A 115,343-nucleotide genomic window follows, 5' to 3' on the forward strand; every position below is an offset into this window, starting at 1 on the left:
GAACACAGACCGATCAACGTCACATCCACACCCCGCGCCGCCGCACCCCGCGCGAACGCCGCCGACAGACCCGGCGACGACGGACGCATGTCATGCCCGACCACGATCGCCCCGGCCCCCGTGACCTCGACGAACGCCGCACCGAACAGCTCCGCCAACGACTCGTCCCACTCGTCCGGCACGACGCCACGCACGTCATACGCCTTGACGATGTTCGAAAGATCTGCGGCCACTGCCTGCCCTCCTGAGGGTCCTGATCGGTTCAGCAAAACCTACCCTGAACCGGGAGCTGCTCTTCAGGCCACGGGAGCGTCAGGAATCGGGCGATCTCAGGACGCGCAGGTGTCCACGACGGGTCTCGCCGGTGGACTGGCCGCCCTGGCGGGAGCCCCCGGCCTCGGCCGCGCGCCCCGGCGGGCGGGCGGCTTCGCGTACCGCGTTGGCCAGGGCTTCGAGGTCGTCGCCGCTGGGGCGCGAGGGCCCGGAGCCGTCGGACAGGCGCACGACGTCCCAGCCCCGCGGGGCGGTCAGGCGCTCGGAGTGCTCGGCGCACAGGTCGTAGCAGTGGGGTTCCGCGTAGGTGGCGAGCGGGCCGAGAACTGCGGTCGAATCGGCGTAGACGTACGTCAGTGTCGCGACGGCAGGGCGGCCGCACGCAGTGCGCGAACAGCGACGTACAAGGCTCACGACGTTGGACGGTACCGCACTCTTGACCGGGCCGCGACGACTCCACCGCCGCTCACTCCCCCGTGTCGTGCTCGGAGCTACCCTGCGGGGGTGACGGACACCCCTCTTCCTCCCTGCCCCGCCGAGCCCCCCGCGGGGGCCGCAGCCGAGCCGCGCCTCCGTCGGCGGGACCGGCACGGGCGCGGGATGCGCGGTCCGGTGGCGCCTCCGCAGGTGCCGCTGTCGGCGAGCCGGTCGGAGCTGTTCGGGGACCTCGTACGGGACTCCGTGGAGCGACTGGAGCGGCGCTGGCCGCAACTGGCCGACGTGGAGTTCCTGATCGGTGACGTTCCCGGCCCGCCGGGCGGCCCGGACGGCGGCTGGAACGACGAGGCGGTGCCGCTCGGTGCGGTGTCGGAGTCCCGCGAGGGGCGGCCCGCCCGGATCCTGGTGTTCCGGCGACCGGTGGAGATCCGTACCAAGACACGGGACGAGAAGGCGATGCTGGTCCACGAGATCGTGGTGGAGCAGGTCGCGGAGCTGCTGGGGCTCTCGCCGGAGACCGTGGACCCCCGGTACGGCCAGGAGTAGTCCTGGCCGTACCGGGGGCGTTCCCGTCATCGGGTCATCGGGTCATCGGGTCATCGGGTCAGGACCGAGAGGTCCTGGGCGGCCTTGGGGACCGACACCGTCGAGTGGTCGTCCGAGAACCCCTGGACGGTGAACATCGCGATGCCCTCGTGCGGCAGGGACAGGGTGCGGGCCGCGTGCACCGGGCCGCCCGAGACGGTCTCGACGGTGAGGGCGTAGGCGCCCTTGCCGCCGGCCGGGGCCAGGGTCAGAGTCTGCGTGGTGCCCGCCTTGACGGTGACCTCCTGGGAGGCCGGCTCGCCGCCGCCGGTGCCCGGCGAGGCGGTCACCTTGACCTTCGCGTCGGCGCCCGGTGCCGTGAGGGACAGCAGGGTGGTGTTCTCCTCGGGCCGGTTGTCGGCCACGGTGGCCCGGGTGCCGACCGGTCCGGTGGCGGGGATGAAGCCGATCTCCTGCTTGGCCCCGCTTCCGCGGACCACCCGGAGCGCCGCGACGACGGGCGCGGACTTCTTCGGGTCGGCCGGGGTCAGCAGCAGTGAGCCGGGCTCGCCCCGGGTCAGGTCCTTGAGGTCCACGGCCGCCGTCATCCCGGCCTTGACGTGCACCTGCTCGCTGCCTGCCGGGCTGATCGCGCCGCCCGGTCCGGCCAGGCGCAGCTTCAGGTCCGCGTCCTCCTCGCCCGGTGCGAAGACGACCAGCCGTACGGAGGCGGCGTCCGCCGGGATGCCGGGCAGGACGATCGAGCCCGCCGGGTCGGCGGAGGCCGCCAGCCAGTCGGAGCCCACCTGCTCCTCGCCGACCTGCACGGATGCGCCCACGCGGCCCGCGCGGGTGGTCACGTGGGCGGTGGCGTCCGCGAGCTGGGCGCCCGGGACGAGGGACGAGAGCAGGACGGTCTTGGAGGACTTGGGGTCGACCCGGATGCTCTCGCTGGCGCCGGCGTCGGGCTTGGCCGGTCCGTCCGGGCCGAAGAGCTTGATGTCGACGATGGCCGCGGCGTCGTCGGGGTTGGTGAGGTGGACGTAGTCCTCCCGGCCCTTGGCCGTGCTGACCGCGGGGAACCAGAAGTCGGTGCCGGGTGCGGTGCAGCCGGCACCGAGGACGCCGCGGGTCCGGCCGACCGAGACCTTGGTGGTCAGCTGCGCGGTCCAGCCGGGGGCGAGGACACCGTCGGCGCTGCCGGTGAGCGCCGGTGCGTCGGCGCCGCTGGCGGTGGCCCCGACGGGCTTGCCCGGTTCCTTGGGTTCCAGCACCGGTTTGGCGTCCTTGGTCGCGCCGAGCAGCCGGGCCGAGCCCTTGCCGGCGGCGGCGCCGGGGGTGAAGGACGTGTACGTGGTCTCGGCGATGTCCGAGGAGCTGGGCCCCGGGCACACCAACAGGGACCGCTCCACGGGCATCCGGGCCGCGGCCGCGGCCTTGCCGTCGGCCGCCCTGCCGTCGGCGGCCGGCGCGGTGAGGGCGGCGACGCCGGTGATGGCGGCGAGGGCCGCGGTCACCGCCGCCAGCGTCAGGGGTGCGCGCTGCTTCACTGCTGGGGGCTCCCGTCCGGACGCGGGTCGTGCGGTGCGTGGGGCTGGTGGGGGTCGTACGGCTGGTAGGGCTCGTACGGGTAGGTGTACTGCTGCTGGTCCGGGTCCTGGACCGGCTGGTGCTGCGGCTGCTGCGGGTAGGGGACCTCGTAGACCGGCTGGCCCTGCTGGCCCTGCTGGCCCTGCTGGTCGTACTGCGGGTACTGGTCGTACGGAGCCTGCTGCTGCGCCTCGTACGCGTAGCCGCCCTGGTCGCCGTACGCCTGGTACGCGTACGCGTCCTCGCCGTACACCGGCTGCGCGGGGATCTGCGCGTACGGGTCGGCGTCCGCCGCGGTCTCCACCGGTGCGGGGGCCGCTTCGGCCTCGGCGCGCAGCCGGCGGGCCCGGCGGCCCTCGCCGGCCTCGCCCGGGCCGGACGGGTCCGGAAGCGCGGCCTCCTCCTCCGGCAGGTCGTCGTCGAGCTGTGCGCGGCGGCCGGGCAGGGCCATCACCAGCAGGACCAGGGCGAGCAGGCCCTGGGCCCAGTACCAGGCGGTCCGCAGCAGGGAGTCCTCGTGGACGAGGTCGAGGCGGCCGCCGTCGGCCGGCAGTTCGAAGCCCTGTGCCCAGCCGTCGAGGGTCTTGGGCTTGAGGGACTTGCCGTCGAGGGTGGCCCGCCAGCCCTCGTCGGCCCGGTCTGCGATGCGCAGGACGCGGCCCGCCTCCCCGGCGGGGATCTTGCTGTGGGCCTCGACGGGTCCGGCGGCGACCGGGATCGGGGCCTCGCCCTGCTTGCCGGAGACGATCACCGCGCGGGGCAGCCAGGGCTCGACGCCCCACAGGGCGGTGCCGTCCTGCTGGTGGCGACGGCTGAGTCCCGGGGTGGCGTCGAGGACGCGTCGGATCTCCTCGGGGCCGCCGGGGCGGAACATCACGAAGCGGATCGCGAAGGCGCTGAGCTGGCTGGACTGGTCGGCGCCGGAGCCGGCCACGAGGTTGGAGACGACCTTGTCGAGGCGGGCGTCCGCGCCGGTGCGGGCGGTGACCTCGGCGTCGCCGATACGGCCGCCGGAGCCGCGGACGAGGCTGTAGGAGACGGTGGCGGGCGGGTCCAGGTCGAGGATCAGGGTGCGGGTCTGGTTGTCGTCCCCGCCCGCGTCCGCGACGAAGGCCGGGACCTGTACGGGGTCGCGGCGCTGCAGCGGGCCGTCGGCGCCGGCGAGCATCCAGGTGGCGGCGGCCACCAGCGGGCCCACGGCGGCGGTCAGCGCGATCAGTGCGGCGAGCGGCTGGCGCCAGCCGAAGCTGCGCGCGGCGACACGTTCGCGGGCGCCGTCGGCGCCGAGGGCGGCCGCCGCGAGCAGGGCGAGTCCGTAGACGAGGGTGGCGGGGCCGGCCCAGGCGCTGCGGTTGACGAGGACGGCCAGGAGCAGCGCGGCCAGGGCGGCGGCCCAGGCGGTGCGGACGGCGAAGGAGCGGTCGCTGCGCAGCAGGGCGGCCAGGGCGGCGAGGACGATGCCGAGGAGCAGCAGTGCGGCGCCGGTGCCGGGGCCGCCGGGGCTGAGGGTGAGGAGGCCGAGGGCGTCGGCGGAGCCGGCTCCGTAGGGCAGTCCGGCCTCCTGCAGGAGGCGGCCGGGGTGCGTGAGCAGTCCCAGTGACCAGGGGGCGAGCACGACGAGCGGGACGGCGAGGGTGGCGAGGAGCCGCAGGCCGTACGCCTTCCAGTGCGCGCGGCGCAGGACCAGCGCGGCGGTCCCGAGGACGGCGGCGAGCGGCCACACGACGGGGGTGAAGGCGGTGGTGAGGGTGAGCAGGAGCGTGTACGTCCACACCGCGCGCCGGCCGCCCCGCCGGTCGGTGGCCTCCGCGCCGTCGGCCAGGTCGAAGGCGGCGACGGCGGAGCGGACGAGGAGGGGGAGCACGACGGCGAGGACGGCGGTGCCGAGGCGGCCGCCGGCGAGGGCTCCGGTCACGGCGGGGAGGAAGGCGTAGGCGATGGCCGCCCAGGCGCGCAGCAGCCGGGATTCGACGAGCGGCCGGGAGGCGAAGTAGGCGGTGAGGCCGGCGAGCGGAACGGATCCGACGAGCAGCAGGGTCAGGGCGGCCTGGGTGGAGCCGAACAGCAGGGTGGCGAGGGTGCCGAGGACGGCCAGGTAGGGCGGGGCGGAGGCGGTGGAGCCGGTGCCGACGGCGTGCCAGCCGCCGGTGTAGGCGCTCCAGAGTTCGGAGCCGCTGTCGGGGGCGGGCAGCAGGGCGCCGCCCATCAGGGAGCCGCCGCCGATCAGGGCCCGGCAGGCGGCGAGGGAGACGACCAGGAGAAGGCCGAAGAGGAGGGGCGCCGGGTTGCGGGCAAGCCGCTTGAGGCGGGCGAAGCGCTCGACCTCGGGAAGGTAGTCGCCGTCCTCGCCGGGGGCGTTGAGGATGCTTCCGCCGCCGTGGCGGCCGGCGGGGGCGGCATCGTTGTCGCGGTCGCCGCCGAAGTAGCCGGCGAGCTGTTCGGCGTTGGCCCGCAGGGAGGCTCCCGGCGGGGGGAAGAGCGGGCGCAGTTCGGCTGCGGGGACGGCGGGCCGGCGGCGGGCCTTGCGGGCGGCGAGGACGCGGCCGGGGCGGAGCAGGGTGGCGAGCAGGCCGGTGAACTCGTCGACGGCCTGGCCGGGCGCCTTGCCGATGAGATAGGCGAGGGTGCGCAGCACGGTGCCGAACAGGACGCGCAGCAGGACGTAGGGCAGGGCGCGGCCGGAGCTGTTGGCGAGCATCGTGTAGACGGCGCCGGCCTTGTCGACGCGGTGCGGGCCGGCCGTGGTGCGTCCGGCGCAGTCGACGGTGCGGCGTTCGCGGGCGGCTGCCTCGGCGTGCCGCAGGACGGCGTCGGGGGCGACGAGGACGGTGTGGCCGGCGCTCTGGGCGCGCCAGCACAGGTCGACGTCGTCGCGCATCAGGGGCAGGCGCCGGTCGAAGCCGCCGAGGGCGTCGTAGACGTCGCGGCGGACCAGCATGCCGGCGGTGGAGACGGACAGGACGGGGCGGACCTGGTCGTGCTGGCCCTGGTCCTGTTCGCGGCGGTCGAGGCCGGTCCAGCGGCGGCCGCTGCGGGCGATGGTGACGCCGGCTTCGAGGAGCTGCTTCTTGTCGTACCAGCCGCGCAGTTTGGGGCCGATGACGGCGGCGTCGGGGTTGTCCTCGGCGACGCGGAGCAGTTCGGTGAGGGCGTCGGGTTCGGGGGCGCTGTCGTCGTGCAGGAGCCACAGCCACTGGACGGGTTCGCCGTGGGGGAGGTCGGGCAGGTCGTACGCGTCGTCGCGCCAGGTGCGGCTGACCGGATCCCAGCCGCTGGGGCGCTTGAGGTACGGGAGGTCCTCGGGGCTCAGGGTGCCCGCGGAGCGGGCGGCTTCGTCGACCGCGGTGCCGAATCCGGTGCGGCGGGCGAGGTGCAGGACGCGGTCGTCGCCGAGGGCTTCGGTGAGCAGGCGCGCGGATTCGTCGGCGCTGCCGGTGTCGGCGGCGACGTGGTTCTGCGCGGGGCGTTCCTGGCCGAGGAGGCCGGCGAGCGTCCGGGGCAGCCAGCGGGCGCCGTCGTGGGCGACGAGGACCGCGGTGACGACGTGCCGGGGGAACTCGGGTGTGGCTGGGGCCTGGTAGGAGGCCGTCGACTGGCTGTGCAGGGACATCGCGGTACGGGCCCTCCGGCCGGGGGTCCGGGGGTGGTGTGCCCTCGGAGGCTGCTGGACAGCGCCCCACCCTAACGGCTGCCACGACAGCGGTCCGCCTCCTGCGGGGAAGGTGCAGGAGGCGGACCGTTTGCCGTGCCGTGTGCGATGCCGTGTGCCGTGCCGTGTCGTGCTTTCGATATGTCGTGCGATGTGCGGTAGGTGCCTGACCGGTGGTGCCTCGGCCGTTTCAGACCGCGGCCTTTTTCAGGCGGCGGCGTTCCCGCTCGGACAGACCGCCCCAGATGCCGAATCGCTCGTCGTTGGCGAGGGCGTACTCAAGGCATTCGGAGCGGACTTCGCAGGCGAGGCAGACCTTCTTGGCCTCGCGGGTGGAGCCGCCCTTCTCGGGAAAGAAGGACTCGGGGTCGGTCTGGGCGCAGAGAGCGCGCTCCTGCCATCCGAGCTCTTCGTCCGCCTCCTCGACCAGCAGTTCCTGAAACAGCTCGGTCATGTGCGCCCCTCGCTCTGTCTGTGCGTCCCCGTGACGATGCCGTCACTGATTGCTACGTAACGACACGAGTGAAATTACAAGTGCGTGGCTCCGGGGCAGTCAAGCCGAGATCTGCTATTGGGCCCCTTATTCACTCTGCGGAACCAAGCCTATGCAGAAAGTGTTCATATCGCCAAAAATCGTGACACATGCCACCGGCACCCCGGGATGCCCGCCTTTACCCGTATTCCACGCGCCGCCTCCGAACGGGGTTGCGATCGCGCGGGAGAAGCGGCGCAGATCACATTCAGGTCACGGATGTGAGGTTCAGGTTTGAGCCTCGACACAGCGCCAATCCCCTGCTCCGGCCTGCACAAACCTTTCTCCGCGCACGGTAACCGGATGAGGTGAAACTTTTACACCAAACCGGACATTGGGTTGACAGTCAGGCCTCCCAACCGTTCTCCTTGTTCGCATGTCAGTGCCTGCAGCCGCCACCCGGACCCCCATTCGTGGGTTCCTGTGTGCTGCCCAGGTTCGCTGTTGCTGTTGCAGCTGTTGATGCCCGTGGAGCCCCGGCTCCCGAGAGCTCCGGCCCGCCCCCGCAGCAACCGCCAGCACGACTGACATCCGTCGAGGTACCCCCACGATGAACAGCACGTACAGCGCCACCTCCGCCGCTCCTGCCGCGCCCGCCGCGCCCGCCACCGTCGAGAGCGACCTCCAGATCGCCGGCGACATCCTCGCCGTCCAGCACCTGCTCCAGCCCGCCCGGGAACACCCGGCCACCGTCGCCGAGTTCGTCGGGCTCGCCCGTTCCGTCGCCGAGGACCGCGCCTCCTGGGAGCACCTCGTCCGCTACGACGCCACCACCCGCTGGTACCACCGGCTGCGCACCGGTCCCGGCTACGAGGTCTGGCTGCTCAGCTGGGTCCCCGGCCAGGGCAGCGGCCCGCACGACCACGGCGCGTCCTCCGGCGTCATGACCGTCCTGGAGGGCGAGCTCACCGAGCACACCGCCCGCGGCCGGCTCACCCACCGCCCCGGCACCCAGCGCGTCCTCGCCCCCGGTCGCGCCCACGAGGTCGTCAACGACACCCTGGACGGCGCGGTCAGCCTGCACGTCTACTTCCCCGGCCTGACCGAGATGCCGATGCACAGCTGCTCCCCGGCCGAATCGGCGTCCGTACCCGCCTGACCCCGTCGCCCGACCACCACCCCTCGACGACAGCCTCCGGCTGACAGTCCCACCCGTCGCCCGACCACCACCCCTCGACGACAGCCTCCGGCTGACAGACTGTCTGCATGCGCATCGTTGTTCTGGCCGGCGGTATAGGCGGCGCCCGGTTCCTTCGCGGTCTCAAGTCGGCAGTGCCCGACGCGGACATCACGGTCATCGGCAACACCGGTGACGACATTCACCTCTTCGGGCTCAAGGTCTGCCCCGACCTGGACACGGTGATGTACACCCTCGGCGGTGGCATCAACGAGGACCAGGGCTGGGGGCGCACCGACGAGTCCTTCACCGTCAAGGAGGAACTCGCGGCGTACGGGGTCGGACCCACCTGGTTCGGCCTCGGCGACCGCGACTTCGCCACCCACATCGTGCGTACGCAGATGCTGGGCGCGGGCTACCCGCTGAGCGCCGTCACCGAGGCGCTCTGCGACCGCTGGCAGCCCGGCGTACGGCTGCTGCCCATGTCCGACGACCGGGTCGAGACCCACGTCGCGATCACGGAGGCGGGGACCGGGGAGCGCCGCGTCATCCACTTCCAGGAGTACTGGGTCCGGCTGCGCGCCTCGGTGGACGCGGAGGCCGTCGTGCCCGTGGGCGCCGAGCAGGCCAAGCCCGCCCCGGGCGTGCTGGAGGCCATCGCCGCCGCCGACGTGATCGTCTTCCCGCCGTCGAACCCCGTGGTCTCGGTCGGCACCATCCTCGCCGTCCCCGGCATCCGCGACGCCGTGGCCTCCGCCGCGGCGCCCGTCGTCGGCCTCTCCCCCATCGTCGGGGGCGCGCCCGTGCGCGGGATGGCCGACAAGGTGCTCGCCGCGGTGGGCGTCGAGTCCACAGCCGCCGCGGTCGCCCTGCACTACGGGACCGGGCTGCTCGACGGCTGGCTGGTGGACACCGCGGACGCCGGCGCCGTCGCGGAGGTTGAGGCCGCCGGCATCACCTGCCGCGCGGTGCCGCTGATGATGACCGACCTGGAGGCCACCGCGGAGATGGCCCGCGCCGCGCTGGATCTGGCGGAGGCCTCCCGGTGACGCAGGTGCCCGCGTACGAGGTGCGGGCCGTCGACGGGATACCAGAGGTCAGGCCGGGCGACGACCTGGCGAAGCTGATCACGACGGCCGCCCCCGACCTGCGCGACGGGGACGTCCTGCTGGTCACCTCGAAGATCGTCTCCAAGGCCGAGGGCCGGATCGTGGAGGCGGACTCGCGCGAGGCCGCGATCGACGCCGAGACGGTACGGGTGGTCGCGCGCCGGGGTCCGCTGCGGATCGTCGAGAACCGGCAGGGCCTGGTGATGGCCGCGGCCGGCGTGGACGCCTCCAACACCGCTCCGGGCACGGTGCTGCTGCTGCCCGAGGACCCGGACGGCTCGGCCGCCGCGATCCGTGCCGGTGTGCGCGACACCCTGTCCGTGGACGTGGGCGTGGTCGTGACGGACACCTTCGGGCGGCCGTGGCGCAACGGGCTGACGGACGTGGCGATCGGCTCGGCCGGCGTACGGGTCCTGGACGACCTGCGCGGCGGTACGGACGCGCACGGCAATCCGCTGAGCGCGACCGTGGTGGCGACGGCGGACGAGCTGGCCGCCGCCGGCGACCTGGTCAAGGGGAAGGCGGCCGGGCTGCCCGTGGCCGTCGTGCGCGGGCTGGCCCATGTCCTGGGCGAGGGCTCCTCGGCCCGGGACCTGGTGCGCTCACCGGCCGACGACATGTTCCGGCTGGGCACCTCGGAGGCGGTACGGGAAGCCGTGACGCAGCGCCGTACGGTACGGGCCTTCACGGCGGAGCCGGTGGACCCGGGCGCGGTACGGCGGGCGGTGGCGGCGGCCGTGACCGCCCCGGCTCCGCACCACACGACGCCGTGGCGGTTCGTACTGCTGGAGTCCGAGGCCTCCCGGGTGCGGCTGCTGGACGCGATGCGGGACGCGTGGATCGCGGACCTGCGGGCGGACGGCAAGTCCGAGGAGTCCGTCGCGAAGCGGGTGAAGCGCGGGGACGTGCTGCGGGCCGCCCCGTACCTGGTGGTGCCGTGTCTGGTGACGGACGGCGCACACCACTACGGTCACGCGCGGCGGGACACCGCGGAGCGGGAGATGTTCGTGGTCGCCATGGGCGCGGGCGTGCAGAACCTGCTGGTCGCGCTGGCCGGGGAACGGCTGGGCTCGGCGTGGGTGTCCTCGACGATGTTCTGCCGGGACGTGGTGCGGGAGGTGCTGGAGCTGCCGCAGGACTGGGACCCGATGGGAACGGTGGCGGTGGGGCACCCCGCGGCGGCCCCGGCGGAGCGGCCGGGGCGGTCCCCGGCGGACTTCATCCGGGTCCGCTGAGACGGCGGGTACGAGCAGGGCTCACAGCCGGCCGATGTCGCCGCGCGGCATCCGGGGCGCGCGGCGGGGCGGGGTGCGGCCCGCGAGGAGGATGAGGCGGGCCGCGCGGTGGCGCTGGCCGGCGTACGGGGCGAGCAGCTCCAGCATGGCGGCGTCGTCGGTGTCGCGGTCGCCCGCGAGGGCGTAGCCGATGATGCCGGGCAGGTGGAGGTCGCCGGTGGTGATCGCGTCCGGGGCGCCGTTGCTGCGCTGGAGGGTCTCGGCGGAGGTCCACGGGCCGATGCCGGGGACGGCCTCCAGCCTTCGTACGGCCTCGGGCAGGTCCATCGCGGCCGCCTCCTCCAGCCGGTTCGCCACGCGGACGGCCCGCAGGATCGTGTCGGAGCGCTTGGCGTCGACCCCGGCCCGGTGCCAGTCCCAGGAGGGGATCATCGCCCAGGTCCGCGGGGCGGGCAGGACGTACAGGTCCGGGCCGGGGCCCGGGGCGGGCTCGCCGTACTGCCGGACGAGGCGGCGCCAGGCGCGGTAGGCCTCGTCGGCGGTGACCTTCTGCTCCAGGACCGTGGGGATCAGGGATTCGAGGACCAGGCCGGTGCGGGTGAGGCGCAGGCCGGGGCGGCGGCGGTGGCTCGCGTGCACGAGGCGGTGGCGGGGCACGAAGGCGGCGGGGTCGTCGCCGGCGCCGAGGAGCGCGGGCAGCCGGTCGAGGAACCAGTCGGCGCCCGGGCCCCAGGCCTCTGCGGTGATCTCCGTGCCGGTCCCGAAGACGCGCAGGGTGGCGGGGAGGCCCTGGGGGCTCCGGCCGGTACGCCAGACGGAGCCGTCGGGGGTGGTGCGGAAGGTGGGGTCGGCGGGGCCGCGGCGGAGCGGGCCGAGGGTGAGCCCGAGGTCGACGGGCCCGTCGGGGGTCCAGCGGCGCTCCCCGGCCCCGGAGCCGACGGCGCTGCCGCGGCCCGCGGGTACGTCGGTCCGGCCGCCGCGGACGGCGGCGCGGGTGAGGGGATCGAAGCGGCCGGCCATGCCCCGAGCGTAGCCCGGCCGGCCGCGTCCCCCGGGGCTCCGCCCCGGCCCGGGGGGGTCCGATGGATCTCCGTGGGGAAGGAGCGGCGTCCGGTGCGTGCTCTCGGTGTGCCGGCCGGAAGCCCGCGTACTGGACGTACTTGGGCTTTCGGCCGGTGCGGCGAGAGTGCGTGCCGGGCGTCGCGACGCCGCGGAGATCCACCAGACACCCCCTAGGGGCGGCCCTGGAGCTTGGCCGAGGCCGTGCGGGTCGTGCCCAGCTTGCCGTAGAGCTTGGTGCCCGGGCACTGGGTGGCGAACCCGTCCCGGTGGCCCGAGATGACGTTCATCGACACGTTCCTGCCCTTGGGGTAGCGGTTGCCGCCGCCCGACGTCAGGGTCGTCTTCGCGCGCGGGTCCCGGCCGAAGAGGCCCAGCTTCCAGGCGGTGAGACGGGCGACCGCGTCGACCGCCACCGCGGGCGGGGCCGAGGAGGTGAAGGTGCCCAGCACCACGACGCCCATGCTGTTGGTGTTGAAGCCCATGGTGTGCGCGCCGAGGACCGCCTTGGAGACGCCGCCCGCGCGGCCCTCGTAGACCGTGCCGCACTTGTCGACGGCGAAGTTGTAGCCGAAGTCCCGCCAGCCGTTGCTGACCACGTGGTAGCGGTACAGGCTGCGCAGGACCGCGGGGGCTTCCTTGCAGGCGTAGTTGTTGCCGGAGGCGCTGTGGTGGACGAAGGCCGCCTTGACCGTGCTGGTGTAGCCGAAGCCCGACTCGCGCAGCTTCTCGTCCGCGCCCCAGCCCTTGCGGGTGACGATGCGCGGGCGCGGACCGATGTACGGGGCGGCGGCCGCGGTCAGCTCGCCGTCGCTCGCGAAGATCGCGTCCGCGGTGGAGTCTGCCTTGTCCAGTGCGCTGATCTCGTTCGCGCCGAGCGAGGCGTGCGGGACGTTCGCGGCGGACGCCTCCGCCGTCTCCATCGTCATGGCCGGCACCACTTCGCCCTTGCCGTCGCCGTCGGCCCCGGTGTTCTTGCCGTCGGACCCCGTGGCGGGGGGTTCCGCGCCCGGGTCCACCAGCTCGATCCGCAGGCCCGAGGGCAGCCGGGAGGGGGCGCGGGTGGTCGGGGCGCCGGGCTCGGCCTGGACCCGGACCTCCACGCCGTCGGACTCTCCCACCCACAGCGGGGCGGTCGCGCCGTGGATCGGGCGGGAGCCGCGCTCGGCGGCGTCGGGGTCGGCGGCGTGCTCGCCGTTGTGGGTCTCGACGTCCTGCCAGTCCGACCAGGCGGCGGTGCGGACGGAGCGGGTGCGCACCTGGACCCGGCCGTGCAGTTCGGTGGCCGCGTCGTCCCAGATCACGCCGACCAGCGAGAACGTCTTGACCTCGCGTGGGGTAAGCCCCTGCGTCTCGGGGCGGCCTGCGGAGGCACTCATTCCGGGGACTCCGGGCGCCCGCGTCGCCGAGGGCCCCAGGGGGACGAGCGGCAGCGACTGGGTGGACCCGGCGGGGGTTACGGGGGCGGTCTCGGCAAGGGCGGGGGTGGGGAGCGCGAGGGGCAGGGCCAGTACGGCGGCCGTCGCGACGCCGATCGAGGAAGCAAGGAATCCACGCATGAAAAGGATGGTGAGCACCCGGAACGCCCGGCGCCATCCGAGAACTGACGCTCCGTCCGACACGCCGCGGGTACCCCTCCCCCGTACGGAGGAGCCGGCGGCCCCCGTACGAGGGACGGCCCCGCGTACGCTGTGCCGGGTGAACGCCACTGACCGCACCCCTGCCGACCTGCTGCGATCCGCGCTCGCCGCCGATCCGGGCCGCCCGCTCGTCACCTTCTACGACGATGCCACCGGCGAGCGCGTCGAATTGTCCGTCGCGACCTTCGCCAATTGGGTGGCCAAGACCGCCAATCTGCTCCAGGGCGACCTGGGGGCCGAGCCCGGGGACCGGCTCGCGCTGATGCTCCCGGCGCACTGGCAGAGTGCGGTCTGGCTGCTCGCCTGCGCCTCGGTCGGGGTCGTCGCCGAGGTCGGCGGCGATCCGGCCGGCGCGGATCTCGTCGTGAGCGGGCCGGACACCCTGGAGCAGGCCCTGGCGTGCGGCGGTGAGCACGTGGCGCTCGCCCTGCGGCCGCTGGGCGGACGCTTCCCGCAGCCGCCGGCCGGGTTCGCCGACTACGCGGTGGAGGTGCCGGGGCAGGGCGACCGCTTCGCCCCCTTCGCGCCGGTGGACCCCGAGGGCCCGGCGCTGGTCGTCGACGGCGGGGAGCTCACGCACACGGCGCTGGTGGCCCGCGCCCGCGAGGACGCGGCGAAGCAGGGCCTCGGCGAAGGCTCGCGGGTGCTGACCGGGCTCGGCTACGACACCTGGGACGGCCTCTCGGCCGGGCTCTACGCCGCGCTGGCCGCGGGCGGGTCCGTAGTGCTGTGCCGGAACCTGGACCGGCTCTCGCCGGAGGGGCTGGACCGGCGCAGCGAGAGCGAGCGCGTCACCCACACCGTCTGATCGCCGGCCGGAGGCCCTTCACCCACACTGGTGAAGAGCAGGTACGGGCGATTTGTCACCCGCATGGCCCTAGACAGGCCCCTGCCCCCGGGCCGCTCCGGCAGCCCGGGGGCAGCATCGGCAGTGGCCGTGCCCACCCGTACGGCTGACGGCCCAGAGTCGTAGCGGCGAGGGGACGGACGCCAGTGACGGACAGCGCAGGCATACCGGGCGGCACGCCCGCGGCCGGGGGCGCGGGGCGGCCCCCGCGCGGCCGCGGGCGCCGGCGCCGCATGCTGCGCCGGGTCGGGCTGGGGATGGTCCTCCTGGTCCTGGCGGGCACGGCCACCGGCTGGTGGCTCTACAACAAGCTCGACGGGAACATCACCGAGGACACCTCGGCCGCGGCCGAGCTGCGGCGCTACGAGCGCGAACGCCCGGCCCACCTGGCCACCGGGGCCCAGAACATCCTGCTGATCGGCTCGGACTCGCGCTCCGGCAGGAACAACGCCGGGTACGGGCGGGACAAGGGCACCCAGCGCTCGGACACCACGATCCTGCTGCACCTGCCGCAGGACCGCAGGAGCGCGACCGCGGTGTCGATACCCCGGGACCTGATGACGGACATCCCCGTCTGCACGCAGGTGGACGGCAGCCGCACCGCGGAGCAGTTCGCACAGTTCAACTGGGCGTTCCAGTGGGGTGGCGCCGCCTGCACGATCCGCACGGTGGAGAAGCTCACCGGGATCCGGATCGACCACCACATGGTGATCGACTTCGGTGGGTTCAAGAAGATGGTCGACGCGATCGGCGGTGTCGAGGTCTGTCTGAAGGAGCCGGTGAACGACGCGGAGGCGAAGCTGCGGCTGGCCGCCGGGCGCCAGACCCTCCAGGGCGAGCAGGCACTGGGCTTCGTCCGCGCCCGGCACAGCCTGGGCAACGGGAGCGACACCGAACGGATGGGCCGGCAGCAGCAGTTCCTCGGCTCGCTCGTGAAGAAGGTGCAGAGCAACGGGGTGCTGCTGAATCCGGCCCGGCTGTACCCGCTGCTGGACGCGGCGACCTCCTCGGTGACCACGGACCCGGCCCTGGCCTCGCTGCGCGGCCTCTACGAACTCGTGCGGGGCATGAGGAACATACCGACTGAACAGGTTAAATTCCTTACGGTTCCCCGCAAGCCCTATGAACCCAATCCGAATCGGGACGAATTGGTCGAGCCCGCTGCGGAGCGGCTGTTCCAGCAGCTGCGGATGGACAAGCCGGTCACGGTGACCCCGCCGAAGCCGAAGCCGACCCCGGCCGCCGCCGAAGCCGCCGACGAGGGCACGGAGTCCGGTACGTCCGGAACATCCGATACAGACGCGGACAGCACCGACGAGGGAACCGTCACATCCCCCGCACCCGTCCCTACCTTCACCGGAACCACTGCGGGGAACGCCGACTGCCGGTAAAGCAATCCCAAAAGCCGGTGACCGAACCGAGTGGGATGGGTGGTTCACCCCGTTATAAGGGGAGTGGAATTTGTCACCAGCATGGTTTGCCGCCGAACAGGGCGGATAGGGTGAGCGATCCGGTGCCCGGCCGGACCAGAGATCGGGCGCCAGCAGCCGGATCGTTGACCGTGCGCCTGGGGGAGGCGCGTCGCGAGGCACCGACGGAGGATTCGAGCAACCGTGGATGCGCAAAGCCGTGGGCGGGCAGAAGAAATCGACCCCGCAGACCAGTGGGTACTCAATCCCCGCACCGGCAACTACGAATTGCGACTGGCCGACTCCGCCGCGCAAGCGCGGCCCAAGGTCACCGCGCCTCGCAGATCTCCCTCTGCCCCCTCCACCCCCACCGCCCCCTCACCCGGTGTACCGAAGCCGCGGCGCGGCGACGCCCCGCCCGGCGGCCGGCGCGGCGGCCGGTCCCGCAAGGGCGGCGGCGCCGGCGGTGGCGGACGCCGTAAGAAGGCGCTGGTCATCACCGGCGGGACCCTGGCGTTCCTGCTGGTCGGCGGCTCACTGGCGGCGTACCTCTACTACGACCACCTGAACGGCAACCTGAGCGTCACCGACATCGCGGGCGCGGGCACCGGCGGGTTCAAGAAGGACCAGGCCATCAACATCCTGGTCATCGGCACCGACAAGCGCAGTGGTGCGGGCAACGAGGGCTACGGGGACAAGGAGAGCGTCGGCCACGCCGACACCACGATCCTGTTCCACATCGCCAAGGACCGCAGCAACGCCACCGCGCTGTCCATCCCGCGCGACCTGATCACCAACATCCCGGACTGCCCGACGAAGCAGCCGGACGGGACGACGAAGGCGATCCAGGGCTCGAAGGGGACCCGCTTCAACAACAGCCTGGGCCAGGAGGGTCGCGACGCGGGCTGCACCATGCGCACGGTGAAGGACCTCACCGGCATAGAGGTCGACAACTTCATGATGGTCGACTTCAACGCGGTGAAGAACCTGAGCACCGCGGTCGGCGGGGTGCCCGTCTGCCTGGAGAAGGCCGTCGACGACAAGGACTCCAAGCTCAAGCTGTCGCAGGGCGAGCACCGCCTGCAGGGCGAGGAGGCCCTGGCCTTCGTACGGACCCGGCACGCCTTCGGCAACGAGAGCGACCTGGACCGGATCAAGACCCAGCAGCAGTTCCTCGGTTCGATGATGCGCGAGATGAAGTCCAAGGAGACGCTGACCAGTCCGAAGAAGTTCTTCTCGCTGGCGGAGGCGGCCACCAAGTCGCTGACCGTGGATCAAGGTCTGGGCTCCATCAACAAACTCACCGACCTGGCGGGCGAGTTGAAGGACATCGACCTCAAGAACATCACCTTCACCACGCTGCCGGTACTCGACAACCCGGCCGAGAAGGTCAAGGCCACCGTCGTGGTCAACCAGGCCCTCGCCGATCCGCTGCTGCAGATGATCCGGGGGGACGTCTCGCTCACCGAGGTCGAGAAGAAGGAGCAGGCCGCCAAGGAGGCGGCCGACGCCGACTCGAAGGCCAAGCAGGACGCGCTGCTCCAGGGCAACCGCGCCCCCGCGACGGACGTACGGGTCAACATCTACAACGGCGGCGGCCCCAAGGGCTCCGCCTCCACCACGGTGAACTGGCTGCAGAACAGCAAGGGCGTGCCCAGGTCCAGCAACGTCGGCAATGCACCGACGAAGGTCGGTGCCACGCAGCTGGAGTTCGCGCCCAACCAGGCCGACCAGGCCCGGGCACTGGCGGACATCATGGGGCTGCCCGCCACCGCGCTGAAGATGGGGACGACAGACGCGGCGGCGAAGACCGCGATGAAGCTGACGCTGGGTCCGGACTTCCAGCAGGCGGGCGCCCCGCTGGCACCCGCGGCGCCGCAGCAGCTGCCCGAGGACGTTCAGCAGGCCCAGGCCGACAAGGCCGTCTGCGCCAAGTAGCGGGACCCGGCCGGGAGTACCGGCCGCTATCGACCAAGATGGATCTTGAGGGGGATGTGTGAGGCACAGCAGCGTGCGAGGGGAGGGGGCGACCGCCCGGACCACCGAGGAGATATCCGACGGCGGGGCGGACGCCTCCGCCACAGTGCCCCCACCGCGGGGCGGCTCCAGAGCGGCCCGCCGGGCGGCCGGCCGCCGTCCCGGCAGACGGGGCCGCCGGCGGGTGCTGCGCTGGGTGGCCTCCGTGCTGTCCCTGCTGATACTCGGAACGGCGGCGGCCGGATACCTGTACTACCGCCATCTGAACGGCAGCATCCAGACGGACGAGCTGAACCTCGGTGAGACCAAACTGGGCGGTTCCAAGCCCAACGCCTTCGGCCAGACCCCGCTGAACATCCTGCTGATCGGCTCCGACGCCCGCGACGACGAGGCCAACCAGTCCCTCGGCGGCGGCAGGGACACCTTCGGCGGCCCGCCGCTGGCAGACGTGCAGATGCTGCTGCACCTGTCCGCGGACCGCAGCAACATGTCGGTGGTCTCGATGCCGCGCGACACGATGCTGATGATGCCCAAGTGCACCGAGCCGGGCGGCAAGGTGCACCCCGCCAGCAAGGGCCTCGTACAGACCAACGAGTCCCTGCAGCGCGGCGGTCCGGGCTGCACGGTCGCCGCCTGGCAGGAGCTGACCAAGATTCCCATCGATCACTTCATGATGATCGACTTCAAGGGTGTGGTCTCGATGGCGGACGCCATCGGAGGCGTCCCGGTCTGCGTCGAGGAGAACGTCCACTCCCGCAACCGCGAGGGCAAGGGCTCCGGCCTGAAGCTGCCGAAGGGCACGTCCGTCATCCAGGGCGAGACCGCCCTGCAGTGGCTGCGCACCCGCTACGGCTTCGAGGACGGCACCGACATCGGCCGCACGCACGCCCAGCACCAGTACATGACCTCGATGGCCCGCGAGTTCCGCAAGAACGCCAAGCTCACCAACCCGGTGAAGCTCAACAGCCTGGCGCAGGCGGCGATTCAGGCCATGGTCGTGGACAACGGCCTGAACAAGATCGACAAGCTGTACGACCTGAGCATGGAGCTCAAGAAGGTGCCGCCGGGCCGGATCACCATGACCACCATGCCGTGGGTCTACAGCGACAAGCCCGGCCTGGACGGCCGGGTCGAGCCCATGGCGGGCGAGGCCGAGGCCGTGTTCCGGATGGTCCGCGAGGACATCGCGCTCGACGGCAAGGGCTCCGGTACGCCGGCGGACGGCGCCTCGCCGTCACCGGGTGCCTCCGCGTCCGCGGCCGCCCCGAGCACGGCACCGAGTACGGCCCCCGCCGCCGCTCCCGCGAAGATCGCGGTCTCCGTGCGCAACGCCACCGGCGGCAAGAACGGCACCGAGGCCAGGGTCAAGAACCGGGCGAACGACGTCGCCGCTCTGCTGGTCGGCAAGGGCTTCACCAAGGCCACCGCCGAGAACCAGACCGGGGCCGAGGACACCACGGTGATCCGCTTCGCCACGGACGCGCAGGCGGCCGACGCGGGCGCTCTGGCCACCGCCCTGGGTCTGCCCGCCGCCTCGGTGCAGAAGTCCGAGGACGTCCCCGGGATCACCCTGTTCGTCGGCAAGGACTGGCGGACCGGCAACGCGCCGACCCCGCCGCCGCCCGCCCCGACCGTGGCCCCGACCTCGGCCCACGCGCTCAACGGTGACAACGAGGGCGCCTGCATGCCGATCCAGCCGGGCTTCACCTGGTAGTGCGCACACGGAAGGGGCCCGGCCCGGCGGCTGCGACGTACGCAGCCTCCGGGCCGGGCCCCTTCGTATGTCTCAGACCTGCGAGGAGTCCCGGTGCACGGCCGGGCGGCGGCTCGCGATCACCTTGTTCGCCAGCGCCTTCGGGCTGGTCAGGAAGCCGAAGCCCCAGCTCAGGTGCATGGTCGCCAGGGCCACCGGGATCTGCGCACGGGCCTTGATCCCGAGCCCCTTGCCGGCCGGGACGGAACCCGCGGCGATCGCCGCGAAGTAGCCGGCCGGGACGGCGAAGCCGAGGGGGGTGACCGCCACGCCCACGACCACGCCCGCGGCGATCGCGCAGACGAGGGTCGGCGGGGCCAGGTAGCGCAGGTTGATGGAGCCCGAGTGGTAGCGGGCCACCACGTGCCGCCAGCGTCCGTAGTCCTTGTACTGCTTGGCCAGGGCCCGTACGGAGCGCCGCGGGCGGTACTGGACCATCAGCTCCGGCGAGAACCAGATCAGTCCGCCGGCCTCGCGGATGCGGAAGTTCAGCTCCCAGTCCTGGGCGCGGATGAACTCCTCGTTGTAGCCGCCCTGCTGTTCCAGCGCCTCACGGCGGAAGACACCGAGGTAGACGGTCTCGGCCGGGCCGGCCTGGCCGCCGGTGTGGAAGGGTGCGTTGCCGACGCCGATCTTCGAAGTCATCGCCGCGGCGACGGCCTCTTCCCAGGCGTTCTGGCCCTCGGCGTGCATGATGCCGCCGACGTTCTGGGCGCCCGTCTCCTCCAGGAGGCGGACGGCGGTGGCGATGTAGTTCGGCGAAAGCATGCCGTGGCCGTCGACGCGTACCACGATCGGGTGACGCGAGGCCTTGATCGCGGCGTTGAGCGCCGCCGGGGTCCGGCCGGTGGGATTCGGGACGGTGTGGACTCGGGGATCCTCGGCGACGAGTTCGGCGGCGATCTCGTCGGTGCGGTCCGTGGACGGCCCGAGTGCGATCACCACCTCCATCTCGCCCGCATACTCCTGTTCGAGGATGTGGCGGACGGAATCGCGGAGGTAGTGCTCCTCATCGAGCACCGGCATGATCACCGAGACTGCGGGCTGCTGGGCGGGCATGTGGTCCTTCAAGGTCGGGTATCGGTGTCACGTTACCGCGTACGGGGGAACCGGGTGCGCGGCGAGCGACCGGTAAGGACAGCGGCTGATCGTATGGGCCTACTGTCTGTCGCATCAGATGGATCCCGCCCATGTCCCGACCGGTCTCCCTGCTGCCCCCGCGGAGGTGTCCACCGTGCCCCAGCCGCACCGTCCCGCCCGTCCCGCCGGGCCGCCCCCGCCGCAGCGCGCCCGGCGCGGCGCAGGCGCCGGTACCGCCCGGCACCGGGACGGACGACCCCGGTGGGGGGTACGGATCGCGGCCGGGCTCTCGGTGGCGGTACTGGGCTCCGGGGCCGTCGGACATGCCGTGATGACCGGCCTGGACACCGGCATCGAGCGGGTGGACCCGTTCAAGGACATGAAGAACCGCCCGCAGGCCGGACACGGCCTCAACTTCCTGCTGGTGGGCACCGACGGGCGGGAGAAGGTCTCTCCGGAGGAGAAGCGCGAGTACCGCCTGGGCGGGGCGCCCTGCCACTGCACGGACACGATCATGCTGGTGCACCTGTCGGCGGACAAGGAGCGGGCCAGTGTGGTCAGCCTGCCCCGCGACAGCTACGCCGAGGTGCCCGCGCACCGGGACCTCGTCACCGGCAAGGCGCACAAGGCCCACCCCGTACGGCTGAACGCGGCGTACGCGGAGGGCGGGCCCAATCTGACCGTGCGGACCGTGGAGAACATGACCCGGGTGAAGATCGACCACTACCTGGAGGTCGACTTCACCAGCTTCATGAAGACGGTCGACGCGATGGGCGGTGTGGAGATCTGCACCGCCAAGACCATGCGCGACCGCAACACGGGCCTCGACCTGCTGCCGGGCAACCACCGCCTCAGCGGCGGACAGGCCCTGCAGTACGTGCGCTCGCGCCATGTCGACGGGGCCTCCGACCTCGGCCGGATGCAGCGCCAGCAGCGCTTCATCGCCGCCCTGATCAAGCAGGCGACCGGGGGCGGGGTGCTGCTGAACCCGGTGAAGTTCAAGGAGGTCAGCTCCACGCTCCTCGGCTCGGTCCGGGCCGACAGGGGCTTCGGCTCGGAGCAGATGCTGGCCCTCGGGCAGGCGATGCGCGACTTCACGCCGTCCTCCTCGGAGTTCGCCTCGGTGCCCATCGGGAGCCCCTCATTCCCCGTCAAGGGCATCGGATCCACCGTGAAGTGGGACGAGCCGAAGGCGGCCAAGCTGTTCGAGGCGCTGCGCGAGGACCGGCCGCTGGCCCCGGCCCGGCCCGGGAGGACCGGCGGCGGCCCGCCGGCGGCCGTGCCGGTGGACGTGCCCCCGCGCCAGGTCCGCGTCCAGGTGGAGAACGGCACCCGGATCGACGGTCTGGGCGGCCGGGTCGACACCGCGCTGCGCGCCACCGGCTTCGACACCACCCGGGCCCCGGGCAACGGCGCCAGCCGCGAGGTCAAGCGCACGGTGGTCACATACGACCCGCGCTGGGACCGCTCCGCCCGCTCGGTGGCGACCGCGCTGCCGGGCAGCGAGCTGCGTGCGGTGGCGGGCCAGGGCCGGACGGTGGTGGTGATCGCGGGCGCGGACTACCGCAAGGTGGTGCCGGTACGCGCGGAGGATCCGTACCAGGGCACCTTCGGGGTGGTCACCGGCGACCAGGTGGTCTGCGGGAAGTGAGCGGGGCGCGGCCGGCCGGGTGCGGCGTCAGTCGTCGAAGCCCTGGGCCGACCGCTCCTCGCGCAGCGCCATGATCGCCTGGCGGCGGGCGAGCCGGTGGGTGCGGCGGATCTGGGCCTCCTGGTAGCGGCGCTCGTCCTGTTCCGTCTCCGGGAGGACCGGCGGGACCTCCCGGGGCTTGCCGTCGGCGTCCACCGCGGCGAAGACGAGGTAGGCGCTGCCGACCTGGGTGGCGGGGGTGGACTCGTTCCACCGCTCCGCGAGGACCCGTACGCCGATCTCCATGGAGGAGCGGCCGGTCCAGTTGCACTGGGCCTTCACATGGACGAGGTCGCCCACGCGCACGGGCGCGAGGAAGGCCATTTCGTCCATGGAGGCGGTGACCGCCGGGCCGCCGGAGTGACGGCCGGCCACAGCGCCCGCCGCGTCGTCCACCAGCTTCATGATCACGCCGCCGTGCACCGTCCCGAGGAGGTTGGTGTCGTTGGCGGTCATGATGTGGCTGAGGGTCGTCCGGGAGGCTGCGGTCGGCTTCCCGGGCAGCTCGCCCGGTATCTGTGTCATACGGACACCTTAGTTGGGTCATGGAGGCATCAGCTTCGCAACAGCACCGGAACGGAATGCGGACCGGGCTGTCGGAGGACCCGCCCGGGCAGGCATTCTTGGGCGCATGAATGACTGGCCAGAAGGTCGTGACGACGCGTACGGGCGCGGCAGCGCGCAGCCGCAGCCCGAGGGCGTGCAGCGGATGCGGCACATCCAGCGGCAGCCGCAACCGCAGCAACCGCCGCGGCCCGGGCAGCCCCCGCGCCCGCAGCGACCGGCGGGCCCGCCGCCGGCGCACGGCGTACCCCCGCAGCAGGCGGGGAGCCACGACGCGCACGGCGGTTACGACAGCGGCTTCAACACCGGCCAGGTCTACGGGGCACCCGCGGGCGGCGCTCCGGGCGGGCCGGGAGGCCCCGGTGGGCCGTCCGGGCCCGGCCGCCCCGGGAGGGCGCCCGGCCCCGCCCCGGACTGGCGCAAGCGGATCAAGGTCGGCGGGATCGTGCTGGTCTCCGCGCTCCTTGTGACGTCCGTCTCCACCTACTTCTGGGCCGACTCCAAGGTGCGCCGCGAGGTGGACCTCTCCAAGGTCATCGAGCGCCCGAAGGAGGGCGACTGCACGACGTACCTGATCGTGGGCTCCGACAGCCGCGAGGGCATGTCCGCCGAGGAGAAGAAGAAGCTGCACACCGGCTCGGCCGAGGGCAAGCGGACCGACTCGATGATGATCCTGGCGAAGTGCTCCAGCGGGAACACCATGATCTCGCTGCCCCGCGACTCGGACGTGGAGATCCCCTCGTTCGTCGGCTCGCAGTCCGGCAAGAAGTTCCCCGGCCAGGGGCGCCGGGTCAAGCTCAACGCGGCGTACGCGGAGGACGGGCCCGAGCTGCTGGTGCGCACGGTGGAGCACAACACAGGCCTGCGCATCGACCACTACGCGGAGATCGGCTTCGCCGGCTTCGCGAACATCGTGGACGCGCTGGGCGGTGTGGAGCTCGACATCGAGGAGGGCTTCAAGGACGAGAAGTCGGGCGCCGACTTCAAGGCCGGCAAGCAGACCCTCAACGGCGAGCAGTCACTGGCCTTCGTACGGACCCGGTACGCCTTCGCCGAGTCCGACCTCCAGCGGACCAAGAACCAGCAGAAGTTCCTGTCGGCGCTGGCCAGCCAGGCAGCGACCCCCTCGACGATCCTCAACCCGTTCTCGCTCTACCCGATGCTGGGCGCGGGCCTGGACACGCTCATCGTGGACAAGGACATGGGCCTGTACGACATGGGCCAGATGTTCTTCGCGATGAAGGGCGTCAACGGCGGTGACGGCGTGTCGATGAACATGCCGATCTCCGGTCAGCGCGGCGGCAACCTCGTCTGGGACAAGGCGAAGGTGCAGCAGCTGGTGAAGCAGATCCAGAACGACGAGAAGGTCACCGTCCGCGGCAACTGACGGCGGGGAGGGAGCGCGGCCGGGCCGGCCGTGCTCCCTCCCCGGACCGGGATCAGGCGTCCGGGGAGAAGCGGATGGCGGCGGCGGGCAGCTGCGCCTCGCACCAGACGCGGGCGCCGGCGCGCAGTTCGTTGTCGGCTCCCACGGACGCGCCGTCGCCGACGACCGTGCCGTCGAGCACGGTCCGCGCGCCGACCGAGGCGCGGGCCCCGATGAGGCTGGCGTTCACCTGGGCGTCGGGGCCGATGACGGCGTCGTCGAGGACGATCGATCCCTGGACGACCGCTCCGGCACCGATCCGGGCTCCGGCGCCCACCACGGTGCCCCCGGAGAGCTTGGCACCGGCCGCCACCTCGGCTCCGGGCAGGACCAGGGACTCGCCGCGGCGTCCGGGGACGGCCGGGGAGGGGACCACTCCGCGTACGAGGTCGGCGGAGGCCTGGATGATCGACTCGGGCTTGCCGAGGTCCATCCAGTAGGTGTTCTCGGTGACGCCGTGCAGCTTGGCCCCCGCGGCGAGCAGGCCGGGGAAGGTCTCGCGCTCGACGGAGACGGGGCGGCCGGCCGGGATGGAGTCGATGACGCTGCGGCGGAAGACGTAGCAGCCGGCGTTGATCTGGTCGGTGATGAGCTCCTCGGGGGTCTGCGGCTTCTCGGTGAAGGCCAGCACCCGCCCCTCGGAGTCGGTGGGGACCAGACCGAAGGCGCGCGGGTCCTCGACCCGCACCAGGTGCAGGGAGACGTCGGCGTCGGCCGCCTTGTGGGACTCGACCAGGCCGGCGATGTCGAGGCCGGTGAGGATGTCGCCGTTGAAGACGAGCACGGAGGAGTCCGGGCCGCCGGTCAGGCGCCGGCCGGCGTTGCGGATGGCGCCGCCGGTGCCGAGGGGCTCGTCCTCGACCACGTACTCCAGGCTGAGGCCGAATTCGGATCCGTCGCCGAAGTAGGGCTCGAAGACCTCGGCGAGGTAGCAGGTGGCCATCACGATGTGCGTGACACCGGCGGCGGCGGCCCTGGCTATCTGGTGGGCGAGGAACGGGACGCCGGCCGTGGGAACCATCGGCTTGGGCGTGTTCACCGTCACGGGTCGCAGTCGCGTCCCTTGTCCGCCGACCAGCAGGATCGCTTCCGTCATTGCGTTCTCCCCAACCGATTCCGGCGTACGAAGGTCCAAATTTAGCCCATCCGGGGGCGCCCGCAGGCCGGTGCCGGATGTGTCCGCCGGTGCGCTCACCCGCAGGTTCGCTGCACTCGACATGTCATGAAATGACCGCGTTGTTCGCCCGGTCAGGAAGCGAACGGATTGGCGTGGCCCGGCAGTTGCCGACCCGGCTCCAGGAAGCGCTGCCTGCCGTGGTCGTCCGAGACCGGGACGAACCCGGCGTCCGTCAGTCGCCGCGCGATCCGCTGCCGGCGGATCGCACCCAGTTTGAGGCCGCCGCCCAGGAACGCCGCGAGCGCAGCGCCGCCGACCAGCGCGGCGATCGGCATCCCGAGGACGAGCAGCAGGAGGACCATCGCACCGCAGGATCCCCAGGCGAACAGCTTCTGCCGCTTGTTCGCGGCCTCGGCCATCACGTCGAGCATGATCCTGTCCTTGAGGCGGGCCACGGCCTCCTGCGCCTCGGGGAGCGGCTTGACCGTCCCCGGCCGCATTCCCGGCACCGTCCCGCCGTTGCCGGCCTGCGGGTGGGCGGCGATGGTCGCCGCTTCGCGGGCGCGTGACGCGGGGTGCGGGTCCCGGTACATCCGCACCAGGATCTGCATGCCGTTGTGGCCCGTCCGGTACGCCCGGTCGTACGCATAGCCGTACTGCTCGGCGACGTGGGCCAGGGCGGCCACTCGGGCGACCGTCTGTTCCGGGCCGATCTCGACGACGTCCTGGCGGGCGATCTGCCCGAGCATCGCCGATATCTGGCGTTCCGTGAACATGCTTGTTTCCGCCCCACCTGCGCGCCTACGGCTGACAGCCGCACAGCCTAGCCCGCCGCCCCCTGCACGAACGTCCCCCGGCTCCGTGCCGGGGGACTTCGCGTCGCTGCAGGTCAGGTACCCGCTACGGCAGGTTGCGGGCCATGACGATCCGCTGGACCTGGTTGGTGCCCTCGTAGATCTGGGTGATCTTGGCGTCGCGCATCATGCGCTCCACCGGGTAGTCACGGGTGTAGCCGTAACCGCCGAGGAGCTGGACGGCGTCCGTGGTGACCTCCATGGCCACGTCGGAGGCGAAGCACTTGGCCGCGGCGCCGAAGAAGGTCAGGTCCTCCTTCTCACCTCCGGCGGAGACGCGCTCGGACTTGGCGGCGGCCGCGTACGTGAGCTGGCGGGCGGCCTCGATCTTCATGGCCATGTCGGCGAGCATGAACTGCACGCCCTGGAAGTCGCCGATCGGCTTGCCGAACTGCTTGCGCTCCTGGACGTAGCCCTTGGCGTAGTCCAGCGCGCCCTGGGCGATGCCGAGCGCCTGGGCCGCGATGGTGATGCGGGTGTGGTCCAGGGTCTTCATCGCGGTGGCGAAGCCGGTGCCCTCGGCGCCGATCATGCGGTCGGCCGGGATCCGGACGTTGTCGAGGTACACCTCGCGCGTCGGGGAGCCCTTGATGCCGAGCTTCTTCTCCGGGGCGCCGAAGGAGACGCCCTCGTCGGACTTCTCGACGACGAAGGCGCTGATGCCCTTGGAGCGCTTCTCGGGGTCGGTGACGGCCATGACCGTGTAGTACTCGGAGACGCCCGCGTTGGTGATCCAGCGCTTGACGCCGTTGAGCACCCAGAAGTCCCCGTCGCGCACGGCGCGGGTCTTCATGCCGGCGGCGTCGGAGCCCGCGTCCGGCTCGGAGAGCGCGTACGAGAACATCGCGTCGCCCTTGGCGAGCGGGCCCAGGTACTTGGCCTTGAGCTCCTCGGAGCCGGAGAGGATCACCGGGAGGGAGCCGAGCTTGTTCACCGCGGGAATGAGGGAGGAGGAGGCGCAGACGCGGGCCACCTCCTCGATCACGATCACGGTGGCGAGGGCGTCGGCGCCCGCACCGCCGTAGGTCTCGGGCACGTGGACCGCGTGCAGGTCGCTGGCGACCAGGGCGTCCAGGGCCTCCTGCGGGAAGCGGGACTCCTCGTCGACCGCGGCCGCGAACGGCAGGATCTTCGCCTCGGCGAGCGAGCGGACCGACTCGCGGAGCATGTCGTGCTCCTCGGCCGGGCGGTACAGGTCGAAGTCGGCAGAACCCGCCAAGATCTCTCACTCCCCAGGGTGATGCGTGATGCTAACTACCGTTAAGTAACCCAAGCTTAGTGGGCCGGTCACGGATGGCGATATGGACGGCCCACGTGAGTTGCGTGACAGCGGGGCACTCCTGGGGAACGTCCCCGCCGGTGGGCCCGACTATGCTCAGTGGCCGCAAACGGCCCCGCACCTCTGGAGCACCCATGGCCCCCCTCAGGATCACTGTGATCGGCACCGGCTACCTCGGCGCCACCCACGCCGCGGCGATGGCGGAGCTGGGCTTCGAGGTGCTGGGGCTGGACGTGGTGCCGGAGAAGATCGAGATGCTCGCCTCCGGCCGGGTCCCCATGTACGAGCCCGGGCTGGAGGAACTGCTGGCCCAGCACGTGGCCGGACTGCCCGGCTCGACGGGACGGCTGCGGTTCACCACCTCCTGGGAGGAGGTCGGCGCATTCGGCGACGTCCACTTCGTCTGCGTGAACACTCCGCAGAAGCACGGCGAGTACGCGTGCGACATGTCCTACGTCGACTCCGCGATGGCCTCCCTGGCCCCGCACCTGACCCGGCCGGTGCTGGTCGTCGGCAAGTCCACGGTCCCGGTGGGATCGGCGCAGCGGCTGGCGGCGAAGCTCACCGAGCTGGCCCCGGCGGGCTCGGACGTGGAGCTGGCCTGGAACCCGGAGTTCCTGCGGGAGGGCTTCGCCGTGCAGGACACCCTGCACCCCGACCGGATCGTGATCGGCGTCCAGGGCGAGCGCGGCGAGAAGCTGCTGCGGGAGGTGTACGAGACTCCGATGGCGGAGGGGACCCCGCTGGTCGTCACCGACTTCCCGACGGCCGAGCTGGTCAAGACCGCCGCCAACTCCTTCCTCGCCACCAAGATCTCCTTCATCAACGCGATGGCGGAGGTGTGCGAGGCGGCCGGCGGCGACGTGGTCAAGCTGGCCGAGGCCATCGGCTACGACGAGCGGATCGGCGCGAAGTTCCTGCGCGCCGGGATCGGCTTCGGCGGCGGCTGCCTGCCCAAGGACATCCGGGCCTTCATGGCGCGCGCCGGTGAGCTGGGCGCCGACCAGGCGCTGACCTTCCTGCGCGAGGTCGACTCCATCAACATGCGGCGCCGCGGGCACATGGTCGAACTGGCCCGGGAGGCCGTGGGCGGCTCGTTCCTCGGCAAGCGGGTCGCCGTGCTCGGCGCCACCTTCAAGCCGGACTCGGACGACGTCCGCGACTCCCCCGCGCTGAACGTGGCCGGGCAGATCCACCTCCAGGGCGGCCAGGTCACCGTCTACGACCCCAAGGGCATGGACAACGCCCGCCGCGTCTTCCCGACCCTCGGCTACGCGGACTCCGCGCTGGCGGCGGCCCGGGGCGCGGAGGTCGTCCTCCACCTCACCGAGTGGCGCGAGTTCCGCAACCTCGACCCGGCGGAGCTCGCCGGTGTGGTCACCGACCGCCTCGTGCTGGACGGCCGCAACGCGCTGGACCCGGTGCGGTGGCGTGCCGCGGGCTGGACCTACCGGGCGATGGGTCGCCCGCGCGCGTAGCCCTCCGGCCGGGCGGGGGTGCGGATCACGGGTGCCGTTGCGGGGGCGCTGCCCCCGGGCCCCCGCGCCTCAAACGCCGGCGGGGCTGAATCAGCGGCGGTGCCCGGCCGCGCGCGCGGTGAATTCCGCGTCGCGGACCACGCGCTGGGCGTTGCCCCAGGTCAGCAGGGCCACCTCGGACTCCGGCCAGCCGCGCTCCAGCAGCTCCGCGATCAGCCGCGGGTAGCCCGAGGGGTCGGTCAGGCCCGTCGGGCGAGGGTGGCCCGGGCCGGTGCCGAAGGTGGCTCCGAGTCCGACGCCGTGCGGGCCCGCGATGGCCCGTACGTGGTCGAGGTGGTCCGCCACCGCGTGCAGGGAGTCGCCCGTGCGCGCGGTGTCGAAGGTGACCATCGCGAGGCCGTTCGCCTCCCGCAGCGCGGCGAGGACCTCATCGGTCACGTTCCCCGGATGCGGGTTCAGCGAGGCCGCCGCCGTGTTCGAGATGATCACCGGCGCCTTGGAGGCCCCCGCGAGCCGGCAGGCCACCGCCGGCGGGCAGTCCGTGAGGTCCAGCAGGATCGCCAGCCGGTTCGCCTCGCGGACCACCTCGTGGCCGAAGGCCGTCAGCTCCTCCTGGGCCCAGGGCGCTCCCGCCGGCGCGAGGCTCCGTACGCCCAGCGCGTGGAAGGCGCGCAGCGCGCCCAGGGAGTCGGTCAGCGTGCTGCCGGGCACCGGGCCGAGGAACGAGGCGATCCGGCCGCGGTTGCGGGCGTCCGCCATGTCGTCGGCGCTGAGCGCCAGGCACAGGCTGTCGGGGTAGCGGCGCATCAGGGTCAGCGCCGTGTCGATCTGGTCCAGCGTGTCGGAGAGCACCTGGTCGCCGGTGGCGTTCTCGTGCGCCCGCGCCGACGGCACGAGCAGGGACCAGAACTGGGCCCCCACTCCCCCGGCGCGCAGCCTGGGGATGTCGGTGTCCACGCCCGTGTCCGAGGTCTCGATGTCGTGGTACGGGCGCTGGTTCAGGGTCCAGACCAGGGTGTTGCACCCGTCGGCCACGGGATGGACGGCCAGCAGCGCGACGGCCCGGTCGAGGGCGCCCGCCGCCACCGCTGCTGCGGGTGCGGGGAGGTCTTCGGCTCCGATGCCCACGGAGTGGGGTTCATCCTGCAGGTCGGCCATGGCGTTCGCTCCGGTCTCGGCGGCAGCAGGGAGAGGTGGTGCCACCGTGACACGCGGGACGGCAGGGCCGCCCGGCGGACGCAGCGTTCGAGTGAACCCGCAGGTCACACCCTGTTACCGCATCCGCCGGACACCGCGTCCGCTACCGGATCACCGCGTTCGACGGGCCCCGGGACGACGACAGGTCGCGGGCCACCGACTCCGCGTCGCGCAGCACCCGCACCGCGTTCGACCAGGTCAGCTTCGCCAGGTCGGGCCGGGACCAGCCGCGCGTGAGCAGCTCGGCGACCAGGTTGGGGTAGCCCGCCACGTCGTCCAGGCCGGACGGGGTGAAGGCCGTGCCGTCGTAGTCGCCGCCGATGCCGATGTGGTCGATGCCGGCCACCTCGCGCATGTGGTCCAGGTGGTCGGCGACCGTCGCGGCCGTGGCCACCGGGCGCGGGCGCTCCGCCTCGAAGGCCCGGTGCAGGGCCATCGCCTCGGGGGTGGTGTCCAGGTGGTGGAAACCGTGCGCCCGCAGGTTCTCGTCCGCGGCCAGGGTCCACTCGACCGCCGCCGGGAGGATGAACTTCGGTACGAAGGTGGCCATCGCCACCCCGCCGTTGCCCGGCAGCGTCGCCAGCACGTCGTCGGGGATGTTGCGCGGGTGGTCGCAGACCGCCCGCGCCGAGGAGTGCGAGAAGACCACCGGCGCGGCCGAGACCGCGATCGCGTCGCGCATCGTCGTCGCGGCGACGTGCGAGAGGTCCACCAGCATGCCCACGCGGTTCATCTCGCGGACGACCTCGCGGCCGAAGTCGGTCAGACCGCCGTGCCGGGGCTCGTCGGTCGCCGAGTCCGCCCAGTCGATCGTGTCGTTGTGCGTGAGCGTCATGTACCGCACGCCCAGCCGGTGCAGGGCGCGCAGGGTGGCGAGCGAATTGTTGATGGAGTGGCCGCCCTCGGCGCCCATCAGCGAGGCGATCCGGCCGTCGGCGCGGGCCGCCTCCATGTCGTCCGCCGTCAGTGCCCGCACCAGGTCGCCGGGATAACGGTCGATCAGCTGGGCGACGACGTCGATCTGCTCCAGGGTGGCGCTGACCGCCTCGTCGCCGGCGTAGTCGGAGCGTACGTAGACGGACCAGAACTGCGCGCCGACCCCGCCGGCGCGCAGCCGGGGGATGTCGGTGTGCAGGTGGGCGGACTGGTCGCCCGCGATGTCGCGTTGCGCCAGGTCGTAGCGCACCTGCTGACGCAGCGCCCAGGGCAGGTCGTTGTGGCCGTCCACGACGGGGTGCTCGGCCAGCAGTTCGCGCGCCTCGTCCAGACGCTGCGCCGCGCTCACTTGCCGAATCCGAAGGACTCCGCGTTCGCGACCTTCGTCCGCAGCCGCTTGCCCTTCTCGGTGGCCTGGTCGTTCAGCTCCTGCTGGAAGTCACGCATCCGGGCCAGCAGCTCCGTGTCGTGGGCGGCCAGCATCCGTACGGCCAGCAGTCCCGCGTTGCGCGCCCCGGCGACCGAGACGGTGGCGACGGGAACACCGGCGGGCATCTGGACGATCGACATCAGCGAGTCCATGCCGTCGAGGTACTTCAGCGGCACCGGGACGCCGATGACCGGCAGCGGGGTGACCGAGGCGAGCATGCCGGGCAGGTGGGCGGCTCCGCCCGCGCCCGCGATGATCGCCTTCAGTCCGCGGTCGGCGGCCCGCTCCCCGTACGTGATCATCTCGCGCGGCATTCGGTGGGCGGAGACGACGTCGACCTCGTAGGGGATCTCGAACTCGTCCAGGGCCTGGGCGGCCGCCTCCATGACGGGCCAGTCCGAGTCGGAGCCCATGACGATGCCGATGACGGGGCCTGCGGAGGTGGTGCTCATGCGGTGATCGTTCCCCTGAGGTAGCCGGCTGCGTGGCGTGCGCGTTCCAGCACATCGTCCAGATCGTCGCCGTAGGTGTTGACGTGGCCGACCTTGCGGCCGTGTTTCACGTCCTTGCCGTACATGTGGATCTTCAGCTGGGGGTCGTGGGCCATGCAGTGCAGGTACGCCGCGTACATGTCGGGGTAGTCCCCGCCCAGCACGTTCGCCATGACCGTCCACCGGGCTCGGGGGCGCGGGTCGCCGAGCGGGAGGTCGAGGACCGCCCGCACGTGGTTGGCGAACTGGGAGGTGACGGCGCCGTCCTGGGTCCAGTGACCGCTGTTGTGCGGGCGCATCGCCAGCTCGTTGACCAGGATCCGGCCGTCGGTGGTCTCGAACAGCTCCACGGCCAGGTGGCCGGTCACGTCGAGTTCCTTGGCGATGCGCAGGGCGAGGGCCTGGGCCTCGCCCGCGAGGGCCTCCGAGAGGTTCGGGGCCGGGGCGATCACCGTGTCGCAGACCCCGTCCACCTGGACGGACTCCACGACGGGATAGGCGACCGCCTGTCCGTGCGGGGAGCGGACGATGTTGGCCGCGAGTTCGCGGACGTACTCGACCTTCTCCTCCGCGAGGACGGGGACGCCCGCCTTGAAGGGGGCTGCCGCGTCCTCGGGGGTGCGGACGAACCACACCCCCTTGCCGTCGTACCCGCCCCGCACGGTCTTGAGGATGACGGGGAACCCGCCCACCTCGTCCGCGAAGGCGGTCACGTCGTCCGGATCGCTCACGATCCGGTGCCGGGGGCTGGGCGCGCCGATCTCGTCGAGCTTGGCGCGCATCACCCCCTTGTCCTGGGCGTGTACCAAAGCATCGGGCCCCGGGCGGACGGGGATGCCGTCCGCTTCCAGGGCCCGCAGGTGCTCCATGGGTACATGCTCGTGGTCGAAGGTGATCACGTCACAGCCGCGCGCGAAGGCGCGCAACGTCTCCAGGTCGCGATAGTCGCCGATGACGACATCGCTCACGACCTGGGCCGCAGAGTCCTGCGGGCTGTCACTGAGGAGCTTGAATCTGATGCCGAGGGGGATACCCGCCTCGTGGGTCATGCGGGCGAGCTGACCGCCGCCGACCATGCCGACTACCGGGAACGTCACTCCTCCAGGGTATCCGCCGGTATTCGGCCACCGGGACCCGCCCGGGACGCGACCCCGGCCCGATCCGTGCGTGTGCCGTGCGTCGCACGGTGCCGGAAGGCACAGACGGAGCGCCGGGGGGAGACTTAGAGTGGTTGGGTTGACGGAGAACACCGGACGCCCCGTAAGCGGGCGGTGACCGACAGGACTGACCTACTGATGAGCACGCCGGGCGGATCTGTCCTCGAACGTGTACGTGGCCTCGTGCGAGAGGTCGCCAAGTTCGGGGCGGTCGGCGGTCTGGGCGTCCTGGTCAACCTGGGTGTCTTCAACCTGATCCGCAACACGACCGACCTCCAGGTGGTCCGCGCGAGCGTGATAGCCACCGTCGTCGCCATCGCCACGAACTACATCGGCTTCCGCTACTTCGCCTACCGCGACCGCGCCAAGAGCGGCCGCACCCGCGAGCTCGCCCTGTTCGCCGTGTTCAGCGGGATCGGGCTGGTCATCGAGAGCGGTGTGCTCTACACCGCCACCTACGGCTTCGGCTGGGACGGCCCCGTCGCGAGCAACGTGTTCAAGTTCATCGGCATCGGGACCGCCACCGTGTTCCGCTTCTGGTCGTACCGGACCTGGGTCTTCAGGGCCCTGCCCGCGCCGGTCGAGGCCACCGAGCCGATGCCGGATCCCGCGCCGCTGCCGAAGCCGGAGCGCCGGCCGGAGCCGCTGCCCGAGCCGGCCCCCGCGAACAACTAGCTCCCTCTCGCCGCTCCTCAGCGCACCGTCGTCTGCGGTTCGGCCGGTTCCGGCGCGGTCCGGCTGAGGAACAGCGCGAACACCGGCGGCTGCGTCTGGAGCAGCTCCAGACGTCCGCCGTCCGCCTCCGCGAGGTCCCGGGCCACCGCGAGCCCGATGCCGGTGGAATTGCGACCGCTGATGGCCCGCTCGAAGATCCGGTTCCCGAGGTCCGGCGGAACGCCCGGCCCCTCGTCCGTGACCTCCAGCACCGCCTGGTTGCCGACCACCCGGGTGCGCAGCGCGACCGTGCCGCCACCGTGCATGAGGGCGTTCTCCACGAGGGTGGCCAGCACCTGCGAGACCGCGCCCGGGGTGCCGACGGCCCGTACGCCCTGCTTCCCGGAGCGGACGATGGCCCGGCCCGCGCTGCGGTAGGCCGGCCGCCACTCCTCCACCTGCTGTTTGACGACCTCGTCCAGGTCGAAGGGGACCGCCGAGCCGGTCCGCGGGTCCCGCGAGTTCGTGAGCAGCCGCTGCACGACGTCCGTGAGCCGCTCCACCTGGGTCAGGGCGATCGTCGCCTCCTCCCGTACGGTCTCCAGGTCGTCGGTCACCGTGATCTCCTCCAGCCGCATGGAGAGCGCGGTGAGCGGGGTGCGCAGCTGGTGGGAGGCGTCCGCGGCCAGGCGCCGCTCGGCCGTCAGCATCCGGCCGATCCGCTCGGCGCTGGAGTCCAGCACGTCCGCGACCCGGTCGAGCTCGGGGACCCCGTAACGCTTGTGCCGGGGCCGCGGATCGCCCGATCCGAGCCGCTCGGCCGTCTCGGCCAGGTCGGTGAGCGGGGAGGCGAGCCGGTTGGCCTGGCGTACGGCGAGCAGTACGGCCGCCACGACGGCCAGCAGGGCCACCGCGCCGACCACGGCCAGGGTCCGGCCGACCTCGCGGGTCACGATGGAGCGGGACTCCTCGACGACCACGACCTCGCCCTGCTCCCCGCGGGCGACGCCGCGGATGACGCTGTCCGGGATCGGGGTGCCCACCTGCACGGCCTGCTGGCCGGGGATGGTGATCCGCGCGTAGTGGCCGGCGTCCAGCTGCTCGCCGAGGGCCACGGGGTCGATCGGCTTCTTCTCCAGGACGTTCGCCTCGACGATGCCCACGAGCCGCAGCGCCTCGGACTCGATGCGGTCCTGGGCGCTGCTGGTGATCGTCCTGGTCTCCACGATGACGAGGGAGACCCCGAAGACGGCGATCACGACGAGCACCACGGCGAGCGTGGAGTTGATCAGGCGGCGGCGCATGCCCTAGAGCATGCCCCAGGAGGGGCCGCGGGAGGCGGCCCGCTCCCGTCAGCTCTTCTCGAAGCGGAAACCGACGCCCCGCACGGTGGCGATGTAGCGGGGGTTGGCGGCGTCGTCCCCGAGCTTCTTGCGCAGCCAGGAGATGTGCATGTCGAGGGTCTTGGTGGAGGACCACCAGGTGGTGTCCCAGACCTCGCGCATGAGCTGGTCGCGGGTGACGACCCGGCCCGCGTCGCGGACCAGGACCCTCAGCAGGTCGAACTCCTTGGCCGTGAGCTGGAGCTCCTCCTCCCCCATCCAGGCGCGGTGCGACTCGACGTCGATCCGCACGCCGTGGGTGGCGGGGGGCTGGAGGGCCTCGGTTGCCCCGCGCCGGAGCAGGGCCCGGACCCGGGCGAGCAGCTCTGCCAGGCGGAAGGGCTTGGTCACGTAGTCGTCGGCGCCCGCGTCCAGGCCGACGACCGTGTCGACCTCGTCCGCGCGGGCGGTGAGGACCAGGATCGGGAAACCGTGGCCCTCGGCGCGCAGTCGGCGGGCGACCTCCAGGCCGTCCATGCCCGGCAGGCCCAGGTCGAGGACGACGAGGTCGACGCCGCCCTGCAGTCCCGCGTCCAGAGCGGTGGGGCCGTCCTCCCGGACCTCGACCTCGTACCCCTCCCGGCGCAGAGCGCGGGCCAGGGGCTCCGAGATGGATGCGTCGTCCTCGGCGAGCAGTACACGCGTCATGTGGGTGATGGTAGTCCGCGGCGGCTGGATCCAGGGGCCCGCCCGCAGACCCCTCTCGATCTGGGCTTATGAACGACTGAGCGCCTTCGAATATGGTCGAACGGTTCCCGACGCGCCTTGTGATCCATCTCTCAAGTCCTTTTAAATGCCACAGTGTCGTGTCGTATGGTGGCGAGACGCCTGATGCACTACCTCAGGGACCTTTGTGCCGAAAACCGAGCCAAGGGTCTCTATTTCTGTCCTGATCGGACAGGACGGTCCTGTCGGACTCACCTGTCCGGACTTGATGACAGTGAATGACCTGTGGGCCGGGCCCCTCCGCGATGGTGCGAGAGCGGGCGTGGATCCCGGTTACGGATGTTCCTTCGCCTCCAACCCCATGGGGGGCGAGACCCCGAGGCGTGGGGTGGGAGATCCGTCGCCGGTGCCGGCCACCCCCCACCGGGCGCGGATGAGCTCACGAAGCCAAGCGTCCCGAGCAAGCAAGGATCGACCATGGCTTCCAGCCTGACGAAGGAGTCGGCGGCTCCGTCCGCCGAGAAGACCTTCTTCGGCCACCCCCGTGGCCTGGCCACTCTGTTCATGACCGAGATGTGGGAGCGCTTCAGCTTCTACGGCATGAAGGCCCTCCTCCTCGTCTACCTGCTCTCAGGTGGCCCGGACGCCAAGAAGGGCAGCCTGGCGGGCGGCATAGGGATGGACGAGGGCACGGCGATCACCGTGTTCTCCATCTACGTCTCCATGGTCTACCTCCTCGCCCTGCCGGGCGGGTGGCTGGGCGACCGCGTCTGGGGCCCCCGCAAGACCGTGACGATCGCGGCCGTTACGATCATGTCCGGTCACATCGTCCTGGCCCTTCCGGGCGGCGGGACCTTCTTCATCGGTCTGGCCCTGGTGGCCCTGGGCTCCGGTCTGCTGAAGGCCAACATCTCCACGATGGTCGGCCAGCTCTACAAGGACTCGAACGACCCGCGCCGTGACGGTGGCTTCACCATCTTCTACATGGGCATCAACGCGGGTGCCTTCTTCGCGCCGCTGATCATCGGCACCGTCGGTCAGAAGGTCAACTGGCACCTCGGCTTCGCGCTGGCCGCGGTCGGCATGGGCATCGGCCTGGTCGCCTTCCTGCTGGGCACCAAGAACCTGAACCCGGTCAGCTCCGTCGTCCCGAAGCCGCTGTCGGCCGAAGAGCGCACCGCCTGGATCCGCAAGATCGTCATCGCGGTCGCGATCGTGGCCGTGTTCTACACCGCCGTGGGCATGGCCGGCATGTTCACCAAGGCGTGGGCGACCATCCCGCTGACCCTGATCGGTCTGATCGTCCCGACCGGTGTGCTGATCCGCATCAAGCGGGACAAGGACCTCGACCGGACCGAGCAGTCGAAGATGACCGGCTACATCTGGTTCTTCGTCGCCGCCGCCGTCTTCTGGATGATCTACGACCAGGGCGCCTCGACGGTCCAGTCCTTCGGTGAGACCAAGGCTTCCGGCTCGCTGCTCGGCTTCGAGTTCCCCTCGTCCTGGTACCAGTCGCTGAACCCGGTCTTCATCATGGCGCTGGCCCCGGTCTTCGCCTGGATCTGGCTGTGGCTGAACCGCAAGAGCAAGGAGCCGTCGACGGTCGGCAAGTTCGCCGCGGGCCTGTTCTTCATCGGCGTCTCGTTCTTCTTCTTCCTGATCCCGATCGCCATGGCCGCGAACGGCCAGACGGTGAGCCCGATGTGGCTCGTCGGGATCTACCTGATCCAGACGGTCGGCGAGCTGTGCATCTCCCCGGTCGGCCTGTCGGTCACCACGAAGATGGCTCCGGCCAAGTACGCCTCGCAGATGATGGGCGTGTGGTTCCTGGCGGTCACCGCCGGTGACTCCATCACCAGCCTGCTGTCCGACCCGGCCGTGTTCGGCATCGACCTCAACGGCACCGGCGCGGTGGCGATCGAGGCCACCCTCGCCTGCCTGGCCGCTCTCGCGGTCTTCATGTACCGCAGGAACGTCAAGACGCTCATGGGCGACGTGCGCTGACGCACGCCTCCCCGCGGGCGACGGCCCGGCACGCCTTCCGGCGTGCCGGGCCGTCGCGTTGTTCGGGGTCCTCCGGCGGCGCCGTGGAATCAGGCGCCCCGCACCTCGGAGTCGAATCCGACGAGGAAGGACTTGAACCCGCAGCCGACCGAGGCGGCCGAGCCGATGGGGGTCCAGTCGCTGCGGTAGGTCCGGCGCACCACGTGTTCGCGGGCACCCTGCACCGTGTCGCAGATGATCTTCGCGCGGTGCTGCGCGCCGGAGGCGAAGCGTCCGGTGCACCTGGACGTGGCGTTCGGGCGGCCCTTGCCGTCCAGTTCTGCGGTCGTCCTGCAACCGCCCTTGGCAGCGGCCGCGGAGACCGCCGGCGCTCCGAGCACGCTCAGGGCCGAGGCGACGGCCAGCGTCGCGACGGCGAACTTCAACTTCATGGGACTGTCCGTTCTCCGATGTGAGCAGGAGCCGACCGCGCGCCGGTCGGGCTCGTGCCCGCCCGCCGGGAGGTCGCTCGCCGATCTTCGCCGGACCGCGGGAGAACGCGGTATCCGCCAGTCGGCGGGAACTGCCTCCCCGAACGGGGGAAGGGAGTACGAACGGCGCTGTGCGGGCGCGCCTTCCGAAAGCCGCGCGCGCCCCGGCACCACGGCCGGGACGCGCACGGTCGCTCGACGGTGGCTTCCCGTCGGTCAGCGGGTGCCGCGCAGGCGGCGCCACGGGGTGAACGTGAACACCGCGCCGCCGAGCAGGATCACCGTGCCGGCGACCAGGGCGAGGGCCTTGATGCCTCCCTCGTCCTCCGCGCCGGTCTCGGCCAGACCGCCGCCCGAGGTGCCGCTGCCGGACGTCGTCGAGGAACCGGAGCCGCCCGGCTGCGCGGCGGTGTCCAGTTCCAGCGAGACGCCGCTGCTGGTCGCCTTGCAGGGGACGTTGATCGGCGTGGAGCCGGGGGCCATCGTGACGTCGATCGTCAGCTGGTCCGGGCTCAGCGTCACCTTGCCGGACTTCCCGGGCTTGTAGGTGCCGGTCATGTCGCTGAGGCTGACCGGAGCCTTGTCCGGGATCGGCTCGGCGTTGGCCGGGCCGGACACCTTGACCGTGCCGCTGTCCGCCCCGCCGAGCTTCACGTCCATCGAGGGCTTGAGGGCTCCCGCGGGCAGGGCCATGGGCGCCGCCATCGCACCCTTGGCGGTCTTGACCGTCAGGTCGTAGCTGCCGCCGTTCTTCTTGGCGTTGATGGTGACCGGGGTCTTGATGCCGCCCGGGACGACCGGCCCGCAGTCGAAGGCCACCTCGACCGCCTTGCCCGGGAAGTCGGTCTGGCCGCCTCCGCCGCCGGTGGAGCCGCCCGAGGTCGATCCGCCCGTGGTGGTGGAGCCGCCGGTGGTCGTACCGCCGGTCGTGGTCGTGCCACCGGTCGTCGTACCACCGGTCGTCGTACCACCGCTGGAGCCGGCCGACACGTCGATGGTGGCCCCGACGCCCACCGTTCCTGTCGGCGCGCACTTGGTGACGAACGTGCCGAAGGAGAAGGTGACCGCCACGTCGTACTTGCCGGGGGTCAGCGTGATCTTCCCGGCCTTGGTGAGCTTCAGCTTGCCCTTCATCACGGACATCTGCATGGGCGCCTTCTTCGGGATCGGCGGGTTCTTCTTCTCCCCGACGACCTTCAGCTCACCGCCCCCGCCGCCCACGGTGATCCAGCCGGTGGGCTGGACCGCGTCCTGCGGGATGTCCATCAGGTCCGTGTTGTTCGAGGCCGGCTTCACCGTCTCCCAGGACACGTCGACCTCGTCGCCGACCTTCGCCGAGGCCGGCGCGGTGACCTTCGCGGTGGTCTCGCCCTCCACCGGACTCCCGCCCCCGGCCGGGGGAACGCACTTGACGTTGAACTTGGTCTCCGCGGCCTGGGCGGGGGTCGTTCCGATGGCGATACCGGCGCCGCCGAGCAGCAGCGCGATCACGGCCGCGCTCACCCTCCGTTGGGTTTTCACGAATGTCCCTTCGTCGTCGAACGGTTCTCAGACGGTGCGGACGCCTGTGGTGCTGTGCCCGGCGCGCTGTCCGGGGTGAACCACGGCAGGTTCGCCGTGGTGGTCTGGGGGGAGCGCTCCGGGCGGTCGGGGCGCGGGGCCGGCCCGGGCGGCCGCAGGGCCGGGATCCGCGGCAGCCGGGCCGTCACGGCAGCGGCCGCGTCGGGGAGCCGTACGCCCCGGTGGCGGCCGGCGGCGGGAGCGGTGCGCGGCCGGACCCGGTCGACGACGGCCATCCCGATACGGAAGACGGCGGCCGGGACCACCAGCAGGAGCAGGCCCCGGAAGAGCAGCACTCCGTACGGGCGGTCCACCCCCCAGGGCTGCGTGGCCACGACGCTCTCGCCGTACTTGAGGGAGATCGTGTAGTCGCCGTGGGCGCCCGCGGCGAGGGCGACGTCGAGCGCGACCTCCGCCTTGCCGCCGGGCGGGATGGTGCCCTTCCAGCGGGCCTCCTCCCACAGCGGGGCGAACACCCCGTGCGCGGTGCCGAGCTGGAAGACCGGGTCCTTGACGGGGACCGGGCCGAGGTTGCCGACGGTGACCTTGAACTTCCGGGTGGGCGGGGCGCCGAACCAGGTCAGCACTCCGTCCTCACCCTCCAGCCGGACTCCGGTGAGCATCGCGAGGCGGGCCGTGCCGGATTCGGCGGGCAGCTCGGCGACCGGGTGGTCGGTGATCTTCAGAGGGGTCGCGACGGTGGACCGGTCGCCGTTGACGGAGGTGACGTTGACGATGCAGGGGCAGGGCTTGGGCGGCGCCACCACGGGCAGCTGTGCGGTGAAGCTCCCGTCTGCGGCGACCGAGACGGCGGCGCCGTCGGCGTTGGCGCAGCTGTTGGTGCCGCCGATCATGTTCTGCCCGCAGACCAGCAGCATCACCAGCGTCTTCGCCGGCCAGCCGGTGCCGGTGACGGTGATCCCGGTGCCCTTGGCTGCCTCCTGGAGCGAGAGCGCCACGGCCGGCCTGCCCTCGGCCGCGGCGGCCGGGCCCGCGGGGAACAGGGCGAGGGCGCACACCGCCAGCCCCGCGGCCAGCAGGGCTGCGACTCTTCTCACCTGGCGGCTCCCGTCGGTTCGTGGTGCGGTGCAGGGGTCGTCGGTCCGGCCGCGGACGGCCCGTCCGGCGCCGGGGCCGGGCCCGGTTCGGGACGCCGGCCGCGTACGAGGTGCAGCGCGGCGGCGGTGGTCGCGCCGAGGCCGAGCAGACCGGCGCCGGTCCAGCCGGGGAGGCCTCCGGGAACCAGCCAGCGCGAGCCGCCGGCCTCCCCGCGGGCGCCGCCCGGGGCGGTCACGGTGACGGTGACGCGGACCCGGTCGAGGGCCGGGGCGCCGGGCCAGGGCTCGGTGAGCTCCACCCGCTGGCCGGGCAGCAGTTCCACCGGCAGGGTGCGGGCGCGGGGCGCGGCGGGCGGGTCGCCGATGAGGGCGTCGGTCCGGATGCGGAGTTCGGGGGCGAGGGCCACGTTGCCCCGGTTGACGAGGGTGTAGGCGATGGCGGCGGACCGGCCCCGGCCGCGTACGGCGACGTCCTCGACCGTGAGGGCGGCCAGCGTGGGGCCGCCGACCCGCAGGTGGACCCGTACGGCGGCCTCGTGTCCCGCCTCGGCGGCGACCACGGCGGCGGGGTGGTCGCCGGGCGCGGACGCGGGCGGCACGGTGAGCGTGAAGGGGACCACGGCGCGGGTGCGCGGCGGGACCGTCACGGTGGTGGCGGTCCCGAAGCTGATCCAGGAGCCGGCCCCGCGGGTGGCGGGCGCGGCGGTGGCCGGGCGGACCGCGAGGGCGCCGTCGGCGGTGTTGTGGGCGTCGGCCCCGCGCAGCGTGAGGATCCGCTCCCGGTCGGTGGTGTTGACCAGGGCGAGGCGGTCCTCCAGCACGGTGCCGGGGGCGCCCGCGAGGTAGAAGTAGGGGCGGACTGCGGCGGCCGTTCCCGCGGCGGGCTCGGCGGTCCAGCCCGGCTCGTCGGCGGCCGCGGGGGGCGCCGGGGCCGCGTACAGCGCGGCGGCGGCGAGCAGGAGCACGGCGCCGGCGCGCCTCAGGGTGTGGAGCACGGGCATGACCGGGGTGCTCCGTTCAGGACCGGGCCCGCTGGCCGCGCCGGGTCAGCCAGAGCACTCCGGCGGCGCCGGAGAGCAGCACGGTGCCGCCGAGGGTGCCGAGGGCGAGGGCGGAGTCCGTGGGCCCGGTCTGCGGGAGGGTGTCGCCGGTGGTGTCGGCGCCGGCGGCGGACTGCGTGCCCGCCCCGCCCGGCGCGGTGACGTCCAGCTCCAGCGAGGGCTTCGGGTTGTTGCCGGGGGTGCAGGTGGTCGTGGTGCTCATCGCCATGATGGTGAGCACCCCGGCGGTGAAGGTGACCTTGCCGCTCTTCTTGGGCGTGTAGGTGCCCGAGAGGTCGGTGATCCTGATGGGTGTGTCGGGGGGCACGGCCTCGGGGTTGGGCGGACCCGAGACCGGTACGGACACCTTCTCGGCGCCGTCGACGAGGATGACGGCGCTGGGATTCATCGCGCCCTTGCCCAGCTCGATGGGGCTGGACGACACGCCCTTCTGGAACGACATCGTCAGCTTGTAGCCGTCGCCCTCCTTGACGGCCTTGATGTCGATGGGCGACACCGCCGACTTGTCCCCGATCGGGGTCTTGCAGTCGTAGGCGACGTCGACGACTGCGGCATGGGCCGCGGGGGCGGTGAGCAGCACCGCCGTTCCGGCCAGCGCGGAGGCCAGCACGAGCGCGGTGGAGCGTTTGCGGTCGGACACCTTCGTCTTCCCCTCGGGCCACAGATAACTGACGGAACATCAGATCGGTGGCTCAAGGTACGCCCGGGGTCTTACGGAGGGAAGACAAAGGACAACCCGGGATTGACCGTTCGTCAGTGCACGCGACGGCCCCGCTGCCAGACGGTGGAAACGAGCGGGACGCCCGGTCGGTAGGCGAGGTGGACGTGGCTCGGGGCGTCCAGCAGGGCCAGGTCGGCGCGGGCACCCGGGGCCAGCCGGCCGATGTCGTCGCGGCGCAGGGCGCGGGCCCCGCCGGCGGTGGCCGACCAGAGGGCCTCGTCGGGGGTCATGCGCATGTCGCGGACGGCGAGCGCGATGCAGAACGGCATGGAGCTCGTGTAGGAGGAGCCGGGGTTGCAGTCCGTGGACAGGGCGACGGTCGCCCCCGCGTCGATCAGGCGCCGGGCGTCGGGCCACTGGGCCCGGGTGGAGAACTCGGCGCCGGGCAGCAGGGTGGCGACGGTGGTGCCGGCGGCCTGGGCAAGGGCGTCGACGTCGGCGTCGGTGAGGTGGGTGCAGTGGTCGGCGGAGGCGGCCTCCAGCTCCACGGCGAGCTGGACACCGGGCCCGTGGGAGAGCTGGTTGGCGTGCACGCGGGGGATCAGCCCGGCGGCGGCCCCGGCGGTGAGGATCGCGCGGGCCTGATCGCCGTCGAAGGCGCCCTTCTCGCAGAAGACGTCCACCCAGCGGGCGTACGGGGCGCAGGCCGCCAGCATCTCGCCGGTGACGAGGTCGACGTAGGCCGCCGGGTCCTCGGCGAAGTCGGGGGAGACGATGTGCGCGCCGAGGTAGGTGACCTCCTCGGTGTGCGCGGCGGCGATGCGCAGGGCGCGGGCCTCGTCGGCGACGGTGAGGCCGTAGCCGGACTTGGTCTCGAAGGTGGTGGTGCCCTGACGGCGGGCCTCGTCGAGGTGGCGCACCAGGTTGGCCTCCAGCTCCGCGTCGGTGGCGGCGCGGGTGGCGGCGACGGTGGTGCGGATGCCTCCGGCGGAGTAGGCGCGGCCCGACATCCGGGCGTTGAACTCCTGGGTGCGGTCACCGGCGAAGACGAGGTGCGAGTGGGAATCGACGAAGCCGGGGATGACGGCCCGGCCCTGCGCGTCGAAGCTCTCGTCCGCGGCCGGGGCCTTGGCGGCGGGGCCGACCCAGGCGACGGTCTCGCCGTCGATGACGACGGCGGCGTTCTCGATCAGGCCGAGGGGGGAGCCGTCGCCTGCGGCGGGGTCGTTGGTGACGAGGCTGCCGATGTTGGTGATGCAGGTGGTGGTCATGGGGTTCCTCTCAGAGCTTGCTTGTCCCCCACCCCGCCCCTTCCCGAAACCGGGCTCCGCCCCGGACCCGGTCCTCAAACGCCGGACGGGCTGGAAATCCAGCCTCGCCGGCGTTTGAGGCGCGGGGTCCGGGGCGGAGCCCCAGGAAGCGGTCAGCGGCGGACGGCGGCGATGGACTCGGACAGGGCCGTCGGGACGTCCCCGACCAGGGTGTGGTGGCCGTCGCGGACGATGTGGCGGCCGCCGACCACCGTGTGGCGGACGTCCGAGGCGGTGGCGGCGAAGACCGCCGTCTCGGCCCCCAGCCGCGGCAGCGGACCGGCCGTGCGTACGGAGTCCAGCGCGATCGTGGTGAAGTCCGCGAGCGCGCCCGCCTCCAGGCGGCCCGCGTCCGGGCGCCCGAGGGCCGCGTGGCCGTCCTCGGTGGCGGCGCTGAGCAGGGCGTTCGCCGTCCAGTGTCCCCGGGTACGGCTGCGCAGCCGCTCGTTCAGCTCCATCGCGCGGGCCTCTTCGAGCAGGTCGATCACGGCGTGGCTGTCGCTGCCCAGGGACAGCGGGCTGCCCGCGTGCTGGAGGCGGGTCGCCGGGCCGATGCCGTCCGCGAGGTCGCGTTCGGTGGTGGGGCACATGCAGGTGCCCGTGGTGGTCCCGCCGAGGAGGGCGATGTCCACGTCGGTGAGGTGCGTGTTGTGCACGCCGGTGGTGCGCGGGCCGAGCACTCCGTGGTCGGCCAGCAGCTGGGTCGGGGTGCGCCCGTGGGCGGCGAGGCAGGCGTCGTTCTCGGCGGTCTGCTCCGAGAGGTGGACGTGCAGGGGCGCCCGGCGCTCCTCGGCCCAGCCGGCGACGGTGGCCAGTTCGGCGGCCGGTACGGCGCGGACCGAGTGGATGGCGGCGCCGATCAGGGCGTGCTCACGGGGCTTCAGCGCGCTCGCGCGTTCCGCCCAGGCCTCGGCGGTGCCGTCGGAGAAGCGCAGCTGGTGGCTGTTGGGGGCCTCGCCGAAGCCTGAGGACAGGTACGCCGTGTCGAGCAGGGTGATCCGGATGCCGGCCGCGGCGGCGGCCTCGATCAGGGCCTCGCCCATGGCGTTCGGGTCGGCGTACGCGGCGCCGCCGGGCGCGTGGTGGACGTAGTGGAACTCGCCGACGTTGGTGATGCCGGCCAGCGCCATCTCGGCGTACACGGCGCGAGCGAGCGCGAAGTAGCTCTCGGGCGTGAGGTTCTGGGCGACCTTGTACATGAGGTCGCGCCAGGTCCAGAAGGTGCCCGAGCCGACCTGGACGGTGCCCCGCAGAGCCCGGTGGAAGGCGTGGCTGTGCGCGTTGGCCAGGCCCGGGAGCGTCAGGCCGCGCAGCACCTCCGCGCCCGGCGGCGGGCTGCTCACGCCGGTGCGCAGGGCGCCGATCCGGCCCTCGGCGTCAACCTCCAGGGCGACGCCCGGCTCGACGTGGGTGCCGAGCCAGGCGTGCTCCAGCCAGTACGTCGTCAGCGACATGCCAGGCCTTCCAGTACGTCGGCGAGGGCGAGGACGCCCGCCACGCAGTCGTCCTCGGCGGCGAACTCCCTCGGGGAGTGGGAGACGCCGGTCGGGTTCCGTACGAACAGCATCGCGGTCGGGACGGCGGCGGAGAGGATTCCGGCGTCGTGTCCCGCCCCGGTCCCGAGGACGGGGACCGAACCGCCCAGGATCCGGTTCATCTCGTCGCGCAGGGCGTGTTCGAACTCGACGACCGGGGTGAAGGACTCCCGGACGATGCCGAGGTCGATGCCGTCCTGGTCGGCGCGCTCGCGGGCGGCCTTCTCGATGGCGGTGACGACCGTGTCGAGGGTGGCCTGGTCGGCGGCCCGGGAGTCGAGCCAGCCGCGCACCAGCGACGGAATGGCGTTGACCCCGTTGGGCTCGACCGAGATCTTCCCGAAGGTGGCGACGGCCCCGGCGAGGGCCGCCTCGGTGCGCGCCGCCAGCACGGTCGCCGCGTAGGTGAGCATCGGGTCGCGGCGGTCGACCAGCCGGGTGGTGCCGGCGTGGTTGGCCTCGCCCCGGAAGTCGAACCGCCAGCGGCCGTGCGGCCAGATCGCGGAGGCGATGCCGACCCGGTCCCCGGACAGGTCCAGGGCGCGGCCCTGCTCCACGTGCAGTTCGACGAAGGCGCCGATGCGGCCGAGGCGTTCGGGGTCGGCCCCGATGGCCTCGGGGTCGTAGCCGGCGGCCTCCATGGCCCGGGGCAGGGAGACACCGTCGGCGTCCCGCAGCTCGTACGCCTTCTCCCTGGTCAGCTGCCCGGCGGCGAGCCGCGAGCCGACGCAGGCGAGCCCGAAGCGGGCGCCTTCCTCGTCACCGAAGTTGGTGATGGCGAGCGGCCTGGAGAACTCCACGCCCCTCCTGCGGAGTTCGTCCAGGGCCGCGAAGGAGGACACCACGCCGAGGGGGCCGTCGAAGGCCCCGCCGTCGGGGACGGAGTCCAGGTGGGAGCCGGTGACCACGGCGTCCCCCGCGAGGGGGTCGCCGAGCCAGGCCCACTGGTTGCCGTTGCGGTCGGTCTCGTACGTGAGCCCGCGCGCCTCGGCCTGCTCCTGGAACCAGGTCCGGCAGTCGGCGTCGGCCCCGGTCCAGGCGTAGCGGCGGTATCCGCCGGTGTCGGCGTTCCGGCCGATGGGCGCGAGCTCGGCCCACATGCTGTGGAACGATGCGGCCTCGCTCACGCGTCGTCGCCCTCACGCATGGGGACGCGGACGCCGCGCTCGTCGGCCACCGACTCGGCGATGTCGTAGCCGGCGTCGACGTGGCGGATGACGCCCATGCCCGGGTCGTTGGTGAGGACGCGGCGGATCTTCTCGCCGGCGAGCGGGGTGCCGTCGGCGACGGTGACCTGGCCCGCGTGGATCGAGCGGCCCATGCCGACGCCGCCGCCGTGGTGGATGGAGACCCAGGAGGCGCCGGAGGCCACGTTGACCATGGCGTTGAGCAGCGGCCAGTCGGCGATCGCGTCGGAGCCGTCGAGCATGGCCTCGGTCTCGCGGTAGGGGGAGGCCACCGAGCCGCAGTCGAGGTGGTCACGGCCGATGACCAGGGGCGCGGCGAGGGTACCGTCGGCCACCATCTCGTTGAAGCGCTCGCCGGCCTTGTCGCGCTCGCCGTAGCCGAGCCAGCAGATGCGCGCGGGCAGGCCCTGGAAGTGGACGCGCTCGCCCGCCATCTTGATCCAGCGGTGCAGGGACTCGTTCTCGGGGAAGAGCTCCAGCATCGCCTTGTCGGTCTTGTGGATGTCCGAGGCCTCGCCGGACAGTGCCGCCCAGCGGAAGGGGCCCTTGCCCTCGCAGAACAGCGGGCGGATGTAGGCGGGGACGAAGCCGGGGAAGGCGAAGGCGCGGTCGTAGCCGGCCAGCTGGGCCTCGCCGCGGATGGAGTTGCCGTAGTCGAAGACCTCGGCGCCGGCGTCCATGAAGCCGACCATGGCCTCGACGTGCTTGGCCATCGACTCGCGGGCGCGGGTGGTGAAGCCGGCCGGGTCCTTGGCGGCGTAGGAGGCCATGTCGTCGAAGTCGACGCCGACGGGCAGGTACGCGAGCGGGTCGTGGGCCGAGGTCTGGTCGGTCACGATGTCGATCGGCGCGCCCTCGGCGAGCATCTGCGGGAGCAGCTCGGCGGCGTTGCCGAGCAGGCCGATGGAGAGCGGCTTGCGGGCGTCGCGGGCCTCGACCGCCAGCTGGAGGGCGTGGCGCAGGTTGTCGGCCTTGACGTCCAGGTAGCGGTGCTCGATGCGGCGGTCGATGGCGCGCGGGTCGACGTCGATGCAGATCGCGACGCCGTCGTTCATCGTCACGGCCAGCGGCTGGGCGCCGCCCATGCCGCCGAGGCCGGCGGTCAGGGTGATGGTGCCGGCGAGGGTGCCGTTGACCCCTCCCTTACCGATTGAATGCAGCTTGGCGGCGACGGCGGCGAAGGTCTCGTAGGTGCCCTGGAGGATGCCCTGCGTGCCGATGTAGATCCAGGACCCGGCGGTCATCTGGCCGTACATGGTCAGGCCCAGGTGCTCCAGGCGGCGGAACTCCTCCCAGTTGGCCCAGTCGCCGACGAGGTTGGAGTTGGCGAGCAGGACGCGCGGCGCCCACTCGTGCGTCTGCATCACGCCGACCGGGCGGCCGGACTGGACCAGCATGGTCTCGTCCTGCTTGAGGGTCTGCAGGGTGCGGACCATGGCGTCGTACGAGCGCCAGTCGCGGGCGGCCTTGCCGGTGCCGCCGTAGACGACCAGCTTGTCCGGGTGCTCGGCGACCTCGGGGTCGAGGTTGTTCTGGAGCATCCGCAGCGCGGCCTCCTGCTGCCATCCCAGGGTGCTGAGGTCGGTGCCTCGCGCGGCACGTACGGGGCGGGGTCCTGACATGGCGGTGCCTCCTCCGATGTTGGTCAATCTATTCACATCCTCCCGCCCTGAATAGATTCAGTCAACAGCTGCGGTCGGCCCCGTCGAATGATGGGATGGCCGACATGGCTGCACACACGGAGGGTGAGGGCGCCGTCGAGGCAGCCGCCGAGAGCTCTGCCGCGCGCCGGGAGCTGGCCGTACGGGCCGCCGTCGCGCAGGGCCTCGTGGGCGGGGCCGACGCCGCGGAGCCCCTGACCTGCCTGCTGGACATCGCCGGGATCCGATCCTCCGCCGCCGCCCTGACCGGCGCCTTCGCCGCCGCGACGGCCCCCGGCACCCCCGTCCTGCACGCCTTCGCCGTCAAGGCCGCCCCGCTCGTGCCGGTCCTGCGACTGCTCGCCGACGCCGGACTCGGCTGCGAGGTGGCCAGCCCCGGCGAGCTGGCGCTGGCCCGGGCGGCGGGGGTCCCCGCGGCCAGGACCGTCCTGGACTCCCCCGCCAAGACGGTGGCCGAGCTGCGCGAGGCCCTGGCCCTGGGCATCGCCCTGAACGCCGACAACCCGCAGGAGCTGGCCCGCCTCGACGCGCTCGTCGCGGCGGCGGCCGCGCCCACCGCGGCCCCGATCGGCCTGCGGATCAACCCGCAGACCGGCGCCGGGACCATCGACGCCCTGTCCACGGCGACCGCGACCTCGAAGTTCGGGATCGCGCTGCGCGACCCCGGCGCGCGCGACTGGCTCGTACGGGCCTACCTGGACCGGCCGTGGCTCACCCGCCTGCACATCCACTCGGGCTCCCAGGGCGTCCCCCTGGCCCTGATCGCCGAAGGCGTACGCGAACTGCACGCGCTGGCCGAGGAGATCAACGCGGCGGCCGGACGGCGCCAGGTCGACACCCTCGACATCGGCGGCGGGCTGCCGGTGAACTTCGCCTCGGACGAGGAGACCCCGACCCACGCGCAGTACGTGGCCGCCCTGCGCGAGGCGGTCCCCGCCCTCTTCGACGGCTCGTACGGCCTGGTCACGGAGTTCGGCCGGTCCCTGCTGGCCAAGCACGGCCTGGTGCTGGCCCGCGTGGAGTACACCAAGACCAGCGGCTCCCGGCCCATCGCGCTCACCCACGCAGGGGTCCAGCTCGCGACCCGCACCGCGTACGCCCCGGCGGCCTGGCCGGTGCGGATCCTGCCGTACGACGCGAAGGGCGTCCCGAAGGCCGGCGACCCGGTGCCCCAGGACATCGCGGGCCCGGCCTGCTTCGCGGGGGACCTGCTGGCCGTCGCGCGCGAGCTGCCGCGGCTCGCCCCCGGCGACCTGATCGGCGTCCCGGACACCGGTGCGTACTTCTTCACGGCCCACTACGGCTACAACAGCCTGCCCCGCCCGGCGGTCCACGGCTTCGCGATCACGCCGTCGGGCGAGGTCCGCTTCCGCCTCGTCCGCCCGGCGCAGGACGTGCCGTCGATCGTCACGGAGGCGGGCGGGGACTTCCGCGACGCCCTGCTGTAGCCCCGGGGCTCCGCCCCGCACTTCAGCCCCGCCGGCGCCTCAGGCGCGGGGTTCGGGGCGGAGCCCCGGTCTTCGCGCCGCGCCGCGTCCCGGGGCGCGGGCCCCGGACGCGGGCCCGGGGCCCGGCTCACTCCACGAAGAGGCCCCGCGCAGCGGCCCGCGTGTCGAAGGCCTCCAGTCGCGCCTGCGCGTCCGGCAGCGCGTCCGCCATCGACTCCAGCAGCACCCGCCCCAGCAGCATCGGCGCGCACGCCGTGTCGAAGGCCAGCCCGGTGCCGACCTGCGCCGGGATCAGCAGGTCCGAGTGGCGGGCCACCGGGGCGAAGGCCGAGTCGGCGACCGTGACCACCGTCAGGCCGGCCGCTCGCGAGCGTTCCAGCGTCTCCACGACCTCCCGGGGGTGCCGGGGCAGCGCGAAGCACAGCAGGGCCGTGGCGCCCTCGTAGCGCGCCGCGTCGATGCGGTCCTCCAGCATCGTGCCGCCCTCGTCGAGGAGGCGTACGTCCGGGTGGACCTTCGACGCGAAGTACGCGAACCCGCGCGCCTGCGACGAGGCCGCCCGCAGCCCGAGCACCAGCAGCGGCGTCGAGGCGGCGAGCAGCCGCCCGGCCTCCTGGACCGGTGAGGGATCCGCGAGCATGGCCGCCAGCTGCCGCAAGTTCTCGATCTCGCCGAGGACGGCCTGCTGGTACTCGTTGTACGAGTCCTCGTGCGCGGCCTCGGGCCGCTCGGCGGGGGCCACCTCGCGCAGGTGGCGGCGCAGCGCGGGATACCCGTCGAAGCCGAGCGCCACGGCGAACCGGGTCACCGAGGGCTGGCTCACCCCGGCCAGCTCGGCCAGCTCGACGCTCGACAGGAAGGGCACCTCCGCCGCCCCGCGCACCATGCAGTGCGCGATCCGCCGCTGGGTCGGCGTCAGCCGGTGCCCCTCGAACAGCTTCTGCAGCCGCGCGGCCGGGCTGTCACTCATCCCGTCCCCTCCGTCCCGGTGAGTTATTCAGTCACGGAGCACTCTGCATGCGGTTATGCAGCGGGGCAAGCCGTGCCCGCGATGCGGATACGGGGGACAGCCCCAGTGCCGGGGCCCGCGGAGGTTCCTACGGTGGAGGCATGGACGCCCACGCCCAAGAGCTCAAGAAGGAATTCGACGCGACGATGGACGCCCGGCGCGAGCTGGGCCCGGAGTACGAGGCCGCGCTGGTGGACTCGTTCGTCGAGAAGGTCGACACCCAGGTCCGGCGCCGCCTCGCGGAGGAACGCCTGGCCGCGGCCCGCGGCGGCGGCCGGACGCCGTCGGCCGCCCCGGGGGACGGGAACTTCGGCGAACGGTTCGGCTTCGCGATCATCACGCTGGTGCTGGCGATCCCGCTGTCGGCCATCGCCGCCGCACAGGCACGGCTGCCGGGGCTGATCGTCGCCTGGGCGGGCATCGTGGGCGTGAACTTCATCCACGCCCATCGCCTCCGCCGCGGCGGACCGGACCCGCTGGACTGACGCCGGTCCCGCCGCCACCACCGCCGCACGGGCGAGTGAGCCGAAGGGGCGCGACGGGGAGTGCGGGCGAACGCGCGGAGGAACCGTGAGGCACGAGCGGTTTTCGAGCACGTACGCCGTCACGAGCCGGCAAAAGGCGCCCCGGAGGCGAACCGAGCCCTGAAAAAGGGATTGCGCGGGGACCGCCGCACCCTCGGTTGCCCGAGGGGCGGGACGACGGCGGTCCCCGCGAAGGACACGGCCGGGTCAGGGCCGTCCGCGTCCGTGGCGTACGCGCGGTCCGGGAGCCGCTCCGGAGGTACGCACACGCCGTTCCGTGGTGCCGGCCGGGTTCCGGTCTCCCGGACTTCCCTGCCGACAACCACCACTGTGCCGGAGCCGTGTTAAGCGGGTGCTGCCGTCACGTGTCGTGCCCGTACCGTTTGCGCGAAGGCCGCGCCACGGGCCGGATGCCAGGGGTCGGAGGCGGGCCGTGGGCCCGCTCCCCGTTCCCCGGGCGGGCCGCAGGCTACTTGGCGGCCTTGGCCAGGAAGGCCAGCAGGTCCTGGCGGCTCACCACACCGGTGGGCTTGCCCTCGACCAGCACGATCGCCGCGTCCGCCTCGCCGAGCACCGCCATCAGCTCGGACACCGGCTCGCCGGAGCCGACCTGCGGCAGCGGGGAGCTCATGTGCTTCTCCAGCGGGTCGGTCAGCGAGGCCCGCTGGGCGAACAGCGCCGCCAGCAGCTCCTTCTCGACCACGGAGCCGATGACCTCGGCAGCCATCACGTCCGGGTGACCGGCGCCCGGCTTGACGATCGGCATCTGCGAGACGCCGTACTCGCGCAGGACCTCGATGGCCTCGCCGACGGTCTCCTCGGGGTGCATGTGGACGAGGGACGGGATGCCGCCCTCCTTGTCGTTCAGCACGTCACCGATGCGCGCGGCGGGGCCGGCCTCCTCCAGGAAGCCGTGTCCCGCCATCCACTCGTCGCTGAAGATCTTGCTGAGGTAGCCGCGGCCGCTGTCCGGCAGCAGGACGACGACGACGTCGTCCGGGCCGAGGCCCTCGGCGGCCTTGAGCGCGGCGACGACGGCCATGCCGCAGGAGCCGCCGACGAGCAGGCCCTCCTCCTTGGCGAGGCGGCGGGTCATCTGGAAGGAGTCCTTGTCGGACACCGCGATGATCTCGTCGGTGACGTCCGGGTCGTAGGCGGTCGGCCAGAAGTCCTCGCCGACGCCCTCGACCAGGTACGGGCGGCCGGAGCCGCCCGAGTAGACCGAGCCCTCGGGGTCGGCGCCGATGACCTTGACCTTCCCGCCGCTGACCTCCTTGAGGTAGTTGCCGGTGCCGGAGATCGTGCCGCCCGTGCCGACGCCCGCGACGAAGTGGGTGATCTTCCCGTCCGTCTGGTCCCACAGCTCGGGGCCGGTGGTCTCGTAGTGCGAACGGGGGTTGTTCGGGTTGCTGTACTGGTCGGGCTTCCAAGCGCCGGGCTCGCGCGCGAGGCGGTCGGACACGTTGTAGTACGAGTCCGGGTGCTCGGGGTCGACGGCGGTCGGGCAGACCACGACCTCGGCGCCGTACGCGCGCATCACGTTGATCTTGTCCATGGACACCTTGTCAGGGCAGACGAAGATGCACTTGTAGCCCTTCTGCTGGGCCACGATGGCGAGTCCTACACCCGTGTTGCCGCTGGTCGGCTCCACGATGGTGCCGCCGGGCTTGAGGGCTCCGCTCTGCTCGGCGGCCTCGATCATCCGTACGGCGATCCGGTCCTTCACGGATCCACCGGGATTGAAGTACTCGACCTTCGCAAGGACGGTGGCCTGCAGGCCTTCGGTCACACGGTTGAGCTTCACCAGCGGGGTGTTGCCGACGAGGCTGATCATCGAGTCGTGGAATTGCACCATGTTCTCCAAGGAGGGGACTCCACGGGTTCTCCGGGAGGTCCGGCCAGAGTATGCCGAAAGGGATTGGCCGACCGTCCGTACGGGGCAGGTAGGGGTCAATGAGGACCGAGGAGGTGGCCTGAAGGATGTCCAGGGCGAGAACAGCCCGCCGGATCGCGGCGGGGGCGGCGTACGGCGGAGGCGGACTCGGACTGGTCGGGGCCGCCGCGGTCGGGCTGGTGGTGGCCGAGATGCAGTTCGCCAGACGGGCGGTCGGATCCGGGCTGCCGGAGCCGCCGCGTGCCGACGGGCTGTACGGGAGCGAGTTCGGCGGGCCGGAGCAGAGCCCGGGCTCCCTGCATCTGGGCATGCTGGGTGATTCCACGGCCGCCGGGCTGGGCGTACGGCGGGCCCGGCAGACGCCGGCGGCCCTGCTGGCCTCCGGTCTGGCCGCGGTGGCGGAGCGGCCGGTGGAGCTGCGCAACGTGGCCCTGTCGGGGGCCATGTCGGACGATCTGGACCGGCAGGTGGGCCTGCTGCTCGGCGGCACCGCGCCGCCCCCGGACGTCTGCGTGATCATGATCGGTGCGAACGACGTGACCCGCCGGATGCCGCCGACGCAGTCGGTGCGGCTGCTGACCTCGGCCGTCCGCCGGCTGCGCATGGCCGGCTCCGAGGTCGTCGTGGGCACCTGCCCCGACCTGGGAACGATCGAGCCGGTGTACCAGCCGCTGCGCTGGCTGGCCCGACGGGTCTCGCGCCAGCTGGCCGCCGCGCAGACCATAGGGGTGGTCGCGCTGGGCGCGCGTACGGTCTCCATGGGAGACCTGCTGGGCCCGGAGTTCGCCGCGAACCCCCGCGAGATGTTCGGCCCGGACTCCTACCACCCGTCGGCGGAGGGGTACGCGACCGCCGCCATGGCCGTGCTGCCGACCCTGTGCGCGGCGCTGGGCCTGTGGCCGGAGTCGGACCGGCTGGACGTGTCCCGGGACGAGGACATGCTGCCGGTGGCGAAGGCCGCGTCGGCCGCCGCGGGCCAGGCAGGAACGGAGGTCACGGCGGTCCGTGGCCCCTGGGTACTGCTCAAGCACCGCCGCAGGCGGCGGGTGCCGGCCACGGACCCGGCGCAGCCGACCGTCACCTGAGACCGGCACCGGGGGGGGCCGTGGGCCGAGTGCGGCCCGTGTCACACGCCCCGGCCGGTGACCTGGACCGTACGGGGCGGTAACTTCGCATGCGGTCCCGCTCAGAGCCGCAACACACCCTTGGAGTCCCGATGCCCGAAGCCGTCATCGTTTCCACCGCCCGCTCCCCGATCGGGCGCGCCTTCAAGGGGTCCCTCAAGGACGTGCGGCCGGACGACCTGACCGCGACGATCATCCAGGCCGCCCTGGCCAAGGTCCCCGGGCTGGACCCGCGCGAGATCGACGACCTGATGCTGGGCTGCGGCCTGCCCGGCGGCGAGCAGGGCAACAACCTGGCCCGCATCGTGGCCGTGCAGATGGGCATGGACTTCCTGCCCGGCACCACCATCACCCGCTACTGCTCCTCCTCGCTGCAGACCTCCCGGATGGCCCTGCACGCCATCAAGGCGGGCGAGGGCGACGTCTTCATCTCCGCCGGCGTCGAGATGGTGTCGCGGTTCGCCAAGGGCAACTCGGACTCCTGGCCCGACACCCACAACCCGCTCTTCGCCGAGGCCGAGGCCCGTACGGCGGCCGTCGCCGCGTCGACCGGCTCCGACTGGCACGACCCGCGCGAGGACGGCCTGGTCCCGGACGCGTACATCGCGATGGGCCAGACCGCCGAGAACCTGGCCCGCATCAAGGGCGTGACCCGTCAGGACATGGACGAGTTCGGCGTCCGCTCGCAGAACCTCGCGGAAGAGGCCATCAAGAACGGCTTCTGGGCCCGCGAGATCACCCCGGTCACCACCCCGGACGGCACGGTCGTCTCCACGGACGACGGCCCGCGCGCCGGCGTGACCCTGGAGGGCGTGCAGGGCCTCAAGCCCGTCTTCCGCCCCGACGGCCTGGTCACGGCCGCCAACTGCTGCCCGCTGAACGACGGCGCCGCTGCGCTGGTCATCATGAGCGACACCAAGGCCCGCGAGCTGGGCCTGACCCCGCTGGCCCGGATCGTCTCCACCGGTGTCACCGGCCTCTCCCCCGAGATCATGGGCCTGGGCCCGGTCGAGGCGTCGAAGCAGGCCCTGAAGCGGGCCGGGCTGACCGTCGGCGACATCGACCTCTTCGAGATCAACGAGGCCTTCGCGGCCCAGGTCATCCCGTCGTACCGGGACCTGGAGATCCCGCTGGAGAAGCTGAACGTCAACGGTGGCGCCATCGCCGTCGGCCACCCCTTCGGGATGACGGGTGCGCGCATCACCGGCACTCTGATCAACAGCCTGCAGTTCCACGACAAGCAGTTCGGTCTCGAGACCATGTGTGTCGGCGGCGGCCAGGGCATGGCCATGGTGATCGAGCGCCTGAGCTAATTGGATCAAGAGTGTGCCCAGGCGCCGCAAGGGATCCGGCCGGATCCCTTGCGGCGTACCGGCACCGGATCCAACCCCCTCGCGGCCGACCTGTGACCAAATTTCCCCCAGGATGTGACCTATCTCCTGGGGGATCGGTGTTTATGCAGGTCACGGCCGGTACAGATGCTGCCTGTGTGACGAAAGCCCTGTCCATTTCGTGACGTAATGCACTGCACGCCATTCCCAGGTCGGGACACTCTGATGTAGGAAGTCGGGGGATCGAATCACTTCAGGAGTTAGTCAGTGAGCGCCATGTCTCTTGCCCTGTTGCTGACCACGGCCGCTGCCACGGCCGTGGGCGCTGCTGCGCTGCACGCCGTCCACGGTCTGCGCAAGCAGGTCACCGCCCTGCGAACCGAGCTGGTGGTGCCGGCCCACGCCCGCGGTACGACCGTCCCGCACGCCCGCAGCGCCGTGGAGTCCCCCGCCGCGGAGATACGAGCCGCCGTGGCCGAAGCCCTCGCCGAGGAGCGGGAGCGCGAGCTCGCGGAGGCGCGGGCCTTCTGGGCCGCGCAGGAGGCCCGCGACGCCGCCGACGCCCCCTCGCTGCTGGGCGGTCTGCCCGGCCTCGGCGAGGACAGCCCGGTCTTCCTGCCCCGGCAGGCCGACCTGGTGGGACTGGAGCCCGTCGTCGGCGAGGACATCCTCGACGAGCTTCCCGGGTACCCCGAGGATTCGGCCGAGCTGGCCGCCGCACGCCGGCGCCACCCCTCGCACCCCGACTTCGTCCCCGTCCAGGCCTCGCACCCCGGCGCCGACCACGAGCGCACCGTGAACCGCCTGGAGGAGCTCGCGGAGGCCCGTACGGCCCTCGCGGACGTCCGCCCGGGTCCGCTGGGCACGCTCGACGTGTACGTCTTCACCGACGGCACCACGCTCTGCATGACCCCCGGCCACCGGGAGACGGCGGAGCGCCTCGCCGAGGCCCTGCGCTCGGGCACCGCGCCGGTCCTGCTGGGCGGCTCGGGCATTTCCGGGGCCTACGCGCTGACCTTCTCCTGCGGCGACGCCGAGGACCCCGACAGCAACGTCTACATCCTCGCGGACCGCGTCATCGCATCCCTCTGATCTCCGCCTGCTCCACCAGCCGCACGGCCTCGTCCAGCATCTCGGACGGGGCCTTCGCGCTGTCCGGGGTCGCTGCCGGGGCCGGGGCGGCGGCCGCGGCGCGCAGCGCCTCGGCGAGGTCCAGCCCGGTCACCGCCACCTGGTCGCCGACCACGAAGATGCCGGCGTCCGGCACTTCCTTCGGCGCCTGCCCGGGGGTCTCGATCCGCTGGGCCCGTACGGAGAGTTCGCGGGCCAGCTCCAGCGCCGCGGCGGCGGCGCCCTGCTGGAGGCGGCTCTGCGGCGCGGCCCGCAGCCGGTCGGCAAAACGTTCCAGGGCGGCGGTCAGGGGCGAGGTATCAAGCACGCGGCCGACCCTACGCGCCGCCCGGGCACCATTGCCAACGGGCGAACTCTCCGGCACGGTGGCGTGAAGAGAGCAGCACGGCGATACCTCCGGAGGCGCCCATGTCCGTAGAGTTCTCCGAGCAGACCCACCGCAACATGATCGACAGAATCCCCCAGACCACCGGTCGTGAACTCTCCGACTGGCTCCGCACCGTGGACGACGGCCCCTCACTCGTCCGGTTCGAGGAGAAGGTCAGCTGGCTCCGCGGCGCGCACGAACTGTCGTACGGCCAGGCCAAGGCGATCATCCACGAGTACGACCTGCGCAGAGCCGCACGCAGGTTCGGCTGACCACTCTCCCCCGATCCCCCGACCCCGTCCCCGGACCCCGGGATGCGGGAAGGCCCCGCGAGCGGTGCGCTCGCGGGGCCTTCCCCATGCCGTGCGCGGGCCGGTCGGCCCGCAGGTCCTGCTAGTCGTCGCCCGAGAGGATCGAGAAGATGCGCAGCATCTCCACGTAGATCCAGACCAGGGTCATGGTGAGGGCGAAGGCTCCCAGCCAGGCCTCCTCGCGGGGGGCACCGTAGGCGATGCCGTCCTCGACCTGCTTGAAGTCGAGGGCGAGGAAGCAGGCGCCGAGGATGACGCCGATGGCGCCGAACAGCAGGCCGAGGCCGCCGCTGCGGAAGCCGAGGCCGTCACCGCCGCCGAAGACCGCGAACAGCGTGTTCACGAGCATCAGCAGGATGAAGCCGAGCGTGGCGGCCATCACGAAGCCGTAGAAGCGGCGGGTCACGCGGATCCAGCGCATCTTGTACGCGAAGAGCACGGCGGCGAAGACGCACATCGTGCCCATCACGGCCTGCATGACCACGCCGGGGCCGAGGTAGGTGCTGACCGCGGCGCTGATGACGCCGAGGAACACACCCTCGAAGGCCGCGTAGGCCAGGATCAGGCCCGGGACGGGCTTGCTCTTGAACGACTGGATGATCGCGAAGACGAACGCGACGAGGCCGGCGCCGATACCGATGGCGTACGACTTGCCCAGGTTGGCCGGGTCGACCGGCAGCAGCGCCCAGGAGAGGGCCGCCGTCACGATGAGCGTGCCGAGCGTCATGGCCGTACGGCTCACGACGTCGTCCATGGTCATCACATTGGCGCGGGCGGGGGCCTGCGGCATGCCCGTGGCCGGGTCGGTCGCGTACGGGTTCGTCGCGTACGGGTTGGTCCCGGCCTGCTGCGGCTGCGCGTCAAACCCCGCATAGCCACCGTTGTCGCGGCTGAACCCCCGTCGCGAGAAGACCGGGTTACTGCTCCTCATCTCACTCCTCCGTGGCCACCGAGCGCGGCCTTGCAACAAGAGTAATGCGCTCGCAAAGAAAGCACCCTACTGCTGGAGGAGGATCTTAGGAGAAGGCAGGGCGAAGCGCAGGAGATAAATGAGGGGACTCCGCGAGAGCTGCGGAGTGCCCGGAGCCGGACTTGAACCGGCACGGCCCGAAGGCCAGCGAGGTTTAAGCTCGCCGTGTCTGCATTCCACCATCCGGGCAAGGCGTGGCGGCCCCCGTAAAAAAGCCTTGAACGCTGAGCCGAGCCTATCCGGAACGATCGGCCCGCCGACCGGCCGCCTATCCGATGTTGTCTGATTTTATTGGCGCTTGAGGGACCGTCAGGCCCGAGAATGCGCGGTGGGCCCCTTCTGGGCGTCGATCACCGCCTGTACGGGAATGACGGGATTTCGATGGCCCGCGCCACCCCCACGCCACCCTCCACGCCACCCCGGGCCACCGCCCGCCGAGCAGGCCCTCTGTCATACCAGAGGAGGAGAAGCACCCGCTCGCCGTCAGACTCCAGTGGGCCGGGGAACAGGCACGGCGGCTGATCCGCAACGGGCATGCCCGCAGCGAGGATGGAAGCGTCCCCGCACAGCAGACCGAGGAGCCGTCCCGTGACCACCATGAACTACGCCCCGCACACCGCCCAGGCCGTGGCGGCCCGCGCCACCGGCCTCTCCAAGGTGTACGGCCAGGGCGAGACCCAGGTGGTCGCGCTCAACAACGTCACCGTGGACTTCGCCCAGGGCCAGTTCACCGCGATCATGGGCCCCTCGGGCTCCGGCAAGTCCACCCTGATGCACTGCGTCGCCGGCCTCGACACCTTCTCGGCGGGTTCCGTCCGCATCGGTGACACCGAGCTGGGCAGCCTCAAGGACAAGCAGCTCACCCAGCTCCGCCGGGACAAGATCGGCTTCATCTTCCAGGCCTTCAACCTGCTGCCGACCCTGACGGCCCTGGAGAACATCACGCTCCCCATGGACATCGCCGGCCGCAAGCCCGACAAGCAGTGGCTGGACGCCGTGATCGACATGGTCGGCCTCTCGGGCCGCCTCTCCCACCGCCCCACCCAGCTCTCCGGCGGCCAGCAGCAGCGCGTGGCCGTGGCCCGCGCCCTGGCCTCCCGGCCCGAGATCATCTTCGGTGACGAGCCCACCGGAAACCTCGACTCCCGCTCCGGCGCCGAGGTCCTCGGCTTCCTGCGCAACTCGGTGCGCGAGCTCGGCCAGACCGTGGTGATGGTCACCCACGACCCGGTCGCCGCCTCCTACGCGGACCGCGTCATCTTCCTCGCGGACGGCGAGATCGTCCACGAGATGCTCGACCCCACCGCCGACAGCGTGCTCGACCGTATGAAGGCCTTCGACGCCAAGGGCCGTACGAGCTGATCCGGGCCGCCTCCGCAGCCCGCAGCCCTCCTCCAGACTTCCAGCCCCAGGACTCGAAACCCATGTTCCGTACAGCCCTGCGCAACGTCCTTGCGCACAAGGCCCGGCTGCTGATGACGGTGCTCGCCGTCACCCTCGGCGTCGCCTTCGTCTCCGGCACCCTCGTCTTCACCGACACCCTCAAGAAGTCCCTCTCCGGCCAGTCCGCCAAGGACTACGCGGGCGTGGCCGTCTCCGTCACCTCGTACGGCCAGGGTCGCAACGAGCAGGGCGAGAAGGAGGGCGAGCCCGGCCTGAGCCAGGCCACCCTCGACAAGGTCAAGGCGCTCCCCGGCGTCGCATCCGTCTCCGGACGCGTCACGGGCTTCGCCGGCGTCGGCGACGAGAACGGCAAGCTGATCGGCTCCGGCTGGTCCAACCAGGGTGCCAACTACACGCCCGTCAAGGACGGCAAGGACCCGCGCTACACCTTCGTCCAGGGCGCCGGCCCGGCCAAGGCCGAGGAAGTCGCCCTCGACCGGGCGACCGCCGAGGCGGGCAAGTACAAGGTCGGCGACAAGGTCCGCGTCGCCACCAACGGCCCGGTCAAGGAGTACTCCCTCGCCGGTGTCTTCACCACCGAGGACGGCGCCGTCCAGGCCGGTGGCAGCCTGGTGCTCTTCGAGACCAAGATCGCCCAGGAGCTCTACCTCAAGCCCGGCTACTTCCTGGAGATGTCGGTCGCGGCCAAGGACGGCACCTCCGCCGACAAGCTGCTCGCCGACATCGAGCCGCTGGTCGACAGCAAGCACACCAAGGCGCAGACGGGCGCCGAGCTGGCCAAGAAGCAGGCCAAGGACATCGAGGAGGGCCTCGGCCAGATGGGCACCATGCTGCTCGTCTTCGCCGGCATCTCGCTCTTCGTCGGCATCTTCCTGATCTACAACACCTTCACCATGCTGGTCACCCAGCGCACCAAGGAGCTGGCCCTGCTGCGCGCCGTCGGCGCCAACCGCGGTCAGGTCATGCGCTCGGTGCTCGCCGAGGCCCTGGTCGTCGGCGCCGTGTCCGCCGTCGTCGGCCTGATCAGCGGTATCGGCCTGGCGGTCGCCATGCGCTCCGTGATCAGCTCCTTCGGCGCCAAGCTCCCGGGCGGCGACCTCGTGATCGCCCCGGGCACGATCATCGCGGCCCTGGTCATCGGCATCCTGGTCACCACGATCGCGGCGGTGCTGCCCGCCTGGCGCACCGGCCGGATCGCCCCGGTCGCCGCCATGGGCAGCGCCCACCTGCCGGCCACCACGAAGTCGCTGGTCGTGCGCAACGTCATCGGCTCGATCATCAGCGTCCTCGGCATCGGCCTGGTCGTGCTCGGCGTGTCCACCGGCGGCAACAACGGCCGCATGACCATCGGCGCGGGCGCGTTCTTCATGCTCATCGGCATGATCGTGCTGCTGCCGCTGCTCTCCAAGCCGGTCATCGGGGCCGTCCGCCCGCTGCTGCAGAAGGTGTTCGGGGTCCCCGGCAAGCTGGCCTCCCAGAACGCCGTCCGCAACCCGCGCCGTACCGCCGTCACCGCCGCCTCCCTGGCGATCGGTCTGACCCTGGTCACCACCCTGTCGGTGCTCGGCATCACCGTCGGCAAGGTCGTCGACCGGATGAGCACCGAGAAGCTCAAGGCCGACTACAAGGTCTCCATGGCCGGCGGCATGGGCTACCTCGACAGGTCGGTGGCCGAGACCCTGGGCAAGACCCCCGGCATCAAGGCCGTCTCCCCGCAGACGGCCGGCTACTTCATGGTCGGCGACGACTTCCGGTCCGCCTCCGGCGTCAACCCGGCCGCCATCGGCCAGCTGCTGAACATCGAGACCGTCAGCGGCTCGGTGGACTCCCTCGGCAAGGGCGAGGTCCTGGTCGCCGAGAAGACCGCGAAGAGCCAGAACCTCGGTGTCGGCTCCACCGTCAAGGTGAAGTACGAAGACGGCCAGGAGGGCACCCTCAAGGTCGGCGCGGTCTACAAGGACATGGAGGGCCTGCTCTCCCCGTACGTCCTCGACGACAAGATCCTCACCCAGCACAGCGAGGAGAGCGCCGTCAGCGAGGTGTACGTCAACGTCGACGGCGGCGCCTCCAAGGCCGGACAGCAGAAGGTCGTCGACGCGCTCGGCAAGAACCCGGCCATCAACGTCGCCACCCAGCAGGACATGCGCAACGAGATGGGCGGCATGATCAACACCATGCTGAACGTCATGTACGGCCTGCTCGGCATGGCGCTGATCATCTCGGTGCTCGGCGTGGTCAACACCCTGGCGATGTCCGTCTTCGAGCGGACCCAGGAGATCGGCATGCTGCGGGCGATCGGTCTCGACCGTGGCCGGGTCAAGAACATGATCCGCCTGGAGGCCGTGGTGATCTCGCTCTTCGGAGCCACGCTGGGCATCGCCATCGGCATCTTCCTCGCCTGGGCCGTCGGCACCACGATGGCGAAGGCCATGCCGAACTACGAACTGATCCTCCCGTGGGACCGGATCGGCATCTTCCTCCTGCTGGCCGCCGTGGTCGGTGTCCTGGCCGCCATGTGGCCGGCCCGCAGCGCCGCCCGCCTGAACATGCTGACCGCCATCAAGACGGAGTAGCAGCGGCAGGGACTGCGGAAGGGCCCCGGGGCGACATGCCCCGGGGCCCTTGCCGTCTGCTAGACCGTTTCTGCGTCCCAGGTGCGCAGCCGCAGCGGCAGCCGGGAGTCCCCGGAGGTCGCAGGACGCACCGCCAGCACCTGGTTGACGCCCAGTCGGCCCCGCTCGAAGCCGAGGGCGCAGGCCGCCATGTAGAGCTGCCAGACCCGGGTCCGTCCGGGCGAGGTGAGCCGGACCGCCTCGGTCCAGTGCTCGTCCAGCCGGGCCACCCAGGCGCGCAGGGTCAGCCCGTAGTGCTCGCGCAGCGCCTCCACGTCGCGGACCTCGAAGCCGGCCCGTTCCATTTCGCCCACGGTGGTGCCGAGCGGGGAGAGCTCCCCGTCGGGGAAGACGTAGGCATCGATGAACTCGTCGATCCGGTAGGCCTCCTCGTCCGGCTCCGGCCGGCGGGCGATCTGATGGTTCAGCAGCCGCCCGCCCGGGCGCAGCAGGGCGTGCAGGGTGCGGGCGTAGTCCCGGTAGCGTTCGGCGCCGACGTGTTCGGCCATCCCGATGGAGGAGATGGCCTCGTACGGCCCGTCCTTGACGTCCCGGTAGTCCTGGATCCGGATGTCCACCTGCTCGGTCAGTCCCTCGTCCGCGACCCGTTTGCGGGCGTACGCGGCCTGCTCGCGGGAGAGCGTGACCCCGGTGACCCGGACGCCGTACTCGCGGGCGGCGTGCAGCGCCATCGAACCCCAGCCGCAGCCGACGTCGAGCAGCCGGTCCCCCGGCCGCAGGGCGAGTTTGCGGCAGACCAGGTCGAGCTTGTCGCGCTGGGCCTGTTCCAGGGTGGAGCCGGGGCTCCAGTAGGCGCAGGAGTACACCATCGAGGGGCCGAGCACCCGCTCGTAGAAGTCGTTGCCGACGTCGTAGTGGTGGCTGACGGCCCGGCGGTCGCGGCTCTTGCTGTGCCGCTGCCCGGCCCGCCGGTGCGCCGCCTCCTCGGCGGGGGGCGCGGGCGGCGGCAGCGGCCCCGCGAGGGCGATCAGCTCGCGCGCGGCGGCCCGCAGGGCCGGGTCGCGCCACCTCGCCCCCGGCAGGCCGGACAGCGCGGGCAGCCCGGCCCGGCGGGCGAGGCTCCCGAGCGCGGCGAACGGCCCGGGCCCACCCTGGGCCGTGGAGACCGCGGGGCCGATGGGCGGCGGCTCCTGCTCCCGTTCCCACAGCAGGCCGGCCACCCGGTCCAGGAGGTCGAACAGATTGCCCTCGACCGTCAGTTCCCCCGCCACCCAGGCGCGGGCCAGCCCCATCTCGCCGGGCCTCCACAGCATCCGCCGCACGGCGCGGCGGTCGTGGATGACGAGTACGGGGCCGTCGGGCGGGCCGGCCTCACTGCCGTCCCAGGCCCGGACGCGTACCGGCAGCGGGGCACCCAGAAGTCTCTCGGCAACAACGGCGAGCCGCGGCGCGGCGTCGGTCATGGCGCACCTCCACAAAAGCTCCGACCCCTCCGTCTACCCATCCCTGGCCCCGGGTACGCCGAAGGGGCCGCCCGCACCACGGATGGCGGGCGACCCCTTCGGGTCGTACGGGTACTGCAGGTGGAGCAGTGCGGCTCAGGCCCCGCCGGTCACACCGGTCAGGAGGCCTTGGCCTTCGCGGCCGGGGCAGCGGCGGCGGCCGGGGCCGGCGCCGGCTTGGCGGCCTCGTAGAACTCCTCGCGGGGGGTCTCCAGCGCGCCGAGGGAGACGACCTCGCGCTTGAGGAACATGGCGAGGGTCCAGTCGGCGAAGACGCGGATCTTGCGGTTCCAGGTCGGCATGGCCATGCCGTGGTAGCCACGGTGCATGTACCAGGCGAGCCGGCCCTTGAGCTTGATCTTCGTCTTGCCCATGACGATCATCGCGACGCCCTTGTGGAGGCCGAGGCCCGCCACCGCACCCTTGTTGGAGTGCGAGTACTCGGCCTGCGGGAAGCCCCGCATGCCCGAGATGACGTTGTCGCCGAGGACCTTGGCCTGGCGCAGCGCGTGCTGGGCGTTCGGCGGGCACCAGGCGTTCTCGACGCCGGCCTTGCGGGAGGCGACGTCCGGAACCTGGGCGTTGTCGCCGGCGGTCCAGATGTAGTCCGTGCCCGTGACCTGGAGGGTCGGCTGGGCGTCCACGTGGCCGCGGGGGCCCAGCGGCAGGCCGTAGCGGGCCAGCACCGGGTTCGGCTTGACGCCGGCGGTCCAGACGATGGTGCTGGAGTCGACCTCGAGGCCGTTCTTCAGCACCACGTGGCCGTCCACGCAGGAGTCCATGGAGGTGTTGAGGTAGATCTCGATGCCGCGGGACTCGAGGTGCTCCTTGCCCCAGGTGCCGAGCTTGGGCCCGACCTCGGGAAGGATCTTGTCGGCCGCGTCGACCAGGATGAAGCGCATGTCCTCGCGCTTGATCGTGGAGTAGTACTTCGCGGCGTCGCGGGCCATGTCCTCGACCTCACCGATGGTCTCCGCACCGGCGAAGCCGCCGCCGACGAAGACGAAGGTGAGGGACTTGCGGCGGACGTTCTCGTCCGTCGTGGACTCGGCCTTGTCGAGCTGCTCAAGGACGTGGTTGCGCAGGCCGATGCCCTCTTCGACGCCCTTCATACCGATGCCCTGTTCGGCGAGGCCGGGGATCGGGAAGGTGCGGGAGACGGCGCCGAGCGCGATCACCAGGTAGTCGAAGGGCAGCTCGTACGCCTCGCCGACGAGCGGCGTGACGACGGCGACCTTGCGGTCCTGGTCGATGCTGGTGACCCGGCCGGTGAGAACCTCTGCCTTGGGCAGCACGCGTCGCAGCGGGACGACGACGTGCCGAGGCGAGATGCTGCCTGCGGCCACTTCAGGGAGGAAGGGCTGGTAGGTCATGTACGAGCGCGGGTCGACGACCGTGACGGTCGCCTCGCCGTAGCGCATCTTCTTCATGATGCGCTTGGCTGCGTACAGGCCTACGTACCCACCTCCTACAACGAGGATCCTGGGACGCTCCGTGGTGCTCATGGAACGAGTATCCAGCACCCAAAGGGGTGTCGCTCGTGAGCCCCTTCACAAGGACTGGGAGACCCTCTGCTACACTCCGCCGCCCACGTGACGGAGGTCATGGCGCGCGACGGGAACCAGAAGGTGTCCGGAGTCGTTGTTCACCCGTCCTGAACTGGCCTCCTGGGCCGAAACCGGACTGGACCACCGGGGTTCGTCCATACCTCCGATGCGGAACCCGTCGCGTTCGTCGATCGCACGAACGCTCGCGAAAAAGGGCCCGCGGGGCTCCGGAAGGGCCCAAAGGACCCTTCCATTGACCCAGCAGACCCTTTTTCCTTGTGAAGAACTTCACGAAGTTCGTTTGGATCACTGCCGCAACAGCGCCCGAGCAGGCCTTCACAACCTGCTTCGAAGGTCGTTCAGGCGATGGACCAAGCGATTCCATCGAGGATGTCGTGCTCCGACACGACAACCTCGGAAGCGCCGATCCGTTCCATGATCGCCAACAGCACCAGCGCGCCCGCGCCGATGACGTCCACCCGGCCCGCGTGCATCACGGGGATCGCCGCGCGCTCGGCGTGCGTCGCCGTCAGCATCCGCCCGCTGATCTCCCGCACCTGCTCGTAGGAGATCCGGGAGTGGTGGATGGCCGACGAGAGGTACTCCGGCAGCCCCAGTGCAATCCCGGCGACCGTGGTCACCGAGCCCGCCAGGCCCACCAGCGTGCGCGCCTCGGACAGCGGCACGCTCTCGGCCGCCAGGTCCAGCGCCGCCTCGATGTCGGCCCGGATCGCGGCGACCTGCTCGGCGGTCGGCGGATCGGTGACGACCCCGTCCACCACCAGGTGGCGCTCGGTCATCCGGACGCAGCCGATGTCCACGGAGCGGGCGGCCCGTACGTGCTCCTCGCCGACCACGAACTCGGTCGAACCGCCGCCGATGTCCACCACCAGGAACGGCCGCTCCAGGTGTTCGTGCGCCGTGAGCTCCTTGGTGGCGCCGGTGAAGGAGAACTCCGCCTCCTGGTCACCGGAGATCACCTCGGGCTCGACCCCCAGGATGTCCAGGACGCCCCGGACGAAGTCCGCCCGGTTCTCGGCGTCCCGGGAGGCCGAGGTCGCCACGAAACGCACCCGCTCCGCGCCGAACTCCTTGATGACCCCCGCGTACTCGCGGCACGCGGCGAAGGTGCGCTCCAGCGCCTCCGGGGCCAGCCGGCCGGTCCGGTCCACGCCCTGGCCGAGCCGGACGATGGTCATCCGGCGGTCCAGCTCGACGAGCTCGCCGGTGGCCGGGTCGCAGTCCGCCACCAGCAGCCGGATGGAGTTCGTGCCGCAGTCGACGGCGGCGACCCGCGTCATGCCCGCGGCTCCTCGTCGTCCGTCTTCTTCTCCCCGCACGGGACGACGCAGGCACCCTTCGCCCACCACTCCGGCAGCATGGCGAGGGCCTCGTCGCCGAACGGGTTCACCCCGGGGCCGGCGGCCAGGGAGTGACCGACCAGCACGTGCAGGCACTTCACCCGGTCCGGCATGCCGCCGGCGCTCGGGAAGCCCTGGAGCACCTCGATGGCGTCGCGCCGCTCGATGTAGTCCTCGTGGGCGGCCTGGTAGGCGGCGGCCAGTTCCTTGTCCTCGGCGAGCCGGGCCTGCATCTCCTTCATCACGCCGTTGGCCTCCAGCGTGCCGATCGCGGAGGCCGCGCGCGGGCACGTCAGGTAGTACAACGTCGGGAAGGGGGTTCCGTCGGGGAGCCGCGGGGCGGTCTCCACCACGTCGGGCTGCCCGCAGGGGCAGCGGTGCGCGATGGCGCGCAGCCCGCGCGGCGGGCGGCCGAGCTGCTGCTCGAACGCCTCGATGTCCGCGTCGGTCGGCTCGGTCCGGTCGGTCTGGGGCGGGGGCGTCTGCATGCCTGGAGGAAGTCTCTTCGTTCTCGTGGATGGGTGCTGCGGTACGGCGGTACGGCGGTACGGGTCAGTCGCCGGGGCGGTCGGCCTTGTCGACGCCGTCCCAGACGTTGGAGTACCAGGGGCGGTCGGAGCCGGCGTGGCCGGTCCGGTGCGGTTCGGGGGGCTGGGCCCCGGGGTCGCTCATGATGTAGCTGATCTCTCCCGGGCGCAGGAAGTGCAGGTGCTTGCGCGCCTGCTGCTCCGCGTAGGCATCGTCCTGCCAGCGGGCCTTCTCGTCGCGGAGCCGCTCCAGGCGGTCCCGCGCGGCCGCGGCCGCCCGCTGCTGCTGCGCGATCTCCGAGCGCTGGGAGACGTACTGACGCATCGGGTACGCGAGGGCGACGACCAGCGTACAGAGGACGAGCACCAGGAGCGCGGCGCGGCCGGTGAGCCGGCTGCGGCGGACCTGACGCCGCGACTGCGACCGGTAGACGTGGGCGGCGGTCCGCTCGCCGAGCTGCTTGAGCCTGGTCGCGGTGGAGAAGGTGGAGAACCGATCCCGGTTCCCGGCCATTGGTCCGCCTCCCCTAGGTACGCACTACGCAATACGTCCCCGCACACGGTACGGGACCGAGTGCGGGGACGTACGGAGGCCAGCCCCTCAGGGGGGTGATTAGCCCTTGAAGCGCGGGAAGGCGCTGCGGCCCGCGTACACGGCGGCGTCGTCGAGGATCTCCTCGATGCGCAGCAGCTGGTTGTACTTGGCGACACGGTCCGAGCGGGCCGGGGCGCCGGTCTTGATCTGACCGCAGTTCACGGCGACGGCGAGGTCGGCGATGGTGACGTCCTCGGTCTCACCGGAGCGGTGGGACATCATGCACTTGAAGCCGTTGCGCTGGGCCATCTCGACGGCGTCCAGGGTCTCGGTCAGGGAACCGATCTGGTTCACCTTCACGAGCAGGGCGTTCGCGGAGCCCTCCTCGATACCGCGGGCCAGACGCTCCGGGTTGGTGACGAACAGGTCGTCACCGACGATCTGGACCTTGGTGCCCAGCTTGTCGGTGAGGGTCTTCCAGCCGGCCCAGTCGTCCTCGTACAGCGGGTCCTCGATGGAGACCATCGGGTACGCGGAGACGAGCTCCTCGTAGTACTCGGTCATCTCGGCGGCCGAGCGGGACTGACCCTCGAACTCGTACTTGCCGTCCTTGTAGAACTCGGACGCGGCGACGTCGAGCGCGAGCGCGATGTCCTTGCCCGGGGTGTAGCCGGCCTGCTTGATGGCCTCGACGATGAGGTCGAGCGCGGCGCGGTTGGACTCCAGGTTCGGGGCGAAGCCGCCCTCGTCACCCAGGCCGGTGGAGAGGCCCTTGGTGTGCAGGACCTTCTTGAGGGTGTGGTAGACCTCGGCACCCCAACGCAGCGCCTCGGAGAAGGACTCCGCGCCGATGGGGGCGATCATGAACTCCTGGATGTCCACGTTGGAGTCGGCGTGCGACCCACCGTTGAGGATGTTCATCATCGGAACGGGCAGCAGGTGCGCGTTCGGACCGCCGAGGTAGCGGAAGAGCGGAAGGTCCGAGGCCTCGGACGCGGCGTGCGCGACGGCCAGGGACACGCCGAGGATGGCGTTGGCGCCGAGCGAGCCCTTGTTGTCGGTGGCGTCCAGGTCGAACATGGCCTGGTCGATCAGCCGCTGCTCTGTGGCGTCGTAGCCGACGAGCTCCGGGCCGATCTGCTCGATGACGGCGAGGACTGCCTTCTCGACGCCCTTGCCCATGTAGCGGTTGGGGTCACCGTCACGGAGCTCGATGGCCTCGAAGGCACCGGTGGAGGCGCCGGACGGAACTGCAGCACGGCCGGTGCTGCCATCGTCGAGGCCCACCTCGACCTCGACCGTGGGGTTGCCTCGGGAGTCCAGGATTTCCCGGGCTACGACGACGTCGATGGACGGCACGAGCATCTCCTTCTGGGATGTGACGCTGGGTGTGCGGTGGCGTGTCAGGCCGTGGGATGGCCTTGCCGCCTAGAGCCTAACCGGCTCCGGGCACTCGACCGGCCGACCGCCCGGACCCTGGGACGAAAAAGGGCCCGAATACCCCTCTTCCGGGACATAGGTCTCTTGATCATCGGCATTTCGGGGCCGAACACGGCACCGCCCGACGCGTGGGGCACGCGCCGGGCGGTGGACATCCTGCACACAGTCAGCGGACTGCGGGTGCAGGGTTTTGCGGCATTTGCCGCACTGTTCAGCTGAGCTTCAGCTTCTGACCCGGGAAGATCAGGTCGGCGTCCGAGACGATGTCCTTGTTCAGCTCGAAGAGCTTCTCCCAGCCGCCCTTGACGCCGTTGGCCTCGGCGATGGTGCCCAGGGTGTCGCCCGACTTGACCTCGTACGAGCCGTTGCCGGTCTTCGGCGCGGTCGGAGCCTCGGTGCGCTCGGAGCGGGTGACCGGAGCCTCGGCGCGCTTGGTCTTCGGCGCGACCTTGGTCTCGGTCTTCTTCGTCTCGGTCTTCGGCTTCGACTGGGGCTTGTTCTGCGCCGGGGTCTCGGCGCCGCCACCGTTGTAGGAGGAGCCCGACAGACCCTTGCCGCAGGACGGCCAGGCGCCCTTGCCCTGGCTCTTGAGGACCTTCTCGGCGACGGCTATCTGCTGCGCCTTGGTGGCCTGGTTGGCCTGCGGGGCGTACGACTTACCGCCGAAACCGGCCCACGTGGAGGACGAGAACTGCAGGCCGCCGTAGTAGCCGTTGCCCGTGTTGATGGCCCAGTTGCCACCGGACTCGCACTGCGCGACCTTGTCCCACTCGGAAGCGGTGGCGGCGCTGGCGGTGCCCGCGACCATCAGAGGGGCGGCCACGGCCACACCGGCGACACCGGCGAGCGTGACGATCCGGACAGACCGCTCGATTGCAGTACCGCGACGGTGCTTGCCCTTGCCGGAAAGCAGCATGGAGTTTCTCCTCACCGACGCCTACGAGGTGAGCTGTCGGGTTCGGGCGAGTGAGTTGCCCGGTCGTGCGACCTAGCGCACGTCTTAACCCCAAGCCGGTGGCGTGACCGTCTCTCAACGGCCGCTCCCGGCACCTACCTTGGTTCCCCCGCTCCTGCCTTCGGCGCTTGACGCGACGACTGTTCCCCCCGTCCGCCGGCAGGATTCGGCGATGCGGTCGAAGGAGCCCGCGGTGGCGAGCGATTCAGAAGGTAGACAGGTCTCTCCCCGATGTTCAACGAGCAACATCGGGGAGAAACGACCCCTACTTGCGCTCCCCGGAGGGATGTTTGCGCAGGTGAGGACGGGGTTTGCGGAAGCCCCGAGGCGGGACACGCCAGTTGACCGGAAGAGATGCATGTCTCACTTGCAGAAAACCGACATTCAACTCTTTCCGGATAACTGAACTGCCCTTATTGGGTGGTTAGATCCAGATTCTGGCCGGGCTTGATCAGATCGGCGTCTTCACCGATGACCTGCTCATTGGCCTCGTAGAGGCCGTTCCAGCCGCCCTTCACGCCCTTGGCGACCGCGATGGTCGCCAGGCTGTCGCCCACCTGGACCGTGTACGTGGGGCCCGACGCGGCGTCAGAGGAGCCCTTCGGCTCGGTCGCCGGGGCGCCGCGGTGCTTGCCACTGCCCTCGGCGGGAGTGGCACCCAGCGTCTGCGGGGTCGCAGGGGCCCCGGGAGTCGCAGGGTTCGTCGGGTCGACCGGAGGCAGTCCGGGCGTGGCCGGCGGGGTCGTCGGCGCGGTCGGGTCCACCGGCAGCGTGGGCGCCGTCGGGTCGACGGGGGCCGGCGTGGTGGTCGGGTCGCCCGGCAGGGTCGGGGCCGTCGGGTCCACGGGGGGCGTCGTCGGGACGTCCGGCGCGGGCATGACGGGCAGTCCGACGGACGGGGCGTCGGGAATGAGGAACGGGGTGCCGGACGGGCTCGGGGCCGGGGTCGGCGCGCCGTAGTCCGTGGACCGCAGGCCGCCGCCGCCGTTGGACGGGACCACGTCGTCCGGGCGGGACGGGGCGGGGGCGCGGGGGCTCGTACCGCCGGGGTCGACCTGTGCGGCGGGGCTCTCCCGGTCCAGGCCGGCCGAGGCCGCGCACAGCGGCCACGCCTGCGGGCCGGTGGACTTCAGCACCCGCTCGGCCACCGCGATCTGCTGGGACCGGCTCGCCAGGTCGGGGCGCTCGGCGAATTCGAGACCGCCGGCGCCCTGCCACTCCTCCTGGGTGAACTGGAGTCCGCCGTAGGAGCCGCTGCCGGAGTTGGCACTCCAGGAGCCACCGCTCTCGCACTCGGCGACCTTGTCCCAGGTGGACGTGTCGGCGGCGGTGGCACTGGTGGCCGCGAGCAGCGGCAGAGCCAGAGCGGAGCCAGTGACTCCGGCTGTGACGACCAGCGCGGGGACCTGGCGGGGGCGTCTGTGACGGCCGTTCCCGGAACGCATGTAGGTGCACCTTTCGCATAACAGCTCGGTAACGGCAGAACCTAGCGGCCTTCGAACGATTGTCACAAGTTCAAGCTGGATCTGACTTTTAATCAGACTCCGCTCAAGTGTTTTGAGCGGTGAAGCGAACGGGAAGAGTGCGCAGTCCCCGCATGATCAACCCCCCGCGCCAGCGCAGGTCTTGGGATGGAACGGCGAGTTCCAGATCGGGCAGACGCGTCAGCAGGGTGGCGAGCGCGGTCTGTCCTTCGAGTCGGGCGAGCGGGGCGCCGAGGCAGTAGTGGATGCCGTGTCCGTACCCGAGGTGCTGGTTGTCGGTGCGGGAGAGGTCGAGGGTGTCCGGGTCCGCGAACCGCTCGGGGTCCCGGTCGGCGGCCGCGAGGACGACCAGCACCGGATCGCCGGCGGCGACGGACATGCCGCCGAGGGTCAGCGGCTCGGTGGCGAACCGCCAGGTCGCGAGCTCCACGGGACCGTCGTAGCGCAGCAGTTCCTCGACCCCGGTGGCCAGCAGCGCGCTCTCGCCGGCGGCGAGGGAGAGCTGGAGGCGCTCGCGCTGGTCGGGGTTCGTGAAGAGGGAGTGGACCCCGTTGCCGATGAGGTTCACGGTGGTCTCGAAGCCGGCGAAGAGCAGGATGAAGGCCATCGCGGTGGCCTCGCCCTCCGTCAGATGGTCGCCGTGGTCGCTCGCCCGGATCAGGTCGGAGATCAGGTCTTCGCCCAGATCATCCCTTTTGCGGTGAATGAGTGCACCGAGGTAGGTCCGCATCTGCTTGACCGACCGGGCGACCCCGCCGCGCGGACCGCCGCCGTGGCGGATCATCATGCCGGCCCAGTCCCGGAAGTCGTCCTGGTCCTCGCGCGGCACCCCGAGCATCTCGCAGATGGCGTAGATGGGGAGCGGGAAGGCGAACTCGTGGATGAGGTCGGCCTCCCCCCTGGCCGCGAAGGCGTCGATCAGATGGTCGGTGAGCGCCTGCACCCGCGGGGCGAACTCGGCGACCCTGCGCGGGGTGAACGCCTTCGACACCAGCCGCCGCAGCCGGGTGTGGTCCGGCGGGTCGATATTGAGCAGGTGCGTCATCAGCTCCGCCTTGCGCTCCCCCGGGATCCCGGTCTTGCCCTTGGCGTGCGCGGGCTCCGCGTGGTGCGCCGGGTTCTTGCTGAGCCGCTGGTCGGCGAGGGCCTGGCGGGCGTCGGCGTACCGGGTGACGAGCCAGGCCTCGACCCCGCTGGGCAGCTTCGTGCGGTGCACCGGGGAGTGCTCGCGCAACCACGCGTAGGCCGGGTAGGGGTCGGTCGCGAACTCCCAGTCGAAGAGGGTGGGGCCCTCGGCGGGAGGGGTGTCGGCCGGGTTCGCGGGGGTCTGTTCGTGCACCCGAAGACCGTATCCCGGCTCCGAGCCACCATCCGATTTGGGTTGTTCGTCGCGGCTGTCCGCAGATCGGCCATCCCTTGACGTGACCTTCTCCGACATTCCTACTTTCGGTTTTGTGGATGTGAAGATCTTGAAAAGCAGTTTCGCGGTGGTGGAGAGACGAGCCGAGCACGCCGTCAAGTTCTTCTACTCCCACCTCTTCTGGCACAACCCCGGCGTCCGTGCCCTCTTCCCGGACTCCCTCCACGAGATGGAGCGCCAGCGGGACCGGCTCTTCGCCGCGCTCACCCACGTCATCGCCCACCTCGACGACGGGACGCTCCGCCCCTACCTGCACGACCTGGGACGCGACCACCGCAAGTTCCTGGTCCGCCCCGAGCACTATGCGGCCGTCGGCGCCAGCCTGCTCGCCGCGCTCGCCGAGACCTCCGGCGCGGCCTGGACCCCGCCGGTCGAGAAGGCGTGGGCCGAGGCCTACCAGGTGATCGCCGACGCGATGACGGCCGGTGCCGAAGGGAGCGAGGACCCGCCCTGGTGGGACGCGGAGGTCGTGCGCCACCTCCAGTACGGGCCGGACATCGGCGTCCTGACCCTGCGGCCGCACCTGCCCTTCCCCTATCTCCCGGGCCAGTACACGAGCGTGAGCAGCGATCGGGTCCCGACGACCTGGCGCACCTACTCCATCGGCAACGCGCCCCGCCCCGACGGCACCGTCGACCTGCACGTCAGCCGGATCGACCGGGGGCGCCTGAGCACCGCCCTGGTCCGCGAGACCCGGCCGGGGGAAGTACTGCGCCTCGGCGCCGCCGGTGGGCAGCTCGTCTTCCGCCGCGAGGACCGCCCGGTCAGCCTCATCGCCGCCGGCACCGGCTGGGCACCGATCCGGGCCATGCTGGAGGACCTCGCGGAGCGTCCGCCCGACCAGGACGTACGGCTCTTCGTGGTGGCCCGGGACGGCGCGCACCTCTACGACCGCCCGCTCATCGACGCGTACGCCGCCCGCTGCGGCTGGCTCGCCGTCACCTACATCACGCCCGCCCCCGGCCGGCACCGCAACCAGGCCACCGACCGGCTCGCGACGGCGCTGGGCCACCGGGGCATGTGGCCGGACCAGGACGTCTACCTCAGCGGCCCGCCGCAGTTCGTCGACGAGACGGCCCACCTCCTCCAGCAGCTGGGCGCCCGCCCCGGACGCCTCTTCCACGACGCCGTCCCGGCCCGGGGCCCCGAACCGGGGGACCGCCCGCTGGGCTTCGGCGAGTGGTTCCTGAACCCGCCGGCGCCCCACTGGCACAACCCCTCGGCCCGCGCGCCGAGGTCGTACTAGGTACCTCGCCGATCGGGGGCTACTCGCCCGGCTCCGCGAGGCCCTCCGCCGCCCGGATCGCGTCCCGGTAGGCGCGGGCCGCCGCGCGCAGCGCGGTCTCGGGGTCGATCCCCTCCGCCTCGGCGCGGGCCGCGAGTTCCAGCAGCTCGTAGCCGATGCCCTCGCCGCGGGGCAGCTCCACGGCCACACCGCCCGTCCGGGCCCGGCCCGCGAGCTTGGCCGCGAGCGCCAGACCGGGCTGGCCCACCGGGATCCCGTCGGTGACCGAATCCCGCTGCTTCTCCACCGCCTTGGTGCGCTGCCAGTGCGCGCTGACGTCCTCCGGAGTCTCGGCCTGCGCGTCGCCGAAGACGTGCGGGTGCCGGTGGATCAGCTTCGTCACGAGGGCCCCGGCCACGTCATCGATGGAGAAGGCCTCCTCGGGGTCCTCGTACTCCTCGGCGATCCGCGCGTGGAAGACCACCTGGAGCAGCACGTCCCCGAGCTCCTCGCGCAGCTCGTCCCGGTCCCCGTCCTCGATGGCCTCGACCAGCTCGTACGCCTCCTCGATCGCGTACTTGGCCAGTCCCCGGTGGGTCTGCCGGGAGGTCCACGGGCACTCGCGCCGGACCCGGTCCATCACCTGGACCAGGTCGAGCAGGCGCGCTCCCGGCAGGTCGTAGGAGCCGGGCAGCAGTTCCAGGTCGGGCATGGAGACCCGGCCCGAGCCGGCCAGCCGGGCCAGGCCGTCGGTGAGACGCTGGTCGCCCTCGCCGCCCGGGAGCACCACGACCGTGCGGCCGCCCGCACAGTCCTCGACCAGCGCGTGCGCGTCCGGGCTCTCGAACGCGACCTCGACGCCCGCCTCCCGCAGGTACGGCAGCTGCGGGTGGCCGGGGTCGGCGCAGAGCACCCGGTCCGCGGCGTGCAGGATCTGCCACGCCGGCCAGGACAGCACGCCGGGGGCGACCCGGTGGCTGGTGGTCAGCAGGACGATACGGCCCGTGGGCTCGTCGGCGTCGGTGGCTGTGGTGTCGGCGGCGGGTTCGGAGTGGTCGGTCACCCTCCGAACCTACCTCCGATCCACCGATCCACCGGTCCACGGCCCGGGGCCCGGGGCCCGGGGCCCGGGGCCCGGGGCCCCCGGAGCCTCAGGCCCCGGCAGGGGGCTGCTCGGGCCGGGTCCGCTGGGTGATCCAGGGCGTCTCGCCGTTCCCGAGCTTGATCTCCTTGGCGTCCCAGGCGCCGTAGCGCGGGTTCACCTCGATGTGCAGCGCCTTCACGGCGGCCCGGGCGGGCTCCTCCAGCTTCCCGGCCCCGTACTTGGCCGTCAGCTCGGTGAGGAGCACCCGGTCCCGGAGGAAGCGGTCGACCTGACCGGGGGCCATGGCGCCCTTCTGCAGGAGCAGCGCCTCGAACTGCGCGTTCCCGCCGTTCTCGTCGGCGTACGTCTTGCGTTCGTCCTCGATGTCCTTCTGGGTGGCCGTGAGCCCGGCGGTGTCGGCCATCTTGTCGATGATCCGGCTCTGGAGGATCGCGTCGAGCCTCTGGCGCTCCAGGTGGGGAGTGCTCGCGATGAGTTCGGCGGCTGCCTGCCCGGAACGGTTCTGCGCCGCGCGGACGTCGTTCACCTGGGCCTGGAGTGCGGAGGTGGTGATCCGTTCGCCGCCCACGACGGCCGCGGTGCCGGGGCGCGGCTCGCCCGAGCAGGCGGACAGCAGGGGCGCCGCCACGAGCAGGGCGGCGGAGACGGAGAGCGCTGTGCGACGGTGCAAAGGAGCCTCCAGGGCCGGGAGATTGTGCGTCGGTGCACAAAGGGCCGTGCGGTGATCGATGTTATGAGGTCACGGTGATCCGGACCACCGGTTCGACCAACGATTCACACGCGGACCGAACACGCACCGTTCATAAGCGAGTCGGCCGGCATCGGCGCACCCGCCGCGCCACCCGTCACCCATCCTGGGGACCCCGGCCCCCGGGCAACGACCGGATCGGCCTCCGGCAACCCTGAGGCCACCCTTCGGTCACCCGGCGCTGCCAAGGTCGGCCCACCATGTCGACAACGCACCCCTCGCCGCGCCCCTCGCCGCACCTCTCGCGCCGCGCCCCGCACCCCTCGCCGCGTCGGCGCAGTCTGCTCGGCTCGGCGCTCGCCGCCCTCCTCACGGCGGTGGCCGTGTGTGCCGGGGACGCCGCCGCGCGCGTCTTCCCGTACGGACCGCGCCACCGCAGCATCAACGACCTCGGCAACCAGTTCGTCCCCTTCCACGCGCACCTGTGGGACCTCCTGCACGGCCGCGCGGAGGGCGGGCTGCTGTTCAACTGGCGCTCCGGATACGGCATGAGCTTCCTGCCGGACCTGGGCACCTACCTGACCAGCCCCTTCGCTGTCCTGGTCGGGCTCTTCCCGCGCGCGGACATAGACCTCGCCGTGTACGTCGTCACCGTGCTCAAGATGTCGGCCGCGGCGGCGGCGATGTGCTGGCTGCTGCGCACGCAGCGCCGCGGCCGCTGGTGGGCGGCCGGGCTGCTGGGGGCCTCGTACGCGCTGTGCGGCTGGTCGGTGATCGAGGCCTCCTACAACCCGATGTGGCTGGACGGTCTGATCGCCTTCCCCCTGCTGTGCCTGACCGGAGAATGGGCCCTGCGCGGGCGGCGGATCCTGCTCGCGCCCCTGGTCGTCGCGGTCTGCTGGACGGCGAACTTCTACACCGCCTACATGGCGACGCTGGGTGCGGCGCTGGTGCTGCTGGTCCGGGTGGTGCTCACCCGGGAGGGCGCCTCGACCCGGCTGCCGGTGATCGGGCGGGCGGCCGGGACGACCGTGCTCGGGATCGCGCTCTCGGCGCCGGTGCTCCTGCCGCTCTTCCTCAGCTCCGGGCAGGCCTACCCGGGGTGGGTCAAGGAGTTCCTTCCGGTGTCCTGGGCGGACCTGTTCGCCCGGCTGCTGCCGGGGACGTACTCCTTCTCCTCCCCCGCCGTCTTCGTGGGCACCGGGACCCTGCTGCTGGTGGCCGCGCTGCCCTTCCACCGGGCGGTCCCGCCACGCACCCGACTGTGGTGGGCGGGGCTGACCGTGGCCGTGGCGCTCTCCCTCCAGTGGGCGCCCACCCACCTGGCCTGGCACCTGTTCGCCACCCCGAACGGAAGCCCGTACCGGCAGACCTTCGTACTGGCCGGGATCACCGTGATCGCCGCCTGGACCGGGCTGGCGGCGGGCCTGCCGCGGCCGCCGGCGCTGGCCGCGGGTGCGGGCGTACTGGCGGTCGCCGTGCTGTGGGCGCACGACAGCACCCTGGTGACGGCGGCGGGCTACGCGCTGTTCGGCGGCGGGCTGGTGCTGGCCGGCGCGGCCTGGTGGGCGCTGCGCCACCGCCGGCTCGCGCGGCCGGCGGCCGGGCTGCTGGCCCTGGTCCTGCTGGCGCAGGCCGCCGCGACCACCGCCTACGGGCACAGGGGCAAGCTGGGCGGCCTGGACGACTACCCGTCCTGGGGGCGGGCGCACACCGCGCGCGCCGAGGCGCTGGCGGGCGCCGAGGGCTGGCCCGCGTACCGCACCGACCCGAGCCGGCCCGCGCTGTCGGGCAACGACCCGCTGCTGCTCGGCGGCGAGGGCGGCGCGTACTACAGCAGCCACACCCCGGACGTGTTCACCCGCACGATGGTCGCGCTCGGCGCCGGCTGGACCTCGCGCGGACGCAACGTCCAGAGCATCGACAACCCGGTGACGGACGCCGTGTTCGCGGTCGGCGCCCGCCTGCGGCCCGACGGCACGGTCCTGCGCGCCCAGGTGCCCCCGCTGGTGACGGTCCGCCCGCCCGGCGCCCCCCTCGCGTACGCCGACGACTCCCCCTTCGCCAATCAGGAGGCACTCCTGGGCACCCGGGTGTACGAGGACCCGCTCGCGCCGGGTGTCTGCCGCGCGGGCACGGAGGCCTACCTGTGGGCCCCGGAGTACAACGCGACGGCCCGCCTCGCGGACGGACCCGCCTTCCGGCTGAACGGCAACGCCCCCCGCAACCGGGCGGCCCTCCAGCCGATGGGCCTCTCCCGCGGGGACTCCTCGGCCCTGGTCTTCGACGCGGCCCCGCCCCCGCGGTGGGCCCTGTCCTGCCTGGACCGGGCGCGGCTCGACGGGGCGGTGGCGCACCTGCGGGCCACGGCGGCGACGTCGGTCCGGGTCGGCTCCTCCGGGGTCCACGCCACGCTCCCGCCGGGCACGACCGGCACGGCGGTCCTCTCGGTGCCCGCGATCGCCGGCTGGACCTGCAACGACCGCCCGGCCGGCGCCCACTTGGGGCTGGTGGCGATTCCGCTCGCCCCCGGCACCACCCGGGTGAGCTGCACGTTCCGGCCGCCGGGTCTGGTCCCGGGGGCCGCCGTCGCCGGGGCGGCGGCTCTGGTCCTGGTCCTGCTGTTCGTGTCGGGGCGGCGGCGCCGGCCGGGCCTCAGCGGACCTGACTGAGCCACTGCAGGGTGCGGCGGATCTCGGCCGGGAAGGGGTGGGCCGGGCCGTGCAGCCGTTCCGCGTCGAACAGCAGGCGGGCCAGGTTCTCGTGGGCCGCCTGGCGGTCGCCGAGGGAGAGCAGCAGATGCGCTATCCGGCGGCGGACCTCCAGCGGCAGGCCGGGGTCCGGGTTGGCGTAGTGGTTCTCGAAGAACGGGAGCAGCGAGCGGTACTCGGCCAGGGCGGCGGCCGGCTCGCCCAGTTGCTCCAGGCATTGGGCCGCGTCGTAGCGGAAGCGCAGGGACTGGGAGTCGCCGGCCGGGAACTCGTCGGCGAGGCGGCGCAGTTCCGGCAGGGCGCGGCGGTACTGGCCGTCGTCCATCAGCGTGGCGGCGTACTGCTTGCGCAGCGAGCGGACCACCGGGGAGTGCTCCCCGTGCTCGGCGGCCGCCGCCGGGAGGATCCCGCCGAGGATGTCCACGGCCTGGGTGAGCCGCCCCTGGTCCAGGAGCTTGCGGGCCTCGTCCACGGCGCCGGGGACATCCGCCTTCGGCGGCGCGGGCGGGGTGCTCGGCCGCGGCGGGACGGCCGTGGCCCGGTCCGGCCAGGGCGCCTGCGGGCGCAGGAAGGGCCGGGTCGGGTCGAGCGGGCCGACCGGGGTGCGGCCGTCGCGGGCGGGCAGCAGCGGGGCCAGGGCCTCGTAGACCTCCTGGGCGGAGGCGGGCCGGTCCTGCGGGTCCTTGGCGAGGAGGTGGAGCAGGATCTTCTCCAGCTCCTGCGGGATCTCCGGGCGCAGTTGGCGGACCGGGACCGGGGGCTCGTAGAGGTGGCGGTGCAGGACGCCGAGGGCGGTGGAGCCGACGAAGGGGACGTTGCCGCTGAGCAGTTCGTAGAGCAGCACACCGAGGGCGTAGAGGTCGGTGTACGGGCCCACGGCGCCGCTTATGGCCTGCTCGGGCGCCATGTACGCGGGGCTGCCGATGGGTGATCCGGTGCTGGTGAGGCGGGTGGTGTCGGTGTCCATCACCGAGGCCACGCCGAGGTCCAGGACGAGCACGGTGCCGTCCGGCCGGACCATCACATTGCGCGGCTTCAGGTCCCGGTGCACGATCGGCACCGCGTGCACGGCCGACAGGACCGAGCACAGCTGCGCGACGACGGCGACCGCCCACTGCCAGGGGTACGGGGTGTGCTCGGCGAGGTGGTCGGCGAGGTCGGCGCCCTCCACGTAGCCCATGACGAGGAAGAGTTCGTCGCCGTCGCTGCCCGCGTCGTGCACGGTGACCAGGCCGGGGTGGTCGACCTGCGCGGTGACCCGGCACTCGCGCACGAAGCGGCGGCGCAGCTCCTCGGCGACGGTGCCGGGGCCGGCAACCTTGTCCGGGCGCAGCAGTTTGACGGCGACGCGGCGGTCGAGCCGCTGGTCGTACGCCGTCCAGACCTGGCCCATGCCGCCCTGTCCGAGGATGCTCGCGAGCCGGTAGCGGTCGCCGATGAGGCGTTCGGTCACCGGTTCGGGTCCTGGAAGGGGGTCTGGTGGGGATCGTGCCGCGGGCCCCCGGCCGGCGGGGTCTGCTTGCGCAGCAGCTCACTGAGCTCGTCGAGCTCGGCCCGGACCTGCCCGATGCGCGGGGGCGGGGTCGCCTGCGGCGGCACCTGCGGGGGCACCGGGGTGGGCGTCGACGTCGGGGTGGAGGGCACGGTGGTCGCCGTGGTGGGCGGGTACCCGTAGGCGGGACCGGGCTGCTGCACGTGCCCGTACGGAGCCTGCTGCGGGTACCACTGGGCGGTCGGCGCGTTCCGCAGGGCCTCGTGGTGCTTGATGTCCGCGACGAGGAAGTACACGCAGATCGCGAAACCGGTGAAGATCGAGCCACCGGCACCCAGGTTGCCCTGCCAGCCGTTGACATCGGGCGTGGGGTCGATCTGGATCAGCGTCATCCACACGACGGCGAGGATGCCGCTGACCACCATCAGCGCCCAGTCACGGGCCTTGCGGGTGACCAGGGCGAGCCGCAGCATCGACCCCCAGGCGAGGAAGCCGCAGCTGAGGATGGGCAGCAGCATGAACACCACGCGCAATGCCGTCACACCCCCGGAATTGGACTGGGGGCCGTGCTGCGGCTGAAGGCCGGGGCCGTGCATCGCTGCTCCTGACGGGCCGTGCGGAAGAGGTTTCGGGTCTGAGGGTATACAGCGTTCCCGGCCATGAGTGAGGGGATGCACGCAACCGTTGCACGCTCGCTGCACGGCGGTTCGCTCCACCGTGACCACGCCGTCGTGCGGGCCGCGGCCGGGGACGTACGAGGTCCCCGGCCGCGGCCGTCGTCGGCGCTAGGAGCCGAGGATCGTGGTGAGGAACTCGCCGGTCCAGGCGAGGAGCTCGCGGCCGACCACCGGCTTGCCGCCGATCTTGCCCGCCTTCGGGCGCGGGACAAGGGCCTGCGAGGTGGCCGGCTTGAGTACGGTCCCCGGGTAGAGCCGCTTGAGGCGCAGTTCCTGCGACTCGCGCAGCTCCACCGACCCGAACCGGACGTTGTTGCCCTGGAGGGTGATGTCCCCGACCCCGCAGGCCCGGGCCAGCATGCGCAGTCCGGCCACCAGCAGCAGGTTCTCCACCGGCTCCGGCAGCTTGCCGTAGCGGTCGGTGAGTTCCTCCCGGACCGCCTTGATGTCGGCCTCGGAGTTGGCGGAGGCGATGGACCGGTACGCCTGCAGGCGCAGCCGCTCGCCCGGCGCGTAGTCGTGCGGGACGTGCGCGTCGACCGGCAGCTCGATCTTGACCTCCAGCGGCGGCTCCTCCTCCACCTGGCCCTCGACCGCGGCCCGGTAGTCGGCCACCGCCTCGCCGACCATGCGGATGTAGAGGTCGAAGCCGACGCCCGCGATGTGCCCGGACTGCTCGCCGCCGAGCAGGTTGCCCGCGCCGCGGATCTCCAGGTCCTTCATCGCCACGTACATGCCCGCGCCCATCTCGGTGTGCTGGGCGATCGTCGCGAGCCGCTCGTGCGCGGTCTCCGTGAGCGGCTTCTCCGGCGGGTACAGGAAGTACGCGTACCCGCGCTCGCGGCCGCGGCCCACCCGGCCGCGCAGCTGGTGCAGCTGGCTCAGGCCGAAGTTGTCGCCGCGCTCCACGATCAGGGTGTTGGCGTTGGAGATGTCGATGCCCGACTCGACGATCGTGGTCGACACCAGCACGTCGAACTTCTTCTCCCAGAAGTCCACGACGACCTGCTCCAGGGCCTGCTCCGACATCTGGCCGTGGGCCGTCGCGATCCGCGCCTCGGGCACGATCTCGCGCAGCTTGGCCGCCGCCCGGTCGATGGACTCGACCCGGTTGTGGATGTAGAAGCACTGGCCCTCGCGCAGCAGTTCGCGCCGGATGGCCGCGCCGATCTGCTTCTCCTCGTAGGGGCCGACGAAGGTGAGCACCGGGTGCCGCTCCTCCGGCGGGGTGGTGATCGTCGACATCTCGCGGATGCCGGTCACCGCCATCTCCAGGGTGCGCGGGATCGGGGTCGCGGACATCGTGAGCACGTCGACGTTGGCGCGGAGCTTCTTCAGCTGCTCCTTGTGCTCCACGCCGAACCGCTGCTCCTCGTCGACGATGACCAGGCCCAGGTCCTTGAACTTCGTCTCCTGCGAGAAGAGCCGGTGCGTGCCGATGACGATGTCGACCGCACCCTCCCTCAGCCCCTCCAGAGTGGCCTTCGACTCCGTCTCGCTCTGGAAGCGCGACAGGGCCTTCACGTTGACCGGGAACTGCGCGTACCGCTCGGAGAAGGTGCCGAAGTGCTGCTGCACGAGGAGGGTCGTGGGCACGAGGACGGCGACCTGCTTGCCGTCCTGGACGGCCTTGAAGGCGGCGCGCACCGCGATCTCGGTCTTGCCGTAGCCGACGTCGCCGCAGATCAGCCGGTCCATCGGAACCGACTTCTCCATGTCCTCCTTGACCTCGGCGATGGTGGTGAGCTGGTCGGGCGTCTCCGCGTACGGGAAGGCGTCCTCCAGTTCGCGCTGCCAGGGGGTGTCCGGCCCGAAGGTGTGGCCGGGGGCCGCCATGCGCGCGCTGTAGAGCTTGATGAGGTCGGCCGCGATCTCCTTGACGGCCTTCTTGGCGCGCGCCTTGGTCTTGGTCCAGTCGGCGCCGCCGAGCCGGTGCAGCGTCGGGGCCTCGCCGCCCACGTACTTGGTGACCTGCTCCAGCTGGTCGGTGGGGATGTAGAGACGGTCGCCGGGCTGCCCGCGCTTGGCCGGCGCGTACTCCACGAGCAGGTACTCGCGGGTGGCGCCCTGGACCGTCCGCTGGACCATCTCGACGTACCGGCCCACACCGTGCTGCTCGTGGACGATGTAGTCGCCGGCCTCCAGGGTCAGCGGGTCGATGGTCTTGCGGCGCCGGGTCGGCATCCGGCCGAGGTCCTTGGTGGCGGTGCGCTGGCCGGTCAGGTCGGTCTCGGTCAGCACGGCCAGGCGCAGCACCGGGTCGACGAAGCCGTTGTCGATCGAGCCGCAGGCGACGTGGACCAGGCTCGGCTCCAGGGCGCGCAGTTCCGGTTCCAGCCGGGCCGCGATGCCCTCGCCGCCGAGCACCTCGACGGTACGGGCGGCCGGGCCGTGGCCCTCGGTGAGGTAGACGGTGTGCCAGCCGTCGGCGATCCAGCCCTTGGTGTCGGCCAGCGCCCGGGCGGTGTCGCCCCGGTAGGCCTCCGGCGCGTGCATCCCGAGCTTCAGGGTGTCGCTGCCGCCGGCGGTCTCGTCGGCGGCGAAGGGGGACACGGACCACCACATCATGCCGAGCTCGCGGGCCCGGTCGCGGACGTCGGCGATCCCGCGGAGCGAGGCCGCGCCCACGTCGATGGGCGCCTCGCCGCCGCCCGCGGTGGCCGCCCAGGAGGCCATCAGGAACTCCTGGCTGGTGGCCACGAGGTCGGCGGCCCTGGTCCGGACCCGCTCGGGGTCGCAGACCACGGCCATCGACCCGGCGGGCAGCACGTCGATCAGCAGTTCCATCTCGTCGACGAGGACCGGGGCGAGGGACTCCATGCCCTCCACGGCGATCCCCTCGGCGATCTTGTGCAGCAGCTCGCCGAGCTCGGGATGGGCCTCGGCGAGGGCCGCGGCCCGCTCCCGTACGTCGTCGGTCAGCAGCAGCTCGCGGCAGGGCGGGGCCCACAGTCCGTGCTCGGCGATCTCCAGGGAGCGCTGGTCGGCGACCTTGAAGTAGCGGATCTCCTCGACCTCGTCGCCCCAGAACTCGATGCGCAGCGGGTGTTCCTCCGTGGGCGGGAACACGTCGAGGATGCCGCCGCGCACGGCGAACTCCCCGCGCTTCTCGACGAGCTCGACCCGCGCGTACGCGGCGGCGGCCAGCGCCTCGGTGATCTCCCCGAGGTCGGCGCCGCCGCCCTGCCGCAGGCTGACCGGGACCAGCTCCCCGAGCCCCTTGACCTGCGGCTGGAGCACGGACCGGATGGGCGCGACGAGCACGCTCACCGGCCCCGCGGCCGGGTCGTCCTTGCTCGGGTGCACCAGGCGGCGCAGTACGGCGAGCCGTCGGCCCATGGTGTCGCTGCGCGGGCTGAGCCGCTCGTGCGGGAGGGTCTCCCAGGACGGGTAGTCCACCACTTCGTCCGGCGGCAGCAGGGAGCGCAGCGCGGCGGCCAGGTCCTCGGCCTCGCGCCCGGTGGCGGTGACCGCCAGCACGGTCCGTCCGGTCTGCCGGGCCAGCGCGGCGATCGCGAAGGGCCGTGCGGCGGCGGGGCCGACCAGGTCCACGTGCATGCGCTTGCCGTCCCCGGCCGCGGAGACCGCCTCGGTGAGGGCGGCGTCCCGGGTGACGGCGTCGAGCAGTCCGTGCAGGCTCATGAAGAGGCTTTCCGTCCGGTGAAGGTCTGCGGGTGTGAAGGTGCGGGGTGCGGAGCGGGCAACGCGAAGGACCCGACACGTCGCACGGGCCGGGGGTTCCCACCCTACGACGACGCCCCTCGCGCCGCTTTACGATGTTCGTGTTGTGACTGTCCGAGCTCGCCGCGTCGTCTTCCGCCGGGGAGACGACTTCCCCGGAGGAGCACGAGTCCGTGACGAGCGATGCGATAGCCCGCCCGGCGCCGGTGGTACCGGCATCCGAGAAGCCGGACCGGTACGCGTGGGCACCGCCCTGGCTGGTGGCCGCCGGGCTGTTCGTCGTCTACCTCGTCCTGTCCGTCGGACGGTTCCGGCGGATGGACTGGGCCTCCTGGGACCTGGGGATCTTCGAGCAGGCGATCCGCGCCTACGCACACTTCCAGGAGCCCGTCGTCGACCTGAAGGGGCCGGGGGCCAACATCCTCGGGGACCACTTCAGCCCGATCATCGCGCTCGTCGCCCCCGTCTACCGGGTCTTCCCGGGGCCCCTGACCCTGCTCGTCGTGCAGGCCGCGCTGTTCGCGCTGTCCGCCGTGCCCGTCACCCGGGCCGCCGTGCGGTTCCTCGGCCGGGCCCGCGGGCTCGCCGTCGGCATCGCGTACGGGCTGTCCTGGGGCATCCAGCGGGCCGTGGAGTTCGACTTCCACGAGATCGCCTTCGCCGTGCCCCTGCTGGCCTTCGCCCTGGAGGCGGTGCTCGCCCGGCGCTGGCGGGCCGCCCTGCTGTGGGGGCTGCCCCTGGTCCTCGTCAAGGAGGACCTCGGCTTCACCCTCGCCGCGCTGGCCGTGGTGGTGGCCTGGCGGGCCAGGGCCACCGACCGGCGGATCGCCGTGATCGCGCTCGGCTCCGCCGCCGCGGCCTGCGTCTTCGCCGTCCTGGTGTTCACCGTCGTCATACCGGCATTCGCCACCGCGGGCTACGGCTACTGGGACAAGATCGACGGCGCGGGTCCGCTCGGCGGCATCGGCACCAAGCTGACCACCCTGGCGTGGGTACTGATCCCCACCTCCGGGCTGCTCGCCCTGCGCTCGCCGCTGCTCCTGGTCGCCGTGCCCACCCTCGGCTGGCGGTTCCTGTCGGGGGACGACCACTACTGGTCCACCGACTGGCACTACAGCGCCGTACTGATGCCGGTCGTGACCCTCGCGCTCGTCGACGCCATCGACACCGTCCGGCGCAGCGAGCGGCCCTGGCTGCGCTCGTACGCCCTCCAGCTGCCGACCGCCGTGCTCGCCGCCGCCCTCGCCCTGAGCGCGACCGCCATGCCGACGGCCAAGTTCGCGGAAGCCCGTACGTACCAGAAGCCCGAGCGGGTCACGGCCATCGAGCAGCTCCTGGACCGGATCCCCGACGGAGCGACCGTGGAGGCGGACACCACCCCGCTGACCCGGCTGACCTCCCGCTGCCGCGTCCTGTGGATCGGCGGCAGCAAGGGCGTGGTCCCCGACTGGATCACCATCGACAACTCCTCCAAGTGGGCCGGCGAGGACCCGACCGGCTACGCCCGCCAGCTCCACCCCGCTGAGCAGTTCACCCTGGTGGGTGAGGCGGCCGGCATCGTCCTGATGCAGCGGGGGTGAACCGCCCTCCGGAGCCCGCCCGGAATACCTCCGGAATGCCTCCGGAATGCCTCCGGAAACGACGCCGGTCCGGAACCCGAAGGTCCCGGACCGGCATTCCCCCGAACGAACGTGAGCGGTTACTCGCTCGCGATCGCGTTCAGAACGTTCATCCGCCCTGCCCGGAAGGCCGGGACCAGTGCGGCGAACAGGCCCACGAAGGCCGAGGCGGCGAACACCCCGAGGATCGTCGGCCACGGGATCTCCAGCACCTTCAGGCCCTGGAGCGCCAGCAGCTGCTGTGCGCCGATCCCCCAGCCCATGCCCAGCCCGAGGCCGAGCAGGGCGCCGAAGAGGGCGATGACCACCGACTCCAGGCGGATCATGCGGCGCAGCTGGCGGCGGGAGAGGCCGATGGCGCGCATCAGGCCGATCTCGCGGGTCCGCTCGACCACCGACAGGGCCAGGGTGTTCACGACGCCCAGGACCGCGACGATGATCGCGAGACCGAGGAGCCCGTAGACCATGTTCAGCAGCTGGCCGACCTGGTCCTTGAGGGCCTGCTTGTAGTCGGTCTGGTTGCGCACCTTGTACTGCGGGTACTCGGCCATCGCCGTCTTGACCGACTGGTACGCGGTGGCGTCCGACTGCCCGTCCTGCGCGCTGGCCAGCAGCATGAAGGGGAGCGGCAGTTTGTCGGCCGGGACGTTCGCCCGGGCCGCCTCGGTGCTGATGTACTTCATGCCCTTGTCGAGGTTGCCCTCGTCGCTGGTGATCGCGGCGACCTTCAGCTTGACCGTGTTGCCGCCGGTGAAGGCGACCGTCAGCTCGTCGCCGAGCTTGACGCCGTGCTGGGTGGCGTAGTCGGAACCGACCGACATCGCGTTCGCCGCGTACGCCGCCGCGTGCTCGCCGGCGACCATCTTGCGCCGGATGTCCTTGGCGTACGTCGGGTCGGTGGCGCCGAGCCCGTCCTCCACGGTGGTGCCGTCGGGGGCGGTGACCTTGGCCGCCACCTCGCGGTAGGCGGTGACGTGGTCGAGTCCCTTGGTGGCGCGCAGGGCCTGCTCGGCCTGCGGCAGCACGGGCTGACCCGTCTCGGAGTTGACGATGTAGTCCGCGCCGACCGACTTGTCGAGCTCCTCGGTCGCGGAGGCCACCATCGAGGAGCCGACCACCGACAGGCAGGCGACCAGCGCGAGGCCGATCATCAGCGCGGCGGCGGTGGCACCGGTGCGGCGCGGGTTGCGCAGCGCGTTGCGCTCGGCGAGCCGGCCCACGGACCCGAAGGGCCGCAGCACGACGCCGGAGAGCACCCGGACCACGCCCGCGGCGAGCAGCGGGCCGATCACGATGAAGCCGATGAGGGTGAAGACGACGCCCAGGCCCAGCCAGAGCGAGCCGGGGCCGGCCTTCTCGGCGGCCGTGGCGAGGTAGAGCCCGGCGCCGCCGATGCCGGTGAGGACCAGGCCGAGGACGGCGCGGACGACGCCGGCCTTCTTGTCGCCCGGGGTGCCGGACTCGCGCAGCGCGGCCATCGGGGAGACCTTGCCGGCCCGGCGGGCCGGGACGAAGGCGGAGATGACGGTCACGATGACGCCGAGGACGATGCCGATGACCGGGGTGGTCCAGGCGATCGTCAGGTCGTCGGTGGACAGGTGCATGCCCATGGAGCCCATGAGCTTCATCAGGCCGATCGCCAGGCCCACGCCGGCACCGACACCCAGGACCGAGCCGACGATCCCGAGGAGGAAGGCCTCCAGGACCACGGACTTCAGGACCTGCCCGCTGTCCGCGCCGATGGCGCGCATCAGGCCGATCTCGCGGGTGCGCTGGGCGACCAGCATCGAGAAGGTGTTGAAGATCAGGAAGATGCCGACGAGGAAGGCGATCCCGGCGAAGCCGAGCATCACGTACTTCATGACGTCGAGGAAGGAGCCGACGTCCTTGCGGTTGGCGTCCGCCGCTTCCTTGGCGGTCTGCAGCTTGTACGTGTCCGCGCCGACGGCCGTGGCGATGTTCTGCTTGAGCTGCTCGTCGCCGACCCCGTCCTTGGCGGTGACGTTGACGTGCGTGAAGGAACCGGGGGAGCCGAGCAGCGCCTGCTGCGAGGTGGCGGTGTCGAAGTAGACGATCGCCGCACCCGGGTTGGTCACGGTGAAGGTGGCGATACCGCTGATCCTGGCGCGGATGTCGCCGGTGATGGCGATGGTGCGCAGTTCGTCACCGAGCTTCAGGTGGTGCTTCTCGGCGGTGTCGGCGTCGACCATCACCTCGGTCGGACCGCGCGGTGCGTTGCCCGAGGTGATCTTCATGGACTTGAGCTCGTTGTCGCTCCAGTTGCCCGCGATGGTCGGGGCGCCGGTGGTCGAGCCCATGTTCTCGTTCTTGGAGTTGACCACCGTGACGGACATCGACACGACGCCGCCCTCGGCGCTCTTGACGCCCTCGGCCTTGCGGACCTGCTCGACGGCCGCGCCGGACAGGATCTCGGGGCGGCCGCGCTCGGGGGTCTCCTCCCCCGCCGCGGCCTCCTTCGGGCTGACGGTCACGTCGGAGCTGGTGACGGCGAACAGCTTGTCGAAGGTGGTGTTCATGGTGTCGGTGAACACCAGGGTGCCACAGACGAAGGCGACGGAGAGCAGGACGGCGACGGCGGAGAGCGCCATCCGCCCCTTGTGGGCGACGAAGTTGCGCCGCGAGGTCTTCAGGACGGTGCTCATGAGGTCCGCCCGCGCGCGTCGAAGTCCTTCATGCGGTCCAGGACCTGGTCGGCGGTGGGTCCGTACATCTCGTCGACGATCCGGCCGTCGGCGAGGAAGATGACGCGGTCCGCGTAGGAGGCGGCCACCGGGTCGTGCGTGACCATGACAATCGTCTGGCCGAGCTCGTCCACCGAGCGGCGCAGGAAGCCGAGGACCTCGGCGCCCGCCCTGGAGTCCAGGTTTCCGGTCGGCTCGTCGCCGAAGATGATCTGCGGGCGGGCGGCGAGGGCGCGGGCGACCGCCACGCGCTGCTGCTGGCCGCCGGACAGCTCGGTCGGGCGGTGCTTGAGGCGGCCGGCGAGACCCACCGTCTCCACGACCCGGTTCAGCCACTCCGCGTCGGGCTTGCGGCCCGCGATGTCCATGGGGAGCGTGATGTTCTCCAGGGCGTTGAGCGTGGGCAGCAGGTTGAAGGCCTGGAAGATGAAGCCGATCCGGTCGCGGCGCAGTTGCGTGAGCTTCTTGTCCTTCAGCCCGGTGATCTCGGTGTCGTCCAGGTGGATCTGGCCGCTGGTCACCGTGTCGAGACCGGCGAGGCAGTGCATCAGCGTGGACTTGCCGGAGCCGGAGGGGCCCATGATCGCGGTGAACTGGCCGCTCATGATGTCGACGTCCACGTCGTCGAGGGCGACGACACGCGTCTCCCCGGAGCCGTAGGCCTTGACGACCTTGCGTGCCCGGGCCGCGACGGCTGCATGCCCTCCAGTACCCCCGTGCCTGGTTTCGGTCATAGCCGTTGTCACGGTCTTTCTCCTTCTTCGAATGCGTGCGTCCGTTGTGTGCGCGTCGCCGACATGAGTCTCCGCCGGACGGGGTCACGGCGCGCTGGTGCCCATCGCCGTATCCGCCCGGGGGTTAACCCCACCCCCCGGCCCTGCTGCGTAGGTTCCAGTTAAGGAGACATCGGGCCACCCCACCTCCTCCGACGGGAGGAACGGCCCCTGGCCCGTAGTGCGGAGGGACCCCTAGGGGATCTGCACCCTTCGGCGTACCCGACCCTGGGGGATACCGCCCGGCACCGGGCGGTGAGATGGTGTTCCCCGCAGTTACGTGCAGGGGGAAGGAATCTCGGTGGCAGCGGCGGAGAGCACGGGCGCGAGTCCGGACGGCACACCCGCGGGGCATCCGGACCACACGTCCGGGGCGGGGGTTTCGGCCAAGGACGGGACCGCCGGCGCACCCCCGAGGAAGCCCGCCGCGCGCCCTGCGGCCCCGGTCGTCGCCTCGCTGATGCTCGGCATGGCCCTCGTCGCCCTCGACAGCACCATCGTCGCCACCGCCGTCCCGCAGATCGTGGGAGACCTCGGCGGATTCTCCGTCTTCTCCTGGCTCTTCTCCGGCTACCTGCTCGCGGTGACCGTCACCCTGCCCGTCTACGGCAAGCTCTCCGACACCTTCGGCCGCAAGCCCGTCCTGCTTTTCGGCATCGGCCTCTTCCTCGTCGGCTCGCTGCTGTGCGCGTCCGCCTGGAACATGGCCGCCCTCATCGCCTTCCGCCTCGTCCAGGGCCTGGGCGGCGGCGCCCTCCAGGGCACGATCCAGACCCTGGCCGCCGACCTGTACCCGCTGGCCGAACGGCCGCGGATCCAGGCCCGGATGTCCAGCGTCTGGGCCACCTCGGCCGTGGCCGGACCGGCGCTCGGCGGGCTGCTCGCCTCGTACGCGCACTGGCGCTGGATCTTCCTGATCAACCTGCCGCTGGCCGGCCTCGCCCTGTGGATGATCTCCCGTCACCTGAAGGAGCCGGTACGGTCGCCCGCGCGCCGGGGGCCCGTCGACTGGGCGGGGGCGCTGGGCGTCTTCGCCTGCGGCGGACTGCTGCTCTTCGCGCTCGTCCAGGGCGGGGTCGCCTGGCCCTGGCTGTCGGCGCCCTCGCTGGGCCTGCTGTGCGCGAGCGCGGTGCTGGCCGCCGTCGTGGTCCGGGTGGAACGCCGGGCCGAGGAACCGATTCTTCCAGGCTGGGTGTGGCGCCGGCGCACCATCGCCGCCGTCAACCTCGCCCTGGGGGCGCTCGGCCTGCTGATGGTGGCGCCCATGGTGTTCATGCCGACCTACGCGCAGTCCGTACTGGGCCTCGGCCCCGTCGGCGCCGGCCTGGTCATGTCGGTGATGACCCTGAGCTGGCCCGTCTCCGCCGCCTGCAGCCAGCACGTCTACCGGCGCATCGGCTTCCGGAACACCGCGGCCGTCGGGATCGGCCTGGCCGCGCTGATCCTCTACTCCTTCACCCTGCTCCCCTACCCCGCCCGGCCCTGGCAGCCCGCGCTGATCATGCTGCTGCTCGGCGGCGCCCTCGGTCTCTTCCAGCTCCCACTGATCGTCGGGGTCCAGTCCACCGTGGGCTGGGCCGAGCGCGGGACCACCACGGCCTCGGTGCTGTTCTGCCGGCAGGTCGGCCAGAGCGTGGGCGCCGCCCTGCTCGCCGCCGTCGCCAACGCCACCATCGCCGCCCGCCTCGCACAGGCGCCCGTACCCGGCCTCCCGGAGCACCTGGACGACGTGGCCGAGGCGCTGGAACGGCCCGAACTGCTCCCCGGAGCCGCCGCCGACTACCTGCGCGAGGCCGTGGCCCTCGCCGTGGAGCACATCTTCCTCGGCGCGACGGCGGCCGCCGTCGCCGCGCTCCTGGTCCTGTTGCTGGTGGCCCCGCGCCGGTTCCCCGTCCTGCCCGACCCGGGCCAGGAGTAGCGGGAGCGGGCGGCGCACGGAGGGTCGGCTTGTCATGGCTGGGCCAATCAGTGACCCTCGTGGCAGGACCGTTTCCGGGGGGATCACGCCATGGCATCCGCACTCTGCGCACTCGCATTACTGGCCGCACTGGCCGGCCCGCTCTGCCTGCGGCTCCGCCGCCGCCCGGGCTTCGTCACCGGCCGCGACGGGCGCCTGTCCACCTCGACGGCACTCGCCCTCGCCTGGACGGTGATCCTGCTCTGGCTGCTGCTGGCGATCCTCGGCTACGGGCTCACCGCGGGCGGCGGGGTCGCGTACTTCCGGGGCGCCGACGGCCCGCTGTCCACCCTGACCACGGTGTACCTGCCGCTGCTCGGCGGCCCGTACGTGGCCCTGATCGCGGCGAAGGCCGTCGTCGGCCTGCGCGTGGAGCACGGCACCCTGGCCAAGCCGGCCGCCAGGCCGACCGACTCCGGCCGCCGGCCCCTGCGGGAGCTGATCGCGAACGACAGCGGGCGCACCGACCTGGTGGACCTCCAGTACGTCGCGCTCAGCGCGGTCACCATTCTGTACGTGGTGCTGTTCTTCCTCGCGGACGTGGGCGGCGGACTCCCGCGCCTGCCCGCCGAGATATGGGCCCTGACGGGCGCCCCGGCGGGCGCGTACCTGGTCAACAAGCTTGCCGTGCGCGCGAATCCGGTGATCACGCACGTCTCGCTGGAGGACGGGCGGCTGACGGTCGAGGGCGGCGGCTTCGCCCCGGACCCGGCCGGCACCCCAACCCTCCTCACCGTCGACGACATCCCCCTCCCGGCAGGGACCGACCCCCTCAAGGGCGCCCTCACCGCCACCCTCGATCCCACGAGGACACCTCCGTTCACGGTGGTCGTCACGGCCCGGGGCCTGCGCAGCGACCCGTACCGATACGAGTCCCCGTCGAAGCCGGCCGTCCCGGCCCGGCACCCGGCGGGCTGACCTCCTCCTCAAACCGGGGTGTCGCCCTTGTGGCGGGCGTAGTACCGGGCCACCCGGGCGCGGTTGCCGCAGGCCGACGCCACGCACCAGCGGCGCCGGGGGTGCGCCGGCAGGAAGAGCAGGACGCAGTCGTGCGCCTCGCACGCGCGCACCTGCCCCACCCGCGGGTCCGTCAGGAGCTCCGCGGCCGCCTCGGCCAGCTCCGCCGCGAGCCGCCGGGCCGGCTCGGCGGTGCGGTACGCGGAGGCGACCGTCCCGGCCTCCTCGGTCCAGGCCAGCACCCGGTACGAGGGCGCCGCGGCCAGGGCCTCGTTCAGGACGCGCAGCGCTCCGGCAGGAGGCCCCTCCCCGCGCCGCGCCGCGTCGAGCGCCGGGCGCGCTGCCTCCCGTACGGCCTGCACGGCGGACACCTCGGCCGCGCCCACTGCCGCGACCGGGGTCAGCCGCCCCGCCTGCGCGGCCAGCCAGGCCGCGAGCCCGGCCGGGTCGGCGACGAGGTCGCCCGTGGCGGACTCGGTGTTGAGGAGGTCCAGCGCGAGGGGCTCACCGGTGAGCGGGAAGGTCACTGTCACCCGACTAATGCTACTCCAAGGTCTTGACCCATTAGTGATCACCGGCAAGACTAATGGAAACAAGGATACAGGAGGCATGTGATGACCACGGCTCGCCGCACCGTTCCCACCATCCGGCACCGCACCGTCGACGTGGACGGAGTCGCCGTCGCCTACCGCGAGAGCGGCCCCGCCGACGGACCCGTACTCCTGCTCCTGCACGGCTTCCCCACCGCCTCGCACCAGTTCGCCCGCCTGATGGACGCGCTCGGCGACACCCCGTACCGCCTGATCGCCCCCGACTACCCCGGCTTCGGCCGCACCGAGACCCCGGCCGGGTTCACGTACAGCTTCGACCGGCTCGCCGACGTGGTGGAGGGCTTCACCGACGCCCTCGGACTCGACCGCTTCGCCCTGTACGTCTTCGACTTCGGCGCCCCGGTCGGGCTGCGGCTCGCCACCCGCCGCCCGGAACGGGTCACCGGCCTGATCGTCCAGAACGGCAACGCCTACGAGGAGGGCCTCTCGGACGCGGCCCGCGAGTTCGCCGGCCTCCGGCGCGAGGTCCCCGGCAACGAGGAGCGCGTCCGCGGCCTCTTCACCCTGGAGGGCACCCGTTTCCAGTACGGGACCGGGGTCGCCGAACCCGACCTCCTCTCCCCCGACAGCTGGACCCTCGACGTGCACCACCTCGGCCTGCCGGGCCGCGCGGACGCCCAGGCCGACCTGGCCTTCGACTACGCCTCGAACTTCGCCCACTACCCCGTCTGGCAGGGGTGGCTGCGCTCCGCCCGGATCCCGGTGCTGGTCGTGTGGGGAGCGGGCGACCCCTTCTTCACCCCGGCGGGAGCGAAGGCCTACCTCCGCGACGCCCCGGACGCCGAGGTCCACATCTTCGAGGGCGCGGGCCACTTCGCCCTGGAATCCCACCTGCCGCAGATCGCCCCGCTGATCGAGGACTTCCTCAACCGTGTCGCGGAGAACCGGTGACCTCCCGGCACTCCCCACCGTCCGGTCGGGGACCGGGCGTACGGAACACGAACGGAAGAGTCACCTTCACGTACTGAGTCCGTAACGGTCCGTCAGAAGCGACTCGTCGCCGCTCCCGCCGGGGAATGAACCGAGCGATCGCCCAGTCCACGCGCACACGGGGGCCACCTTGCACACCAGTTGGAGAACCTACGCACTCGGAGCCGCGGCCCTCGCCGCGCTCCTCTCGTCCACGGCCTGCAAACCGGGCATCGCGGACACCAAGAACCCCGCCCCCTCCGTCACCTCGGCCCGACCGAGCACCGCGGGCACGAACAGCCCCACCGAGGGCTCGACCACGGGCCCGACGACGGGCACGGCCACGGGCACGGTGGCGTGCAACGACAACGACCTCAGCATCACCACATCGGTCTGGCGTCAGGACTCGGGCCAGCACCTGCTCATCACGGCCACCAACTTCACCGACAAGACCTGCACCCTCTACCACTACCCGTACATCGGCTTCGGCGCCGTCATCGACGGCCCGATCGATGCGATGGGGCCCGCACCTCAGGCGGTCGCCACGATCGGGCCGAAGGAGAAGGCGTACGCGGGCCTGTTCCTCTTCCGGGGGAGCGAGCCGACGGTCTCCATCGACGCGGTGTCCATCGGCTATCAGGACCGCGCCCTGAACAGCAACAGGGAGTCCTCGATGCTCGACGTCGCCCTGTCCAAGGAGATCGGCTCCCTCAACGTCGGAACCAACGCCCGGGTCACCTACTGGAACCGCGACGTCCGCGCGATCGAGGACTTCCTCTTCAGGTCCGGCACCCGCTAGGACGGGGACGGGTGGGGTGTCGGCCGGGACGTGGAAAGTGAAGTGTTGGCGCGGCACGAGCCCGTACGGACCACTCCGCCCAGGGCGCCATACATCGTGCAGTCCCGGACGACACCCCGCCCCGGCACCGGCCCCGGCAGAACCCCTGCCGCGCCACGGCAGCAGCGGACCCGCACAGCACCGGCCCCGCACTCGCACCCGCCCTAGCCCTCCGCAGGCGCCCGCCCCGTCAAGGCCGCCAGGCTGGACCGGACATGGTTCATGTGCGCCCGCATCTCCTCCGCCGCCTCCCCGTGCTCCCGCAGGATCCTCCGCGTCTCGCGCCCGATCCGCTCCTCCGCCACCCGCGCCCCCGCGACCAGCTCCGCGGCCCGCGCCTCCGCGTCCTCCTGCCCGTGCCGCGCCGACTCCTCGGCCTCCGCGAAGCCCCGCCGCGCCTCCGCCGACCGCGCCTCGGCGTACCGCTCCAGCTCCGCATGGCGCGCGTCCAGTTCGGCCTCGCGCGCCACCAGCTCCCGCTCCGCCGCCTCCCAGCGCTCCGCCTGCTCCTGCTCGCGCTCCGCCAGCTCCGCTTCCGCCCGCCGCCGCGTCTCCGCCAGCGCGGCCACCGCCTGCGCCCGCCACTGCTCCGCGTCCTCCCGCGCCGACGCCCGCGCGTCGTCCGCCTCGCGCTGCGCCCGCAGCAGCCCCTGCCGGGCCCGGACCTCCGTCTGCTCGCGCACCGCCTCCGCGTCGCCCCGGGCGAGCTCCGCCACCCGGTCGGCACGCGCCTCTGCCGCGCCGAGCGTCGCCGAGGCGTCCACCCGCGCGTCCGTCCGTACGGCGTCCGCCTCTTCCTCCGCGAGCAGCAGGATCCGGCGGGCCCGCTCGCTCAGTTCGTCGTACGTCTGCGGAGCAAGCGCGGAGACCGCCTCCCGCAGCCGCGCCGCCTCCGCCTCCATCTGCTTGGCCAGGACCGTGAGCCGTGCCACCCGCTCCCAGGCCTCGTCCCGGCTCCCGGAGAGCCGGGCGAGATACCGGTCGACCTCTTCCATGCGGTAGCCGCGACCGCGCACGGTCGCAATGGGTGCACTCATCCTGGATGCGCCTCTCTCGCGGGGATTCCCGTCAAGGATGCGTCATTTGCTCCCGGAAGCCCGAATGGCCGGGCCGAGACCCTGTTCGAAGGTCCCGACCCGGCCATCCAATCGATCATCCGATCAACCGATCAGAGCAATCCGTCCCACATCTGCTCCAGCAGCACCGACCACCAGCTCTCCGGCGAGGACAGCGCCGCGCTGTCGAGCCCCGCCAGATTTGCCTGGAAATCGACCGTCCAGCGGCCGGCCTGTTCCGGCGTCAGATGCTGGCGCAGCCGCCACATGTGACCCAGCATCGCGAGGGACCGTACGAACTGCGGCAGGCTCGAATTCACGAACTGCGGCGGCACCGGAGCGCCCCCGGGACCGCCCTCCACCGGCACCGCGACGATGTGCGCGGTGCCGTACTGGACGCACAGCGCCTTGCCGAAGTCGCTGCCGATGACCAGGTACGAGCCCGCGTCCGAAGCCGGCTGCACCTGCCGCTGCTGAGCCAGCTCGGCCAGCGTCGGCACCGGCTGGCCCGGCACGGCCTGCGCCCAGAAGAACGGCCCGAAATCGACGGGCAGACCCGACCACATCAGCGTCTGCGCCACGATCTCCGGCACACCCTGACGGGACACGGCCCGCTGGTCGAAGCGGAACACGCCCTGCGGTCCGAAGGCGGCCGTCAGCTCCTGTCCGATCGCCTCCAGCGGGATCGCCGGCTGGAGCGGAACCTGCGGCAGCGGCGCCCGTACCGGCGCGGGGCGCGCCGGGCCGTCCGCCACCTGGTGCAGCTCGCCCTGGTGGGTGAGCAGGTGCCGCATGCCCTGCTGACGGCCCGCGTGGTCCTTGCCGTACGGGGCCACGCTCGTGATCCGCACCTGCGGCCAGGTCTCCCGGATCATCCGGGCGCAGTAACCGCCGGGCAGTTCACAGGACTCCAGCTCGGTGTGCAGCTCCAGCACCTGCTGCGGCGGCACGTTCATGGCGCGCAGCTCGTAGAGGATCTGCCACTCCGGGTGCGGGGTGCCGGGCGCCGAGCGGCGGATGAGCTGCTGCTCGGAGCCGTCGGGCGCGCGGTAGCGCAGCACGGCCTGGTAGCCGGGGCCGACGGTGGGCGCCCCGGTCGGGGCCGGGGGCTGCGCGCCGGGTCCGGCGGGCGCACCCGGCGGCGGACCGGGCGGGCCGGGCGGCTGGGGAACACCGGGGCCGGCCAGCATCGTCGCGGCATGGTCGAGCCCGCCACCGGGCGCACCCGGCGCACCGGGAGCCGCGGGCGCACCGGGCGGACCCGGCGGCTGCGGTACGCCGGGACCCGCGAGCATGGTGGCGGCGTGGTGGGCCCCACCCCCGGGAGCGCCGGGAGCGCCAGGAGCACCGGGAGCACCCGGGGCGCCGGGAGCCCCGGGCGGGCCGGGCGGCGCGGGCGGCCGGCCAGTGACGGCCGGACCGGCGAGCATCGTCGCGGCGTGGTCGATCCCCCGGCCCTGCGACCCGGGAGCCCCCGGCGGACCGGGCGGCGCCGGCGGCTGACCCGCACCCGGAGCACCCGGAGCACCCGGAGCACCCGGAGCACCCGGAGCCCCGGGCGGGCCGGGCGGCGCGGGCGGCCGGCCGGTGACGGCCGGACCGGCGAGCATCGTCGCGGCGTGGTCGATCCCCCGGCCCTGCGACCCGGGAGCCCCCGGCGGACCGGGCGGCTGGGGAACACCGGGGCCGGCCAGCATCGTCGCGGCATGATCGAGCCCGCCACCCGGAGCACCCGGCGCACCGGGAGCCGCGGGCGGACCCGGCGGCGTCGACGGCCGGGAGACCTGGGCCTTGCTGGTCGGCGCGTCCGCGATGTCACTCGCCGCGGAACGGTTCGCCGAACCGCCCGCCGAACCGCCCGCGGAAGCGCCGTCCGGCGCCTCCAGTGCGGGCACGATCGCGGTCCTCGGCAGCTGGCTGCCGCCCGCCATCAGCGTGGTCTTCGCCTCCGGGGCCACCCCGGACGACGGCGCGTCCTCCAGGTCCGACCCGGACAGCGGCGGCGCGAACACGGTCGCGGGCAGCGGCACGGACGCGTCCTCCGCACCGGAGTTCACATCGGTGCCCGCCCAGGGCGTGGCACCGGTCGGCACGGCGGCCGGCACCCCGTCGTTGGCCGTGGGCTCGTACGGGATCTCGCCCCCGCGCCGCAGCGGCACGGCCTCGACGGGCGCGGCGGGGGCCGCGGCGTCGGCGGGCGCCGCCGGACCGGGACCCGCGGCGGCCGGAGCCGCAACCGCCGGATCGGGAGCCGGCGTCGGCGCGGACCTCGGGGCGATCCCGGCCCGGTCCGCGGCCTCCTGCAGCCACTCGGGCGGGCTGAGCATGAACGACGTCTGCTCGGAATCGATCCGCGGTGGCGGGACCGAAGCCTCCGCAGCCGCCGGCACGGCCCCGTACTCCTCCTCGTACCGGCGGATCACTTCACCCACCGGCAGTCCCGGCCACAGCGTCACCTCCCCGCTGTCCCGCGCGATGACCAGCCGCTGCCGCCCACCACCGGACACGGGACCGGCCGCGCGGTCCTCCGCCCACACCACGAATCCGAGCCCGAACTCCCGTACGCGCACCTCTCGGTGCTGGTACGCGGGCACGTCGCCGTTGATCCACTCCTCGGCGCGCTCCTGCGCCTGCGCAAACGTCACCATCGCGCGCTCACCCCTCCACCGGTGCCGAACCCGACACCGGAACCGAACGTGCGAATCCGCCGTCCACCATCAGACCGGCCACCGTCTCCAGCTCCGGCGGGTTACCCGCCAGCCGCTCCAGAAAGGCGTCGAAATCAGCTCCGCACGGCAGCAGCAACCGCTCCACGCGCTCCTGGACCGACCAGCCGTCCCGGTCGCGGGCATCGTCGTACGGGGAGAACCACACCGAGCCGATGCCCTCGCCCTTGACCTTCAGCGCGATCAGCCCGCCCTGGGCGAAGGCCACGCACAGGTAGTCCTTCGTGAGGTGGTCGCGCAGACACTTGTTGACGTACACGAGGTCGTTGATCGCCGCCTCCTCGCGCACCGTGAAGAACGGCTGGTCCACCAGCACACCGAGGTCCACGTCCAGGCCCGCACCGACCGGTGCGCAGCCGCCCGCGGCCTTCAGGAACGAGCGGTACGCCTCCGGCAGCCGGTAGCCGAGGTCCTCCTCGACGCCCTGGACCTGCTCCTCGGCGACCGACACCACGGACTTCGGCAGTCCCAGGTGCGCCGGGCGCACCTCCTGCAACGGCCGCGTACCGCGCTTGTCGTGGTCCACCGGAGCCGTCGTCAGGCCCGCGTGATGCCGCAGCAGGGCCTTCACCTCGACGGGGACCAGTTCCATGCGCCGCGAACCGGTCACGTGGTGCCAGGTCCAGCCGTGCGGGGTCGCCACCGGCCCGACCGTGTCCCACAGCTCGTGCCCGGCGGCCTTCATCGCCGCGTTCGCGGACACGTAGTCCGTCAACCGGAGCTCGTCCACGCCGAAGCCCTCCGGCGGTTCGGCGATCTCCACGGCCGCGCGCGCGTAGGCGGAGAAGTCCGGATGCCCGTTGCCGTCCATCCGCACCCCGTGGGGATGCCGAGCTGCCCGGACCGGGTCCGGGAAATGCACGACCTGCCCCGAGTAAGCGGCGTTGGGTGGCGCGGCCTGCTGCCCGAGCCGACCTGTCGTCATGGCGGTAGCCCCCTGCTGGATCTGGCTGGTTCACCACAGCCTATGCGCTGGTGCAAGAGCCTCACCCTCGCCCGACCGGCGCACCCGCCCGAGGGCCAGGAACATCCGAATTGATACGAATATTCGACCCCACTTCCGCATGACAGGTGACGTTTGACAGGCTGTCCCCGCAGCACGGGGGCGTGCGCGACAGCGGTCACCACCGCCGCCACGGGAGGGAAAAGCGCGACCATGCACAACACGGCAACACGCACAGATTCCGGCGACACCGCGCCGGATGCACCCGGCGCACCCGGCGCGCCCGCCCCGGCCGGCGAAGCCGCCGGTCCCGCCGGCGACCCCCGCCTGCGCTGGAGCAGCACGGACGGCCGCCCCGCCGTGCCCGTCCTGCGGTTCCGCCGGGACGGCATCCTCCCCACCGTCGCCGCCGCCCTCTCCGTACGCGGCGAGACCCTCACCGGCACCGCCGGCAAGGCCGATCAGCCACCGGTGCTCCACCCGCTCGTCCAGGACTTCCTGGACACCCTCACCAGCGGCCAGCGCGAACGATTCACCGGCCGGTGTCCGGAGGCGATCCTGCTCTCCCGCCACCTCACGGCCGTCGAGGGAGCCCGCTCCCGGCGCGCCTCCCGCAAGCCCCTCTCCCCGAGCGAGGCCCGCCGCTCCCTCAAGCACGCGAAGATCACCGCACGCCGCATCCGCGAGGACGGCGATCCCCTCCACGGCAGCTACGCCCCTCCCTGCCGCTCCTGCGACGCCCTCCTCGCCCACTTCGGCGTACGCTCCGTCGACCTCACCCCAGCCGAGTAGCCATGACCACCGCATCCGCCTCCTACGACCGCTCCTCGGCCACCCGGTTCCCGGCCGCCGTGGACTCCGCCCTGCGCACCGCCGGCTGGGAGCCGGGCCGCTGGGACATCAAGCAGGCCGAGTACTGGGCCGACGCCCTCCGGGACCACACCACGCCCGCCGGACACCGGCACACCGTCTTCCCCGCCGCCGTCGAGGCGTGGGCCGAATTCGGCGGCCTGACGGTCACCGCGCACGGCGCGGGCCGCCAGATCTCCCCGACGCCGGTCCGGATCGACCCGCTCACCGGACTCCACCTCGCGCGCACCTTCGCCGACCTCGGCCGGGCCCTCTCGACCCAGCTCTGCCCCCTGGGCGTCGAGGCCGACGGCGGCTCCCACCTCGCACTCGACCGCGAGGGCCGCGTCTACGGCATCGACCACACCGGCGACTGGTTCCTCGGCCCCACCGTGGACGAGGCCCTCACCCTGCTCCTGACGGGCCTCCAGCCCACCCGCCTGACCACCTAGCTCCCGCCGGCGTTGCCGACCCCGACCAACGTTCCGCGGTCCGGCTCCCGCCGGTCGGTGCTACTGCGGCTCTGCGGGGTCCGGCTCCCGCCGGTCGGTGGTACTGGGGCTCTGCGGGGTCCAGCTCCCGCCGGTCGGTGGTACTGGGGCTCTGCGGGGTCCAGCTCCCGCCGGTCGGTGCTACTGCGGCTCTCCCCGGACCCCGCGCCTCAATCGCCGGCGGGGCCGGGTGGTGCGGGGCGCTGCCCCACGCGTGGGGAGCGGGGACGGGGAGGGGTGTCCCCGCAGGACGAGCGCGCGACCGCCGGGGACAGCCGAGACATGCCCGCGCGCGCCGAGCCGAGGAGACACCCCTCCCCGGCCCCGCGGACCGACCCGCACCGCCCCCGGACCCCGGACCCCGGACCCCGGTCCGCACCGCCCCCGGACCCCGGACCCCGGTCCGCAGGACGACGCAGACCCGCCCGCCCCGCCGAGGGAACGCCGGCGGCCCGGCTAGGCCGTCGGGAGGACCGCCGAGACGCGAAAGCCCCCCGCGTCCGTCGGCCCGGACACGAACACCCCGCCCAGCCCCAGCACCCGCTCCCGCATCCCGACCAGCCCGTTCCCCCCGCTGGGGAGCCCCGGCTCGGTGGCCTTGCCGTCGCACGGGCCGTTCTCCACCTGCATGGCCACCTCACCCGACCGGTGCGCGAGCCGCACCACGACCCGCGCGCCCGGAGCGTGCTTGTGGCAGTTGGTGAGCGCCTCCTGCACCACGCGGTACGCGGTCTGCTCGACCTCCGCCGCGTACGCCGCCCCCTGGCCGTGCACCAGCATCTCCACGGTCATCCCGGCCGCCCGCGACTGCCCGACCAGCACCTCCAGCGCGTCGAGCGAGGGCCCGTCCTCCGCGCCCCCCGCGAACGCCACCGCCGCGACGGCCACGGCCACGGCCGGCACGGGGTCCACCACGGCCGGCTTGGGCGCCGCCCGGAGCACGCCGAGCATCTCCCGCAGCTCCGTCAGCGCCTGCCGGCCCATGTCCCCCACCAGCGCCGCGTTCTTCGCGGCCCGCGCCGGGTCCTTGACCGCGACCGCCTCCAGCGCGGCCGCGTGCACCACCATCAGCGACACCCGGTGGGCCACCACGTCGTGCATCTCCCGCGCGATCCGGGTCCGCTCCTCCGTCCGGGCCCACTCGGCCCGTTCCTCGGCCCGGTCCGCCAGCAGCGACAGCTCCCGCTCCAGCGAGTCCGCCCGCTCCTGCAGGCTCTCCATCAGCCGGCGCCGGGCCCCGATGTAGAGCCCGAACAGCACCGGCGGCACGGTCAGCGCCACCGCGACGAACCCGGACAGCACGACCACGAGCGTCGTGTCGGCCTCCACGTCCCCGCGGGTGCGCAGGTACATCACGACGAAGGTCGCGGCCAGCGACATCGAGGCCAGCGTGGCCGTGATCCGCCGGGGCACCTCGGAGGAGGCCAGCGTGTACATCCCGACCACCGCGAGCAGGAACCCCATCGCGGCCGGCGACACGGCGATCCCCACGAGCACCACGGCGATCGGCCACCGCCGGCGCAGGACGAGCGTGGCCCCCACCACGAATCCGAACAGCACCCCGACCGCGGTCGGCAGCCCCGCCTCTCCGGCGAAGGCCACGCCCTCCCACGCACACTCCACGGCGGACACGCCGCCGAGCGCCACGTCCCCCACGGCATCCCGCCGCCGCGCCCACCACAAAGGCGGCCCAGCGCGGCCTTCCACTTCCCCCGTACTGGTCATGCCGTCCAGCGTACGCAGCACCCTCCGCACACGGTCGAACGGAATTCCCGGAAACCCGGGGTAATCGCACCTACGACTGAATCGTCCGCCGATCGAGACCTGAATCCCGCATTCCGACCACATTGACGCCATGACAGAAACCCGACGTCGCCCCGGCGACGGAACCGGCGGCCTACGCACGGGCGCCACGACCTTCGAGGCCCTCCGCGAGCAAGCCGTGACCCTCCGCCGGGAAGGCCTCAGCCGCCGGAACATCCGCGACCGCCTGGCCGTCCACAACAACGACATCCTCAACCGCCTCTTGGAGGGCGAGCCGCCACCCGAGTGGACGAAACGCCCGAACGCAAGGGACGACCTCCGCGCCCGCGCCCGCGAACTCCGCCTCCAGGGCATGACGTACGACCGGATCCAGCTCGAACTCGGCTGCTCGAAGAGCTCGATCTCCCTCTGGGTCAGAGACCTCCCGAAGCCGGATCGCAAGCGCACCAAGGAGCAGTCGTCCGCCATCGCCCGTCGGGGATGGGACCGAACCCTTCAGGTGCGCGAAGCGGAAAGGCGGGAAACGAAAGAGGCCGCGAGCCGCGACGTCGGCCGCCTGTCGGAAAGAGAGCTATTCCTCGTCGGGGTCGGCCTCTACTGGGCCGAGGGCAGCAAGGACAAGGCGTACGCCCGGCGCGAGCGCGTGATCTTCGTCAACAGCGATCCGGACATGATCCGCCTCTACCTCGCATGGCTGCGCCTGCTGGGCATCAAAGGAGAGCGCCTTCGCTACAGCGTGATGATCCACGAGACGGCCGATATCGCAGGTGCGGAGAGGTTCTGGGCAGACCTCGTCGGCGCGGACCCGTCGCAATTCCTCAAGAGGACCGTCAAACGACACGACCCCCGGACGACGCGGATGAACGTCGGCGAGAGCTACTACGGCTGCCTCGCCGTTCGCGTTCCGCAAGGCGCCGATCTGTACCGTCGCGTCGAGGGCTGGTGGTACGGCATAGTAGGGGCTGCGTCCCATCTCGATCAACGAAATCGGACATAACGGGCAAGCCATCCCGGATCGTCTAAGGGCAGGACAAATGGTTTTGGTCCATTGAATGAGGGTTCGAATCCTTCTCCGGGAGCCCAAGGCAAGCTGCTCAATCCGGGCCCCGACCTCTCGGTCGGGGCCCGGCCTCATTCCGGCGGACCGGCACCCCGGTATCCTTCACGGGTCCACCCCCGAAGCCGAAGGGCACACCCGTGAGCGCCAACCGCCCGGCAGCCGTCGTCGTACTCGCAGCGGGTGAAGGCACCCGCATGAAGTCGGCGACTCCCAAGGTTCTGCACGAGATCTGCGGGCGCTCGCTCGTCGGTCACGTCGTCGCCGCCTCCCGCGAGCTGGACCCCGAGCACCTCGTCGTGGTCGTCGGGCACGCCCGGGAGCAGGTCACCGCGCACCTGGCCGGCATCGACGCCGACGTCCGCACCGCCGTCCAGTACGAACAGAACGGCACCGGGCACGCCGTCCGCATGGCCCTCGAAGAGCTCGGCGGCGGTCCGACCGGCACCGTGATCGTCGTCTGCGGCGACACCCCGCTGCTGACCGGGGAGACCCTGGCCCGCCTCGCGCAGACGCACGACGCCGACGGCAACGCCGTCACCGTGCTGACCGCCGAGGTTCCCGACTCCACCGGCTACGGGCGGATCGTCCGGGACGCCGGCGGCGCCGTGACGGCCATCGTCGAGCACAAGGACGCCTCCGACGCCCAGCGCGCGATCCGTGAGATCAACTCGGGCGTCTTCGCCTTCGACGGCGCCCTGCTCGCCGACGCGCTCGGCAAGGTCCGCACCGACAACAGCCAGGGCGAGGAGTACCTCACCGACGTCCTCGGCATCCTGCGCGAGGCCGGGCACCGCGTCGGCGCCGCCGTCGGCAGCGACCACCGGCAGATCCTCGGCATCAACAACCGCGTCCAGCTCGCCGAGGCCCGCGCCCTGCTGAACGCGCGCCTGCTGGAGCAGGCCATGCTCGCGGGCGTCACGGTCGTCGACCCCGCCGGCACGTTCGTCGACGTGACCGTCACCTTCGGGCAGGACGCGATCGTGCACCCCGGCACCCAGCTGCTGGGCACCACGCACATCGCCGAGGGCGCCGAGGTCGGCCCCAACACCCGGCTCAGGGACACCCATGTGGGCGCGGGCGCCCGGGTGGACAACACGGTCGCCGAGAGCGCGGTCGTGGGCCCGCAGGCGAGCGTGGGTCCCTTCGCCTACCTGCGCCCCGGCACGAACCTCGGTGCGAAGGCCAAGGCCGGTACCTACGTCGAGATGAAGAACGCGACGATCGGCGAGGGCACCAAGGTCCCCCACCTGTCGTACGTCGGCGACGCGACGATCGGCGAGTACACCAACATCGGCGCCGCGAGCGTCTTCGTGAACTACGACGGCGAGCACAAGCACCACACCACCGTCGGCTCACACTGCAAGACGGGCTCCGACAACATGTTTGTGGCTCCCGTCACCATCGGGGACGGCGCCTACACGGCCGCCGGCTCCGTGATCACCAAGGATGTGCCGCCCGGCGCCCTGGCCGTGGCCCGTGGCCAACAGCGGAATATCGAGGGCTGGGTGGCCCGCAAGCGTCCGGGCAGTGCCGCTGCCACGGCGGCGCAGTCGGCGGCCTCGGAGGACGCCGAGCGCCCCTGAGGTGAACTGACCGGAAACAGGTACGCCCGCAACGGCGTACCGTGATAGGTGCACGCAATTCGGCTGGCTCACCGTGTGCGGGACGGACGCACATGGGGGCGAGCAGCTTCAACACGTCTGAGGAGACTGTGCTGTGACCGGGATCAAGACGACCGGCGAGAAGAAGCTGATGCTCTTCTCCGGCCGCGCCCACCCCGAGCTGGCCGAGGAGGTTGCGCATCAGCTGGGCGTCGCCCTCGTGCCGACCAAGGCTTTCGACTTCGCGAACGGTGAGATCTACGTCCGCTTCCAGGAGTCGGCACGTGGCGCGGACTGCTTCCTGATCCAGAGCCACACGGCTCCGATCAATAAGTGGATCATGGAGCAGCTGATCATGATCGACGCGCTCAAGCGCGCGTCGGCACGCTCCATCACCGTGATCGTCCCGTCCTACGGGTACGCCCGCCAGGACAAGAAGCACAAGGGTCGCGAGCCGATCTCGGCCCGCCTGGTCGCCGATCTGCTGAAGACCGCGGGTGCCGACCGCATCCTCACGGTCGACCTGCACACGGACCAGATCCAGGGCTTCTTCGACGGCCCGGTGGACCACCTCTCGGCCCTGAACGTCCTCGCGGACTACGTCGGCGCCAAGGTGGACCGCACCAAGCTCACGATCGTGTCCCCGGACGCCGGCCGTGTGCGCGTGGCCGACCGCTGGTGCGACCGCCTGGACGCGCCGCTGGCGATCGTGCACAAGCGCCGCGACAAGGACGTCGCCAACCAGGTGACCGTCCACGAGGTCGTCGGTGAGGTCCGGGGCCGCGTCTGCGTCCTGGTCGACGACATGATCGACACCGGTGGCACCATCTGCGCCGCCGCCGACGCGCTGTTCGCGCACGGCGCGGAGGACGTCATCGTCACGGCCACGCACGGCATCCTGTCGGGCCCGGCTGCCGACCGCCTGAAGAACTCCAAGGTCAGCGAGTTCGTCTTCACGAACACCCTGCCGGACCCGTCCGACCTGGAGCTCGACAAGATCACGGTGCTGTCGATCGCCCCGATGATCGCGCGCGCGGTGCGCGAGGTCTTCGAGGACGGCTCCGTGACCAGCCTCTTCGAGGAGCAGCAGTAATCGGAGCGGTGACGGGAGCGGTCTCCGCTCCCCGGTAGATCCTTTTGGTGCGGCCTCTCCCGCCGGGTACACTCCATGAGTTGCTCGGCGAGGGAGGCCGTACCTGTTTTCGGTACGGATGCTCCGTTATCGACGCGCTCTTCGTAGCAGGCCGTTCCGGCCGGGTGACTGTCGTCCGCTTTCCGTCACCCCACGAGGAGTGAGCATGTCCGAGATCAAGCTTGCCGCCCAGACCCGCACCGACTTCGGCAAGGGCTCTGCCCGCCAGGCCCGTCGTGACGCCCTGACGCCCGCGGTCATCTACGGCCACGGCACCGACCCGAAGCACGTCAACGTCGACGCCCACGCCCTGCAGCTGGCGCTCCGCACCCCGAACGTCCTGATCTCCCTGGACATCAAGGACGGCGGCACCGAGCTGGTCATCCCGAAGGCCGTGCAGAAGCACCCGCTGAAGCGCTCGATCTCCCACGTGGACTTCCTGATCGTCAAGAAGGGCGAGAAGGTCACCGTCGACGTCGCGATCGTCACCGAGGGCGAGCTGGCCGCCGGCGGCAACCTGCTGGAGACCCTGCAGAACACCATCTCCGTCGAGGCCGAGGCCACCCACATCCCGACCGAGGTCACCGTCTCGATCCAGGGCCTCGAGGCCGGCGCCACCATCCACGCCAAGGACCTGGTCCTGCCGACCGGCACCACGCTGGCCGTCGACGGTGACATCGCCGTCCTGCAGGTCGTCGCCCCGCAGGCCGAGGAGCCGGCCGCCGAGGGCGCCGAGGGCGAAGAGGCCTGAGCCTCTCCCCACCCCCTCAGCAGTTGCTGACCGACCGCCGTCCGGCTCCACTGGAGCGGGACGGCGGTCGTCTTCGTAGAGGAACCGAGGAGCTTTTGATGTCGGACGACGCGGCGCCCTGGCTGATCGTGGGCCTGGGGAACCCGGGACCCGAGTACGCGGGCAACCGCCACAACATCGGGTTCATGGTGGCCGATCTACTGGCGGAGCGGATCGGCGGGAAGTTCAAGGCGCACAAGGCCCGGGCCCAGGTGGTCGAGGGCCGGATGGGTCCGCCGGGGCCGGCGAACCGCCGGGTGGTGCTGGCCAAGCCCATGACGTACATGAACCTGTCCGGCGGCCCGGTGACGGCGCTGCGCGACTTCTACAAGGTGCCGCTGGAGCGGATCGTCGCGGTCCACGACGAGCTGGACATCGACTACCCGACGCTGCGCCTGAAGCTGGGCGGCGGGGACAACGGGCACAACGGCCTGAAGTCGATGACCAAGTCCATGGGACCCGACTACCACCGGGTGCGGTGCGGCATCGGGCGTCCGCCGGGCCGGATGCAGGTCGCGGACTTCGTGCTGAAGGACTTCTCCTCCACGGAGCGCAAGGAGCTGGAGTGGTTCGTGGACCGGGCGGCGGACTCCGTGGAGTGCCTGATCGCCGAGGGCCTGGAGCGCGCCCAGTCGTCGTACAACTCCTGACGGACGCGACGGAGCCCCCGCACCGGCCGGTGCGGGGGCTCCGTCGCGTCCGGTGGGCTCAGCCGGTGTTGCGCAGGCCCGCGGCGACGCCGTTGACCGTGAGCAGCAGCGCGCGGGCGAGCAGCGGGTCGGCCTCCTCGCCCCGGGCGGCGGCAGCGCGCTGGCGGGCCAGCAGGGACACCTGGAGGTAGGAGATCGGGTCCAGGTAGGCGTCGCGCACGGCGAAGGTCTGCTGGAGCACCGGGTTGGTGCCGAGGAGCTCCTCGGCACCGGTGATGCGCAGGACCTCGCGGACGGTCAGCTCGTGCTCGGCCTCGATCCGGGCGAAGACGTGCTTGAGGTTCTCGGGCACGAGGGTGTCGACGTAGTGGCGGGCGATCCGCAGATCGGTCTTGGCCAGCGTCATCTCGACGTTGGACAGGAAGTTGCGGAAGAAGTGCCAGCGTCCGCCCATCTCGGCGAGGACGTCCTCCTGGCCGGCCTCGCGCAGGGCCTTGAGGCCGGAGCCGACCCCGTACCAGCCGGGGACGATCTGACGGGACTGGGTCCAGCCGAAGACCCACGGGATGGCGCGCAGGCCGTCGAGGCCGGCGCCGGAGTCGGGGCGGCGGGAGGGCCGGGAGCCCAGGTGGAGGTCGGCGAGCTGGTCGACCGGGGTCGCCGCGAAGAAGTACGAGGGCAGGTCGGGGTCCTCGACGAGCTCGCGGTACGCGGAGTGCGCGGCGTCGGAGACGACGTCCATGGCCGCGTCCCAGCGGGAGAGGGCCTCGTCGGACTGGCGGGGCGCGGTGTGCAGGGCGGAGGCCTGCAGGGTGGCCGCGACGGTCAGTTCGAGGTTCTCCCGGGCCAGCGAGGGGACCAGGTACTTGTCGGAGATGACCTCGCCCTGCTCGGTGACCTTGATCTCGCCTTCGAGGGTGCCCCAGGGCTGGGCGAGGATCGCGTCGTGGGAGGGGCCGCCGCCGCGGCCGACGGTGCCGCCGCGGCCGTGGAAGAGGCGCAGGCGCACGCCGTAGCGGTGGGCGACGTCGCGCAGCCGGCGCTGGGCGCGGTGGATCTCCCACTGGGAGGTGGTGATGCCGCCGAACTTGGAGGAGTCGGAGTAGCCGAGCATGACCTCCTGGACGTCACCGCGCAGGGAGACCAGGCGCCGGTAGGAGGGGTCGGCGAGCATCTCGTCGAGGATGACGTCGGCGGCGCGCAGCTCGTCGGTGGTCTCCAGGAGCGGGACGATGCCGATCTTGGCCCAGCCGCTGTGGAGGTCGATGAGGCCGGCCTCGCGGGCGAGGACGGCGGCGGCGAACACGTCGTCGGCGCCCTGGCACATCGAGATGATGTAGGACTCGATGACCTCGGGGCCGAACTTCTCGAAGGCGTCCTTGATGGCACCGAAGACACCGAGGGTCTTGGCGCCGGCGGCGTCGAGGGGGGCCGGGGTGGGGGCCAGCGGACGGCGGGAGCGCAGTTCCTTGGCGAGGAGCTTCTGCCGGTAGTCGCGCGGCATGTCCGCGTAGCGCCAGGACTCCTCGCCGAGCCGGTCGAAGAGCTGGCCGAGCGCGTGGTGGTGGGCGTCGGCGTGCTCGCGCACGTCCATGGTGGCGAGCTGCAGGCCGAAGGCGGCCAGGGTGCGGATGGTGCGGTCCATGCGGCCGTCGGCGAAGAGCGCGCCGCGGTGTTCGCGCAGGGAGGTCTGGATGAGGGTGAGGTCGGTGAGCAGCTCGGCGGTGCCGAGGTAGTCGCGGCCCTCCTCGTGGGGGGTGCCCTTGGCGAGGCGCTCTCGGGTGTTGAGGAGCTTCTGCCGGACGCAGGTGGCCTTGAGACGGTACGGCTCCTCGGCGTTCAGCCGCTTGTAGCGCGGGCTGATCTCGGGGAGGCGCTCCAGGTCGGCCTGGAGGGAGGCGAGGAGTTCCTCGGTGGCTCCGGTGTAGCGGATGGAGTTGGAGAGGAGTCCGCGCAGGTAGTCGATGAGTTCCAGGGCGTCGGTGATGCCGTGCTCGTGCTGGAGGATCAGCACGTCCCGGGTGACCTCGGGGGTGACGTTGGGGTTGCCGTCGCGGTCACCGCCGATCCAGGTGCCGAAGGTCAGCGGGCGGGTGCCCGCGGGGATCTCGACGCCGACGCGCTGCAGCTCGGCGGCGAGGTCCTCCAGTACGTCTCCGACGGCGCCCGCGTGCAGCTCGTCGAGGTAGTAGATGGCGTTGCGGGCCTCGTCGGCGGGCTCGGGGCGCACGACGCGCAGTTCGTCGGTCTGCCAGACGAGGTCGATGTTCTCGGCGAGGCGCAGGTCGTGGCGGCGGCGGTCGCCGGCGCCGGTGACGGGCTCCTCCAGCAGGGTGGCGATGCGGCGCAGCTTGTTCAGGACGCTGCGGCGGGCCGCCTCGGTGGGGTGCGCGGTGAAGACCGGGCGGACGTTGAGGTTCTTGACCGTCTCGCGCAGGTGTTCGGGGTCGGCGTCCTTCAGCATGTCGGCGGTGCGGGCGAGGAGCCCGCCCTCGGCGGCACGGTGGGCGCGCAGTTCCTTGCCGCGGTGCACCTGCTCGGTGACGTTGGCGAGGTGGAAGTAGGTGGAGAAGGCGCGTACGAGCTTGGCGGCGGTCTCCAGGTCGGTGTCGCCGAGCAGGGCGGCGGCGGCCTCGCCGTCGGTGCGGGTGAGGGCGCGGACGCGCTCGACGAGGTCGAGGAGGTCCTGGCCCTCCTGGCGTACGAGGGTCTCCCCGAGGAGGTCGCCGAGGCGGCGGATGTCCGCGCGCAGTTCCGCGTTGGCGGTGGCGGCCGGGGTGACGGGGGCCTGGCCCTGGGGGGCCTGGTCAGCACTGCTCACAGGTGCGGCTCCTTGCAGTGTTCGAGCGCTACTGGGCGGTGGGCTCCCGGCGACGTACGGCGATGCCTTCCCCGGACTCGGTCCGGGGCGGATCACCGCTCCTGATGCGCAGCTCGGGCTGCCCGTGCGGACCGCGCTGTCCGACGGGACCAGGATAGGTGTCCGATCCGTGTGCCTGGGCAAACGTCTCACCAGGCGGCGCGTGAACAGCCGGCGTGCGCTCCGTCTCCCGGTGCTGCCCCTCTTGCCTCGGGATCCGGCTGCGCCATACTTACGATGCCGTAGGTTACGGGTCCGTAGGGTCTGTAACCAGGGAGCCTGCCGACTTCTCACACCCCCCAGGGGACACCCATGACCACCGGTCCCGATCTGATCGAGGGTGCGTCCGCGCCCTCCGAGACAACTGCGCCGTCCGCGACCCTCGGCGGCGAGAACAAGCGGTCCATCGAGCAGATCGCTCTGCTGCTGTTCATCACCGTCCCCTTCGTGGCCCTGCTGGCGGCGGTCCCGCTGGCCTGGGGCTGGGGGGTGAGCTGGCTGGACCTGGGCCTGATGGTCTTCATGTACTTCCTGGCCTGCCACGGGATCACCATCGGTTTCCACCGCTACTTCACGCACGGCTCCTTCAAGGCGAAGCGGCCGCTGCGGATCGCCCTCGCCGTGATGGGGTCGATGGCGGTGGAGGGCCCGCTGGTGCGCTGGGTGGCGGACCACCGCAAGCACCACAAGTTCTCGGACCACGAGGGTGACCCGCATTCGCCGTGGCGGTTCGGGGAGACGCTGCCGGCCCTGATGAAGGGGCTGTGGTGGGCGCACATCGGCTGGCTCTTCGACGAGGAGCAGACCGATCAGCAGAAGTACGCACCCGACCTGATCAAGGACCCGGCGATCCGCCGGATCTCGCGGGACTTCATCTTCTGGACGATCTTCTCGCTGGCGATCCCCCCGCTGGTGGGCGGTCTGGTGACGATGTCCTGGTGGGGCGCGTTCACGGCGTTCTTCTGGGGCTCCCTGGTCCGGGTCGCGCTGCTGCACCACGTGACCTGGTCGATCAACTCGATCTGCCACGCCGTGGGCAAGCGGCCGTTCAAGTCCCGGGACCGCAGCGGCAACGTCTGGTGGCTGGCGGTGCTCTCGTGCGGGGAGTCCTGGCACAACCTGCACCACGCCGACCCGACCTCGGCGCGGCACGGTGTGCTGCGCGGCCAGATCGACTCCAGCGCGCGGCTGATCCGCTGGTTCGAGCAGCTGGGCTGGGCGACGGACGTGCGCTGGCCGTCGGCGGCCCGCATCGACGCCCGGCGCAGGGAAAACGAGTCGAACGCGGCATGATGGGGGGCGTGGCGATCGACGGCAGCAATTCCAGCAGCGACAAGCCCAGGCGCGGCCGCCGGGTACGGATGACGGGCGCGGAGCGGCGCCAGCAACTGCTGGACATCGGCCGGACCCTGTTCGCGGAGAAGGGCTTCGAAGGCACCTCGGTGGAGGAGATCGCGGCGAAGGCCGGGGTGTCCAAGCCGGTGGTGTACGAGCACTTCGGCGGCAAGGAGGGCCTGTACGCGGTCGTCGTGGACCGGGAGATGCGCCAGCTGCTGGACGGGGTGACGGGGGCGCTGACGGCCGGGCACCCGCGGGAGCTGCTGGAGCAGGCGGCCTTCGCGCTGCTGGATTACATCGAGTCCTACACGGACGGGTTCCGGATCCTCGTCCGGGATTCCCCTGTCGCGCAGTCGACGGGCACGTTCGCCTCGCTGATCAGCGACATCGCCACGCAGGTCGAGGACATCCTGGGCCTGGAGTTCAAGGCGCGAGGCTTTGACCCCAAGCTGGCCCCGCTGTACGCGCAGGCGCTGGTCGGGATGGTGGCGCTGACCGGGCAGTGGTGGCTGGACGTGCGCAAGCCCAAGAAGTCGGAGGTGGCGGCGCACCTGGTGAATCTGGCCTGGCACGGGCTGGACGGACTGGAGTCGAAGCCGCAGCTGGTGGGCCGGCGCAAGAACTGAGCCCCGTACGCCGCACCACACGACGGCGCCCCGTCTCCGGAGATCCGGTGACGGGGCGCCGTCGTGTGGTGCCGCTACGCGCAGGGTTCCACCGCCGCCGGTTCCGGACGGTGCCGCTCCAGGAATTCGAGCCGGTTGCCGACGGGGTCCTCCGAGTAGAAGCGGCGGTGGCCCGGCAGGTTCTCGTCCCAGACGACCTTGGCCCCCCGCTCCCGCAGTCTGCTCGCGTACGCCTCGATGTCGGTCACCCGCAGCCCCGGGTGGGCCTTCCTCGCGGGCCGGAAGTCCTCCTCCACGCCGAGGTGCAGCTGAACCGGCCCGGCGGCGAACCAGCAGCCCCCGCGGGCGGCCAGGACGGGCGGCTTGGGGATCTCGGTCATGCCGAGGACGTCCGTGTAGTACGCGCGGAGCCGGTCCTCCGAGTCCGGCGGCGCGGCCAGTTGCACGTGGTCGACTGCGGTCAGCACGGTCATGCCTCCTTGCGGGCTACGGCGAAGATGCGGCGGAACGGAAAGACGGTGCCGCGCGGGCCGGTCGGGTAGGCCGCGCGCAGCCGGTCACGGTATTCGGTGAGGAAGGCGTCCACGGCGTCGCGGTCGTCGCCGAGGGCGGTGAGGACCGGGCGCAGAGCGGTGCCCTTGACCCAGTCGAGCACGGGGTCGGGACCCTGGAGCAGCTGGTGGTAGGTGGTCTCCCACACGTCGGCGGTGCAGCCGAGGGCGGTGAACCGGGCGAGGTATTCGGCAGGTTCGAGGAGATGGATGTAGCGGGCGCCGTGGCCGGCGAGCCGGGCCCGCCAGCGCGGGGTGTCGCACTGCTCGGCGAGCAGGGCGTGGCTGGGGGCGGTGAAATTGCCGGGAATCTGGAAGGCGAAGGTGCCGCCGGGGCGCAGGCCGTTGATCCAGGCGCCGAAGGAGCCGGGGTGGCCGGGGACCCATTGGAGGGCGGCGTTGGAAATGATCAGGTCGTAGGGCTCCTCGGGCAGCCAGGTGGCGAGGTCGCCGTGGCGGAAGTCGAGGGTGCCGCCGCCGGGGGTGGGCCCGGCGTACTCCTGGTCGGCGCGGTGGAGCATCTCCCGGGAGAGGTCGAAGCCCGTGATGCGGGCGTCGGGCCACCGGTCGGCGAGGAGGGTGGTGACGTTGCCGGGGCCGCAGCCGAGGTCGGCGATGCGGGCGGGGCCGTGGGGCAGTTCGGGTATGCGGGTGAGCAGGTCGAGGAAGGGCCGTGTGCGGTGGCCCGAGTGCCGGAGGTACTGCTGGGGATCCCAGGTCGGGGCGGAGGGCGCGGTGGACGTGGGGGTCCCGGCGCGCGCGGTATCGGAATACATGTTCGAGCCTCCCTGCTGGCGGGGCGATCGGAAGCGGAATCCGTTCCGGCCCCCTCCATGCCCCATGCTCGCTGCATTTATATCTCGATGTCAAGATATTCGTGATCAAGATACTCGATGTGAAGAGACTTCACATCGACAGACCCCTTACACTGATCGGCATGGAGGACGAGGTCGACCGACTGGTGGCGGCATGGCGGCGGGAGCGCCCTGACCTCGACGTGGAACCGCTCGAGGTACTGAGCCGTGTCAGCAGGCTCGCGCGCCATCTCGACCGCGCCCGCAGGCTGGCCTTCTCCGAGCACGGCCTGGAGCCGTGGGAGTTCGACGTCCTGACATCATTGCGGCGCGCCGGCGCGCCCTACCAGCTCTCTCCCGGCCAGTTGTTGACCCAGACCCTGGTCACCTCGGGCACCATGACCAACCGCATCGACCGGCTCGCCAAGAAGGGCCTCGTCGAACGGCTCCCGGACCCCAGCGACCGCCGGGGGGTCCTGGTGCGGCTCACTCCCGAGGGCCGGGACCGCGCCGACCAGGCCCTCGCCGGGCTGCTGGCCCAGGAACGGGCGATCCTGGCCCAGCTCTCGCAGAACCAGCGCGGCGATCTCGCCGGGCTGCTACGCCAGTTGACCGCTCCGTTCGACAACATCCCCGGCTAGGTCCGCCGGTCGTACGCCGGCCCGCCGGGCCAGGGCCACCGCGGCCAGCGTGGAGTGCACCCCGAGCTTGCCCAGCACGTTCTGCATGTGCGTGCGGACCGTGTGCGGCGACAGGAACAGCCGCGCCGCCACGTCCTTGCGGCCCAGACCCGCCACCATGCAGCGCAGCACCTCGTGCTCGCGCGGAGTCAGCGACTCCACCAGCCGCTCGCTGTCCGTACGGTGCTTGCGCGCCGCGGTCAGCTCCCGGAGCACCCCGGTGAGCAGGGCGGGCGGCAGGTGCGTCTCCTCGCGCAGCACCCCGCGGATGACCGCCAGCAACCGGGAGAGCGAGCAGTCCTTCGCCACCCAGCCCGAGGCTCCCGCCTGGAGCGCGAGGGCGGCACGGCGGGGGTCGTCGCGCTCGGCGAGCACGACGGTGCGGACCCCGGCGTGGGACACCCGCACCCCCGCGACCAGCGCGATCCCGTCCGAGCCGGGCGGCGGCGCCCCGGAGCCGGGCTCCCGCTGGGCGGGTACGGCCCCCGGGGCGGCGCCGAGATCGGCGTCGACCAGCAGGACGTCGAAGCGGCGGCCCTCGGCCGCCGCGCGTTCGAGGCAGCGCAGCGC

General features: G+C 72.1%; 94 protein-coding genes, 2 tRNA genes, 1 pseudogene and 1 riboswitch (1 of these 98 running past the window's edge). Of the genes and pseudogenes, 40 read left to right on the forward strand and 57 right to left on the reverse strand.

All coding sequences use genetic code 11. The features are described 5' to 3' along the window. Positions 1 to 233: pseudogene (gene manB / locus IE257_RS21585) on the reverse strand (phosphomannomutase/phosphoglucomutase); the annotation flags it as partial. A 79-nt stretch (positions 234 to 312) separates the two neighbouring features. Further along, positions 313 to 687, reverse strand: coding sequence for a DUF3499 domain-containing protein (locus tag IE257_RS21590; RefSeq protein ID WP_189971067.1), 375 nt, complete (start codon positions 685 to 687; stop codon positions 313 to 315). Between the two features lie 90 nt (positions 688 to 777). On the opposite strand from IE257_RS21590, the gene IE257_RS21595 reads away from it, so the two are divergent. Next, positions 778 to 1,257: a metallopeptidase family protein gene (locus tag IE257_RS21595; protein ID WP_372453082.1), complete on the forward strand. Its 480-nt coding sequence runs from the start codon at positions 778 to 780 to the stop codon at positions 1,255 to 1,257. A 50-nt stretch (positions 1,258 to 1,307) separates the two neighbouring features. On the opposite strand, the gene IE257_RS21600 is transcribed toward IE257_RS21595, so the two are convergent. The 3 genes from IE257_RS21600 to IE257_RS21610 form a co-directional block, all read right to left on the reverse strand. Beyond that, on the reverse strand, positions 1,308 to 2,786 hold the full coding sequence (locus IE257_RS21600) for a DUF5719 family protein (protein WP_189971069.1): 1,479 nt from the start codon (positions 2,784 to 2,786) through the stop codon (positions 1,308 to 1,310). Continuing rightward, positions 2,783 to 6,436, reverse strand: coding sequence for a glycosyltransferase family 2 protein (locus IE257_RS21605; RefSeq protein WP_189971070.1), 3,654 nt, complete (start codon positions 6,434 to 6,436; stop codon positions 2,783 to 2,785). The genes IE257_RS21600 and IE257_RS21605 overlap by 4 nt, the downstream gene beginning before the upstream one ends. 229 nt (positions 6,437 to 6,665) lie before the next feature. Beyond that, the gene (locus IE257_RS21610; RefSeq protein ID WP_003983763.1) at positions 6,666 to 6,929 is read right to left on the reverse strand and encodes a WhiB family transcriptional regulator; all 264 of its coding nucleotides are present in this window, start codon (positions 6,927 to 6,929) and stop codon (positions 6,666 to 6,668) included. Positions 6,930 to 7,557: 628 nt separating this feature from the next. Between IE257_RS21610 and IE257_RS21615 the strand changes: the two genes are divergently transcribed. From IE257_RS21615 to IE257_RS21625, 3 genes are all read left to right on the forward strand, one after another. Beyond that, positions 7,558 to 8,106, forward strand: a complete 549-nt coding sequence (locus IE257_RS21615; RefSeq protein ID WP_189971072.1) for a cysteine dioxygenase — start codon at positions 7,558 to 7,560, stop codon at positions 8,104 to 8,106. 107 nt (positions 8,107 to 8,213) lie between these two features. Further along, the gene (cofD, locus tag IE257_RS21620; protein ID WP_189971074.1) at positions 8,214 to 9,173 is read left to right on the forward strand and encodes a 2-phospho-L-lactate transferase; all 960 of its coding nucleotides are present in this window, start codon (positions 8,214 to 8,216) and stop codon (positions 9,171 to 9,173) included. Then, positions 9,170 to 10,468: a coenzyme F420-0:L-glutamate ligase gene (locus IE257_RS21625; RefSeq protein WP_189971075.1), complete on the forward strand. Its 1,299-nt coding sequence runs from the start codon at positions 9,170 to 9,172 to the stop codon at positions 10,466 to 10,468. Before cofD ends, IE257_RS21625 begins: the two co-directional genes overlap by 4 nt. A gap of 21 nt (positions 10,469 to 10,489) precedes the next feature. Here the strand turns inward: IE257_RS21625 and IE257_RS21630 are convergent, their stop codons facing one another. Both IE257_RS21630 and IE257_RS21635 read right to left on the reverse strand, forming a co-directional pair. After that, entirely contained in the window at positions 10,490 to 11,488 is a 999-nt protein-coding gene (locus IE257_RS21630) for a DNA-3-methyladenine glycosylase family protein (RefSeq protein ID WP_189971077.1), read from the reverse strand. Between the two features lie 212 nt (positions 11,489 to 11,700). Then, positions 11,701 to 13,086, reverse strand: coding sequence for a peptidoglycan recognition protein family protein (locus IE257_RS21635; RefSeq protein ID WP_189971079.1), 1,386 nt, complete (start codon positions 13,084 to 13,086; stop codon positions 11,701 to 11,703). A 139-nt stretch (positions 13,087 to 13,225) separates the two neighbouring features. Between IE257_RS21635 and IE257_RS21640 the strand changes: the two genes are divergently transcribed. From IE257_RS21640 to IE257_RS21655, 4 genes are all read left to right on the forward strand, one after another. After that, positions 13,226 to 13,975 carry a TIGR03089 family protein gene (locus IE257_RS21640; RefSeq protein WP_189971081.1) on the forward strand — a complete coding sequence of 250 codons (750 nt, stop codon included), beginning with the start codon at positions 13,226 to 13,228 and terminating at the stop codon, positions 13,973 to 13,975. 185 nt (positions 13,976 to 14,160) lie between these two features. After that, positions 14,161 to 15,405 carry an LCP family protein gene (locus IE257_RS21645; RefSeq protein WP_229920566.1) on the forward strand — a complete coding sequence of 415 codons (1,245 nt, stop codon included), beginning with the start codon at positions 14,161 to 14,163 and terminating at the stop codon, positions 15,403 to 15,405. A 222-nt stretch (positions 15,406 to 15,627) separates the two neighbouring features. Next, positions 15,628 to 17,361: an LCP family protein gene (locus IE257_RS21650; RefSeq protein ID WP_189971083.1), complete on the forward strand. Its 1,734-nt coding sequence runs from the start codon at positions 15,628 to 15,630 to the stop codon at positions 17,359 to 17,361. A gap of 58 nt (positions 17,362 to 17,419) precedes the next feature. Continuing rightward, positions 17,420 to 19,114 carry an LCP family protein gene (locus tag IE257_RS21655; RefSeq protein WP_189971085.1) on the forward strand — a complete coding sequence of 565 codons (1,695 nt, stop codon included), beginning with the start codon at positions 17,420 to 17,422 and terminating at the stop codon, positions 19,112 to 19,114. Between the two features lie 72 nt (positions 19,115 to 19,186). On the opposite strand, the gene IE257_RS21660 is transcribed toward IE257_RS21655, so the two are convergent. Further along, positions 19,187 to 20,212, reverse strand: a complete 1,026-nt coding sequence (locus IE257_RS21660) for a glycosyltransferase family 2 protein (protein ID WP_189971087.1) — start codon at positions 20,210 to 20,212, stop codon at positions 19,187 to 19,189. A 118-nt stretch (positions 20,213 to 20,330) separates the two neighbouring features. On the opposite strand from IE257_RS21660, the gene IE257_RS21665 reads away from it, so the two are divergent. Beyond that, positions 20,331 to 21,884, forward strand: coding sequence for an LCP family protein (locus tag IE257_RS21665; RefSeq protein ID WP_189971089.1), 1,554 nt, complete (start codon positions 20,331 to 20,333; stop codon positions 21,882 to 21,884). A 27-nt stretch (positions 21,885 to 21,911) separates the two neighbouring features. Here the strand turns inward: IE257_RS21665 and IE257_RS21670 are convergent, their stop codons facing one another. Next, on the reverse strand, positions 21,912 to 22,448 hold the full coding sequence (locus tag IE257_RS21670) for an acyl-CoA thioesterase (RefSeq protein WP_052875169.1): 537 nt from the start codon (positions 22,446 to 22,448) through the stop codon (positions 21,912 to 21,914). Positions 22,449 to 22,554: 106 nt separating this feature from the next. On the opposite strand from IE257_RS21670, the gene IE257_RS21675 reads away from it, so the two are divergent. Next, entirely contained in the window at positions 22,555 to 23,874 is a 1,320-nt protein-coding gene (locus IE257_RS21675; RefSeq protein WP_189971091.1) for an LCP family protein, read from the forward strand. Positions 23,875 to 23,926: 52 nt separating this feature from the next. Here IE257_RS21675 and manB (IE257_RS21680) read toward each other — a convergent pair whose 3' ends face one another. From manB (IE257_RS21680) to IE257_RS21690, 3 genes are all read right to left on the reverse strand, one after another. Beyond that, positions 23,927 to 25,009, reverse strand: coding sequence for a mannose-1-phosphate guanylyltransferase (gene manB / locus IE257_RS21680; protein ID WP_189971093.1), 1,083 nt, complete (start codon positions 25,007 to 25,009; stop codon positions 23,927 to 23,929). A 152-nt stretch (positions 25,010 to 25,161) separates the two neighbouring features. Next, complete coding sequence (locus IE257_RS21685; RefSeq protein ID WP_189971095.1) at positions 25,162 to 25,806, reverse strand: hypothetical protein; 645 nt, start codon at positions 25,804 to 25,806, stop codon at positions 25,162 to 25,164. A gap of 124 nt (positions 25,807 to 25,930) precedes the next feature. Then, complete coding sequence (locus IE257_RS21690) at positions 25,931 to 27,103, reverse strand: acyl-CoA dehydrogenase family protein (protein WP_189971097.1); 1,173 nt, start codon at positions 27,101 to 27,103, stop codon at positions 25,931 to 25,933. A gap of 194 nt (positions 27,104 to 27,297) precedes the next feature. On the opposite strand from IE257_RS21690, the gene IE257_RS21695 reads away from it, so the two are divergent. Then, positions 27,298 to 28,641, forward strand: a complete 1,344-nt coding sequence (locus tag IE257_RS21695; RefSeq protein ID WP_189971099.1) for a UDP-glucose dehydrogenase family protein — start codon at positions 27,298 to 27,300, stop codon at positions 28,639 to 28,641. Between the two features lie 90 nt (positions 28,642 to 28,731). Here IE257_RS21695 and IE257_RS21700 read toward each other — a convergent pair whose 3' ends face one another. From IE257_RS21700 to IE257_RS21715, 4 genes are all read right to left on the reverse strand, one after another. Continuing rightward, complete coding sequence (locus tag IE257_RS21700; RefSeq protein ID WP_189971101.1) at positions 28,732 to 29,799, reverse strand: membrane dipeptidase; 1,068 nt, start codon at positions 29,797 to 29,799, stop codon at positions 28,732 to 28,734. Positions 29,800 to 29,941: 142 nt separating this feature from the next. Then, the gene (locus tag IE257_RS21705; protein WP_189971103.1) at positions 29,942 to 31,123 is read right to left on the reverse strand and encodes a dipeptidase; all 1,182 of its coding nucleotides are present in this window, start codon (positions 31,121 to 31,123) and stop codon (positions 29,942 to 29,944) included. Further along, entirely contained in the window at positions 31,120 to 31,656 is a 537-nt protein-coding gene (gene purE, locus IE257_RS21710; RefSeq protein ID WP_030387011.1) for a 5-(carboxyamino)imidazole ribonucleotide mutase, read from the reverse strand. Before purE ends, IE257_RS21705 begins: the two co-directional genes overlap by 4 nt. Further along, positions 31,653 to 32,792 (reverse strand): 5-(carboxyamino)imidazole ribonucleotide synthase, encoded by a 1,140-nt coding sequence (locus IE257_RS21715; protein WP_189971105.1) that lies wholly within the window; start codon positions 32,790 to 32,792, stop codon positions 31,653 to 31,655. Before IE257_RS21715 ends, purE begins: the two co-directional genes overlap by 4 nt. A 198-nt stretch (positions 32,793 to 32,990) precedes the next feature. On the opposite strand from IE257_RS21715, the gene IE257_RS21720 reads away from it, so the two are divergent. Continuing rightward, positions 32,991 to 33,527, forward strand: a complete 537-nt coding sequence (locus tag IE257_RS21720) for a GtrA family protein (RefSeq protein ID WP_189971107.1) — start codon at positions 32,991 to 32,993, stop codon at positions 33,525 to 33,527. Positions 33,528 to 33,544: 17 nt separating this feature from the next. Here IE257_RS21720 and IE257_RS21725 read toward each other — a convergent pair whose 3' ends face one another. Further along, positions 33,545 to 34,810, reverse strand: coding sequence for a sensor histidine kinase (locus IE257_RS21725; RefSeq protein ID WP_189971109.1), 1,266 nt, complete (start codon positions 34,808 to 34,810; stop codon positions 33,545 to 33,547). A 48-nt stretch (positions 34,811 to 34,858) separates the two neighbouring features. Then, positions 34,859 to 35,536, reverse strand: a complete 678-nt coding sequence (locus IE257_RS21730) for a response regulator transcription factor (RefSeq protein ID WP_030724697.1) — start codon at positions 35,534 to 35,536, stop codon at positions 34,859 to 34,861. A 495-nt stretch (positions 35,537 to 36,031) separates the two neighbouring features. Here IE257_RS21730 and IE257_RS21735 point away from each other — a divergent pair, with 495 nt between their 5' ends. Next, positions 36,032 to 37,558: a peptide MFS transporter gene (locus IE257_RS21735; protein ID WP_189971111.1), complete on the forward strand. Its 1,527-nt coding sequence runs from the start codon at positions 36,032 to 36,034 to the stop codon at positions 37,556 to 37,558. 89 nt (positions 37,559 to 37,647) lie between these two features. On the opposite strand, the gene IE257_RS21740 is transcribed toward IE257_RS21735, so the two are convergent. The 9 genes from IE257_RS21740 to hutU all read right to left on the reverse strand — a co-directional run bounded on the left by IE257_RS21740 (position 37,648) and on the right by hutU (position 48,022). Beyond that, positions 37,648 to 37,989: a hypothetical protein gene (locus IE257_RS21740; protein ID WP_189971114.1), complete on the reverse strand. Its 342-nt coding sequence runs from the start codon at positions 37,987 to 37,989 to the stop codon at positions 37,648 to 37,650. Between the two features lie 255 nt (positions 37,990 to 38,244). Further along, the gene (locus tag IE257_RS21745) at positions 38,245 to 39,531 is read right to left on the reverse strand and encodes a hypothetical protein (RefSeq protein WP_189971116.1); all 1,287 of its coding nucleotides are present in this window, start codon (positions 39,529 to 39,531) and stop codon (positions 38,245 to 38,247) included. Positions 39,532 to 39,545: 14 nt separating this feature from the next. Further along, complete coding sequence (locus IE257_RS21750) at positions 39,546 to 40,646, reverse strand: neocarzinostatin apoprotein domain-containing protein (RefSeq protein ID WP_189971118.1); 1,101 nt, start codon at positions 40,644 to 40,646, stop codon at positions 39,546 to 39,548. Continuing rightward, positions 40,643 to 41,647: a COG1470 family protein gene (locus IE257_RS21755; protein WP_189971120.1), complete on the reverse strand. Its 1,005-nt coding sequence runs from the start codon at positions 41,645 to 41,647 to the stop codon at positions 40,643 to 40,645. The genes IE257_RS21750 and IE257_RS21755 overlap by 4 nt, the downstream gene beginning before the upstream one ends. Before the next feature lie 16 nt (positions 41,648 to 41,663). After that, positions 41,664 to 42,347: an LPXTG cell wall anchor domain-containing protein gene (locus IE257_RS21760; RefSeq protein WP_189971122.1), complete on the reverse strand. Its 684-nt coding sequence runs from the start codon at positions 42,345 to 42,347 to the stop codon at positions 41,664 to 41,666. 113 nt (positions 42,348 to 42,460) lie between these two features. Then, positions 42,461 to 43,639, reverse strand: a complete 1,179-nt coding sequence (hutI, locus tag IE257_RS21765) for an imidazolonepropionase (protein WP_189971124.1) — start codon at positions 43,637 to 43,639, stop codon at positions 42,461 to 42,463. 152 nt (positions 43,640 to 43,791) lie between these two features. Next, entirely contained in the window at positions 43,792 to 45,132 is a 1,341-nt protein-coding gene (locus IE257_RS21770; protein ID WP_189971125.1) for a formimidoylglutamate deiminase, read from the reverse strand. Beyond that, positions 45,123 to 46,313 (reverse strand): allantoate amidohydrolase, encoded by a 1,191-nt coding sequence (locus IE257_RS21775; protein WP_189971538.1) that lies wholly within the window; start codon positions 46,311 to 46,313, stop codon positions 45,123 to 45,125. Before IE257_RS21775 ends, IE257_RS21770 begins: the two co-directional genes overlap by 10 nt. 23 nt (positions 46,314 to 46,336) lie before the next feature. After that, positions 46,337 to 48,022, reverse strand: a complete 1,686-nt coding sequence (gene hutU, locus IE257_RS21780; protein ID WP_189971127.1) for a urocanate hydratase — start codon at positions 48,020 to 48,022, stop codon at positions 46,337 to 46,339. 104 nt (positions 48,023 to 48,126) lie between these two features. On the opposite strand from hutU, the gene IE257_RS21785 reads away from it, so the two are divergent. Next, complete coding sequence (locus IE257_RS21785; protein WP_189971129.1) at positions 48,127 to 49,509, forward strand: type III PLP-dependent enzyme domain-containing protein; 1,383 nt, start codon at positions 48,127 to 48,129, stop codon at positions 49,507 to 49,509. 127 nt (positions 49,510 to 49,636) lie between these two features. Here IE257_RS21785 and IE257_RS21790 read toward each other — a convergent pair whose 3' ends face one another. Next, entirely contained in the window at positions 49,637 to 50,479 is an 843-nt protein-coding gene (locus IE257_RS21790) for a MurR/RpiR family transcriptional regulator (RefSeq protein ID WP_189971131.1), read from the reverse strand. A gap of 140 nt (positions 50,480 to 50,619) precedes the next feature. Here IE257_RS21790 and IE257_RS21795 point away from each other — a divergent pair, with 140 nt between their 5' ends. Beyond that, on the forward strand, positions 50,620 to 51,003 hold the full coding sequence (locus IE257_RS21795; protein WP_189971133.1) for a hypothetical protein: 384 nt from the start codon (positions 50,620 to 50,622) through the stop codon (positions 51,001 to 51,003). 508 nt (positions 51,004 to 51,511) lie between these two features. Here the strand turns inward: IE257_RS21795 and IE257_RS21800 are convergent. Further along, positions 51,512 to 52,894, reverse strand: coding sequence for a cystathionine beta-synthase (locus tag IE257_RS21800; RefSeq protein WP_189971540.1), 1,383 nt, complete (start codon positions 52,892 to 52,894; stop codon positions 51,512 to 51,514). Between the two features lie 128 nt (positions 52,895 to 53,022). Here IE257_RS21800 and IE257_RS21805 point away from each other — a divergent pair, with 128 nt between their 5' ends. From IE257_RS21805 to IE257_RS21815, 3 genes are all read left to right on the forward strand, one after another. Continuing rightward, the gene (locus IE257_RS21805; RefSeq protein ID WP_189971135.1) at positions 53,023 to 54,021 is read left to right on the forward strand and encodes an SGNH/GDSL hydrolase family protein; all 999 of its coding nucleotides are present in this window, start codon (positions 53,023 to 53,025) and stop codon (positions 54,019 to 54,021) included. Positions 54,022 to 54,152: 131 nt separating this feature from the next. Beyond that, complete coding sequence (locus tag IE257_RS21810; RefSeq protein WP_189971137.1) at positions 54,153 to 55,373, forward strand: acetyl-CoA C-acetyltransferase; 1,221 nt, start codon at positions 54,153 to 54,155, stop codon at positions 55,371 to 55,373. Between the two features lie 294 nt (positions 55,374 to 55,667). Continuing rightward, positions 55,668 to 56,483 carry a hypothetical protein gene (locus IE257_RS21815; protein ID WP_189971542.1) on the forward strand — a complete coding sequence of 272 codons (816 nt, stop codon included), beginning with the start codon at positions 55,668 to 55,670 and terminating at the stop codon, positions 56,481 to 56,483. On the opposite strand, the gene IE257_RS21820 is transcribed toward IE257_RS21815, so the two are convergent. After that, a complete protein-coding gene (locus IE257_RS21820; RefSeq protein WP_189971139.1) occupies positions 56,467 to 56,829 on the reverse strand; it encodes a hypothetical protein in 363 nt (120 codons plus the stop codon). The genes IE257_RS21815 and IE257_RS21820 overlap by 17 nt on opposite strands. A 101-nt stretch (positions 56,830 to 56,930) precedes the next feature. On the opposite strand from IE257_RS21820, the gene IE257_RS21825 reads away from it, so the two are divergent. Beyond that, positions 56,931 to 57,161: a DUF4287 domain-containing protein gene (locus IE257_RS21825; protein WP_189971141.1), complete on the forward strand. Its 231-nt coding sequence runs from the start codon at positions 56,931 to 56,933 to the stop codon at positions 57,159 to 57,161. A gap of 121 nt (positions 57,162 to 57,282) precedes the next feature. Here the strand turns inward: IE257_RS21825 and IE257_RS21830 are convergent, their stop codons facing one another. Next, positions 57,283 to 58,131 (reverse strand): Bax inhibitor-1/YccA family protein, encoded by an 849-nt coding sequence (locus IE257_RS21830; protein WP_189971143.1) that lies wholly within the window; start codon positions 58,129 to 58,131, stop codon positions 57,283 to 57,285. A gap of 146 nt (positions 58,132 to 58,277) precedes the next feature. Next, a tRNA-Leu gene (locus IE257_RS21835) sits at positions 58,278 to 58,359 on the reverse strand. Between the two features lie 408 nt (positions 58,360 to 58,767). Here IE257_RS21835 and IE257_RS21840 point away from each other — a divergent pair. Beyond that, positions 58,768 to 59,532 carry an ABC transporter ATP-binding protein gene (locus tag IE257_RS21840; protein ID WP_189971544.1) on the forward strand — a complete coding sequence of 255 codons (765 nt, stop codon included), beginning with the start codon at positions 58,768 to 58,770 and terminating at the stop codon, positions 59,530 to 59,532. Positions 59,533 to 59,594: 62 nt separating this feature from the next. Further along, on the forward strand, positions 59,595 to 62,147 hold the full coding sequence (locus tag IE257_RS21845) for an ABC transporter permease (protein WP_189971146.1): 2,553 nt from the start codon (positions 59,595 to 59,597) through the stop codon (positions 62,145 to 62,147). Positions 62,148 to 62,206: 59 nt separating this feature from the next. Here IE257_RS21845 and IE257_RS21850 read toward each other — a convergent pair whose 3' ends face one another. From IE257_RS21850 to eno, 6 genes are all read right to left on the reverse strand, one after another. Then, complete coding sequence (locus IE257_RS21850; protein WP_189971148.1) at positions 62,207 to 63,610, reverse strand: SAM-dependent methyltransferase; 1,404 nt, start codon at positions 63,608 to 63,610, stop codon at positions 62,207 to 62,209. Positions 63,611 to 63,768: 158 nt separating this feature from the next. Beyond that, positions 63,769 to 65,154, reverse strand: a complete 1,386-nt coding sequence (locus IE257_RS21855; RefSeq protein ID WP_189971150.1) for an NAD(P)/FAD-dependent oxidoreductase — start codon at positions 65,152 to 65,154, stop codon at positions 63,769 to 63,771. A 401-nt stretch (positions 65,155 to 65,555) separates the two neighbouring features. After that, a complete protein-coding gene (locus IE257_RS21860) occupies positions 65,556 to 66,497 on the reverse strand; it encodes a Ppx/GppA phosphatase family protein (protein ID WP_189971152.1) in 942 nt (313 codons plus the stop codon). Beyond that, positions 66,494 to 67,045 (reverse strand): DUF501 domain-containing protein, encoded by a 552-nt coding sequence (locus tag IE257_RS21865; RefSeq protein ID WP_189971154.1) that lies wholly within the window; start codon positions 67,043 to 67,045, stop codon positions 66,494 to 66,496. Before IE257_RS21865 ends, IE257_RS21860 begins: the two co-directional genes overlap by 4 nt. Before the next feature lie 64 nt (positions 67,046 to 67,109). Further along, a complete protein-coding gene (locus tag IE257_RS21870) occupies positions 67,110 to 67,598 on the reverse strand; it encodes an FtsB family cell division protein (protein ID WP_030387096.1) in 489 nt (162 codons plus the stop codon). Between the two features lie 99 nt (positions 67,599 to 67,697). Next, a complete protein-coding gene (eno, locus tag IE257_RS21875) occupies positions 67,698 to 68,984 on the reverse strand; it encodes a phosphopyruvate hydratase (RefSeq protein WP_109783439.1) in 1,287 nt (428 codons plus the stop codon). 159 nt (positions 68,985 to 69,143) lie between these two features. Between eno and IE257_RS38980 the strand changes: the two genes are divergently transcribed. Continuing rightward, entirely contained in the window at positions 69,144 to 69,278 is a 135-nt protein-coding gene (locus IE257_RS38980; protein WP_268251432.1) for a hypothetical protein, read from the forward strand. On the opposite strand, the gene IE257_RS21880 is transcribed toward IE257_RS38980, so the two are convergent. The 3 genes from IE257_RS21880 to IE257_RS21890 form a co-directional block, all read right to left on the reverse strand. Next, positions 69,271 to 69,975, reverse strand: coding sequence for a LysM peptidoglycan-binding domain-containing protein (locus IE257_RS21880; protein WP_189971156.1), 705 nt, complete (start codon positions 69,973 to 69,975; stop codon positions 69,271 to 69,273). The genes IE257_RS38980 and IE257_RS21880 overlap by 8 nt on opposite strands. A 3-nt stretch (positions 69,976 to 69,978) precedes the next feature. Next, positions 69,979 to 70,151: riboswitch (cyclic di-AMP (ydaO/yuaA leader) on the reverse strand. Positions 70,152 to 70,427: 276 nt separating this feature from the next. Continuing rightward, complete coding sequence (locus IE257_RS21885) at positions 70,428 to 71,459, reverse strand: LysM peptidoglycan-binding domain-containing protein (protein ID WP_189971158.1); 1,032 nt, start codon at positions 71,457 to 71,459, stop codon at positions 70,428 to 70,430. Between the two features lie 103 nt (positions 71,460 to 71,562). After that, a complete protein-coding gene (locus IE257_RS21890) occupies positions 71,563 to 72,837 on the reverse strand; it encodes a cytochrome P450 family protein (RefSeq protein ID WP_189971160.1) in 1,275 nt (424 codons plus the stop codon). 121 nt (positions 72,838 to 72,958) lie between these two features. Here IE257_RS21890 and IE257_RS21895 point away from each other — a divergent pair, with 121 nt between their 5' ends. Further along, entirely contained in the window at positions 72,959 to 74,164 is a 1,206-nt protein-coding gene (locus IE257_RS21895) for a globin domain-containing protein (RefSeq protein WP_229920567.1), read from the forward strand. Between the two features lie 19 nt (positions 74,165 to 74,183). On the opposite strand, the gene IE257_RS21900 is transcribed toward IE257_RS21895, so the two are convergent. Together IE257_RS21900 and IE257_RS21905 are read right to left on the reverse strand one after the other, a co-directional pair. Then, positions 74,184 to 75,206 (reverse strand): nucleoside triphosphate pyrophosphohydrolase, encoded by a 1,023-nt coding sequence (locus IE257_RS21900; protein WP_189971164.1) that lies wholly within the window; start codon positions 75,204 to 75,206, stop codon positions 74,184 to 74,186. Between the two features lie 88 nt (positions 75,207 to 75,294). After that, positions 75,295 to 75,918: a SurA N-terminal domain-containing protein gene (locus IE257_RS21905; protein WP_189971166.1), complete on the reverse strand. Its 624-nt coding sequence runs from the start codon at positions 75,916 to 75,918 to the stop codon at positions 75,295 to 75,297. Positions 75,919 to 76,196: 278 nt separating this feature from the next. On the opposite strand from IE257_RS21905, the gene IE257_RS21910 reads away from it, so the two are divergent. Continuing rightward, positions 76,197 to 78,608: a YfhO family protein gene (locus IE257_RS21910; RefSeq protein ID WP_189971168.1), complete on the forward strand. Its 2,412-nt coding sequence runs from the start codon at positions 76,197 to 76,199 to the stop codon at positions 78,606 to 78,608. Here IE257_RS21910 and IE257_RS21915 read toward each other — a convergent pair. The 3 genes from IE257_RS21915 to mfd form a co-directional block, all read right to left on the reverse strand. Continuing rightward, positions 78,592 to 80,100, reverse strand: a complete 1,509-nt coding sequence (locus IE257_RS21915) for a serine/threonine-protein kinase (protein ID WP_189971170.1) — start codon at positions 80,098 to 80,100, stop codon at positions 78,592 to 78,594. The two genes, IE257_RS21910 and IE257_RS21915, sit on opposite strands and share 17 nt — an antisense overlap. After that, the gene (locus IE257_RS21920; protein WP_229920568.1) at positions 80,097 to 80,681 is read right to left on the reverse strand and encodes a hypothetical protein; all 585 of its coding nucleotides are present in this window, start codon (positions 80,679 to 80,681) and stop codon (positions 80,097 to 80,099) included. The genes IE257_RS21915 and IE257_RS21920 overlap by 4 nt, the downstream gene beginning before the upstream one ends. 243 nt (positions 80,682 to 80,924) lie before the next feature. Further along, positions 80,925 to 84,458, reverse strand: a complete 3,534-nt coding sequence (mfd, locus tag IE257_RS21925) for a transcription-repair coupling factor (protein ID WP_189971174.1) — start codon at positions 84,456 to 84,458, stop codon at positions 80,925 to 80,927. Between the two features lie 212 nt (positions 84,459 to 84,670). Here mfd and IE257_RS21930 point away from each other — a divergent pair, with 212 nt between their 5' ends. Then, entirely contained in the window at positions 84,671 to 86,077 is a 1,407-nt protein-coding gene (locus tag IE257_RS21930; RefSeq protein ID WP_372453083.1) for a DUF2079 domain-containing protein, read from the forward strand. Between the two features lie 119 nt (positions 86,078 to 86,196). On the opposite strand, the gene IE257_RS21935 is transcribed toward IE257_RS21930, so the two are convergent. Beyond that, positions 86,197 to 88,779 carry an ABC transporter permease gene (locus IE257_RS21935; protein WP_189971176.1) on the reverse strand — a complete coding sequence of 861 codons (2,583 nt, stop codon included), beginning with the start codon at positions 88,777 to 88,779 and terminating at the stop codon, positions 86,197 to 86,199. Next, positions 88,776 to 89,552 (reverse strand): ABC transporter ATP-binding protein, encoded by a 777-nt coding sequence (locus IE257_RS21940; RefSeq protein WP_245385273.1) that lies wholly within the window; start codon positions 89,550 to 89,552, stop codon positions 88,776 to 88,778. Before IE257_RS21940 ends, IE257_RS21935 begins: the two co-directional genes overlap by 4 nt. A 340-nt stretch (positions 89,553 to 89,892) precedes the next feature. On the opposite strand from IE257_RS21940, the gene IE257_RS21945 reads away from it, so the two are divergent. Both IE257_RS21945 and IE257_RS21950 read left to right on the forward strand, forming a co-directional pair. Then, entirely contained in the window at positions 89,893 to 91,509 is a 1,617-nt protein-coding gene (locus IE257_RS21945; protein ID WP_229920569.1) for an MFS transporter, read from the forward strand. Positions 91,510 to 91,599: 90 nt separating this feature from the next. Next, entirely contained in the window at positions 91,600 to 92,466 is an 867-nt protein-coding gene (locus IE257_RS21950; RefSeq protein ID WP_229920570.1) for a hypothetical protein, read from the forward strand. 8 nt (positions 92,467 to 92,474) lie between these two features. On the opposite strand, the gene IE257_RS21955 is transcribed toward IE257_RS21950, so the two are convergent. Continuing rightward, positions 92,475 to 93,038, reverse strand: a complete 564-nt coding sequence (locus tag IE257_RS21955) for a CGNR zinc finger domain-containing protein (protein WP_189971178.1) — start codon at positions 93,036 to 93,038, stop codon at positions 92,475 to 92,477. Between the two features lie 81 nt (positions 93,039 to 93,119). On the opposite strand from IE257_RS21955, the gene IE257_RS21960 reads away from it, so the two are divergent. Further along, positions 93,120 to 94,007 carry an alpha/beta fold hydrolase gene (locus IE257_RS21960; RefSeq protein ID WP_189971180.1) on the forward strand — a complete coding sequence of 296 codons (888 nt, stop codon included), beginning with the start codon at positions 93,120 to 93,122 and terminating at the stop codon, positions 94,005 to 94,007. A 169-nt stretch (positions 94,008 to 94,176) separates the two neighbouring features. Next, a complete protein-coding gene (locus tag IE257_RS21965; RefSeq protein ID WP_189971183.1) occupies positions 94,177 to 94,824 on the forward strand; it encodes a DUF4232 domain-containing protein in 648 nt (215 codons plus the stop codon). A 203-nt stretch (positions 94,825 to 95,027) separates the two neighbouring features. On the opposite strand, the gene IE257_RS21970 is transcribed toward IE257_RS21965, so the two are convergent. From IE257_RS21970 to IE257_RS21980, 3 genes are all read right to left on the reverse strand, one after another. After that, a complete protein-coding gene (locus tag IE257_RS21970) occupies positions 95,028 to 95,900 on the reverse strand; it encodes a DivIVA domain-containing protein (RefSeq protein WP_189971184.1) in 873 nt (290 codons plus the stop codon). Between the two features lie 131 nt (positions 95,901 to 96,031). Continuing rightward, complete coding sequence (locus IE257_RS21975; RefSeq protein ID WP_189971186.1) at positions 96,032 to 98,566, reverse strand: SUKH-4 family immunity protein; 2,535 nt, start codon at positions 98,564 to 98,566, stop codon at positions 96,032 to 96,034. Positions 98,567 to 98,573: 7 nt separating this feature from the next. Further along, on the reverse strand, positions 98,574 to 99,569 hold the full coding sequence (locus IE257_RS21980; protein ID WP_189971188.1) for an SMI1/KNR4 family protein: 996 nt from the start codon (positions 99,567 to 99,569) through the stop codon (positions 98,574 to 98,576). Between the two features lie 231 nt (positions 99,570 to 99,800). Between IE257_RS21980 and IE257_RS21985 the strand changes: the two genes are divergently transcribed. Continuing rightward, positions 99,801 to 100,379 carry a YwqJ-related putative deaminase gene (locus IE257_RS21985; RefSeq protein WP_229920571.1) on the forward strand — a complete coding sequence of 193 codons (579 nt, stop codon included), beginning with the start codon at positions 99,801 to 99,803 and terminating at the stop codon, positions 100,377 to 100,379. A gap of 2 nt (positions 100,380 to 100,381) precedes the next feature. Beyond that, positions 100,382 to 100,888, forward strand: coding sequence for an SUKH-3 domain-containing protein (locus IE257_RS21990; protein ID WP_189971190.1), 507 nt, complete (start codon positions 100,382 to 100,384; stop codon positions 100,886 to 100,888). 495 nt (positions 100,889 to 101,383) lie between these two features. Here IE257_RS21990 and IE257_RS21995 read toward each other — a convergent pair whose 3' ends face one another. Then, positions 101,384 to 102,652, reverse strand: coding sequence for a sensor histidine kinase (locus IE257_RS21995; protein WP_189971192.1), 1,269 nt, complete (start codon positions 102,650 to 102,652; stop codon positions 101,384 to 101,386). Positions 102,653 to 102,782: 130 nt separating this feature from the next. Between IE257_RS21995 and IE257_RS22000 the strand changes: the two genes are divergently transcribed. From IE257_RS22000 to pth, 6 genes are all read left to right on the forward strand, one after another. After that, on the forward strand, positions 102,783 to 103,688 hold the full coding sequence (locus tag IE257_RS22000) for a hypothetical protein (protein WP_229920572.1): 906 nt from the start codon (positions 102,783 to 102,785) through the stop codon (positions 103,686 to 103,688). Between the two features lie 11 nt (positions 103,689 to 103,699). Beyond that, positions 103,700 to 103,770, forward strand: a tRNA-Gln gene (locus IE257_RS22005). Between the two features lie 118 nt (positions 103,771 to 103,888). Further along, entirely contained in the window at positions 103,889 to 105,334 is a 1,446-nt protein-coding gene (glmU, locus tag IE257_RS22010; RefSeq protein ID WP_189971194.1) for a bifunctional UDP-N-acetylglucosamine diphosphorylase/glucosamine-1-phosphate N-acetyltransferase GlmU, read from the forward strand. A 133-nt stretch (positions 105,335 to 105,467) separates the two neighbouring features. After that, positions 105,468 to 106,445, forward strand: a complete 978-nt coding sequence (locus IE257_RS22015) for a ribose-phosphate diphosphokinase (protein WP_030386186.1) — start codon at positions 105,468 to 105,470, stop codon at positions 106,443 to 106,445. Positions 106,446 to 106,650: 205 nt separating this feature from the next. After that, entirely contained in the window at positions 106,651 to 107,235 is a 585-nt protein-coding gene (locus IE257_RS22020) for a 50S ribosomal protein L25/general stress protein Ctc (protein ID WP_189971196.1), read from the forward strand. A gap of 98 nt (positions 107,236 to 107,333) precedes the next feature. Continuing rightward, complete coding sequence (pth, locus tag IE257_RS22025; RefSeq protein WP_189971198.1) at positions 107,334 to 107,924, forward strand: aminoacyl-tRNA hydrolase; 591 nt, start codon at positions 107,334 to 107,336, stop codon at positions 107,922 to 107,924. A gap of 58 nt (positions 107,925 to 107,982) precedes the next feature. On the opposite strand, the gene ppc is transcribed toward pth, so the two are convergent. Next, positions 107,983 to 110,745: a phosphoenolpyruvate carboxylase gene (gene ppc, locus IE257_RS22030; protein WP_189971199.1), complete on the reverse strand. Its 2,763-nt coding sequence runs from the start codon at positions 110,743 to 110,745 to the stop codon at positions 107,983 to 107,985. A gap of 351 nt (positions 110,746 to 111,096) precedes the next feature. Here ppc and IE257_RS22035 point away from each other — a divergent pair, with 351 nt between their 5' ends. Then, positions 111,097 to 112,077 carry an acyl-CoA desaturase gene (locus IE257_RS22035; protein WP_189971201.1) on the forward strand — a complete coding sequence of 327 codons (981 nt, stop codon included), beginning with the start codon at positions 111,097 to 111,099 and terminating at the stop codon, positions 112,075 to 112,077. Further along, positions 112,074 to 112,748, forward strand: coding sequence for a TetR/AcrR family transcriptional regulator (locus tag IE257_RS22040; protein WP_189971203.1), 675 nt, complete (start codon positions 112,074 to 112,076; stop codon positions 112,746 to 112,748). Before IE257_RS22035 ends, IE257_RS22040 begins: the two co-directional genes overlap by 4 nt. Before the next feature lie 74 nt (positions 112,749 to 112,822). Here IE257_RS22040 and IE257_RS22045 read toward each other — a convergent pair whose 3' ends face one another. Next, positions 112,823 to 113,215 carry a VOC family protein gene (locus IE257_RS22045; protein WP_189971553.1) on the reverse strand — a complete coding sequence of 131 codons (393 nt, stop codon included), beginning with the start codon at positions 113,213 to 113,215 and terminating at the stop codon, positions 112,823 to 112,825. Positions 113,216 to 113,217: 2 nt separating this feature from the next. Beyond that, positions 113,218 to 114,075: a trans-aconitate 2-methyltransferase gene (locus tag IE257_RS22050; protein WP_189971205.1), complete on the reverse strand. Its 858-nt coding sequence runs from the start codon at positions 114,073 to 114,075 to the stop codon at positions 113,218 to 113,220. Between the two features lie 161 nt (positions 114,076 to 114,236). Here IE257_RS22050 and IE257_RS22055 point away from each other — a divergent pair, with 161 nt between their 5' ends. Then, positions 114,237 to 114,734: a MarR family winged helix-turn-helix transcriptional regulator gene (locus IE257_RS22055; protein WP_030386194.1), complete on the forward strand. Its 498-nt coding sequence runs from the start codon at positions 114,237 to 114,239 to the stop codon at positions 114,732 to 114,734. Here IE257_RS22055 and IE257_RS22060 read toward each other — a convergent pair. Next, positions 114,693 to 115,343, reverse strand: partial view of a LuxR C-terminal-related transcriptional regulator gene (locus IE257_RS22060; RefSeq protein ID WP_189971207.1) — the 3' portion only. The gene runs 117 nt beyond the window's last position; 651 of the gene's 768 nt are visible here — the last part of the coding sequence; the start codon falls outside the window, past its right edge — the gene reads right to left on this strand; the stop codon is at positions 114,693 to 114,695. The two genes, IE257_RS22055 and IE257_RS22060, sit on opposite strands and share 42 nt — an antisense overlap.

This window comes from Streptomyces avidinii (assembly GCF_014650695.1).
GTDB classification, from domain to species: Bacteria; Actinomycetota; Actinomycetes; order Streptomycetales; family Streptomycetaceae; genus Streptomyces; species Streptomyces avidinii.

Coding starts and splice junctions, on each gene's coding strand:
- IE257_RS21605 (WP_189971070.1), bottom strand. CDS start 6,436: ATGTCCCTGCACAGCCAGTCGACGGCCTCCTACCAGGCCCCAGCCACA.
- IE257_RS21610 (WP_003983763.1), bottom strand. CDS start 6,929: ATGACCGAGCTGTTTCAGGAACTGCTGGTCGAGGAGGCGGACGAAGAG.
- IE257_RS21615 (WP_189971072.1), top strand. CDS start 7,558: ATGAACAGCACGTACAGCGCCACCTCCGCCGCTCCTGCCGCGCCCGCC.
- cofD (WP_189971074.1), top strand. CDS start 8,214: ATGCGCATCGTTGTTCTGGCCGGCGGTATAGGCGGCGCCCGGTTCCTT.
- IE257_RS21630 (WP_189971077.1), bottom strand. CDS start 11,488: ATGGCCGGCCGCTTCGATCCCCTCACCCGCGCCGCCGTCCGCGGCGGC.
- IE257_RS21635 (WP_189971079.1), bottom strand. CDS start 13,086: ATGCGTGGATTCCTTGCTTCCTCGATCGGCGTCGCGACGGCCGCCGTA.
- IE257_RS21660 (WP_189971087.1), bottom strand. CDS start 20,212: ATGCCCGCCCAGCAGCCCGCAGTCTCGGTGATCATGCCGGTGCTCGAT.
- IE257_RS21665 (WP_189971089.1), top strand. CDS start 20,331: ATGGATCCCGCCCATGTCCCGACCGGTCTCCCTGCTGCCCCCGCGGAG.
- IE257_RS21670 (WP_052875169.1), bottom strand. CDS start 22,448: ATGACACAGATACCGGGCGAGCTGCCCGGGAAGCCGACCGCAGCCTCC.
- IE257_RS21675 (WP_189971091.1), top strand. CDS start 22,555: ATGAATGACTGGCCAGAAGGTCGTGACGACGCGTACGGGCGCGGCAGC.
- manB (WP_189971093.1), bottom strand. CDS start 25,009: ATGACGGAAGCGATCCTGCTGGTCGGCGGACAAGGGACGCGACTGCGA.
- IE257_RS21685 (WP_189971095.1), bottom strand. CDS start 25,806: ATGTTCACGGAACGCCAGATATCGGCGATGCTCGGGCAGATCGCCCGC.
- IE257_RS21695 (WP_189971099.1), top strand. CDS start 27,298: ATGGCCCCCCTCAGGATCACTGTGATCGGCACCGGCTACCTCGGCGCC.
- IE257_RS21700 (WP_189971101.1), bottom strand. CDS start 29,799: ATGGCCGACCTGCAGGATGAACCCCACTCCGTGGGCATCGGAGCCGAA.
- purE (WP_030387011.1), bottom strand. CDS start 31,656: ATGAGCACCACCTCCGCAGGCCCCGTCATCGGCATCGTCATGGGCTCC.
- IE257_RS21720 (WP_189971107.1), top strand. CDS start 32,991: ATGAGCACGCCGGGCGGATCTGTCCTCGAACGTGTACGTGGCCTCGTG.
- IE257_RS21725 (WP_189971109.1), bottom strand. CDS start 34,810: ATGCGCCGCCGCCTGATCAACTCCACGCTCGCCGTGGTGCTCGTCGTG.
- IE257_RS21730 (WP_030724697.1), bottom strand. CDS start 35,536: ATGACGCGTGTACTGCTCGCCGAGGACGACGCATCCATCTCGGAGCCC.
- IE257_RS21735 (WP_189971111.1), top strand. CDS start 36,032: ATGGCTTCCAGCCTGACGAAGGAGTCGGCGGCTCCGTCCGCCGAGAAG.
- IE257_RS21740 (WP_189971114.1), bottom strand. CDS start 37,989: ATGAAGTTGAAGTTCGCCGTCGCGACGCTGGCCGTCGCCTCGGCCCTG.
- IE257_RS21755 (WP_189971120.1), bottom strand. CDS start 41,647: ATGCCCGTGCTCCACACCCTGAGGCGCGCCGGCGCCGTGCTCCTGCTC.
- hutI (WP_189971124.1), bottom strand. CDS start 43,639: ATGACCACCACCTGCATCACCAACATCGGCAGCCTCGTCACCAACGAC.
- IE257_RS21770 (WP_189971125.1), bottom strand. CDS start 45,132: ATGTCGCTGACGACGTACTGGCTGGAGCACGCCTGGCTCGGCACCCAC.
- IE257_RS21775 (WP_189971538.1), bottom strand. CDS start 46,313: ATGTGGGCCGAGCTCGCGCCCATCGGCCGGAACGCCGACACCGGCGGA.
- hutU (WP_189971127.1), bottom strand. CDS start 48,022: ATGTCAGGACCCCGCCCCGTACGTGCCGCGCGAGGCACCGACCTCAGC.
- IE257_RS21785 (WP_189971129.1), top strand. CDS start 48,127: ATGGCTGCACACACGGAGGGTGAGGGCGCCGTCGAGGCAGCCGCCGAG.
- IE257_RS21790 (WP_189971131.1), bottom strand. CDS start 50,479: ATGAGTGACAGCCCGGCCGCGCGGCTGCAGAAGCTGTTCGAGGGGCAC.
- IE257_RS21795 (WP_189971133.1), top strand. CDS start 50,620: ATGGACGCCCACGCCCAAGAGCTCAAGAAGGAATTCGACGCGACGATG.
- IE257_RS21805 (WP_189971135.1), top strand. CDS start 53,023: ATGTCCAGGGCGAGAACAGCCCGCCGGATCGCGGCGGGGGCGGCGTAC.
- IE257_RS21810 (WP_189971137.1), top strand. CDS start 54,153: ATGCCCGAAGCCGTCATCGTTTCCACCGCCCGCTCCCCGATCGGGCGC.
- IE257_RS21815 (WP_189971542.1), top strand. CDS start 55,668: ATGTCTCTTGCCCTGTTGCTGACCACGGCCGCTGCCACGGCCGTGGGC.
- IE257_RS21825 (WP_189971141.1), top strand. CDS start 56,931: ATGTCCGTAGAGTTCTCCGAGCAGACCCACCGCAACATGATCGACAGA.
- IE257_RS21830 (WP_189971143.1), bottom strand. CDS start 58,131: ATGAGGAGCAGTAACCCGGTCTTCTCGCGACGGGGGTTCAGCCGCGAC.
- IE257_RS21840 (WP_189971544.1), top strand. CDS start 58,768: ATGAACTACGCCCCGCACACCGCCCAGGCCGTGGCGGCCCGCGCCACC.
- IE257_RS21845 (WP_189971146.1), top strand. CDS start 59,595: ATGTTCCGTACAGCCCTGCGCAACGTCCTTGCGCACAAGGCCCGGCTG.
- IE257_RS21850 (WP_189971148.1), bottom strand. CDS start 63,610: ATGACCGACGCCGCGCCGCGGCTCGCCGTTGTTGCCGAGAGACTTCTG.
- IE257_RS21855 (WP_189971150.1), bottom strand. CDS start 65,154: ATGAGCACCACGGAGCGTCCCAGGATCCTCGTTGTAGGAGGTGGGTAC.
- IE257_RS21860 (WP_189971152.1), bottom strand. CDS start 66,497: ATGACGCGGGTCGCCGCCGTCGACTGCGGCACGAACTCCATCCGGCTG.
- IE257_RS21865 (WP_189971154.1), bottom strand. CDS start 67,045: ATGCAGACGCCCCCGCCCCAGACCGACCGGACCGAGCCGACCGACGCG.
- IE257_RS21870 (WP_030387096.1), bottom strand. CDS start 67,598: ATGGCCGGGAACCGGGATCGGTTCTCCACCTTCTCCACCGCGACCAGG.
- eno (WP_109783439.1), bottom strand. CDS start 68,984: ATGCTCGTGCCGTCCATCGACGTCGTCGTAGCCCGGGAAATCCTGGAC.
- IE257_RS21880 (WP_189971156.1), bottom strand. CDS start 69,975: ATGCTGCTTTCCGGCAAGGGCAAGCACCGTCGCGGTACTGCAATCGAG.
- IE257_RS21885 (WP_189971158.1), bottom strand. CDS start 71,459: ATGCGTTCCGGGAACGGCCGTCACAGACGCCCCCGCCAGGTCCCCGCG.
- IE257_RS21910 (WP_189971168.1), top strand. CDS start 76,197: ATGTCGACAACGCACCCCTCGCCGCGCCCCTCGCCGCACCTCTCGCGC.
- mfd (WP_189971174.1), bottom strand. CDS start 84,458: ATGAGCCTGCACGGACTGCTCGACGCCGTCACCCGGGACGCCGCCCTC.
- IE257_RS21935 (WP_189971176.1), bottom strand. CDS start 88,779: ATGAGCACCGTCCTGAAGACCTCGCGGCGCAACTTCGTCGCCCACAAG.
- IE257_RS21940 (WP_245385273.1), bottom strand. CDS start 89,552: ATGACCGAAACCAGGCACGGGGGTACTGGAGGGCATGCAGCCGTCGCG.
- IE257_RS21950 (WP_229920570.1), top strand. CDS start 91,600: ATGGCATCCGCACTCTGCGCACTCGCATTACTGGCCGCACTGGCCGGC.
- IE257_RS21960 (WP_189971180.1), top strand. CDS start 93,120: ATGACCACGGCTCGCCGCACCGTTCCCACCATCCGGCACCGCACCGTC.
- IE257_RS21970 (WP_189971184.1), bottom strand. CDS start 95,900: ATGAGTGCACCCATTGCGACCGTGCGCGGTCGCGGCTACCGCATGGAA.
- IE257_RS21975 (WP_189971186.1), bottom strand. CDS start 98,566: ATGGTGACGTTTGCGCAGGCGCAGGAGCGCGCCGAGGAGTGGATCAAC.
- IE257_RS21980 (WP_189971188.1), bottom strand. CDS start 99,569: ATGACGACAGGTCGGCTCGGGCAGCAGGCCGCGCCACCCAACGCCGCT.
- IE257_RS21985 (WP_229920571.1), top strand. CDS start 99,801: ATGCACAACACGGCAACACGCACAGATTCCGGCGACACCGCGCCGGAT.
- IE257_RS21990 (WP_189971190.1), top strand. CDS start 100,382: ATGACCACCGCATCCGCCTCCTACGACCGCTCCTCGGCCACCCGGTTC.
- IE257_RS21995 (WP_189971192.1), bottom strand. CDS start 102,652: ATGACCAGTACGGGGGAAGTGGAAGGCCGCGCTGGGCCGCCTTTGTGG.
- IE257_RS22000 (WP_229920572.1), top strand. CDS start 102,783: ATGACAGAAACCCGACGTCGCCCCGGCGACGGAACCGGCGGCCTACGC.
- IE257_RS22020 (WP_189971196.1), top strand. CDS start 106,651: ATGTCCGAGATCAAGCTTGCCGCCCAGACCCGCACCGACTTCGGCAAG.
- pth (WP_189971198.1), top strand. CDS start 107,334: ATGTCGGACGACGCGGCGCCCTGGCTGATCGTGGGCCTGGGGAACCCG.
- IE257_RS22035 (WP_189971201.1), top strand. CDS start 111,097: ATGACCACCGGTCCCGATCTGATCGAGGGTGCGTCCGCGCCCTCCGAG.
- IE257_RS22040 (WP_189971203.1), top strand. CDS start 112,074: ATGATGGGGGGCGTGGCGATCGACGGCAGCAATTCCAGCAGCGACAAG.
- IE257_RS22050 (WP_189971205.1), bottom strand. CDS start 114,075: ATGTATTCCGATACCGCGCGCGCCGGGACCCCCACGTCCACCGCGCCC.
- IE257_RS22055 (WP_030386194.1), top strand. CDS start 114,237: ATGGAGGACGAGGTCGACCGACTGGTGGCGGCATGGCGGCGGGAGCGC.